Origin of the sequence: Streptomyces sp. JH14 (assembly GCF_029428675.1) — a bacterium.
GTDB lineage: Bacteria > Actinomycetota > Actinomycetes > Streptomycetales > Streptomycetaceae > Streptomyces.
In genome coordinates this window covers 1,260,572-1,372,920 of sequence record NZ_JAJNEL010000001.1, presented here as the reverse complement: position 1 = coordinate 1,372,920, position 112,349 = coordinate 1,260,572, and the positions used below count along the sequence as shown (strand labels likewise).

The window sequence follows — 112,349 nt, the reverse complement described above, 5'->3', positions numbered from 1 at the left end:
ACTACCTCTCGGCGATCGGCATGGACAAGATCTTCCAGCACGAGCACGCGATCACCGAGTACGCGGTGAAGCGTCTCCTGGAGGTCCCGGACCTCAGGATCATCGGTCCGTCCAGCGCGGAGGACCGCGGCGCCACGATCTCGTTCACGCTCGGCGACATCCACCCGCACGACGTGGGTCAGGTCCTCGACGAGCAGGGCATCGCGGTCAGGGTCGGACACCACTGCGCACGGCCGGTCTGCCTGCGGTACGGAATTCCTGCGACGACGCGAGCGTCGTTCTATCTGTACTCCACGCCTGCCGAGGTCGACGCCCTGGTGGACGGTCTGGAGCACGTACGGAACTTCTTCGGCTGAGGGTTGACTGGTGAAGCTTGATTCGATGTACCAGGAAGTGATCCTGGACCACTACAAGCACCCCCACGGGCGCGGCCTGCGGGACGGCGACGCCGAGGTGCACCACGTCAACCCGACGTGCGGCGACGAGATCACGCTCCGGGTGAAGTACGACGGCGAGACCATCGCCGATGTGTCGTACGAGGGTCAGGGCTGCTCCATCAGCCAGGCCTCCGCCTCCGTGCTGAACGAGCTGCTGGTCGGCAAGGAGCTGGGCGACGCGCAGAAGATCCAGGAGACCTTCCTGGAGCTGATGCAGTCGAAGGGCCAGCTGGAGCCGGACGACGCGATGGAGGAGGTGCTGGAGGACGCGGTCGCGTTCGCCGGTGTCTCGAAGTACCCGGCCCGGGTCAAGTGCGCGCTGCTGAGCTGGATGGCGTGGAAGGATGCGACGGCGCAGGCGCTGTCCGAAGGGAAGACGGCATGAGCGAGAACGAGACCCTGAGCAAGCCGGCCTCCGAGGAGGAGGTCCGCGAGGCCCTGTACGACGTCGTCGACCCCGAGCTGGGCATCGACGTCGTCAACCTGGGCCTGATCTACGGCATTCACATCGACGACGCCAACATCGCCACCCTCGACATGACGCTGACGTCCGCGGCCTGCCCGCTGACCGACGTCATCGAGGACCAGGCGAAGTCCGCGACCGACGGCCTCGTCAGCGAGCTGCGGATCAACTGGGTCTGGATGCCGCCGTGGGGTCCGGACAAGATCACGGACGACGGGCGCGAGCAGCTGCGCGCACTCGGCTTCAACGTCTGAGCCGACTGCACCCGTGTGACGGCCCCCGGCTTCGGCCGGGGGCCGTCCTGCGTTGTTCGTCTGCCGTACGCATGACGTGTGTCCGGCGTTGGCACAGGGACCGGAACCTACTCGTCGACATCACGCCGACGAGAGGCACGCTGTGCTGCAACCGCTTTCGCTCCGGAGCCGCCGGGCCGTCACCGCCGCGTCCGGCGTCCTTGCGCTGGCCGCTCTGGGGATCAACGCCCCTGCGCACGCCGCGAGTTACGGAACCCCGACGATCGCCCTGTCCGCCGCCTACCTCTCCGGCGCCGTCGGGGCGGCCGGTGACCCGGTGGTGACCGTCACCGTCGCGCAGAGCGGCGCCGATGTGTCCGCGCTCGGCGTGGCGGCCTCCGCGAGCACCAAGTCGTCCGTCGCCGGAACCGGCGATGTGACCGTGACGGGGACCGGCGCCACCCGGCAGCTCGCGGTCGCCGCGCACGCGCGCGGCTACACGGACCTCACGATCAAGGTCACGGGGCTCGGCGGCAAGACCGCCACCAAGACGCTGCACTACGCCGCGTCCGCCGCCGTGCAGAACTCTGCCGACACGCGCTACCTCACCGGGTCCTCGGACGCCTCGGCCGCCGTCGACGTCGGGGGCGGTTACGCGGTGGTGGCCGACGACGAGTCCAACACGCTGCGGCTGTACAGCCGTTCGGCATCCGGTGCGCCCGTGAAGAGCTGGGACGTCGGCTCGGCACTCGGGGCGGACAAGGAGATCGACATCGAGGGCGCGACCCGGGTCGGGAACACCGTCTACTGGACCGGTTCGCTCGGCAACAACAAGGACGGCGAGTACAAGTCCGCCCGCAACACCGTCTTCACCACGACGGTGACCGGATCGGGCGCCGCCACCCAGCTGACGGTCGGCGGCTCGTACAAGAAGCTCCGGGACGACCTCGTCGCCTGGGACAAGGCGAACGGCAACCGGTACGGCTTCGCCGCGGGTACGGCCGACGGCGAAGTGCCCAAGCAGATCGACGGGTTCAACATCGAGGGCCTGGAGTTCGCGCCCGGCTCGACCACCACCGCGTACCTCGGCTTCCGGGCGCCGCTCGTACCGCCGAAGGGCGGTGGCAAGGCGCTGATCGTGCCCGTCACGAACTTCGACAAGGTGGCCGGCAGCGGGGCGAAGGCGGTCATCGGCACACCGATCGAGCTGGACCTCGGCGGCCTCAGCATCCGCGACATCCGCAAGAACGCCGCCGACCAGTATCTGATCGTGGCCGGTTCCTGGGCGGCCGACGACAACTCCGACCCGTACGCCCTCTACTCCTGGGACGGTGTCGCCGGACACGCGCCCGTCAAGCGGCTCGATCTGCCGACCGCCGACCCGGGTGGCTGGGAGGCCGTCGTCGACGTGCCGGACCTGACGGTTCCGGGCGCACGGGCGCAGCTGATCACGGACGCCGGCTCGGCCGATCTGTACGGGGACGGCACGGAGGCGAAGGACCTCGACCACGCCGAGTGGAAGAAGTCCCGCTCGGTCTGGTTCACCGTCAGCGGCTGACGGACTCGGCGCGGTTTCGCGCTGCGTCATGCGAACGGCCGTGGGCGCCGGGCAGACTGGCGGGCATGGCCGTTTCCTTTTACTCCCTCGTCGTCGACGCCCACGATCTGCCGTCGCAGGCCCGGTTCTGGTGCCGGGTGCTCGACTGGAAGGTGCTCTTCGAGGCCGATGACGAAATCGTCATCGGCGCCCACAAGGACGCCGTGCCCGGCATCACCTTCGTTCCCGTGCCCGAGAGGAAGACGCTCAAGAACCGGCTGCACATCGATCTCGCCCCGGACGACCAGGCGGCCGAGGTCGGGCGGATCGTCGGGCTCGGCGCCACCCGGACGGACGTCGGTCAGCAGGCCGGTACGGGCTGGGTGGTGCTGGCGGACCCGGAGGGGAACGAGTTCTGCGTGCTGAGCCCGAAGAACTCGCTCATCGACTGAGAACCGCCTGTACCCGTACCCGTACCCGGGCCGGGCCCGTGTGCGCGGGCCCGACCCGCGCTCACGGGCCGAACTGCGGGGGCACGGCAGCGGCTTCGGCGAGCACCGGGCCCAGGTTCTCGTTGCGCATCCGGCGGTCCACGTACAGCAGCCCGATCACCAGCTGCGGGAACGTCGCCGAGACGAGCTGGCCGACCAGCTGCCCCAGCAGCGTCGCCACCAGGTAGCCGCTCATGGCGACAACGACCGCTATCGCGTTGGGGTCGGAGCCCAGGCTCTCCATGCCGATCATGCCGGGGAACATGCCGAGGACCGAGAACGGCAGCTGGATGATGTAGCTCGCCACCGCCGCCATGAGCATGGCCAGCAGCGAGATGCCGAAGATCCGCCACCAGTCACCGCGAACCAGGTGCGACGAGCGGCGCAGCGCGGCGATCGGGCGCTGCCCCTCGAAGACCGCGGCCGCGGGGGCCAGCGAGAATTTCACCCAGAGCCAGATCGCCAGCGGGGCGGTGGCCAGAGCGCCCAGGACGCCGACCGCGATCGCCACCCCGCTGCCGGATCCGCTGTCCAGGGTGATGAAGGCGATCATCATGGCGATGAAGGCGACCATGATGAGCACCACCGGGATCACCGCGACCAGGGCGGTCAGGAGCACCGTGCCGATCACGGCCGGGACCCGCGCCCAGGCCCGGCGCCAGATGATGCCGAAGGCGGTCGGCCGGCCCAGGACCGCGTCCTGCAGAACCGCCGGAACCGTCGCGTACATCATCGCCGTGGCGGTCATCAGCGCCAGGACGGCCACCAGCCAGACGGCGCCGAAGGCGATCACCAGCGGCACGATGTCCTCCGTGCGCGGGCTCTCCTCGGAGGAGAGCTCCACGACCCGGTGCAGAGGGTCGCTGACCGCGGAGTACGCGACCGCGACCGCGACCCCGACCACGCCCAGCGCCCCGCCGTACACGGCCGCGCCGATGCCGAACAGTTGCTTCCAGTAGCGGCCCATCGTGGAGAACGCCCCGCCGATCATGTCCCCGAGGCCGAGGGGGCGCAGAGGTATCACCCCGGGTTTGGGTGGCGGCGGCATCCAGCCACCCCATCCGGGCGGCCCGGGAGGCCCCCCGTACGGCGCTCCTCCGTACGGTGCGCCGCCCCCGGGCACACCGCCGCCCCACCCTGCATCCTGCGCCACTGCTGCTCCGTCGTGTGTCGGGTCCATGAACCGGTCGGGACACCGTAGCGCCCCGTACGGGGCAGCGGATCCCCTCCGCCCGCCGTGCTATGTGTACGGATGTACGCAACCATGCGTACACTCGTACACATGGGATACGGACTGCTGGCCGCGGCCATAGCAGCAGAGGTGGCCGGGACGACGGCAATGAAGTACAGCGAGGGCTTCACCCGGCTCTGGCCCTCGCTCATCACCGTCCTCGGCTATCTGCTCGCCTTCTCGCTCCTCGCGCAGACGCTGAAGACGCTGTCCATGGGTACCGCCTACGCCATCTGGGCCGGGATCGGCACGGCGGCGGTCGCCGCCATTGGGGTGCTCTTCATGGGCGAATCCGGAAGCCCTGCCAAGGTGCTGGGCATCGCGCTGATCATCGCCGGCGTGGTGGTGCTCAACGCGGGCGGAGCGCACTGATGGCCCGCCGTTACGACCCGGAGCGACGCGACCGCATCATCGATGCGGCGATCCGGGTCGTCGGCGCCAGGGGCATCGCGGGGCTCAGCCACCGCTCCGTCGCCGCCGAGGCCGATGTGCCGCTCGGCTCGACGACGTATCACTTCGCCTCCCTCGACGAGCTGCTGGTCGCCGCGCTGCGCCGCTCGAACGAGAACTTCTCCCGGGCCATACGGGAGAGCGAGGCCCTCCTCGCCCCGGACGCGGACCTCGCCGAGGCGCTGGCCCGTCTGCTGGGGGAGTGGTTCTCCGGCGGGCGCGGGCGCCTGGAGCTGGAGTACGAGCTCTATCTCGCGGCGCTGCGCCGGCCCGTGCTGCAGCCCGTCGCCGCCGAGTGGACGGACGTCACCGCCGAGCTGCTGGCCGGGCGCACCGACCCGGCCACCGCGCGGGCGCTGATCGCGCTGATGGACGGGATCTGTCTGCAGGTGCTGCTGACCGGGGGGAGTTACGACGTGGCGTACACACGGGAGATGCTGGCGCGGATCATCGGCTGACCGCCGCCAGCGCCGCCTGCACGCTCGCCTCGATGTCCGTGATCGGATACAGCGCCTCGCGCACGGTCCGGTCCCGGTCCACCACCAGAGTCAGCCGCTTCAGCCGGCTGACCCCCGCCGCCCGGAACGTCGGCAGTCGCAGCGCCGCGGTCAGCTCCAGCTCCGCGTCGGACAGCAGCGGGAAGCGCAACCCCTCCGCGTCGGCGAACGCCCGCTGTTCATCGGGCCGTTGGGTGGAGACACCGCGCACGCTCGCCCCCACTGCCGTGAACTCGGCCAGCTGGTCGCGGTACGTACAGGATTCGAGGGTGCAGCCACGCGCGCCCGGGATCTCCGCCCAGCCCGGCGGATAGGCGTCCCGGCGGGCGTACGCGCTCGGGAAGCAGTACAGGACGGTGTACGGGGTGTCGGCCACCGGGTCACGCAACACACCGTCGTAGTCGAGGAGTTGCAGCTCGGGCAGGCGCGTGCCCACCAGGGCCCGTACCCGCTCCGCCTCCCTTGACGCCTCCGCGGCCGTCGCCATCTTCTCTCCGTCTCCCAACACCCAGGTGTCGCCCCAGTCCTGGAGCGCGATCAGTGCGGGCAGCAGCGCGCGGCCGCGCGGGGTGAGCCGGTACTCGTACCGGACCGGGCGGTCCTGGTACGGCTCCCGGGACAGCACGTCCGCCTCGACCAGCAGCCGCAGCCGCTCGGTGAGCACCTTGCGGGACACGCCCAGCTCCTGCTGGAGCGCGTCGAAGCGGTGCACTCCGCGCGCGGTGTCCCGCACGATCAGCAGGGTCCACCAGTCGCCCACGACATCGAGGGCCTGGGCGATCGCGCAGTCGGCGTCGGCCAGGCGGGTGCGCTGCGCCATTGCTTCGTCTTTTCCGTTCTCTTCCGAGGCAGGTCATGTCTCCTTCGGGAGGGGGCATGGCCCGATGACTCATTCATTGACCCGCGGAAGTCATGCTGCCATAGTCAGTTCCCAAAAGGAACTCACTAGGGGAGGGTGCTGCGGATGAGGATGCTGCGGGATGTGCCGCGGACCGTGCGGCTGATGGCGTTGGGTGCCTTTCTCAACCAAGTGGTCAGCTTCACCTTCGTCTACCTCTTCGTCTATCTGACCGCAGTACGCGGACTGACCGTCCCGCAGGCCGGAGTCATCGCCGGCATCGGCGGCATCGGTCTCGTCGCCGGAAACTTCACCGGCGGCTGGTTCGGTGATCACTACGGCCACCGCCGGATGCTCCTGACCGGCGCGCTGGTCAGCGGTTCGGCGCTCGTCACCCTGCCGGTCCTGCCGATCGCGGCGATGTACGGGGTGCTGCCGATCGCGCAGTACGCGGCGGGCGTCGTACGCGCTGCCAACGCCGCGCTCGTCGCCGTCACCGTCCCCGAGGGCAGCCGGCGCCAGAGCTTCGCCCTGATGCGTGCCGGGAGCAACGCGGGCTTCACCATCGGCCCGCCGCTCGGCGCACTGGTCGCCGCCCGTTTCTCGTACGACTGGCTGTTCGTCGTCGACGGCCTCGGGACGCTGCTCTTCGCCGCATACGCATCGAAGGTGCTCCCGGCGCGCGGCGCCGCACACACCGGGCCGCCGCGTGACCCCGACGCGCCCGGTCTTCGGCGGGAGCTGCGGGCCAGGCCCGCCGTCCTGGTCCTGCTCGCCGCGATCCTCTGTGTCGACCTCGTCTACCGGCAGCAGTACACGACCCTGCCCGTCTTCCTCGCCGATCATGGCCGCAGCACCCAGTTCTACGGCTGGCTGCTCGCCATCAACGGCGGCGTCATCCTCTGTCTCGAGCTCCCCGTGACGCATGCGCTGCGCCGGCGGGCGCCGCTGAGCATCGTCGGTTCCGGTCTGCTGCTGGTGGGACTGGGATTCGCCGCGCTGGTCCCGGGGGCCGGGGCCATGTTCGCCGTCACCATGATGGCGTCGGTGACCGCGGGCGAGATCCTCTACAAGACCACCGCCACGGCCTACGTCGCCGACCAGGCGCCCGCCCATGCGCAGGGCCGCTTCCAGAGCCTGTACGGGGGTGCCTCCATCAGCGGGCAGGTGCTGGCGCCACCGTTGGGCGGCGCGCTCTATGCCGCGGCGCCCGGGCTGCTCTGGCCGGTGTGCGCGGTCCTGGCGGGCGGTGCGGGGGCGGCCGTGCTGGCGGCGCGGCGGCTGCGGGGGCCGGTGCGCGCGGTGGTCCCCGCGCCGGCTCCGGCGCCCGAACGGCAGGCACAGTCCGGCTGACCGGGCGGGCGGGGCCGCGCCGCGACCATCCGGCGGGACCGGTTGGCTCCGGCGGTGCCCGGCCGGTTAGGTTCTGTGTCATGACCGACACGACTTCCCGCACCACCGGCGCCGTCGCCGCCGGCCTCGCCACCATCGCCGGCGACGGTTCCGTTCTCGACACCTGGTTCCCCGCCCCCGAGCTCAGCGCCGAGCCCGGCCCGGCCGGAACCGAGCGGCTCACCCCCGACCGCGCCGTGAACCTCCTCGGCGAGGGCGCGGCCAAGGCCATCGGTGTGGACGCCCGTCGCGGAGTCGAGGTCGTCGCCGTCCGTACGGTCATCGCCTCGCTCGACGACAAGCCCCTCGACGCGCACGACGCGTACCTGCGTCTGCACCTCCTCTCCCACCGCCTCGTGCAGCCGCACGGCCAGAACCTGGACGGCCTCTTCGGCCTCCTCGCCAACGTCGCCTGGACGTCTCTCGGTCCGGTCGCCGTCGACGATCTCGAGAAGGTGCGGCTGAACGCCCGCGCCGACGGCCTGCACCTCCAGGTCGGCTCCGTCGACAAGTTCCCCCGGATGACGGACTACGTCGCGCCGAAGGGCGTCCGTATCGCCGACGCCGACCGGGTCAGGCTCGGTGCGCACCTCGCCGCCGGTACGACCGTCATGCACGAGGGCTTCGTCAACTTCAACGCCGGCACGCTCGGCACATCGATGGTCGAGGGCCGTATCTCCGCGGGCGTCGTCGTCGGCGACGGCTCCGACATCGGTGGCGGCGCCTCCACGATGGGCACCCTTTCCGGCGGCGGCAAGGAGCGCATCGTCATCGGTGAGCGCTGCCTGATCGGTGCCGAGGCGGGCGTCGGGATCGCGCTCGGCGACGAGTGCGTCGTCGAGGCCGGCCTGTACGTCACCGCCGGCACGCGGGTCACGCTGCCGGACGGCCAGATCGTCAAGGCGCGGGAACTCTCCGGTGCCTCGAACATCCTCTTCCGCCGCAACTCGGTCACCGGCGCCGTCGAGGCCCGTCCGAACAACGCGGTGTGGGACGGCCTCAACGAAATCCTGCACAGCCACAACTAACGTGTAGCGGCGAGGAGTTCCTCGTACGCCCTCCGCAGCCCGTCGGTCGCCTCGCGCCCGGCGGGCTGCAGTGGTTCGCGAACCGGTCCGGCGCCGAGCAGCGCCTTGGCCGTCACGGTGCCGGGCAGGCCCGACGCCATCATCAACTCGGCCAGCGGCAGGGTCAGCCGATTGAGCCGGGCGGCGCCGGCGGTGTCCCCGGCGTCGAACGCGTCCAGGACCGCCCGCAGTTGCCGGGGCGCCACATTCGCGACCGTGCTGACATAGCCTGCCGCGCCCACCGCGTACAGCGGCAGGTTCAGCTCCTCGCAGCCCGAGTAGTACGCGAGCGAGGTCGCGCCGATCACCTTCGTCGAGCCGAGCAGGTCGTACGCGCAGTCCTTCACCGCCACGATGTGCGGGTGCCCGGCGAGCCGGAGCAGGGTGGCGGGCTCGATCCGGGTGCCGGTGCGGCCGGGGATGTCGTACAGCATCAGCGGAACACCGGTCGCGTCGGCGACGCGCCGGAAGTGTGCCTCGACGGCGGCCTGCGGCGGCCTGCTGTAGTACGGGGTCACGACCAACAGGCCGTCCGCACCCGCCCGTTCGGCCTGCCGGGCCAGCTCCACGGTGTGCCGGGTGTCCGCACTGCCGACCCCGGCGACCAGTGGCACCCCGTCGCCGACCGCCTCCCGGACCGCGCGCAGCAGCGCGGTCTTCTCGGCGTCGGTGGTCGTCGGGGACTCGCCGGTGGTGCCGCTGAGCACCAGACCGTCGCAGCCGTCGGCGACGAGACCGGCGGCATGCTTCCCGGCGGCGTCCAGGTCCAGCTCGCCGCCGGCGGTGAACGGCGTGATCATGGCGCAGAGAGCGCGGCCGAAGGGGGCGGTGGGGGCTGTGAGGACTTCATGGGCTGTCATGTCCGAAGTGTCCGCCCGCCGACCGTGAAGGTCCACTTAGATTTTCTTGAGGTGAAGGTCAACGAATGCTCAATGATCGATGGGGGAGGCAAGCCCTCTGGCATGATCGAACAACCATGCGGCGGGCCGACACGGGGGCGGGTGCACGATCATGCGGGGACCGGTGGGTGCGGGAGCGGGTACCGGAGCGCGGCGGGGGGCGGCGGGCGCCTGCCTGGCCGGGGCGCTGACCCTGATGCTGTCGGGATGCGCCGGATTTCTCGTACCGGCGGGCGAGGGGGAGCCGGAGCCGACACCGAGCGGGTCGTACTCACTGGGCGTGCACGCGGACGAGCTGGATCTGTCCGGCCTTCCCACGCCGTCCGGCCGGCCCCCCGCGGGACGCACCCCCAGTGCCAGGCCCACTCCGGGCGCGGTCGCCACCGGCGCCTGCCCGTCCTCCGGCGTCGTCGTGGACATGGGCGAGGTGCAGGCGGCGCTCGGCCACCGGGCCGTGTCGCTCACCCTCACCAACTGCGGCACGAAGCCGTTCCGGGTGAACGGCTACCCGTCCGTACGCGCTCTGGACGACCAGGGCGAACCGCTGCCGGTCCCGGTGAACCCGGCCTCGTCGTACATGGGGACCGACCGGGGGCCGAAGGAGGTCATGCTGAAGCCGGGGAAGACGCTCACCGCGCTGCTCGCCTGGGTGTCCACCCCGACCGGCGGCGACCTCATCGAGGGCGACGCACTGGAGATCGCGCCGGCCCCGGGGCTGGAGGCGCGCACGTTCCCCCTGGAGGGGAGCGACGTGCGGCTGCTCGACGAGCTGAACATGACCGCCTGGCGCCCCGATCCGCCCCGGTAGCGCCCCGGTAGCGCCTCGGGCGAAGGCTGCCGGGTGAGTGCGCGGGCATACGTCGACGCGCTCACCGTCCCTGCGGCGGAGCAAGGTCGAGGACGTCGCAGGGGGAACGGGTGCGGCCGTGTCCGGGGGTGACCGGCGGCGGCGTGCACCACTGCACGCCCGCGCTCCGTCCGCGGGCGGGTGTGTGAGCGGGACGAGCGGCGGATGCGCATCAACCCCACGGATGTGCATGGGAGTTGCCGAGGTCTGCCGCGCGGCGGGACGTCGTCCGTCGCGCGAACCAGGTGGCACCGGGCGAAATGCGTCTACGCTTGAGCGGCCGGACTGACCGCCGTACGCCCGAGGAGAATCCTGATGTCCGCAGAGCGCCCCACCCTGCCGCCGGTACGGCTGCACACCGAGGCGGAGCTGGCACGGGACGCGCTCGCCGCGCCGCTGCTCGCCCGTGCCGTCCGGCTCGCCCGCTGGGCCGGACCGGGGACCCGGGTCGGCGCCGGCGGCGAGCTCGTCGATGCGCAGCTGCCCGAGGCGGCCGAACACCTCGGGCTGACCGGGGACGAGGACGGCGCGGCCGAGGCCAGCGAGGCATGGCGGCTCGCGGTCGACACCGGGCTCCTCGACGTGCACGACCCGGACGCGGACGAGGCCGGGGACGACGCCGAAGGGACCGTCACCGCGGGCGAGAACCTGCGGCTGCTGACCGGCGGCTCCCCGCAGGACGTCCTCGCGATCTGGCTCGACGGCCTGGAAGCCGTGCACGCCGACGCCACCGCACCCGTCTTCGACGACTTCGCCGATCTCATCGGCGAGGACGGCGCGATCGACCTCGACGCCCTCGACTGGGACCCGGAGGCGGAAGCCGATTTCCTCGACGGCGTGCTCGGCAACCTCTATCTGCTCACGGTCGGCGACGGCGGTGAGGCACCCGTACCGCTGCCGGCGCTCGCCGCATCGGTGATCGTGCCCGACGACATGGGCGAGCCCACCGACGACATCCTGGAGCAGGTGTCGGAAGCGATGATGCGTCTCGACGACCAGTTCCGGCTTCTCGAACCGATCGGGCTCGTCTCCTACCGTCCGGTGGACGAGGCGCTGCTCGTCGAGGAGGCGGAGCAGGGCGCGGAGGGCGTGGGGGACAGGCCGCCCGCCGACGACGAGGACGTCAGCCGGTACGGCATGGTGAGGCTGACCCCCCTCGGCCTGTATGGCATCCGGGCCCGGATGCTGGAAGCCGGTGTCGACGCCCCCGCCGTCGGTGACCTCGTGGACAAGGGCGCGGACGCGCTTCTCGGCGGCATCGCGTACTACCCCGAGGCGGCGGCCCGCAGCGAGGTCGAGCAGTGGCTCGCCCGGCGCGGGGGCGACGGGGCCGCGGCCGAACTGCTGGACGCGGCACGCGGCGCGGACCAGCAGGCCCCGCTGCGCCGGCTGCACTGCCAGCAGGCGCTCGCCCTGGTCGGCGCCGAGGCGGAACCCGCGGTCCGCACGGTGCTCGACGACGCACAGCTGGGCGGCCTCGCCCGGGTCTGGCTCGCGGAGCGCGGCGCGGCGGACGTGCCCCCGCCGCCGGAGTCGATGATCTTCTGGCTGGCCATCGACACGATCGCCGCCCAACTGGAGGCGGACGGCGACCTCGACGAACTCCAGGGGCTGGTCGAGGGACTCGCCGGCCAGCACAGCGGGTTCTTCGACGAGGCGTGGCGCGTGGCCCACCCGGCGACGGCGGACGTCCTGGAAGCGATGGGGCGGCTGCACAGCGACAAGAGCAAGGCGAAGGAAGCGCGGAAGGCGGCGTTCAAGGCGCGGTCGCGCTCGGGCGGCTGAGCGGGGCTGCCGGGCAGTCCTGCGGGCCCTGCGGGCAGCCGGGCGGCAGCGGCGGTAGCAACTCTGTGAAGGTTCACAGGAAGGATGCCGCTCGAAGTCGCCCGGAGTTCAACTGGTGTTGGTGCAGGGACGGGAGCGTGAGGCCGCAAACACCCGTCCGAGAAGCTCCAGGAGTTTCGTGATGCCCTTCACGCGCAGGGAATTCACCAAGCAGTCCGCCCTCACCGGCGCCGGCATTGCCCTGACCGGTACCGTCGCCGCGCTGGCCACCGCCCCTGGTGCCCTCGCCGCGCAGGAGTCCGGCCACGGCCACGACGACCACCACGGTGACCACGGGCACGGTCACAGCGACGAGCCCGGCTACGGGCCGCTCGTCTCCGACCCGAAGGGCATACTCGCGCTGCCCGCCGGATTCTCGTACCGCATCATCACGCACAGCGGTGTCACCACACTGGAGTCCGGCGAGTCCACCCCCTCCAACCACGACGGCACGGCCGCTTTCGAGGGCCCGCGCGGCGTCACTCTGCTCGTGAACAACCACGAGCTGAGCGGTACCCGGGCCGGCTGGGAGCACCCCGTCCCGCTCACCGAGGGCCTCGTCTACGACCCGATCGCCGCCGGTGGCTGCACCGTCGTCGAGACCCGCCGCGACGGCCGCACCGCCGAGTGGGTCGGCATCGCCGGCACGTCCACCAACTGCGCCGGCGGCGCCACCCCGTGGAACACCTGGCTCACCTGTGAGGAGACCGAGGACAAGGCCGGCAAGAACGGTCTGCTCAAGGACCACGGCTACGTCTTTGAGGTCGACCCGTACGACAAGCGCGCCAACCGCGACCCGCGCCCGATCAAGGCGTTCGGGCGGTACGCCCACGAGGCCGTCGTCATCGACCCCAAGCTCGGCCACGCCTACCTGACCGAGGACGCGGCCGGCCCCAACGGACTGCTCTACCGCTGGGTTCCGCCGCACGGCTTCAAGCACGGCCGCGGCAAGCTCCGCACGCTCGCCGACGACGCCGGTGTCCTGCAGGCCACCAAGTGCTTCGACAGCAGTGGCAAGTTCGTCGACGACCTGTCCCGCGCCACGAAGATCGGCACGGTGTACGGCGTGGACTGGGTCGACGTCGTCGACCGTGACGCCAAGACCGTCTCCGTGCGCAAGCAGTTCGGCGACCAGGACGTCACCCGCGCCCGCAAGCTCGAAGGCATGTGGTGGGGCGACGGCGGCGTCTACATCGTCTCCTCGTTCGCCCGCGAGGAGAGCCCCGTCCAGCACGACGGCCAGGTCTGGTTCTACGACCCGAAGCGCCGCACGCTGACGCTGAAGGTGCTTCTCGGCGTCAACGCCGACCCGTCGAAGGACGGTGCCTTCGACGGCCCGGACAACATCACCGTCTCGCCGTACGGCGGTCTGGTCATCGCCGAGGACGGCGAGGGCGTCCAGCACCTCTTCGGGGCCACGGAGAGCGGCCGCACGTACCCGATCGCGCGCAACGAGCTGAACGCGGGCACGGCCGAGGAGCCGGAGTACAGCGAGTTCACCGGAGTCACCTTCTCGCCCGACGGGAAGACGCTGTTCGCCAACATCCAGACGCCCGGCATCATGCTCGCCATCACCGGCCCGTGGAAGCGCCAGCCGAACCGGCACTGACGCACCGTCCGGACGCGCGGAAAACCCGTCGCGCGTCCGGAGTCCGGTCTTCTAGGGTCCTGTCTGTGCCCAGGTGCGCAGGCAGGACCTACTTCCACTCTTCATGGGGATGTCGCGGGTTCGAGTCCCGCCATCGGCTTTCGAGCCGGTGTAGCTCAGTGGGTAGAGCACCTTCGTCGGTTCCGCCGACTGTGATCTCTGGGCACGTACAGCTTCAAGAAATTGCACGCACCTCCCGGTGCGCAGGTTACGGCTACTTCTTCGAAACAAGTTCTGCCGTCGCCGACCTTGATCTCGGGAGGCACAGCATCGGGTGCCCGGTGCGCAGGTGACGGATACTTCTCGGATCTGACGGTTGCGGGTTCGAGTCCCGCCCGGCCACGGCCGGTAGCTCAATGGGCAGAGCATCAGGCAAGCCCGTCGCCGACTCCTGATCTCGGGCACTCATGCGCTGTGTCTTCCCCCAACGAATTCGGGGGAATTCAGCATGGCACGCTTCAACACCCGCATCGTCAAGGCAAAAGCGACATCGCCCGTGAAGTCGACCGGGCGCACCACACTCACCGGTCAGGGTGGCCGAGGATATCTCCGGGACAACCGTTCGGAACTTTTCCTGCTTGCTGTCGCCAATTTCGTCTCGCAGCAGACCTTTTACGAGAATGCCGAGCAGCGCGACAGCCGATTCGCCACGCTGGTGCGCATCCTTGCGGTGGGCGACCCCGACTGGACCGCCGGGCTGCTGGGATGGCTGCGCCGCGACGGCGGGATGCGTACCGCGGCGATCGTCGGCGCCGCCGAGTACGTGAAGGCCCGGCTCGACGCGGGTGCCGAGGACGGACCGTCCAACCGGCAGGTCGTCGACTCCGTCCTGCTGCGCGCCGACGAGCCGGGTGAGCTGCTGGGGTACTGGACCTCGCAGTACGGCCGCAGCGTGTCCAAGCCCGTCAAGCGCGGGATAGCGGACGCCGTGCGCCGCCTCTACAACGGCAACTCGCTGCTGAAGTACGACACCGTGTCCAAGGGCTACCGCTTCGGCGACATCCTGAACCTGGTGCACGCCGCGCCCGACCCGGAGAAGACCTGGCAGGGAGAGCTGTTCCGCTACGCCCTCGACCGCCGGCATCACCCGGACGCGGCGGTGCCGCCGGCCTCGAACCGCACCCTCACCGCCCACCGGGCGCTGATGGAGCTGCCGGTCGAGGAGCGGCGGGCCGTGGTCACCGCACCCGGCGGGGCGGACCGGCTGGCCGCGGCCGGCATGACCTGGGAGGCCCTCGCGGGCTGGCTTCAGGGTCCGATGGACGCCGCGGCATGGGAGGCGGTCATACCCTCGATGGGGGCGATGGCACTCGTCCGCAATCTGCGGAACTTCGATGCGGCGGGTGTCTCGGACGAGGTCGCCGCGCAGGTGGCGGCGAAGATCTCCGATCCGGCCGTGGTCGCCGCATCGCGGCAGTTCCCGTTCCGCTACCTCGCCGCGTACCGGCACGCTCCGTCGCTGCGCTGGGCGTATCCGCTGGAGCAGGCGCTCGGCCACTCCCTCGCGCATGTTCCGGAGCTGCGCGGGCGCACGCTGATCCTGGTCGACCGCTCGGGGTCGATGTGGTCGCCGCTCTCGGACCGGTCGCAGCTGAACCGGGCCGACGCCGCCGCGATCTTCGGTGCGGCGCTGGCTCTGCGGGCCGCCGATGCAGATCTGGTGGAATTCGGTACGAACAGCGCGCCGGTGACCTTTCGCAGGGGCGAGTCCGTGCTGAAGATCCTGGACCGGTTCGGCAGTCTCGGCGGCACCAACACCGCGGAGGCGGTCCGTCGGCACTACCGCGGCCACGACCGGGTGCTGATCGTCACGGACGAGCAGGCGTCCTTCACGTACTACGGGGATGCCACCGAGGCGGTCCCCGCGCGTGTGCCCGTGTACACCTGGAATCTGGCCGGATACCGGGTCGGGCACGCCTCGTCCGGATGCGAGAACCGCCACACCTTCGGGGGTCTTTCGGACGCCGCATTCCGCATGGTGCCCCTGCTGGAGGCGGGTCGGGACGCCGACTGGCCCTGGAACCGCTGATTACGAATCCGGCATCAGTGGGCTCCCAGGAGTGGTCGGGCATGGCGTCGGGCGTCCCGGAGGCGCATACTCAACGTAATGAAACAGTCAGCCGGATCCCGGCGTCACCTGCCTTCCAGTCCCTTCAACCGCCCGGCCCAGGCGGCCCCACCGGTCGAATGCTTCGATGTGGGCGACAGGGTGTCGCATGACCAGTTCGGACTCGGTCGAGTCCTCGCTGTCGAGGGCGACAACGACGCAGTGCTCATCGACTTCTCGGGGCGACAGGGGAGGATCCTGAGCCCGTACTCCAAGCTGACCAAGCTCTGAGAGGGCCTGCGAGGGCCTGCGTACGCCCGTCCCGCTCTCCCCTTCCGGGGCACCCGCGCATCGAGCGGGTGCCCCGGAAGCCGTTCCCGGAGCGGTGCGGCGCCCGGGCTACAGCGCCTGGGCGGCGGGCTTGACCATGCCGCGGACGGTGCGCGACTTCACGAAGTCACCCATCGCCGTCATCTCCCACTCGCCGGAGAACTGCTTGATCAGCTTCGCCATCATCACGCCGGTCTGCGGCTCGGCGCCGGTCAGGTCGAAGCGGACCAGTTCCTCACCGGTGGCCGCGTCGATCAGCCGGCAGTAGGCCTTGGCGACCTCGGTGAACTTCTGGCCGGTGAACGAGTTCACCGTGAAGACCAGCCCCGTCGCCTCCGGGGGGATCCGGCCCAGGTCCACGACGATCACCTCGTCGTCCCCCGCGCCCTCGCCCGTGAGGTTGTCGCCGGAGTGCTTGATCGCGCCGTTGAGGATCGAGAGCTTGCCGAAGTAGCAGCTGTCCAGGTGATTGCGGTTGGGTCCGTAGGCGATCACCGAGGCGTCGAGGTCGATGTCCTTGCCGCGGAACGCGGGCTCCCAGCCGAGACCCATCTTGACCTGGGAGAGCAGCGGGCGGCCGCCCTTGACCAGGGACACCGTCTGGTTCTTCTGGAGGCTGACCCGGCCCTTGTCGAGATTGATCTTTCCCGAGCCGGCGGGCGCCGGAGCGGCGGCGGGCGGGGCCGGCGGGGCTGCCGGGACCGGGGGAGCGGCGATCCGCGGGTCCACGGGTGCGGCGGCGGGCATCGGGGGTGCGACGGGGGCGGGCGGCGCGGCGGGCTCCTCCTCGACCGAGACACCGAAGTCCGTGGCGATGCCCGCCAGCCCGTTGGCGTAGCCCTGGCCGACCGCGCGGGCCTTCCAGGCGCCGTTGCGGAGATAGACCTCGATGACCACCAGCGCCGTCTCGGCGCCCAGCCGCGGCGGGGTGAAGGTGGCGAGCACGCTGCCGTCGTCCGCGTTGCGCACCGTGGCGGTGGGTTCGATGCCCTGGAAGGTCTGCCCCGCGGCGTCCGGGCTGGCCGTGACGACGATCTTCTCGATGCCGGGCGGCACCGCCGTGGTGTCCACCACGATCGCGTCCGGAGCCGTGCCGCCGCCGGAGCGGTAGGTCACTCCGGGACCCGCGGGCTGGTTGTAGAAGATGAAGTCGTCGTCGGAGCGTACCTTGCCGTCGGCGGTGAGCAGCAGGCCCGAGACGTCGAGCCGCACCGGGGCGGCGACGTCCACCGCCACGCGGGCGGCGGAGAGAGGGATGTTCGAGCCGGGGGTCATTGCGGTCATGTCCCGGGTAACGAACGACCCGGCTTTGCCGTTCCCTTACCTTCGCGGACTTGCTCCGTACGGATCAGCGTCCGCCGCGTGCCCGGTTGCGGGGGTGGTCGCGGGCGGTGCGTTCGTTGCCGTGCTTGTACGCGCCCGTCCAGCGCGCCATGACGAGCTGGGCGTCGCCGGACGCCGCTTCGGCCAGGAACTTCTCCGCCCGGCCGCCGCGCAGAGTGCCCGCAGGGCGGCCGTGGTGGGTGATCGTGACGCTCGCGTCGCCGTGCTGCTCGTACTGGAATCCGGAAGGTCTCGGCATGGCCGTATGGTGCCCGCCCGCACCGGATGCCGTCGCGCGAGTTTCCGGACCGGCGAGTTTCCGGACTAGTAGGGCCAGATCGGCGGGTTGGTGACGAAGTGGCCACCGATGTTCGCGTGGTCCGGGTTGTCCGGGTCGAGTTCGCCCTGTTCGGCGACGAGCTTCTCCGCGTACTGCTCGGAGTCGTCCTGAGGTTCGTATCCGAGCGATCGGGCCGTCGTCAGGTCCCACCACAGACGGGTGTTGTCGGAGGAGCCGTAGACCACGGTGTGGCCGACCTCCTCGGCGGTGAGCGCCGCGTGGAAGAGCCGGGCGCCGTCGCCGGGGCTCATCCAGACGGACAGCATCCGTACGGACGCCGGCTCCATGAAGCAGGAGCCGATGCGTACGGACACGGTTTCGATGCCGTGCTTGTCCCAGTAGAGCTGGGCGAGGTCCTCGCCGAACGCCTTGGAGAGGCCGTAGTACGTGTCGGGGCGGCGCGGTGTGCCGATCGGGATCATCGGGTCGCCCGGGAGCGGGCGCGGGGTGTAGCCGATGGCGTGGTTGGAGGAGGCGAACACGATGCGCCGGACACCCTCCTCGCGCGCGGCCTCGTAGAGGTTGTAGGTCCCCTCGATGTTGGCCCGCAGAATTTTGTCGAAGGAGGCTTCCAGCGAGATGCCCGCGAGGTGGATGATCGCGTCGACGCCGCGCACCGCCTCGCGCAGTGCCTCCTTGTCGCCCAGGTCGGCCGTGATCGCGTCCGGCTCGCCCTCGATGGGGGTGAGGTCGAAGAGGCGGAGTTCGTAGCCGTACGCGGGCAGCAGGCCGCGCATCAGGGTGCCGAGGCCGCCGGCGGCGCCGGTGAGCAGGACGGTGCGGGGAGCGGGCATTCGCTGATCTCCTCGGTACATGCGCGACACATCAAGTTCATGGACGACATTCACATCCATGGACAACTTAGGAAGCAAGCGCGTGGCGCGTCAAGTGGTGCGTCCGTCGCGCGTGCGGCGGGAGGGGGGTGCGTCGATTGTGCTCCCGATCCGCCCGGACTCCGGCCCAACTCCGTCGCCGTGCCGGGGGATTCCCGCCTTGACCTGTGCCGCGCGGCTGCCTTAACTTGGAGTCGTTCATAAATATGGACACCGATCAGAATTGTGCACGCCTGAACCTGCTCAGGGAGCGCCCGTGACCTCAGCCCCCCTTGCCGCCCGACTCACCCATGTCGCCGGGCCGCTCTTCTTCCCCGTCACCGCGTACGGACCGGACGGCGCCGTCGACCTCGGCGCCTTCCGCGCGCACGTGCGCAGCGGCATCGACGCCGGTGCGGCGGCCGTCTTCGCCTGCTGCGGCACGGGCGAGTTCCACGCGCTGACGCCGGAGGAGTTCCGGCTCGTCGTCGCCGCCGCGGTCGAGGAGACCGCCGGGGAGGTTCCCGTCGTCGCGGGCGCCGGATACGGCACGGCTCTTGCGGTCCAGTACGCGAAGCTCGCCGAGGAGGCGGGCGCGGACGGGCTCCTCGCCATGCCCCCGTACCTGGTCTTCGCGGACCAGGAGGGGCTGCTTGCCCACTACACGGCGCTGGCCGCCGCGACCTCCCTCGAGACGATCGTCTACCAGCGCGACAACGCCGTCTTCACCCCGGAGACCGTCGTCGCCCTGGCCGGGACACCGGGCATCATCGGTCTCAAGGACGGCTACGGCGACCTCGATCTGATGCAGCGCATCGTCAGCGCCGTCCGTACCGAACGGCCCGGCGAGGACTTCCTGTACTTCAACGGGCTGCCCACCGCCGAGCTCACCGGCCTGGCCTACCGCGGCATCGGCGTCACGCTCTACTCCTCCGCCGTGTTCGCCTTCGCTCCCGACATCGCCCTCGCCTTCCACCGGGCGCTGGAGTCGGGCGACGACGAGTTCGCCAACGCGCTGCTCGACCACTTCTACCGGCCGCTCGTCGAACTGCGGGCCAAGGGCCGCGGCTACGCCGTCTCTCTGGTCAAGGCAGCCGTCCGGCTGGAGGGCCAGCCGGTCGGCGAGGTCCGCACCCCGCTCAGCGAGCCGGCCGCCGCGCACATCGAGGAGCTGACCGCGATCATCGAGCGCGGCCGCGCCCTGCTGGAGAAGTACGGGCAGACGAAGAGCACCTCCGACGAGCCCGCGGCGCAGGAGCGCGGGTGAAGACCTCGGCCTTCCTCTACCCCTGGGACATCGTCGGGGATCCGGACGCGGCCGCCCGCGTCGCGGACCTCGGTGTCCAGCAGGTGACGCTCGCCGCCGCCTACCATTCGACCCGGGCGCTGACCCCGCGTCATCCCGGCCGCCGCATCGTCACCGCCGAGCACGCCGCGGTGCTGTACCCGCCGGACGCCGGACGGTGGGCGGGGCATGAGCTGCGCCCGTACGAGCAGTCCTGGGTGGCCTCGGACGATCCGTACGCCGAGGCCGTGCAGGCGCTCGCCGACGCCGGTCTCGAGGTGCACAGCTGGGTGGTCCTCGCGCACAACTCCCGGCTGGGCGCGGAGCATCCGGACACCTCGGTGGTCAACGCGTACGGCGACCGGTACCCCTGGGCGCCCTGCATCGCTCAGCCCGCGGTCCGCGCCTACCTTGTGGAGCTGGCGCGCGAGGCGGCGGTGCGCGGCGGCACGCGCGGCACCGAGCTGGAGTCCTGCGGCTGGTACGGCTTCGCGCATCTGCACGCCCACGACAAGATCGCGGGCGTCGGTCTCGGGGACGCGGCGCAGTACCTGATGTCGCTCTGCTTCTGCCCCGACTGCCGGGCCGGATACGGTGCGCACGGCGTGGACGCCGATGATCTGGTCCTCGCCGTGCGCGCGGCTCTGGCGCCGGTCTGGGCCGGGGCCGGTTCCTCGGAGGCCGGCTGGACGGGTGTCGAGAAGCTTCTCGGCGCCGATCTCGCCGCCGCCACCCTGGAGTTCCGCGGGAAGATGGCCCGCACGCTCCAGGAGTCCGCCGTCGCCGCTGTGCGGGCGGCGGCCGCGGAGGGCTTCCAGGTGCTGCTGCACGCCGACCCCGCCCCGTACCGCACGGGTGCGAACGTGGGCGTCGACCCGCAGCACATCCTGTCCGTGGCCGACGGTGTGGTGCTGCCCTGCACCGGTGGTGACGCGGCGCGCGAGGCGGTCCTCGGGCCGTTCGCCGGCCGGTCCGACCGGGTGCTCGCCGCCAACTTCACCGTGGTCACCGGCATGGGCGGCAGCCCCGCCACGCTGGAGCACGACGCCGCGCACGCGGCCTCGCTGGGCGCGGACCAACTGCGCCTGTACCACGCCGGGCTGGCTTCCGGCCCGGACCTGCGGACGGTCGCCGGAGCGCTGTCACGTCTCGGTCGATGACGGAACCGGACCGGTGGGGGCGGCAGGCGCCCGCCCCCACCGGTCCGTGACCAGCCAGGCCGCGGTCAGCAGCCCCACCGCGCCGGTCAGCGGCAGCAGCACCCGGATGTCCAGTACCGCGATCAGCCCCGCGCCGAGCGCCAGGGCCACCGCGTTCGGCACCATCATCAGCGAGTTGGCGGCCGCCGCCGTACGGCCCAGCACGGCGTCCGGCGTCTCCCGCTGCACTGCCGTCATCGCGGCGATCAGCACACACGGCAGCCCGGCCCCGATGGCGGCGCTCGCGACGAGTGCCACCGCGTCGTACGGCAGCGCCCGCACCCCGACCGCCACCGCGAACAGTCCGGTCCCGGCCGCCGTGAACACCCGCTCCGGCAGCCGCCGCAGCAACGGACCGGCCAGCAGCCCGATCGTGAGCGACCCGGCGCCCTGCGCCGTGTACAGCACGCCCGCGTACGTGGGGGAGTGCCCGAGCCGACCGTCCACCACGGCGTAGAGCGCCGCGCCGTTGAGGCCGGCGCACAACATCGTCACCGAGCCCGTGAGCACGAGCGGCCGCAGCACCGGCGATGCCCACACCTGCCCGATCCCCGCAGCCGGTCCGTCCCGCAGGCCGGTGCGGGGCGGCCGGGCCGGTTCGCGCACCCGCAGGAGCGCGCAGACCCCGGCGGCCAGCGCGAACGACGCCGCGTCGAGCAGCGCGACCGCGCCGCCCCCGAACCGGGCGTACAGCCCTGCGCCGGCCAGCGGGGCGAGAAGTTTCGTGCCCTCGGCCGCCGTCATCCGGAGCCCGTTGAAGTCGCCGAGCAGCCGGGTGTCGACGGTGTGCGCGACGAGTGCCGACTCGGCCGCGTCCATCACGACCCCGCTCGCCCCGTAGAGGACCAGAACGGCGAAGAGGATCCAGATCCGGCCCGCCGAATCGACCGCGAGCAGCGTGGTGAGCAGCCCCGCCATCGTGAGGTTCGCCCCGATCAGCAGAGGTTTGCGGCGCATACGGTCGGCGAGGGCGCCGAGCGCGGGACCGGTCAGCGAGGGCAGCCACATGGCGAACACGGCGAGCGCCGCCAGACTGTCCGACCCGGTCAGGGACTTGACCCAGATCCCGGACGTGAGCCACATCGCCGACGTCCCGAACCCCGTGACGACGACGGCCACCAGATACAGCCCTGCGTCGCGGTCCCTCAGTACCTTGCCCGCCGCCGACCCTGTCATCGCGCTCCCCGAACCTCGTCCGCCCGCATGTCCGCGGATGCGACTCATGCTGGCGAGTAAGGAGGCACCCGGGCATCGGGCAGATGCCCTGTCCGGCCGGCCCGGGGCGACCGCTCCGGGCTCAGCGCACGACGTGGATCCGGGTCCCGGTGGTGGCGAAGTCCCAGAGCCGCTTGCCGTCCTCGGTCCGCAGGCGTATGGCGCCGAGCCGCTGTCCGGGGGCCGGTTTCGGGGAGGAGTTGTCCACCGCCGCCGAGAAGGCGATCGTGGTGGTCCCGGACAACGCGAAGTAGACGACGTGCTCGACGGGAACGCCGTCGCTTCCGGTGGTTCCGGGGAGGCGGCCGGTGACCGCGTGGCCACCCGGAGCGGGGTCCACCGTGCCGGGCCACACCGGGAACGTGCCGAGCGCCTTGCCCGCCTCGTCGACCAGCCAGGCGCGGTCCTGGCCCAGTGAGTAGACCACCCGCTTCCCGTTGCCCGAGTCCGCGGGGACCGCGGGAGGCCGGGGTGCGGCGGGAGTCTCGTCCGCGGTGGCCGACGGGCTGGGGCCGGCCGCCGGCCTGCCGGTGGCGGCGGTCTGCGGGGCGGCTCCGCCGGCCTGGAGGGCGAGCGCGGTGACGGCGGCGAGCGCGGCTGCGGTGAGGCCCGTCACTGCTGCCCAGGAAGGTATCTGGCGGGCCATCAGGCAACGGTCTCCTCGGTGGCTGTCGCGTCCCGGCGGGGGTCCCGGGGGCGATCAGCCTATCCGTTCGTATGCCCGGCATCTTCTCCGGCCTGTCGTGCCGGGAGACGTCTCGGGGCGGTCGCCCGCCGAAGGGCGTGATTCTCCGGAACTTCTTTTGCCGGAAGCGTTGACGAAACATTTGCACCACCTCTAGCTTCAACGCGTCGTACTTCGTACGTCATATATGAGACGCGATACGCGAGATGCGAGAGCCCTTCACCCATGACCTTTGCGCCCACCCCGATTCCGTCCCGCACCCAGTACGTGCTGGAGGCGATCAAGCACGCGATCCTCACGGCGCAGCTGAGACCGGGGCAGGCGCTCGTCGAGACCGAACTCGCCGCACAGTTCGGGGTCTCCAAGACCCCGGTGCGCGAGGCGCTCAAGACCCTCGCCGGTACCGGCCTCGTCGTCATGAGCCAGTACAAGGGCGTCACCGTGCGACTGGTCGACGCGGCGATGGCCCGCGAGGTGTACGACGTGCGACTGCTCCTCGAGCCGGAGGCGCTGCGTCGCTCCATCACCCGCAGGGCCTCGCTCGACGCGGCCCAGGAAGCCCTGGAGCGGGCCGACTCGGCCGGTGACAAGGCCGACCGGTCGCTCGCCAACCGGGACTTCCACCGGGCGCTGTACCTGCCCTGCGGCAACCCGCTGCTGGCCCGGATGCTCGACGAGGTCCGCGACCAGGCCGCACTCGTGTCGACCGTCGCCTGGGCGACCATCCCGTCCTGGGAGCGGGAGGCGGCCGAGCACCGGGAGATCCTGCGGCTCGCGCTCGCCGACGACGCGGACGCCGCGGCCGGAGCCCTGCACGACCACATCGCGTCGTTCGTCCGCCGCGCCTTCCCCGAGGAAGCACAGACCGAGGAAGGCGGGGCATGAACCACCAGCACACCGACGAAAGGCCTGTCCGCATGGACCTCACCCCGCTGAAGGCGGCCCTCGCAGATGTCGTCGCGATCCCGGTGACCCCGTTCGCCGAGGACGGGACCATCGACACGGCGGCTCACCGCGGACTGCTGCGGCGGCTCCTCGACGGCGGCGTACGCATCCTCACCCCGAACGGCAACACCGGGGAGTTCTACGCGCTCACCCCCGAGGAGCGGCGCACCGTCACCGAGCTGACCATCGACGAGGTGGGCGGACGCGCCACGATCCTGGTCGGGGTCGGGCACGACGTACCGACCGCGGTGGCCGCAGCCGAGCACGCCCGTGACGCAGGTGCCGAGATGGTGATGGTCCACCAGCCCGTGCACCCGTACGTCTCGCAGGACGGCTGGGTCGACTACCACCGGGCCATCGCCGAGGCCGTCCCCGGGCTCGGTGTCGTCCCGTACATCCGCAACCCGCAGCTCGGCGGGGAGCGCCTCGCCGAGCTCGCCGAAATCTGCCCCAACGTCATCGGCGTGAAGTACGCGGTGCCGGACGCCGCGCGGTTCGCCGCGTTCGCCCGGGACGCGGGCCTCGACCGGTTCGTCTGGATCGCCGGCCTCGCCGAGCTGTACGCCCCCGCCTACTTCTCCGCCGGGGCGACCGGCTTCACCTCCGGACTCGTCAACGTCGCCCCCGGTGTCTCGCTCGCCATGCTGGAGGCGCTGCGGGCCGGCGACCACTCCTCGGCGATGAAGGTCTGGGAGCAGATCCGCCGTTTCGAGGAGCTGCGTGCCGACCAGCAGTCCGCCAACAACGTGACGGTCGTCAAGGAGGCCCTGGCCGCGCTCGGTCTCTGCCGCCGCGAGGTCCGCCCGCCCAGCCGGGTGCTGCCCGAGGGGCAGCGCGCCGAGGTCGCCGCCGAGGTCGCCGGGTGGTCGATATGACGCGCGAGGACGGAAGGATCGGCTCCGAGGAGCTGCGCAGTCACCAGTGGTACGGGACGGACGGGCTCCGGTCGTTCAGCCACCGGGCCCGCACCCGGCAGCTCGGCTACCTCCCCGAGGAGCACCTCGGCAAGCCGGTCATCGCGATCCTCAACACCTGGTCCGACATCAACCCCTGTCATGTCCATCTGCGTGACCGCGCGCAGGCGGTCAAGCGGGGCGTCTGGCAGGCGGGCGGCTTCCCGCTCGAATTCCCGGTCTCCACCCTCTCGGAGACGTTCCAGAAGCCGACCCCGATGCTCTACCGCAACATGCTGGCGATGGAGACGGAGGAGCTGCTGCGCTCCTACCCGGTCGACGGCGCCGTGCTGATGGGCGGCTGCGACAAGTCGACGCCCGCGCTTTTGATGGGCGCCGCATCGGTCGACCTGCCGACCGTCTTCGTGCCGGCCGGGCCGATGCTGCCGGGACACTGGCGCAACGAGGTCCTCGGCTCCGGCACGGACATGTGGAAGTACTGGGACGACAAGCGGGCCGGGCTCATCGGCGACTGCGAGATGGGCGAGCTGGAGAACGGGCTCGCGCGCTCGCCCGGCCACTGCATGACGATGGGGACGGCGTCCACCCTGACGGCCGCGGCCGAGGCGCTCGGTGTCACGGTGCCGGGAGCCTCGTCTATCCCGGCCGTGGACTCCGGGCACGACCGGATGGCGGCGCAGTCCGGACTGCGGATCGTCGAGCTGGTGTGGCAGCAGCGGAAGCTGTCGTCGATCCTCACGGCGGAGGCGTACGAGGACGCGGTCGCCACCGTTCTCGCGCTCGGCGGCTCCACCAACGCGGTCATCCACCTGATCGCCATGGCGGGCCGTTCCGGGGTGAAGCTCGGCCTCGACGACTTCGACCGGATCGCCCGCACCGTCCCCGTGCTCGCCAACCTCCGCCCCGGCGGGAAGTATCTGATGGAGGACTTCCACTTCGCCGGCGGGCTGCCCGGGTTCCTGGCCGGGCTCACCGATGTACTGCACCTGGACCGGCCCACCGTCTCGCACGACACCCTGCGCGAGCAGCTCGACGGTGCACTCGTGCACAACCGCGACGTCATCCGGGGACGCGACAACCCCCTTGCCGAGGAGGGCGGCGTGGCGGTCCTGCGCGGCAACCTCTGCCCGGACGGCGCGGTGATCAAGCACATCGCCGCCGAGCCGGAACTGCTGCGGCACACCGGACCCGCGGTCGTCTTCGAGAACTACCAGGAGATGCAGCGCACCATCAACGACCCGGCCCTGGCCCTCACGCCGGACCATGTGCTGGTGCTGCGCAACGCCGGCCCCAAGGGCGGTCCCGGGATGCCCGAGTACGGCATGCTGCCGATCCCCGACTATCTGCTGAAGCAGGGCGTACGGGACATGGTGCGGCTCTCCGACGCCCGGATGAGCGGCACCAGTTACGGGGCGTGCGTCCTGCACATCGCGCCCGAGTCGTACGTCGGCGGACCGCTCGCCCTCGTCCGCACCGGTGACCTGATCACCCTGGACGTCGAAGCGCGGCTGCTCCATCTCGACGTGCCGGACGAGGAGTTGGCGCGGCGGCGGGCCGCCTGGACGCCGCCGCCCGCCCGGTACCAGCGCGGTTACGGCGCGCTCTACCAGGACCAGATCACCCAGGCCGACCAGGGCTGCGACTTCGCCTTCCTGGCACGGCAGGGCGAAGTGCCCGAACCGTACGCGGGCTGACCGCCCACCGGATTTCCTGCGCCCCGGCTGTTCGGCACGCCGAACGGCACGCGGTAAGCGCTTGCACCACCCACGCGTCACCGCTGTCTGCACACGCACCACCGAAACTCGCACTTCCCAAGGAACGGAGACGTGTCATGGCCCAAGCCGCCACTGTGGCCACACCGCCCAAGGTGCCCCGGCGCCGCTCCGCGAACCCCCGCCGACTGCCCTATCTGCTGGTCGCCCCCGCGGGGCTGCTGATGCTGGGCTTCATCGCCTACCCGATGGTCAGCGTCTTCTACTACAGCCTGCAGAACTACAACGTCACCAAGCCGTGGCGGAACGGCTTCGCCGGCTTCGACAACTTCACCCGAATCTTCACCGAGGACGACCAGTTCTGGGCGACGCTCGGCTTCAGCGCCCAGTGGGTCGTCACCCAGGTCGCGCTCCAGCTCACGCTCGGCCTAGCGCTCGCTCTGATCGTCAACCAGACCTTCATCGGCCGGGGCATCTCCCGCGCCATGGTCTTCTCGCCGTGGGCCGTCTCCGGGGTGCTGACCAGCACCATCTGGATCCTGCTGTACAACTCGTCGACGGGCTTCAGCCGTTACCTGGCGGACGCCGGGATCGGCGACTACGGCACCTCCGTGCTCTCCGACACCGGCACCGTCTTCTGGGCTGCAACCGTCGCCGAACTCTGGCGCGGGGTCCCCTTCTTCGCCATCCTCATCCTCGCCGACCTGCAGTCCGTCTCCAAGGAGCTGTACGAGGCGGCAGCGGTCGACGGCGCCGGACGACTGCGGCAGTTCTTCCACATCACCCTGCCCCACCTGCGCGACGCGATCATCCTCTCCACGCTGCTGCGCGGCGTCTGGGAGTTCAACAACGTCGACCTGCTCTACACCCTCACCGGCGGCGGACCGGCCGGCGAGACCACCACCCTGCCGCTCTATGTCGCCAACACCGGCATCGAGGGCCACGACTTCGGCTATGCCTCCGCGCTCACCACCGTCGCTTTCGTGATCCTCCTCTTCTGCTCGATCGTCTATCTGCGCCTGAGCAAGTTCGGAGGCGACCACAAGTGACTGCCGCACTCGCCGAGAAGCACACCGGCACCGTCCCGGGGACGGTACGCCCCACCCCGCCGCCCACCGAACACCGCCGCCGCGGACGTGAGCGCGCCTTCGACGACGTACCGCGATGGCAGATCTATGTGCCGCTCGGCATCTATCTGCTCTTCACCCTCGTCCCGTTCTACTGGATGTTCCTCTTCGCCGTTCGGCCCACCGGATCCACCTCACTTGTGCCGTGGCCGATGACGGCGGAGCACTTCTCCAAGGTCTGGAACGAGCGGAGTTTCGCCGTCTTCTTCCAGAACAGCATGATCGTCGGCGTCTGCACCCTGGTCGCCACGACGCTCGTCGCGCTGTGCGGCGGCTACGCCCTCGCCCGGTTCGACTTCCGGATCAAGAACGGCTTCATGCTCGCGTTGCTCTGCTCGCAGTTCATCCCCGGCGCGCTGATGCTCGTACCGCTCTTCGAGATCTTCAAGAACCTGCAGATGATCAACTCTCTCGGGAGCGTCGTCATCGCCGAGACGGTCTTCCAGCTGCCGCTCTCCATCATCCTGATCAGCGGCTTCATCAAGAACGTGCCGGTCAGTCTGGAAGAGGCCGCCTGGGTGGACGGCTGTTCGCGCTTCCGGGCCTTCTGCGCGGTGGTGCTGCCGCTGCTGCGTCCCGGACTGATCGCCGTCGGCTCCTTCGCCTTCGTGCACAGCTGGAACCACTTCCTGTTCGCCCTGATGTTCCTCAGCGAGCAGGACAAGCAGACGATCCCGGTCGGCCTGAACACCCTCATCGGCGCGGACAGCGTCGATCTGGGCGCGCTCGCCGCGGGCGGGGTGATCGCCGCGATTCCCGTGGTGATCGTCTTCGCCTTCATCCAGAAATGGCTGATCACCGGCTTCAGCGCCGGTGCCGTGAAGGGCTGACAGCCGCTCAGTGAGGCGCTGTCCCCACCCCCCGCACGCCGCCCGGTCGAGGAGGACTCCACGATGACCGCACACCCACTCACATCCGAGGGACGCATACGGAGGGCCGGATGAACACGGTCCAGACGCCCCTCCCGGTCGTCCTCGCCGGCGCACGCGGCCACGGACGCTGGCATCTCGCCAACATCCGCCGCCTTCAGGACCAGGGTCTCGTCCGTCTGGTCGGCATCTGCGAGCTGACTCCGCTGACCGAGACCGAACTCGCCCCCTTCGCCGGTGAACTTCCGGCACAGTCCAGCGACTTCGGTGACCTCCTCGACTCCACCGGAGCCCGCGTCGCCATCATCTGTACCCCGATCCAGACGCACACCGCATTGGCTTTGACCGCTGCGGCCCGCTCCGTCCACCTCCTGCTGGAGAAGCCGCCCGCCGCGACATACGCCGACTTCGAGCGGATGGTCACCGGCGTGCGGGCGGCCGGCGTCTCCTGCCAGGTCGGCTTCCAGTCCTTCGGTTCGCACGCCGTGCCGGCGATCCGGGAACTCATCGGCTCCGGTGCCATCGGCGCCGTGCAAGGCGTCGGCGCCGCGGGCGCCTGGGTCCGGGACGACGCCTACTACCACCGGGCGCCCTGGGCCGGGCGGCGCAGGATCGGCACGGCCGACGTCGTCGACGGCGTCCTCACCAACCCCCTCGCCCACGCCGTCGCCACCGCACTCGAACTCGCCGGCAGCGGGACGGCCGAGGATGTGGCGTCCATCGAGACCGAGCTGTTCCGCGCCCATGACATCGAGGCCGACGACACCTCCTGCGTACGCATCACCACCACGCGCGGGTTGCCCGTCACCGTCGCCGTCACTCTCTGCGCCGAAGAGGCAGGCGAGCCCTACGTCGTCGTCCACGGCGACCGCGGCCGGATCACGTTCTGGTACAAGCAGGACCGGGTCCTGGTCCAGCGCGCCGGGCACGGTCCCGAGGAGGCCGTGCACGGGCGGACCGACCTCCTGGAGAACCTCGTCGAACACCTCGCCGGCCGCGCCGCCCTTCTCGTACCGCCGCAGCGCACCGGCGCGTTCATGCGGGTCGTCGAAGCCGTACGGACCGCCCCGGAGCCCGTCGCCCTGCCCTCCGACGCCTGGCACACCGAACCCGCAACAGCCTCTACCGGGACCCGCCGGGTGGTTCACGGCATCGACGCCCTGGTGGCGGCGGGCGCCGACACCCTCACGCTCTTCTCCGAACTCGGCGCCTCCTGGGCGCTCCCCACCGAGGTGAGGTCATCGTGACCCCGACATCCGCACTGCTGAGCTGCGCCGGACGCCCCGTCGGCCGCTACACCTATATGCCCGCGGACGAGGGGCGCCCCTACTTCCACCCCGTCACCACCTTCGCGGGTGTCCCGGTCACCGAGGAACGCCCGGCCGACCATCTCCACCACCTGGGCACCTCGGTCGCCGTCCCGGACGTCGCCGGGCACAACTTCTGGGGCGGCCGAACCTTCGTACGCGGCCAGGGCCCCACCGCACTCGACAACCACGGCGTTCAGCGCCACCTCGGCTGGAAGCTCTGCGACCCGGACGGTTTCGTCGAGGAGCTGAGCTGGGTGGCGGACGACACCGAGCTGCTGCGCGAGCACCGCACCGTCGCCGTCGCCGAACTCTCCGACACCGCCTGGGCGCTGGACTTCTCCTTCTCGCTCACCAACCGTGGCACCGACGACCTCTCCATAGGCAGCCCCGCCACCAACGGCCGCCCCGGCGCCGGATACGGCGGCTTCTTCTGGCGCGCTCCGAAGGAACCGGCCGCGCCCGCCGTGTTCAGCGGCTTCGGCGACGGCGAGGATGCGGTCCACGGGCGGGTCGCCGACTGGGTGGCCATGACGGGCGACGGCTGGACCCTCGTCTTCGCCGGCGCGACCGAGGAGACCCGGCGCGACCCGTGGTTCGTCCGGAGCGCCTCGTACCCGGGCGTCGGTTCTTCGCTCGCCGCCGCCGAGCGGCTGCCGGTGCCGGCCGGTGCGACCGTCGTACGCCGCGTGGTCACCGTCATCGCCGACGGCCGGCTCGACCGGGCCACGGCGGCCGCATACGTCCGCCGGGCGGTGACCGCGTGAGTCGTCCCTGGACCGCCGACCTCGGTGACGGCACCTACCGCAACCCGGTCCTGAACGCGGACTGGTCCGACCCCGACGTCGTCCGGGTCGGCGACGACTACTACCTCACCGCGTCCAGCTTCGGCCGGGTCCCCGGACTGCCGCTGCTGCACTCCCGCGACCTGGTCAACTGGACACTCGTCGGCCACGCCCTGGACCGCCTCGAACCCGCCGCCGACTTCGCCGTGCCCCGCCACGACTGCGGGGTGTGGGCGCCGTCCTTCCGGTACCACGCCGGCCGGTTCTGGATCTTCTGGGGCGATCCCGACCACGGTATCCAGCAGATCAACGCCGAATCGGTGCGCGGCCCGTGGAGCGCCCCGCATCTCGTCAAGGCGGGGAAGGGACTGATCGACCCCTGCCCGCTCTGGGACGAGGAGACCGGTGAGGCCTACCTCGTGCACGCCTGGGCGAAGTCCCGCTCCGGCATCAAGAACCGGATCACCGGCCACCGGATGAGCCCCGACGGACGTGAACTCCTCGACGAGGGCAAGACCCTGATCGACGCCGATCTGATCCCCGGCTGGTTCACCCTCGAAGGCCCCAAGCTCTACCGGCACGACGGCGAGTTCTGGATCTTCGCCCCGGCCGGCGGCGTCACCACCGGCTGGCAGGGGGCGTTCCGGTCGCGCGAGTTCTTCGGACCGTACGAGGAGCGCGTCGTCCTCGCCCAGGGCCGCACCGATGTCAACGGACCGCACCAGGGCGGCTGGGTCCGGACCACGGCGAACGAGGACTGGTTCCTGCACTTCCAGGACCGCGGGGCGTACGGGCGGGTGGTGCATCTCCAGCCCATGCGCTGGGGCGCGGACGGCTGGCCGGTCCTCGGCGACCACGGCGAACCCGTGTGCGTGCACCCCAAGCCGGTCGCCCCCGAGCAGCCTGTCGAAGCCCCGGCGACCAGCGACGACTTCCCCGGCGGCCGGTACGGCAGACAGTGGCAGTGGATGGCGAACCAGCGACCCGGCTGGACCGTCGAGCACTCGGGGGACGGGCTGCGGCTCAGCTGCGTACGGACCGCGTACGCGCACGACCTGCGGGCCCTGCCCAACGTCCTGGTCCAGCGGTTGCCGGCCGAGACGTTCACCGTCGAGGTCGAGGTTGCCCTCGGCAGCGACGAGACCGGGGCCAAGACGGGGCTGGCCGTGCTCGGCGACGCCTTCGGCTGGATCGGCCTCGAACGCGCAGAGGACGGCGGCGTCCGCCTCGTGCACCGGTACGCCGAGACGGTTGCCGAGCACGAACGGGATGCCGAGCACAGCCGCCCGGCTCCAGACGGGCGGGCCCGGCTCCGGATCGAGGTCACCGCGGGCGCCCGCTGCCGCTTCTTCGCCGACACCGGCGACGGGACCGGGTTCCGGGCTTCGGGGCAGCCGTTCGCCGCGACTCCCTGGCGTTGGGTCGGCGCACTGCTCGGCCTTTTCGCCACCGCACCGGCCGGGACGGGACCGGCCGGGACGGCCGCCTTCACCGGTTTTCGCATCACCGACCGAACCGCACCAGAAACGACAGACCTCAGAGAGAAGAGCCGACCATGAACATCTCGAAGACACAGCGGGGACGTGCCGCGGCAGCGATGTCCCTCGCGACGGTGCTCGCCCTCACCGCCACCGCCTGCGGTGACGACGGCAGCGGGGCGACGGGTGCCGAGGGGAGCGGCAAGGGCAAGATCGTCTTCTGGGACAACAACGGAGGTGTCCGTACCGACATCTGGAAGCAGATCATCGCCGACTTCGAGAAGAAGTACCCGAAGATCGAGGTCCAGTACGTCGGGGTGGCCGCCCCCGAGGCCCAGTCCAAGTACGACAACGCCATCCAGGGCGGCGGCCTGCCGGACGTCGGCGGTGTCGGCGCGGCGATGCTCGCCGGGATCGCCGCGCAGGACGCGCTGGAGCCGCTGGAGGGACGGATCGCCAAGTCCTCCCTCGAAGGCAAGCTGAACAAGGGCATGGTCGCGTCGGTGAAGAACGCCGGCGGCTCCGACGAGCACATGTACAACGTGCCGATCTCCGCCAACAACGGCGTCCTGTACTACCGCACCGACCTCTTCAAGAAGGCGAACCTGGCCGAACCGACCACCTGGGACACGTTCTACCAGGCGGCCGACAAGCTCACCGCCGCCAAGAAGAACGAGTTCGGCTACACCATCCGCGGCGGCGCCGGCTCCATCGCACAGGCGATGGACGCGATGTACGGACAGTCCGGCATCACGTCCTTCTGGGACGCGAGCGGTGACAAGACCACGCTCAACGACCCGAAGAACGTCGCTGCGCTGGAGAAGTACACGGGCCTCTTCAAGAAGGTCACCCCGTCCGCCGACCTCAACAACGACTTCATCAAGATGGTCGCCCAGTGGGACTCCGGCACCATCGGCATGCTGAACCACAACCTGGGCTCCTACCAGGACCACGTGAAGGCCCTCGGTGCCGACAAGTTCCGCGGCATTCCGCAGCCCATCGGCCCCGGCGGCAAGCGGGTACAGGTCTCCAACCCGGTCGACGGCCTCGGCCTGTTCAAGTCCTCCAAGAACAAGGAGGCCGCCTGGAAGTTCATCGAGTTCGCCGCCTCCCACGAGGCGAACTCGAAGTTCAACGAGTCGGCGGGCCTGATCCCGGCCAACACGGAGGCCGCCACGGACGCCTGGATCTCCAAGACCGAGCCGACCAAGCTCGCGGCCCAGACCCTCAACGACGGTTCCACCACCATCGTCCAGCTCCCGTACTACCTGCCGGACTGGAACACCGTCAGCAAGGCCGACAACGAGCCCGAGTTCCAGAAGGTGCTTCTCGGCAAGACCACCGCGAAGGCCTTCCTGGACAAGATGGCCGACGAGCTGAACAAGGCCCAGGCGGAGTGGAAGGACCAGAAGAAGAGCTGATCCGACCGACCGCTCTCCCACGGCCGGCGCCCCCGGTGACCGGGGACCGGCGGCGGTACGGGTCGCGCCCCGCCGCCGGTCCTCTCCTCCCGCACGACGGGAACATCCCGACCGCTCGCACGCTGCTGGGCGAGGGCGTCCCTGCACCATGCGAGGTGATCCGCCCCGGCGCACCGGTCCCGGCGGACCGGATCACCCGGATCCGGGCCCGGCGCACACAGCGCTCCGTACGTCACCGCACCGCTTCGTCACTTCACCACTCACCGTCGAAGGATCCGCCATGTCTGCACGCATGTCTCATGCACGCGCCATCGCCCTGGTGATGGGCTGCGCCTCGCTCGCACTTGCCGTGACCGTCCCCGCCCAGGCCGCCTCCCAGAAGGGACACCAGGCGCCCGGTCACCGGGGGATCGAGCGCGCCGTACTCCCGGCCGGTGACGGCTGGGCCGCCGCCGACGGCTCCACCACCGGCGGTTCCGCGGCGACCCCCGACCACGTCTACACCGTGGCCAACCGGGCCGAACTGATCGCGGCCTTCAAGGACGCGGGCGACGCCCCGAAGATCGTCAGGATCGACGGAACCATCCACGGCAACGCGGACGCCGCCGGCAGTCCGATCGGCTGCGAGGACTACCAGACCGACGGCTACACCCTGGACAAGTACCTCGCCGCGTACGACCCGCAGACCTGGGGCAAGACGCTGCCGTCCGGACCGCTGGAGGATGCCCGCGCCGCGTCCGCCGCCCTGCAGAAGGAATCGGTCGAGGTGGAGGTCCCCTCCAACACGACCCTGATCGGTGTCGGCGACGACGCCACCGTCATCGGCGCGAGCCTCCAGGTGATGGACGTCTCGAACGTCATCGTCCGCAACATCACCTTCGAGGACACCTACGACTGCTTCCCGCAGTGGGACCCCACCGACGGTGAGACCGGTGCCTGGAACTCCGAGTACGACAACCTCGTCGTCACCGGTTCCGACCATGTCTGGGTCGACCACAACACCTTCAGCGACGGCGACCGTCCCGACGCGGACCAGCCGTTCTACTACGGCGACGTCTTCCAGCAGCACGACGGACTCTTCGACATCGTCCGCGGCGCCGACCTGGTCACCGTCTCCTGGAACGTGCTGAAGAACCACGACAAGACCATGCTGATCGGCAACAGCGACAGCGCCGCCACCGCGGCGATCGACCGCGGAAAGCTCCGCGTCACCCTGCACCACAACCTCTTCCAGGACCTCAAGGAACGCGCGCCGCGCGTCCGGTTCGGCGCTGTCGACTCGTACAACAACCACTTCGTCGCCACGGCGGACGCCCCGTACGGCTACAGCTACGGCGTGGGCATGGAGTCCCGGATCGTCGCCGAGCACAACGCCTTCACCCTCGCGTCGCAGGTCGACCCGGCGACCATCCTGAAGAAGTGGAAGGAGGCCCCGATCACCGCCGGAGACAACTACGTCAACGGCCGCAGGACCGACCTCATCGCCGTTCACAACGCGGGTGTTCCCGCCGAGCAGCTCGTCTCCGGCGCCGGCTGGACCCCGACCCTGCGCACCAGGATCGACAACCCGCGCGCCGTGCCGGGCATCGTCGACCACGGCGCGGGAGCCGGAAAGGGCTGCTGACCGGCGGCCCGCCGGCGCAGCACGCGGATCCCCTCGGTCCCCCACCGCACCGGTCGAGGGGCTCCCCGTGGTGCTGTCAGCCGCCCACCGCGAAGCCGTCGCTCACGGAGACGCCCCGTCCGGTGGTTCGGGCTGCGACCGCGGTGAAGTAGTCGCCGCTCGCGTCCCGTTCGCCCTCCGCGTGGTTGTACTGGCCGGCGAACATGTGCGTGCCGGCCGGCACCGTCCGTCCGGGCTTCAGCGTCCACCGGTAGACGAGGAATCCGTCCTCCTCCCGCGTCGAGGCGGCGAAGTTCTCCACCGGCAGCGAGCGCCACGAACCGGTGGTGCGGACGCCGCCGGTCAGGGCGACGCGCAGCTCGACCGTGAGCGAGGAGAGCGGCTGCGTCGTCCTGAGCGTCACATTGCTCTGCGCCCAGTACGGGTTGCTGTGCGGGTCGATGACGCCGTCCACCCGCAGCGGCCCGTCCTCGGCGCGCAGTTCCGGTACGTGCCCCGGAGCCGTCGGGGCTGCCGGAGCCGTCGGAGCCGCGGACGGGGCCGAGGCGGACGGGACCGGGGGAGCCGCCGTCCGGCCGCCCCGAGTCTCGCCGCCGCCCGCCGAGGTGGCGACGAACGCCCCGGCGGCCAGCACACTGCAGACCGCCGCAGCCGCCCCGGTGACCCGCAGCCAGGGCAGCGCGCCCCGCGGCGCGCGTGGAGCGGCGGTGCGGCGGCCGTCCGCCATCCCGCGTTCGACGCGCGCCAGCATCCGCTCCCGGTCGGGGCGGTGAGCCTCGGCAGCCTTGCGCAGCCGCTCACGCACCTCGTGGTCCCTCACTGGCTTCCTCCCGCGTGCTGCACCGCCACCGCCACCTGCACCTGCGCGGCGGGCGTATCGGGGCCGAGCAGGCGCTGCAGCTCCGTCACGGCACGCGAGGTCTGGCTCTTCACCGTGCCCACCGATATCCCGAGAACCAGCGAGGTGTCCCGCTCCGACAGGTCGAAGGCGTGCCGCAGCACCACGCACGCCCGCTTGCGGAACGGAAGCTTGCGCAGCGCCCATTGGACGTCGACCACCGCCGACACATCCGGATCGTCCACCGCGTACCCGTCGCCGCCCCCGCGCGGCGCCCAGAAAAGGGCGATCCTGCGGCGCTCGCGCACGGCGCTGCGGATCCTGGTCCGGGCGAGGTTGGTGACGACACCCCGCGCGTACGCGACGGGATGGTCGGCGCCGCGGACCCGGTCCCAGCGGTGCCAGAGCGCCAGCAGCGCATCGGCCGCGAGATCGTCCGCGCCCTCCGCCTCACCGGTCAGGAGATGGGCGAAGCGGGCGAGTTCGGCGTAATGGGCCTCGAAGAACTCATGGAACTCGGCGGCAGCGGCATCGTCGTCGACTGGGCCCACGGGTACCTCTCTGTGCACTCGATTCCCTGTACGCGCGTAGTCCCGCTGTGTACGTTCCCCGGTACCGTCCGCGGGGTGCGGGCGGGGAGCGTACCAGCGCACCCCGGAAGCGCTTCGACACGGGTGTGCGATCCCAGTAAGGCGTAACACGGCGAAAACCTGAAGACCCTGTGCTCGAAGGAACAATCCAGCTACCCGCCGAGAGATCTTCACCTACCGAGGGAGTGCCATGCCGGACAGCACCGTGGACAAGACCGACAGCCCCGACGCACCACCAGCCCCCACTACGGCCGTTCCCGCGCACAATGCCGTGGACCGCTTCTTCTCGATCACTGCCCGCGGCTCCAGTTTCGGGCGCGAGATACGCGGCGGCTTCGCCACGTTCTTCACGATGGCCTACATCCTGGTCCTCAACCCGATCATCCTCGGCTCGGCCGAGGACAAGTTCGGCGCCCACCTCTCTGGCCCCCAACTCGTCACCGCCACCGCCCTGGTGGCCGCCGTGATGACCGCGATCATGGGGCTCGGCGGCAATCTGCCGCTCGCCGTCGCCGCCGGTCTCGGCCTCAACGCCGTCGTCGCGTTCCAGATCGCACCGCTGATGAGCTGGCCCGACGCCATGGGCCTGATCGTCATCGAGGGGCTGCTGATCTGCGTCCTGGTCGTCACCGGGCTGCGCGAGGCCGTCATGCAGGCCATCCCGCCCGCCCTCAAGCAGGCGATCAGTGTCGGCATCGGGCTCTTCATCGCGTTCATCGGCTTCATCGACGCGGGCTTCGCCACCCGCATCCCCGGGGACACCGGGTCCGTACCCGTCCAGCTCGGTGCCACCGGGCAGCTCTCGGGCTGGCCGGTCCTGGTCTTCTGCCTCGGTGTGCTGCTGACCGTCGCGCTGCTGGCCCGGAAGGTGAAGGGCGCCATCCTCATCAGCATCGTCGTGATGACGGCCGTCGCGATCGTCATCAACGAGATCGCCGACATCGTCCCGGCCGCCTGGGGGCTGACCGTCCCGTCCGTCCCCGACGACATCGTGGCCACACCGGACTTCGGGCTCGTCGGCTCCTTCAGCCTCTTCGGCGCGTTCCAGCAGACCGGCGTCCTCACCATCGTCCTGCTGGTCTTCACCCTGATCCTCAGCGACTTCTTCGACACCATGGGCACCGTCGTCGGCATCTCGAACGAGGCCGGGCTCCTCGACGAGGACGGCAAGGTCCCGAACCTCGGCCGGGTCCTGCTCATCGACGGCGCCGCGGCCGTGGCGGGCGGCGCGGCCTCCGCCTCGTCCAACACGTCCTACATCGAGTCCGCGGCGGGCGTCGGCGAGGGCGCCCGCACCGGCTTCGCCTCCCTGGTCACCGGCGCGCTGTTCGCCGTCGCCCTGTTCCTCACCCCGCTCGCCACGGTCGTCCCCGCCCAGGCGGCCGCTCCCGCCCTGATCGCCGTCGGCTTTCTGCTGATGGCCCAGGTCCGGCACATCGACTGGGAGAAGTACGAGATCGCCATCCCGGCCTTCCTCACGATCGCCGTCATGCCGTTCACGTACTCGATCACCAACGGCATCGGGGCGGGCTTCCTCGCGTACGTCGTCATCAAGACCGTCCTCGGCAGAGCGCGCGAGGTGCACTGGCTGCTCTGGGGCACCTCGGCGCTGTTCGCCGTGTACTTCGCGATCGACCCGATCGAGCAGCTGCTCGGTGTGAAGTAACCGCCCCGCGCAGCTCGTCGTCACAGCCGCGTCGTCCGGTCCGGCACGGGGCCCCGGCCACCGTGCCGGACCGGACGCCTCTTCTCACGCCTTGAGCGCCGCCCTCATCATCTTCTGCGCGACCGGCGCAGCCAGCCCGTTGCCGCTGACCTCGGAGCGTGCCGAGCCCGAGTCCTCGACGACGACGGCGACCGCGACCTCCTTGCCGGTGGACCCGTCCTTGGCGTACGAGGTGAACCAGGCGTACGGGGTGTTGCTGTTGCCCACGCCGTTCTGCGCGGTGCCCGTCTTGCCGCCGACCTCGGCCCCGTCGATCCGGGCATTGGTGCCGGTGCCCTGCTCCACGACGGTGACCATCGCGCTGCGCAGCTGCTCGGCGGTCGAGGCCGAGACGACCCGCCGGGTGTCGCCGTCCGTGAAGTCCTGCAGGGTGTTGCCCTTCGCGTCCGTCACCCCGGACACCATGTGCGGCGCCGCCAGCTCACCGCCGTTGGCGAGGGCCGCGGAGACCATCGCCATCTGCAGCGGGGTCGCCGTGACCTCGAACTGGCCGATGCCCGTCAGCGCCGTCGACGACTTGTCCATGCCGGTCGGGTAGACGCTCGTCGAGGCGCGCACCGGCACATCCAGCTTCTCCGTGTTGAAGCCGAACTTCTCCGCCATCGCCCGCACCTTGTCCTCGCCGAGATCGGCGGCGACCTTCGCGAAGACGTTGTTGCAGGAGTACTGGAGCGCGGTGCGCAGGGTGGCGTTCTCGCAGGGTGCGGAGGCGCTCTCGTTCTTCAGGACCCTGGACGTGCCGGGCAGTGTGTAAGGGTCGGGGCTCTCCGTGCGCTCGTCGACCGAGCTGTAGAGGCCGTTCTCCAGCGCCGCCGACGCCACCACCAGTTTGAACGTCGAACCGGGCGCCAGCGGCTGCCGCAGCGCGCGGTTGACCAGGGGCTTGTCCGGGTCGGCGAGCAGCTTCTGCCATGTCTCGCCGTCCGACGTCCCGCTGATCCCGGTGGGGTCGTACGAAGGGGTGGAGACCATGCCCAGGATCTGCCCGGTCCGCGGGTCGATCGCGACCGCCGCGCCCTTGTCGTCGCCGAGCGCCTCGTACGCCGCCTTCTGTACGTCCGGGTCGATCGTCGTCAGCACGTTGCCGGGCGCCGTCTGCTTGCCGGTCACCACGTCGAGCGGGTTCTTCAGCCGGTCGTCGGTGCCGTCGAGCACATGGCTGTAGATCCCCTCCAGCTGGGTCGCGCCGTACGCCTGCGAGCTGTACCCGGTGACGGCGGCGTAGAGCTCGCCCTCGGTGTACGTGCGTCTGTACGCGAGATCGCCGCCCCGGGTCCTCTTCGATCCGGTGACCGGTGACCCGGCCACGATGATGTTGCCGAGCGGCTGCGCGTACTGCGCGATCGTGTTCCGCCGGTTGTGTGTCTCGTCCGCGAGGGCTCGGGCCTGGTACGCCTGCACCCAGGTCGCCCGCCCCAGCAGGGCGAGGACCAGGAGCAGACAGAAGACCGAAGCGCGCCTGATTGTTCTGTTCATCCCGCTGGAGGGACGCGCGGAGAGGTCCGGTGCGTTCCCGTCCGTGCCGGTTCTCACCGTTTTCTCAGACGGCCCGGGCCGGCCCCGGTTCTCAGCCGGCCGGGGCCGTCAGCGTGAAGAGCAGTTCGTCGGTCAGTTCACCGCGGGCGTGCGCGAAGCCCCGGTCCTCGCCCGTGACGGTGAAGCCGCACTTCTCCAGCACCCGGCGCGATCCGGTGTTGTCAGCCGCCGCCCGCGCGTGCAGCGGACGTTCCGGTACGACGTCGAGCAGCGCCCGCAGCGCGGCGGTCGCGAGCCCGCGGCCCCAGTGGGCCCGGTCGATCCAGTACGTGACCTGGCGGTCGCCCGCGGGCCCGTACACCCCGGCGCTGCCGACCACCGCACCGTCGGCCAGCACCGTACGCAGCACGATCGAGCTGTCGGCCAGCAGCCGCGCCCAGTGGGCGTCGAACGCGTCCCGGTCCGCGGGGTTCTCGCTCGTGAACGCGGCCGTGCGGACCGCCTCCGGGTCGCACATGTACGCGTAGAAGAGCGGCAGATCGCCGGCGCGCACCTCGCGCAGCGTCACCTCGGCCGTGCCCATGGGTCAGAGCCTCCGGGTGGCGAGCGTCAGCCGGTCCCGCGCGTCGAACAGCGCGTCCTTGACCATCTGCTCGTGCGCGGGGGTGAGCCGGGCGACCGGGACCGAGCAGCTGATCGCGTCGCGGGCCGGCGTCCGGTACGGGATCGCGATGCCGAAGCAGCGCAGCCCCAGGGTGTTCTCCTCGCGGTCCACGGCGTACCCCTGCTCGCGGATGACGTGCAGCTCCTCGATGAGCTTCTCGCGGTCGGTGAGGGTGTGCTCGGTCAGCGCGGGCAGCGTCTCTGGCAGCATCTTGCGGACCTGCTCGTCGCTGTGGGTGGCCAGCAGCGCCTTGCCGAGCGAGGTGGAGTGGGCGGGCAGCCGGCGGCCCACGCGGGTGAAGGGGCGCAGATAGTGCTGGGACTGGCGGGTGGCGAGGTAGACCACGTTCGTGCCGTCGAGGCGGGCCAGGTGGATGGTCTCCGTGGTGTCGTCGGAGAGCCGGTCGAGTGTCGGGCGGGCGGCCGCGACGACCTCGTCGCCGTCGATGTACGACGTGCCGACCAGCAGGGCGCGTACGCCGATGCCGTACCGCGTCCCCGTCGCGTCGGTCTCCACCCAGCCCAGCTCGACCAGGGTGCGCAGCAGCATGTAGAGGCTCGACTTGGGGTAGCCGACGGCTTCCTGCACGGCCGCCAGCGAATGCATGCCGGGCCGTCCGGCGAAGTACTCGAGCAGCTCCACCGTCCGTACCGCGGACTTGACCTGTGCCCCACCTGACTCGGCAACCGACATCGCCCTATGCCCCTTCCAGCCCACTTGCGAATCCCTGCGACTTCTTGCCAACACGGAACGCCCGGAAATAGAGTCCCTACATATTCACGATCAGGAACTCTGTTCAGAATACCGAACAACTTCCTGATCTGTGGCAGTGGAGCGGAAGGAAACACGGTGGCAGCAGCACCAGTCTGGAGCGTCGACCCCCGCACCGGGAACCCGCGTGAGCAGGTTGCGGTGGAGGCTACAGCGGAGGAGGTCGACCGCGCCGTCCGGGCAGCACATGCTGTACGGAACTCGCTCGCCGACCGGACCGTACGGGCCGCTTTCCTGCGTACCGCGGCCGATCTGCTCACCGAGGCCGGGGAGCACGTCATCGAGGCCGCCGACGCGGAGACCGCGCTCGGCCCGGCCCGCCTCACCGGTGAACTCGCCCGCACCGCGGCCCAGCTGCGGGCCTTCGCGGAGGTCGTCGACGAGGGCGCCTTCCTCGACATCCACATCGACCACGCGGACGACACCCGGACCCCGCCGTGGCCCGACCTGCGCCGCTACAAGATCCCGCTCGGCGTCGTCGCTGTCTACGCGGCCAGCAACTTCCCGCTCGCCTTCTCGGTGCCCGGCGGCGACACCGCCAGCGCCCTGGCGGCCGGCTGCCCGGTCGTCGTCAAGGCGCACCCCGACCACCCCGCCACCTCCGAGCTGTGCGCCTCCGTGCTGCGCCGGGCCGCCGCCCAGGTCGGCCTGCCCGAGGACGTACTGATCCTGGTCCACGGCTTCGAGGCGGGCATCGAGCTGGTCAAGCACCCGCTCGTGGCCGCCGCCGGATTCACCGGCTCGATCCGTGGCGGGAGGGCGCTGTTCGACGCGGCGGCCGCCCGGCCCGCCCCGATCCCCTTCCACGGCGAGCTCGGCTCCCTCAACCCCGTCGTGGTCACCGAGGCGGCCGCCGCCGAGCGCGGCGAGCAGATCGGTGCCGGGCTGGCGGGCTCGATGACCATGGGCGTGGGCCAGTTCTGCACGAAGCCCGGCTTCGTCCTGGCCCCGACGGGCGAGACCGGCGACCGGCTGCTGAAGTCGCTGACCGCGGCGGTCAGCGACAGCGAGGCCGCGGTCATGCTCGACCACCGGATGCGGGACGCCTTCGTCGCGGGGGTACGGGCCCGGGCCGAACTCCCGGAGGTGGACGCGCCCGTCACCCCCGGCGCCGGCGGCGACCACACCGTGTCCGCGGGCTTCCTGACGGTACCGGCGCACCTGCTGGCCACCGAGGGCCCGCACGACGCGCTCCTGGAGGAGTGCTTCGGCCCGGTCACCGTCGTCGCCCGGTACGCCTCCGAGGACGAGATCACCGCCGTGCTCTCCCGGCTCCCCGGCAACCTCACCGCCACCCTCCAGATCGCCACCGAGGGTGCCGACACCGACGCCCCCGGCCTCCTCGAGGCCCTCACCCCGCTGGCCGGCCGGCTCCTCGTCAACGGCTGGCCGACCGGCGTCGCGGTCGCGCCCGCCCAGCACCACGGCGGCCCCTACCCGGCCACCACCTCCACCTCCACCTCGGTCGGCGCCACCGCGATCGAGCGCTGGCTGCGCCCGGTCAGCTACCAGACGACGCCGGAGGCCCTGCTCCCGCCGGAGCTGCGTGAGGACAACCCGCTGGGCCTGCCGCGCCGCGTCGACGGGCGTCGGGCATGACGGCGGCCGTTCCGGAACTCCCCTTCGAGCTGCGGCCGTTCGGCCCCGAGGGGCAGTGGACGTACGAGGACGGCGTACTGACCGGACGGGCGGGCGCCCGGCAGGACCGGTTCGTACCGCCCGGTGGCCACTCCCTCGACCCGGCGAGCGACGCTCCGCGCCTGCTCGGCGCCGCGCCGGACGGCGACTTCCAGCTGATCGCCCGGGTGAAGGTCGGCTTCGCCGCGGCCTTCGACGCCGGGGTGCTCTATCTGCACGTCGGGGAACGGGAGTGGGCGAAGCTCTGCCTGGAGCTCTCCCCGGCCGACCCCACCATCTGCACCGTGGTCACCCGCGGCCGCTCCGACGACGTCAACTCCTTCGTCGTGGACGGCGACAGCTTCTGGCTGCGGCTCAGCCGCACCGGCAGCGCGTATGCCTTCCACGCCTCGGCCGACGGCGAGAAGTGGACCTTCGTCCGCGTCTTCGCCCTCGGCGACGCTGACGGGGCGAAGGCGTCGATCGGCTTCCTCGTCCAGTCGCCGACCGGAGAGGGCTGCGAGGCGTCGTTCGACCGGATCGCGTTCCGGCCGGCCGGGCTCGACGACCTGCGCGACGGCAGCTGAGCCGCCTCGCACACGCGCGCCCGGCCGCCGAGCCCGGGCGCGGCAAGGCGGCGGGACCCGGGCATCGGCCCGTCCGGCACTCCGGTACCGACCGGAGTGCCGGACGGGCCGCATGCGTTTCCCCGCGTCGCAGCAGCGGACGGCCCCACGCGGCCCACCCGGCCGGCGCAACCGCGGGCAGGCCTGTCGCGTCCCTCCCCGCATGATCAGAACTGCGACGCCCGCCGATCTCGACGCCGTGGTCGAGCTGCACACCGAGGCCCGCGCCACCTACTACCGGGGCCACCTCCCGGAGCAGGAGTACGCGGGGTCCGCCGAAGTCGGCCGCAGCCGCGCCGGCTGGTCCCGTGCGATCGGCCACCCGGACGCCACCGTGCTCTGTGCCGAACGGGACGGAACCCTGGCCGGCGTCGCGGCCTACGCCGTACGCGACGGCGCCATGCACCTCACCCAGCTCCATGTGTCGCCGTCCCGCTGGCGTTCGGGAGTCGGCACCGAACTCCACACCGCCTGCGTCGACGCCTGGCGGCAGGCCGGAGTGGACAGCGCGTGGCTGGAGGTCTTCGTGCACAACACCCGCGCCCAGGCCTTCTACACCGACCGGGGCTGGACCCCGGATCCCGGCCACCCGCGCACCGGCACCCACCTCGTGCTGCGCCTCGTGCTGAGCTGACGGCCGAGGCGCTGCCGCCGCCGTACCGGAGCCCTGCCGAGGCGCCTTGGGACCGCAGTTGGGCCCTGGGGCCCAAGACGTCCCCCCGGTCCCGCCCCTAGCCTGAGTGGTCATCAACCCGTTGGTGGGCAGGTCTGGTTGGGGGAACAAGGCATGTCGGCGATCGGTGGCATACCCGTGTACGGAGGCGGCGCCCCGGCGCCGGGCGAGGGGCGGCGGGAGCTGCCGCGGGCGCTTCGCTCGGCACGGATTCTGCTCCATGTCCTGCTCGGAGCAACGCTGCTGGGCGGTCTCGGCCTGTTCGGCTCCGCCCTCGCCGTGGACGCGATGAGCGGCGTCGTCATCGGCCTCGCGCTGTACGCGGCAGTGCCCGGAGTCGTCGGCTGGCTGCTGTCGCGACGCGTCTGGACCGGTGGCCGAGGTGTATGGGGCGGCCTGATCGCCGTGCAGGTGTGGCTGATCCTCGGCGGCCTGGGCAACATCGCGGACGGATCGGTGCACGGCTTCACCCAGCTGTTCGTGCCCACATTGATCCTGGTGTTCCTCACCCGGAAGGAGAGCCGGGCGTGGTTCCGGCTCGCGACGCAGGAGCGGGCGGACAAGCCCGACTTCTCCTTCGCCCACATGATCACCTGGCGTCGTGACCGGGGGCAGACGGCCCTGGAGTACCTGGGCCTCGTCCTGATCGTCGTGGCGCTCATCGGGGCGCTCGTGCTGAGCGGCGTCGGCGGACAGATCACCGATCGCCTGCAGGCCGCGATCTGCTCCCTCACCGGCAGCTCGTGCCCGGCGGCGGGTACCGGCAGCGACACCGTCGGGGCCGGTGACGACAAGGGCGGTTCGGCCGGCGGCGGTTCCGCCGCGGGTGGCAGCGCGGTCGCGGGCGGCGCCGGCTCGGGCGGCGCTGTGGGCGGTGGTTCGAACACCGGTGGTTCGAACACCGGTGGTTCGGACTCGGGCGGCGCCGTGACCGGTGGCTCGGGCACCGGTGGCTCGGGCACCGGTGGTCCGGACTCGGGCGGCGCCGGCGGAGGCGGCGCGGCTTCCGGTGGGACCAACAGCAGCGGCGGCTCCGACGGCGGCGGCACGAACGGAACAGGCGGCGCGAACGGACCCGGCGGTACGAACGGAACGGGCGGTACCGCTTCCGGTGGGGGTACCGCAACCGGCGGTACCGCGGACGGTGGCGGCACGGGCGGACCCGATGGACCGGGCACCGACACCTATCCCGAGACCAGCACCGAGCCCGAGGCCACGTACGACACCCCCGTCTCGGACGCGGACTCCGACGACTCCGGAGACTCCGGGAACGGCGGGGACGAGAAGGAGGACTGCGGCGGCTGGGGCTTCTTCGGCTGCGCATGGGACCGCACCACCCAGGTCGCCAAGGGCCTGGCCGTCGACGGTGTCTGGGGTGATGTCACCGGCATCATCGACCTGTTCAAGCCCGAGACCTGGTCCGGCCTGGCCGATTACGGCAAGCAGCTGGGCAGCACGTGGATGCAGGACTCCAAGGACGCCGGGAGCAAGTGGGGCAAGGGCGACTACCTCGGTGCGCTCGGCGACTGGGGCAAGGCGTCGTTCAACACCGTGGTGAAGGTCGGCGACGACATGTTCGTCGGCGACGAGGTACGGGACCGCTGGAACAACGGGGAGAAGACGCGGGCCGTCACCGACGTCGTCTGGAACGTCGGATCGCTCTTCATCCCCGGCTACGACGTCGCGAAGGTCGTCGGCAAGGCCAGCAAGCTCGGCAAGCTCGGCAAGGTCGCCGCGAAGGTGGCCGAAGCCGCGGAGAACGCGGGCAACGCCGCACGCCGGGCCCGTAAGGCCGCCGAAGTCGGGGACATCGACGGTGTCCGCAAGGCTGCCAAGGAGGCCGACGAGGCGGCGGACGAAGCCGAGGACGCGGCACGCAAGACCGGTTGCAGCATCGCTCTCGGCCCCCGGGTGCGCTACGGCGGCACCGGTGGGATATCCGGGTCCGGAACCGGGGTGCTCGCCGCAGGACCCCCGAGCCATGTGATCCTCGCCGACGACGGCTGCGACAAGGACGCCGAGGCCAAGGCGAAGGAGGCCCGGGAACAGGAGCGGGCGGCTCACCTGGAGCAGAAGCGGGCCGAGGAGCCCGACCGCGCGGCCAAGGCGGAGCTGGCCAAGAAGCAGTGGCCCGAGCCCCGGCGCAACGACACCTCCGACCCGCGCAACTACAACCCGCCGGACTGGGCCGCGGACCTCAAGAAGCCGGACTACGGATCCGCCGACAACGGCGCCGGCTACTGGGCCAGCCGCGACCGCAATCCCCCGCCCAACTGGAAGAACGAGTCGTGGCTCCGCTACCAGGAGCAGGTCACCGGCACCGTGCGCGGCCGGGAGTACGTCGTGCCGCACCCCAAGGAGGGCAAGCCGGCGGTGGAGTACGACGGCTGGGACTCCAGCAGGCAGACGTTCCTGGAGGCGAAGAACGGCTACAAGGGGTACCTCTCGCAGACCGAGAAGGGCAGCCTCACCGCGTCCGGCAAGAACGAGTTCGTCACGGAGGCCCGGGCTCAGGTCGAGGCGGCCGGCGGCAAGGCCATCGAATGGCACTTCTCCGATCCGGACGTGGCCGAGGCCGCCGCCAAGGCGTTCCGGGAGGAGGGTCTGCCGATCACGGTCGTCCCCACCAAGCAGCTCCCGAGCAACAGCACCAGGAAGCCCGGGGCGTTCGACTGATGCCCCGCGCGACAGGCACTAGCCTGGCTCGGGCGGTGACTCTGGCCGGACCGGTGGACGACAGAAGACGGAGACAGGACATGCGGCGTGTGGTGCGGGGCTTCTGGGGTCCCCGGGAAGAGTCGGTCGAGGCGGTGGCCGGACGCTGGAAACTGATGCTGGACCGGCTCGCCGGGCTTCTGCCGGCCCCCGGGGCGGGCGGGACGTGGAGCCAGGTCCGCGAGTCCGGGCCCGCCACCGGCCTCGGCACGGACGAGGCGTCCCTGCTCGCCGCTCTGAAGGTGCAGCAGCAGGAGGCCAGGTACGGCTCGGACGGCGCCGGACTGTATCTCGTCACCAAGGACGGGCAGGGCTGGGAGATCGAGGCCAGGGGCCTGGCGGGCGGCGCCTCGGAGTTCCTGTTCAACTCGATGGTGATCGGTATCAAGTCGCCGGAGGGCGTGGATGTCCCCGACGCCGAGCTCCTCAGGGCGGTCGCCGAGGTGTGGGGGCCGGACTTCGGGGATGTGACCGACGACGACGTGCTCGACGCACTGGGGGACAACGGGTTCGGTGTCGGAGCGCCCGCCGTCGGCTGGGTCGGCTATCTCTCCCCGGGACGCGCGGCCCTGCTGCCGGACGGCCTCACCTCCGCCCTCAAGGAGCTCGCCGGCGGAGGCGTCCTCCTCGACATCGCGCCGCGAGGCGACGCCGGGGCCGTGGTCCGGGCCTGCGTACAGCTACGGGACGCCGGTGCGCTGGAGCCGCTGCCGCGCCCGATGGACCGGCCCGCGCTGTGACGGCCCGCAGCGGCGAGACGTTCGAGCTCGGCCGCGCCGTCCGCGACGTCGAGGCGCTGCTCGCCGGGCCCGTACCGGCGGCCGGTCCGACGGAGAGCGAGGGCGACCCGGTCACGGGGGAGTGGACCGTGACCTCCGGCGAGGGCTTCCGGTTCCTGCCGCTCTGGGAGAGCGGCAGCCTCGTCGGCGTGTACGCGCCCGAGTGGAATGACGCGGAGGAAGCCGCCCGCGGGCATCTGGACGACATCGTGGCGGAGTTGGACCGCCGGTGGGGTGCGCACCGGAAGGTGGGCATGCGGGTGCCGATCTTCCGGAGCATCGCGGACGAGCCCATGCCGCCGCTCTTCCAGGCGCTGTGCGACAACGACTGCCGCGGCGATCTGTCGGCGTGGGGGCCGGTGGCCGCCGGTCCCGACGCCGCGGACGTGTGGGTCGCGACCTCCGTCAACCAGTGCGACGGCGACGCCCCGATGATCATCGTGGCCCTCGTCAGCGACCGCCCGATCGTCGAGCTGGAGGATTAGCGGCCGACGAACCTCCGGCCCGGTCGGGGAATGACAGGGTCCGGGCGCGCGTTGATCAGGGGAGCGGAGGGTGCCTCCGCGCTGCCCTCGCGCAACCGTGCCGGGACAGCCGCACGATCCGTCTGCAACAGCCTGGAGAGAAGAAGAGTCATGCGCGTCGAGATCTGGAGCGACATCGCCTGCCCCTGGTGCTACATCGGCAAGGCCCGCTTCGAGAAGGGCCTGGCGGGGTTCGCCCATCGCGACGAGGTCGAGGTCGTGCACCGTTCCTTCGAGCTCGACCCGGGGCGCGCCAAGGGCGACACCGCGCAGGTGATCGACATGCTGGCGCAGAAGTACGGGCGTACGCGTGAGGAAGCCCGGTCCATGGAGGCCAACGTCGCGGCCAACGCACAGGCCGAAGGGCTCGGCTACCGGACCGAGGGGCGCGACCACGGCAGCACCTTCGACATCCACCGGCTGCTCCACCTCGCCAAGGCCCGCGGCCGCCAGGACGAGCTGCTGACGCTCGCCTACCGGGCGAATTTCGCCGAGGAGCGGTCCGTCTTCGACGACGACGTACTGGTCGAGCTCGCCGTCGAGGCCGGTCTCGACGGGGACGAGGCGCGCGCCGTGCTCGCCGATCCGCAGGCCTACGCGGCCGAGGTGCGGGCCGACGAGCAGGAGGCGTCCGCGCTGGGTGCCAACGCCGTGCCGTTCTTCGTGCTCGACCGGCGGTACGGGATCTCCGGCGGCCAGCCCGCTGAGGTCTTCGCGCAGGCGCTGGAGCAGGCGTGGAAGGACCGCCCGCTGACCGCCATCGGCTCGGACGGGGCGGCCTGCGACGCCGACGGGGCCTGCGAGGTTCCGCAGGCCGGCAGCCAGGGCTGACCCTGCGCCGCCCCGGCCGGCCGCTCCACCGCATCGATAAGCATTGCTTGGGGGTGCCCCTCAATTCTTCGTGATTGACGATGAGTTGAGGGGCGTTCAGGCTGGACGCATGGAGATCTCCTCGCTCACCCAGGCCGTAGCCGCCGAGTTTGCGCCCAAGTCCACGTATCTCAACACCTCCAGCTGCGGGCTGCTGCCCCGCCGAACCGTCGAGGCGGTGAAGACGCTCGCCGACGAGAACGCCGCGGGCACCGGTGCGGGCGCGGGCAGCTTCGACGCCGTGGACGCCGCACGGACCCGGTTCGCCGGGCTCGTCGGTGTCGGTCCCGACCGGGTCGCCACCGGCAGCTCGGTCGCCGTCCATGTCGGTCTGATCGCGGCATCGCTGAAGCCCGGTGCCGAAGTGCTGGTGCCCGAGGGGGAGTTCAGCTCGGTCGTCGGACCCCTCTCGGTCCGTGGGGATCTGCGGATGCGGTACGCCCCGCTGGACGGCATGGCCGAGGCGGTGCGGCCCACGACCGCGCTGGTCGCCCTCTCCTCCGTACAGTCCGCCGACGGCCGGATCGCCGACCTCGACGCGGTTCGTGCGGCGGCCGCCGCGCACGGCGCCCGGGTTCTCCTCGACGCCACCCAGTCCGCAGGCTGGCTGCCGCTGGACGCCGGAGCGTACGACTACACGGTCACGGGCGGCTTCAAGTTCCTGCTCTGCCCGCGCGGTACGTCGTTCCTCACCGTCACCGAGGAGGCGCAGCAGACCCTGTCGCCGCTGTACGCGAGCTGGGTGGCCGGCGAGGACCGCTGGAACAGCACGTACGGACCCGTCGGCCGGCTCGCCGCCACCGCGCGCCGCTTCGACGAGGCGCCCGCCTTCCTCGCGTACCACGGTGCCGAGCGCTCCCTCGCGCTGATGGCCGAGATCGGCATCGACACCGTGCACGCCCACAACACCGCGCTCGCCGCCCGGTTCCGTAGCGCGCTGGCCGGGATCGGCCACGAGCCGGTGCCCGGCCGGTCCGCGGTAGTCGCCGTGCCGGGACTGGGAAGCCATGAGTCGGCGCTGGCCCGGGCCGGTATCGCGGTGTCGGTCCGGGCCGGGAATCTGCGGGCGGCCTTCCATCTCTACAACACGCAGGCCGATGTGGACCACGCGCTGGAGGTGCTCGCGGGCTGACCGGTCAGCGGCCTTCCGGGCAGCTCTCGGCCTCGCGGGAGAGGTTCTCCTCGACCCTGGCCAGCAGCCGGGCCAGCTCGGTGCGCTCCGTCGCGTCCAGGCCGGCGAGCGTGCGCTCCTCCAGATTCGTCCAGGCCCGCTTCACATCCGAGTGCAGGGCGCAGCTGTCCGAGCTGGCCTCGACCAGGACGGCCCGCCGGTCGTCCGGGTCGGGGCGGCGGCGGACGTGACCGGCCTGTTCGAGCCGCTGGAGCATCTTGGTGACGGTCGACGGATCGAGGTCGACCGCCTTGATCAGCTCCGACTGGCGTGCCGCGCCCGCGTCCCACAGATACATCATCAGGAACTCCTGGCCGGGGTAGAGCCCGGCGCACCTGAGTGCCTTGCCGGCGGCGATCCGGTGCAGCCGGGCGACCCGTGAGACGGCATGGCTGACCGGGCCGCCGCGGGCGGCGCTGGGCAGCTCGGTACAGACGGGGTCGACGGATTCGGCCTTCATGGGGACTCCCTCGGGGCGGTGCTCCGGCCGGTCGGGGACCGGGTCCGGCGCTTTCTGCGAACTTTACCTTGGTCGGCCAAGTAATGGGTTACAGTGGCGCACGACGTAAATAATTGGCCGACCACATAATTTTCTTTGGGGGCTCCCATGACCACCGCATTCGACCCCATCGACCTGTCCGGCACCCGGCTCGCCAACCGGATCGCGATGGCCCCGATGACCCGCTCCCGGGCCGGTGAGGGCGGAACCGCCACCGATCTCACCGTCGAGTACTACGCCCAGCGCGCCTCGGCCGGGCTCATCATCACCGAGGGCGTCCAGCCGTCCGCGGTGGGTCAGGGCTACCCCTTCACCCCGGGACTGCACAGCGCGGAGCAGGTCGCGTCCTGGCGCAAGGTCACCGACGCGGTGCACGCCGCGGGCGGCCGGATCTTCGCCCAGATCATGCACGCGGGCCGGATCGGCCACCCGGTCCTGCTGCCGGACGGGCTGACCCCGGTCAGCGCCTCCCCGGTCAAGGCCGCCGGCCAGGTCTTCACCCACGAGGGGCCGAAGGACTTCGTCGAGCCGCATGAGCTGACCGACGCCGAGATCCGGCAGACCGTGGCCGACTTCGCCACCGCGGCCCGCAACGCCGTCGACGCGGGCTTCGACGGTGTCGAGCTGCACGGCGCCAACGGCTACCTCATCCACCAGTTCCTCGCACCCAACACCAACCGGCGCACCGACGGGTGGGGCGGCTCCGAGGAGGCACGCATCCGGTTCGCCGTGGAAGTGGTCAAGGCGGTCGCCGCCGAGATCGGCGCGGAGCGGACCGGGCTGCGCCTCTCGCCCGGAAACCCGTACAACGACATCGACGAGCCCGCGCCGGACGCCGTCTACACCGCGCTGGTACAGGAGATCGAGCCGCTCGGACTGGCCTACCTGCACGTCATGGAGGCAGTGGAGATCCGCGAGCTGACCCTCGCGCTGCGCAAGCAGTTCTCCGGTGCCTTCGTCATCAACGCGCTGACGGACGGACCGACCGGACCGGACGACCACTCGGTGATCGACGACGGGATCGCCGACATCATCTCGTACGGTGCCCTGTTCATCGCCAACCCCGACCTGCCCGCCCGGCTGAAGGCCGGCGGCCCGTTCAACACCCCCGACCCGTCCACCTTCTTCGGCGGTGACGCGAAGGGGTACGTCGACTACCCGGCACTGGACGCCGTGTAGCCGCGGCGGTCACGCCGAATCGCGGCGCACCAGTTCGGTGGGGAGGATCACCGCGGCCGGGTCCTCTCCGCCGATCTGGGCCAGCAGCACCCGTACCATCTCGGCACTGATCCGGTCCCACGGCTGCCGGATCGTGGTCAGCTCCGGTCGGGACGCCAGCGCTGCGGGCGAGTCGTCGAAGCCGCCGACCGCGACGTCCTCCGGCACCCGCCGTCCAGCCTTCTCCAGCGCGGCGAGCACGCCCTGCGCCATCAGGTCGGAGGCGACGAATACCGCGTCGAGGCCGGGGGCCCGCTCCAGCAGCAGTGTGGCCGCCGCCTCGCCGCTCGCCCTGCTGTAATCGCCCGGGACGATCAGCGCCTCGTCCGCCGGCAGCCCGCAGTCGGCGAGCATCTCGCGGTACCCCGCCAGCCGCTCGACGCCGCCCGGGGTGTCGAGGGGGCCGCTGACCGTTCCGATCCGGCGACGCCCCGATTCGTACAGGTAACGCACCATGTCGCGGGCACCGTCCCGGTCGTCGGCCGCCACATAACTGACCTTCGAGCCCTGCCCGAGCGGTTTGCCGCAGGCGACGAGCGGGACCCCGGCCTCGTGCAGCTGGGCGGCGACCGGGTCGCCGGAGTGGCTGGAGACCAGCAGGACCCCGTCCACATGACCGGCGATGTACCGCATGTTCCGGCGCCGTTCGGCCTCCGTCCCCGCGATCATCAGCAGCAGCGGGATGTCGTGCGCGGCGAGTGCGGTGGTGCAGCCCCGCAGCAGCACATTGAAGTTGGGGTCCTCGAAGAACCGCTCCTGCGGCTCGGTGAGCAGGAACGCCACCGAGTCCGAGCGCCCGGTGATCAGCGATCTGGCGTGCCGGTTCACCGTGTAACCGGTCTTGCGGATTGCGGAGTTGACGGCGTCGAGCGCCGTCGCGCTGACATTGTGGCCGCCGTTGAGCACCCGGGAGACGGTGCCGCGGGAGACCCCGGCCTCCCGTGCCACGTCGTGAATGGTCGGCGGCCTGCGGCGTCCCGTGCCGGACGGTCCGGGCTGTCCGGGCTGTTCTGTGCGGCTCATGGTGCATGATCTTTCATCAATGGAAGCCCTGGTGGGGCCCCGGTCAGGACTTTACGGCGCCGGAGAGCAGGTCGAGGCTCCAGAAGCGCTGGATGACCAGGAACAGCGCGATCAGCGGGACGATCGCCAGCAGCGCCCCCGTGATCACCAGGGTATAGAGGGCGGGGGTGTTGGAGCCCTGCTGGAGCAGGGTGTACAGGCCCAGGGTGACCGGGAACTTCTCGTCGTCGCCGAGCATGATGTACGGCAGCAGAAAGTTGTTCCAGATCGCGACGAACTGGAACAGGAAGACGGTCACCAGGCCCGGCACCATCATCGGCAGCGCGAGGGTGCGGAAGATCCGCCACTCACTGCCGCCGTCCATCCGCCCGGCCTCGATCACATCGCCCGGTACGGCGGCCGTCGCGTAGATCCGCGCGAGATACACCCCGTACGGGGAGAGGATCACCGGCAGCAGGACCGAGAGGTACGAGTCCGTCAGGTCGGCCTTCGCCAGCAGCAGATACTGCGGCACGGCGAGGATCACCGGCGGCATCAGCACCCCGGCCAGCAGGATGTTGAAGATGCCCTCCTGCCCGCGGAACCGGTACATGGCCAGGGCGTACCCCGATAGCGCGGAGACGGCCGTGGACAGCAGGGCGCCGGCGCCGGCATAGAACGCCGAGTTGGCCATCCACTTCCAGTACACACCGTCGCGGTACGCCGACAGGTCGGCGACGTTGCGGGTGAAACCGGTGCCCGGCAGGAAGGTGAAGGTGGAGAACAGCTCGCGGCCGGACTTGGTCGAGGCGACCAGTACCCAGACGACCGGCAGCAGGCAGTAGAGCGCGCCGAGCAGCAGCGCGGCTGTCGGCACGAGCGCGAACCGGCGCGGACTTGCGGGGGTGGATGCGAGGTGCGGCGTACTCATCGGGAATCTCCCTTCTGGGTACGGGAGTTGGCCGCCCTGAGGAAGCCGAAGGACAGGGCGAGGGTGGCGACGGCGATGATGACCGCCTGAGCGGCCGCCGCATAGATGTCGTTGTTGACGAAAGCGTCCTGGTAGACCTTCATCAGCGGACTCCAGGTGGTGGACAGCGAGTTGGTGAGCGGCTTCAGCGTCGTCGGCTCACTGAACACCTGGAGCGTCGCGATGATCGAGAAGAAGAACGTCAGGACCAGGGACGGCGCCACCATCGGGATCTTGATCCGGAGCGCGACCTGCAGCTGCGAGCAGCCGTCCAGCCGGGCCGCCTCGAACACCTCGGCCGGGATCGCCCGCAGCGAGGTGTAGATCACGATCATGTTGAAGCCGGTGCCGCCCCAGACCGCGATGTTGGCCAGGGCGAGATACAACGGGCCGCCGTCGAGCAGATCGGGCCGCGGCAGACCGGCCTTGTCGAGGAGGTAGGAGAAGGGGCTGACGTCCGGGAGATAGAGGAAGCCCCACATCAGTGCGGCGACGACGCCCGGGATCGCGTACGGCAGGAAGATCGCGAGCCGGGAGAAGGCCCGCAGCCGGAGCCGGTCGGTGTCGAGGAGCAGCGCGAACAGCAGGGCGAGGCCGAGCATCACAGGGACGACGATCACGCCGTAGCCGAGGATGCGCAGGGCGCCGTGCAGCAGCTCCGAGTCGGAGAGCGCGGATGTGTAATTGGCGAAGCCCGCCCAGATCTCCGCGCGGGCGCCCTTGCCCAGGCCGAGCCCCTTGACCTCGGTCCGGCGGAAGCTGAGGTAGAGCGCGTACCCGATGGGAAGGGCGAAGAAGAGCAGGAAGAGCACGGTGGCGGGGGCCAGGAAGGCGTACGGGGCGCTCTCGACCCCGTACGCACTCCTGCGGCGTGCGCGTGTCACTCGGAGACCCCGAAGCCCTGCTTCTTGAGGTCGGCGACGGTGGCGTCCTGCATCGCGGTCAGGGCGGGCCCGAAGTCCGACTTGCTCTTGGCGGCCTTGGCGAAGTTGTCCTTGAAGGCGGTGTACGCGACGTTCACGTTCGGGCCCCAGGCGGCGGGCGCGGTGCCCTGCGCGATCTCGGCGGCCTTCGTGTAGAAGTCGGGCTGGTTGGAGAAGTAGTCCGGGGCCTGGGCGAGCGCGCCGCCGGTCTGGGCGGCCGTGGCGGCGGGGTAGATGCCGCTCTCCTTGACCAGTGCGGCCAGCGCCTCCGAGTCCGTGTTCAGCCACTTCGCGAAGGTCGCGGCGGCGGCCTTGTTCTTGGAGTCGTTGGTGACGGCGGTGGAGGAGCCGCCCCAGCTGCCGGTGATGTTCTGGCCGGCCGTCCACTGGGGGAGCGGGGCCATGGCCCACTTGCCCTTGGTGTCGGGCGCCGCCGTGGTGAGGGTCCCGGGCGCCCAGACCGCACTGACCCAGGCGATCTGCTTGCCGGTGTTGAGCGCCTTGTTCCAGGCCGGGGTGTACATCGGCTGGTTGTCGACGGCGCCTTCCTTGACCAGACCGCCCCAGAAGTCCGCGACCTTCTGCGTGGCGGCGTCGTCGATGGCGACCTTCCACTTGTCGCCGCCGGTGGTCCACCACTTCGCCCCGGCCTGCTGGGCGAGGCCCGCGAAGAGACCGGAGTCGTTCGAGGAGAACGTGGTGAGGTCCTTGTCCGGAGCCTTCTTCTTCAGTGCGCGGGCCGTCTCGGCGAACTCGTTCCAGGTGGTGGGCACGGACAGGCCGTACTGCTTGAACAGGTCCTGGCGGTAGTAGAACATCAGCGGGCCGGAGTCCTGTGGCACGGCGTACAGAGCGTCCGATCCGAGAGTCGTCTGCTGCCAGATGCCGTCGGCGAATTTGCCCTTGGCGTCGCCCGCCTCCTTGGATATGTCGGCGAGCACATCGTTGGAGACCAGGGTGGGGATGGCCTGGTACTCCGCCTGTACCAGGTCGGGGGCCTTATGGGCCTTGGCCGCCGTGATGATCTTGGTGACCAGGTCGTCGCCCGATGCTTGCTTCTTCACCGTGACGGTGATGCCGGTCTTCTTGCCCTCGCCTGCGTTCCAGATGTCCGCGACCTTGTCCAGGCCGGGTGCCCAGGCCCAGTAGGTGAGCGAGACGGGACCGGATGCGGCCGGGCCGTCCCCGCCGTCGTCGTCCGACGAGCCGCAGCCCGAGAGCAGGCCGGTGGCGGCGAGTGCAGCGGCTGTGGACACCGCGACGATGCGGTACTTCATGGGTTTCTCCCCTGACGAGAAGCGAGGGTGCAGCGCCGAACTGCGCTGTGAGCGTTCACAGTAGAGAAACCAATCCGACACTTGTCAATGGTTGATGCTGTGCGGTTATGTGGGCTCTGCGCCACCGACCATGTGTGTGCACGTTCCCAGAAGTTGGTACCGAAGAGCCCAGGAGATACCCATGCCGCACCCCGCGCCCGAGCCCGCCCCGCACGGTCTGCGCAGGCTCGCCTTCGGCGGCGACTACAACCCCGAGCAGTGGCCGGAAGAGGTCTGGCGCGAGGACGTGGCCCTGATGCGGGAGGCCGGCGTGACCATGGTCAGCGTCGGGATCTTCTCCTGGACACTCCTCGAACCCGAGCCCGGCGGTTACGACTTCGGCTGGCTCGACCGGGTCCTCGACCTGCTGCACGGGGCCGGCATCCGGGTCGACCTCGGCACGCCCACCGTCGCCCCGCCCGCCTGGTTCTACCGCGCCCACCCCGAGGCCCTCCCGGTCAGCCGGGAGGGGGTCCGGTACGCCTTCGGGTCACGCGGCGCGATCTGCCACAGCAACCCCGCGTACCGGTCGGCTGCGGCGAACATCACCGAACAGCTCGCCCGCCGGTACGCACACCACCCGGCGCTCGCGATGTGGCACGTCCACAACGAGTACGGCGTTCCGGTCAGCGCCTGCTACTGCGACAACTGCGCCGCCCACTTCCGCCGCTGGCTGGCCACCCGCCACGGCAGCGTCGACGCCGTCAACGAGGCCTGGGGCACCGCCTTCTGGGGGCAGCGCTACCGCAGCCTCGACGAGATCGACCCGCCCCGCGCCACCCCGACCGTCGCCAACCCGGCCCAGCGTCTGGACTACGCCCGCTTCGCCGATGTCACGATGCGCGAGAACTTCTGCAGCGAACGGGACATCCTGCACCGCTTCGCTCCCGGTATCCCGGTCACCACCAACTTCATGACCGCCCTCAGCCAGTGCGACTCCGTCGACTACTGGGCCTGGGGCCGCGAGACCGACCTCGTCACCAACGACCACTATCTGATCACCGACGGCCGCCGCACCCATGTCAACCTCGCGATGGCCGCCGACCTCACCCGCTCCGTCGCGGGCGGCGCACCCTGGCTGCTTCTGGAACACTCCACCAGCGGCGTCAGCTGGCAGCCCCGCAACCCCGCCAAGCGCCCGGGTGAGATGGCCCGCAACAGCCTCGCGCATGTCGCGCGCGGCTCCGACGGGGCCATGTTCTTTCAGTGGAGGCAGTCACGCAGCGGTGCGGAGAAGTTCCACTCGGCGATGGTGCCGCACGCCGGTACGGACTCCCGGGTGTGGCGCGAGGTTGCCGCGCTCGGTGCCGGCCTCGGCCTGCTGAGCGGCGTCCGCTCCACCCGGACCGTCGCCGACGCGGCCATGCTCTGGGACTGGCAGTCCTGGTGGGCGCAGAAGCTGGAGTGGCGGCCGAGCGAGGACCACGACGCCCGCGAGCGTGCCGACACCTTCTACGCCTCGATGTACGACCGTCATCTCACCGTCGACTTCGCCCACCCGGACGCCGATCTTTCCGGGTATCCGCTGGTCGTCGTCCCGGCCCTCTATCTCGCCACCGAGGAGACCGGCCGGAACCTCCGGCGCTACGTCGAGAACGGCGGCACGCTCGTCGTCTCGTACTTCTCCGGCATCGTCGACACCCATGACTCCGTGCACCCCGGGCCGTACCCGGGCGCCCTGCGGGACGTACTCGGGCTGACGATCGAGGAGTTCTCACCGCTCGGAGAGGGCGGGACGGTCCGCCTGATCACGCCCGAGGGCGCCCCCGAGGGCCCGGAGCTGACCGGCGACCTGTGGTCGGACGTGGTGATCCCGCGCGGCGCCGAGACCGTCTGGTCCTACGCCGACGGCATGCCCGCCGGCCGCCCCGCCGTCACCCGGCACCGTCTGGGCAGGGGCACCGCCTGGTACATCTCCACCCGGCTGTCCGGATCCCATCTCGACGCCGTCCTCGAACGGGCCTGTGAAGACGCCCGGATCGCGCCGCGCACCGGCCTCCCGCACGACGTCGAGGTCGTACGCCGCACCGGCGACAGCGGCACGTACCTCTTCGCGATCAATCACACCGGGGACGACGCGAAGCTGCCGCTCGACGGCCCCGGCACCGAACTTCTCACCGGCGAGCACGCTGTGGGCCACCTCGCCGTTCCGGCGGGCGCGGTCAGGGTCGTACGCCTCGACGGCTGAGCTGCCCACCCTCGTCCCGAACCGTCGCGGTCCCGGCGCCGTGTACGGGGAGCCCGCCTGGACCGCCGTCGGCGCCGGCGGACGGGACCCGGCAGATCCGGCCTCCGGCAACGCGTGGGAGAACCAGGCGCTGTTCGACCACAACGCGACGCTGCTCCCGGCGGCGAGCTGGTTCTCCCACCGGTGGGAACCGGGGAGTCCGCGCAGCCTAGACGGCATCGAGCGGCGCGCTGCGCCACTTCCACGAGGTGACGCGCTCGCGCCCGGGCAGCTCGGCCCGGCCGGTGGACCAGAGCAGGACGGTCCACCGGTCGGCGTCGTCCGGGGCGTCCGGGAACAGCCGGGCCAGCGCGCGGTCGCACAGGTCCGCGGGCGGCGCCCAGGGGATGTCCAGGCCCTGGACCACATCGTGGGCGTGGACCAGGGTCTCCACGATTCCCATGGCCGCGAAGCCCTCCGGGTCGGACACCCCGTACGAGTGGTAGGAGCGGACGTCCGCCGCGGTCGTCCGTACCATCGCCGTCAGCAGGGCGCCGCTCGCTTCCAGGGTCTGGAGCAGGCCGATCGGCCCTGCGTCGGGGTTCGCGAAGATCGAATTCGCCGGGCCGCCCTTGCGGTCGGCTCCCCAGCGGTACGGCACCTCGCGGTCCAGCGACGGCTTCTTCGGGCCCAACTGGGCCGCGTACGCGAAGAGATCGTCGTTCAGGTGCTCCACCGTCTCCCAGGAGTCCCACTCCAGCGTCCCGGCGGGCGCCCGCCAATGGTCCTCAGGAACCCGGCGGAGCGCGGCGAGCGCGAGGTGGACGGCGGTGGTCACATCATCGGCGGTGACGGGCAGCCGCGTCGCGGTCAGCGCCGCCCGTTCGACGGCGCTGCACTCCACGCAGAACTCATTGCCCTCGGGGTCGGCGAGCGTCGCCCAGCCCCGGCCGTTGGGCTTGCGATGGTCGCCGACGAGCGTGGCACCGAGGGCGAGCAGCCGCTCGACCTCCTCGTCCCGGGTGCGGTCCTGCGGCTGGATGTCCAGATGGACCCTGTTCTTGACGCTCTTCGGCTCGGGTACCGCAATGAACAGCAGCGCGGCACCGGGGGTCGCGACGAGCGCCTGGGGATCACCGGGCGCATCGTCGTCGTGCAACCGGGAACCGAGCACCTCGGCCCAGAAACTGCCGAGCTTGTAGGCATCGGCACAGTCGATGGTGATGTGGCGTACGAGTGAAGTCATGCGGTCACTCTCGCTGTTGACGGGCGGCCGGTCCAGCCGGTTTCCGGAGGCGGGGACCGCGGCGGCGCAGCCTCCGCTCAGAGCCCCGGCGGTCCGCTGCCGGCCCCGGACGGATGCGGAGGGGCACCGTCCGGGTGGTCGTCTGAGAAGGGGAGAACGAGAGGGGACGGGCGAGGTGCAGGAAGCACGGTGCGATGCCGTGGGCCGGGGCGTGGTCCTCCGGCGGGCGGGCGGCCCGGCGGCGGTTCCGCGGGCTCGGGTTCCGGATCCGTGGGGGCCCTGCGGGGGCGGCGCGGGAAGACGACGGCGAGTATCCCGGCCGCGGTCAGCGTGATCAGACCGGCGACGGCCGAGATCCGGATCCCTAAGGAGACATTGGGCAGAAGGAACCCCACGGCATCGAGACCGAAGGCCGCCGCGGTGACCATGGCCAGTGAGGCGGCGACGCGGTTGAGGCGGGTGTCCAGGGCCTCGGCGCGCTGCGACGACGCGGCCAGCAGCGAACTGCCGACATAGCCGAGCAGTTTGTCGGCTCGTTCGTGGGTGCCGTCCAGTCCGATGGACTCGCGGGCGGCCAGATAGGTGGACCGGTGGTTCTGAGTGGACTCTATGCGGTAGCTGTCGAGATGGTGGTAGTCGGACCAGACGCCGTCGAGGAACCGGCGGAACGCATGGACGTCGACGCTCCTGGCCTGGGCGGCGGCCAGGTCCGCGAGTATCCGGCGGCCGCCCACCAGGGCACCGACGAGCAGTGACTGCTGGGCCACCGCGATATCCGTGGGTTCCGTCATGGTCAGCAGATCGAGCAGCTCGGTCCCGGGATCGGCGTCCCAGGCGTAGGTGTACGGCAGGAGCACACGGCAGGCCGGTCCCGAGCTGAGCACAGGAACGCGTGGATCGGGCTGCCAGGGCGGCTCCTGGGTGACGAAATGGCAGTTGTACCGCGCCGACCGGCGGTCCACCGGTGCCTGCTCGCCGCTGAGGGCGAGATCCGGCCGCAGGACGAGGTCCTTGATCAGACCGCTGCGTACCGCGGCGGTGAGCACCGCCGTGAGCAGGGAGGAGTCCGCCTCGCGCAGCTGCCGGTTGATCCGCGCATCGAAGGCGTCGAGGTCGTGGAGGGACAGTTGCCGGAGGTCCACGTCATGGCGCAGGGCGTAGGCCACCAGGATGCTGCCCGCGCTCAGGATCCGCGCATGACAGCCGACGATCTCGGTTCCGGGCAGGGTGATCTTCGTGGCGATCAGCCCGGTGAGGTCCAACTCGACCGTGAAGTCCGGGTTGTACGCGAGCGTTCCGAGCTCTCCGGTGAACGGCCGCAGTTCACCGTGACCCGGCACGGTGACGGACTCCAGAGCGAGGACGGGCAGGCTGTGGTGGAGCGGGTACGCCCGGCTCTGGAGATGGAGCACGTCGGTCATCCGGCTGCCCCGACCTCTTCGGGAACGTTCCACGACACGGCGACGTACTCGGGAATCAGGTCGCACTCGGGCACGATCACCCGGTCGAGATACCGGCGTTGCAGGTCCTCGGGTCCACGGTCCTCGATCTCCGTGCCGAGCAGCGAGGTCAGCTCGTCATGGGTGAGGTAGGCGGCCTCCTCGGGGACCGAACGGCTCCGGAACCAGTCCCGCTGATCGGCGAGCACCCGGCTGCCCGCGGCCGCCGCCGGCCAGTAGCTGACGGCGGTGACCGCACACGAGTCGAAGCCCGCGCCGAGGCTGACCACGGCGCGCGCGGCCTCCGGCGACAGATAGAAGACCAGCCCTTCGGCCACGTAGGCCACCGGTCGGCCGTCGGCCAGTTCGCGTACCAGCGACGAGAGTTCGTCCCGTCCGGCCCGGCTGCCGAGATCCACCGGCAGATGCCGGACATCGCGCTCCGGCAGGACTCCGGACGCCACCAGCTTCGCCACGCGCCGCTGCTTGGCCTCGATCATGTCCGGCAGGTCCACCTCCAGCGCCACCTTGAAGGGGAGCAGCCACGGGTACGAGGAGAAGCCGGCACCGCACACCACGAGCACCGTGTCGGGATCCTTGCGCAGCGCGGCTGCGAGGGTGTCCATGATGTACCGTCCGCGCAGCGACACGACCAGGTCGTCGTGCGGATACACGACATCGGCGAACTCGTCCCACAGCGCGCGCACCGCCGGCCGGTCGTTGTCCGGGATCCACGCCGCTGCCAGCGGGTCTTCGGCGAGATCGGGCTGTCGGGCCCGGGACTCGTTGACGAGAAATGCGGTCAGCTCAACTCCACGGTGCATTGCTGCGTACTCCAGAGATCATGGGTGTGTTGTCCCGTGAGCCACGGTCGCGCCGGACGGCTCGTCAACTGCGCCCCGGGGGAGTGTCTTTGACACGTCGCGGCGGACCGCACGGGAACGGTGCGGGCGAGGGGCGACGAGGGGGCGGGCAGGCCGTATGCGGCAGGCCCGGCAGGATGGAGCCGGCGGGTGAGGGTGATGCCGAGACCGTCCGGCACATGGTCTCCCCCGAGATCGCCAGCGGATGTGATCAGGTCTCACATAGTAGGTGCCCGGGCCGGACACCCGCCAGGGAGCGTGGCACGGGGCGGCGTGCGCCGTGAGGTTCCGGCCATCGTGCCGGGTGGACAGAAAAATGCGGGGAGCCGCCCTGAGGCAGCTCCCCGCACCGAAGAGACCGACTACGCCCGGCCCGTCGCCGGACCGGCCTGAACTACACGCTCGGCCAGGCCTCCGACACGGCCTTGCGGGCGGCCTCGAAGTCGACCTCCCGGCCCTCGTCGGCCAGCGCCGCCCCCAGCGCGGCGATCGAGGACTGCACCGCGCCCCGGGTCGCGTCCACACCGTAGTGATTGACCCGGATCATCTCCTTGGACAGCGCCCCGCCGCCCGCGATCAGCGGCAGCGACGGGTCGGCGGCGAGCGCCTTGGCGACCAGCCCGGAGGCGTCGGCTCCGGCCGGGGCGCGCAGCGTCGTGGCGACGGGCGCCGCGTCCTTCGCCTCGTGCACATACGGCGCCAGACCGCCGCCGAGCGCCACGGCGCCTGCCCGCGTCGCCGCTGCGGCCGCGGCGTGCCGCGCCATCAGCGGCTGGAGGCCCTCCGCCTCGATCCGCTCCAGGCACGCCTCCAGCGCCAGCATCTCCAGCTGTGCGGGGGCGTGCAGGAGCGCCTGGCGGCCGCCGTCGATCCAGCGCTCCTTCCAGTCCAGCAGCGAGAGGTACGAGTGGCGCGGGGCCTCGGGGTTGGCGGCGATCCGCTCCCAGGCGCGCTCGCTCACCGACACCGCCGACACCCCGGCCGGGCCGCCCATCGCCTTCTGCGCACCGATCACGCACAGGTCGACGCCCCACACGTCCGGCAGCAGCGGCTCGGCGCCCACCGAGGCGACCGCGTCCAGCATGAAGAGCGCTCCGTGCGCCCGGACGACCTCGCCGATCTCGGCGACCGGGTTGGTGTTGCCGGTCGCCGCCTCCGCGTGGACCAGCGAGACGAAGTCGATCTCCGGGTGCGCGGCGAGCGCCTGCGCGACCTGGTCGGCGGTGACGGCCGTGTGGAACGGCACCGCGAGATCGATGACGTTGGCACCGCAGTCCCGCAGCCAGTTGCCGAAGGTCTGACCGTACGGCCCCGTGACCACGTTCAAGGCGGTCGAACCGGGCCGGGCGCCGCCCCGGATGCAGCCTTCCAGGGGAAGCAGCGCCTCGCCCTGCATGATGACGACGTCCTGCTCGGTGGCGAGCAGGCCGGCCACCCGGCGCTCGATGGCGGCGAAGTGCGCGGCGGTGAGCGGGGCGAGGTCGAGGAGGGGGTGCGTCACGGTGGTGCTCTCTTCGGATCGGGTCGGCCTGCGGTTCGGCGTACGGACAGTGCTTCCGTCGAGAGTACCCACGGCCTCGGACACCGCCCCTCGTACAGTGCTGCCATGAGCGATCACAAGGCGCAGCCGGTGCTGCACGTGAAGGGGCGGGTGCTCGTCGGTCCCGACGACGTCAGGGACGAGCTGTGGGCGGTCGGCGGACGGATCTCGTACGAGCGGCCGCCCGGCGCGGACGCGGCGGAGACCGTCACCGGCTGGGTGCTGCCGGGCCTCGTCGACGCCCACTGCCATGTGGGGCTCGACCACCACGGCCCGGTCGACGCCGCCACCAGCGAGAAGCAGGCGCTGACCGACCGGGAGGCCGGCACACTGCTCATCCGGGATGCCGGATCGCCCTCCGACACCCGGTGGATCGACGACCGGGAGGACCTTCCCAAGATCGTCCGGGCCGGCCGCCACATCGCCAGGACCCGCATGTACATCCGGAACTACGCCCATGAGATCGAGCCCGGCGACCTGGTCGCGTACGTCGCACAGGAGGCGCGGCGCGGCGACGGCTGGGTGAAGCTGGTGGGTGACTGGATCGATCGCGACGCCGGCGACCTGGCCGCCTGCTGGCCGCGCGGCGAGGTCGAGGCCGCCATCGCCGAGGCGCACCGGCTCGGCGCCCGGGTCACCGCGCACTGCTTCGCCGCGGCCGCCCTCGTCGATCTCGTCGAGGCCGGGATCGACTGCATCGAGCATGCGACGGGCCTGACCGAGGACACCATTCCGCTCTTCGCCGAGCGCGGGGTCGCGATCGTCCCGACGCTGGTCAACATCGCCACGTTCCCGGACCTCGCGGCGGGCGGCGAGGCGAAGTTCCCGCGCTGGTCGGCGCATATGCGGCAGCTCTACGAGCGTCGCTACGACACCGTGCGCGCGGCGTACGACGCCGGGGTGCCGGTCTTCGTGGGGACCGACGCGGGGGGCTCGCTGGCCCATGGGCTGGTGGCGGAGGAGGTCGCCGAACTGGTCAAGGCCGGAATCCCGGCGCGCGAGGCGCTGTCCGCGACGGCCTGGGGCGCGCGCGCCTGGCTGGGGCGGCCGGGGCTCGAGGAGGGCGCCCCGGCGGACCTGGTGGTGTACGACGAGGACCCGCGGGCGGACGTACGGGTGCTGGCGGCACCGCGCCGGGTGGTGCTGAACGGGCGCGTGATCGGCTGACGCCGCCCCGTCCCGGCACACGGCCAGGTTGACAGCCCGTGACGGAACACCGTTCCCGCTCGTTGCAGCACATTTGCGCACACTCCGGCGCTAACGGCCGAAACCCCGCACGCGCTCAACGGATCGGGTGACGCAGGAGAACAACACAGGAACAGGCGTGCCGAGTTATTCGAATACAGGCGCGAAAACCCCCCTTTGGAGTGAACTCGCCTCAGCTGTCCGCCAGTTCACCCTCTGTGCGTAAAGATTCACGGAGTCGAGGTCACCGGTGCCCGCGATGTCCCCCATTGGGCGGCGCCGGTGGCTCCATGTCTCTTGTGGGGGTTCCACCATCTTGAACAGCAACACCTTCCGCCTCGCCGCCTTGGCGGTTGCCGCCGCGCCCGTCGCCCTGCTGGTCGCCGTCCCGGCGCACGCCACCGGGGCCACCACGACCACCGGCGGCGGGAAGGCGAGCGCGGCCGTGCTCCGTGCCGCGCTCGATGTCTCACTTCTGAACAAGACGGTCGATGTGCCGCTCCGGGCCTCGCTCAACGAGGTGCACGCACCGGCGAGCGCCGAGGAGACCGCGCTCAGCGTGCGGCTCGACGGCGTGAACCACGGGCGGCCGTTCAGCGTGCTGCGTGCCGATGTGGCCACGGCGGACGCCACCGTGGACAAGCAGCGGGCGGAGGGCCGCAGCAACCTGGTCAAGGCCCGCGTCCATGTGCCCGGACTGCCGCTCCTCTCGCTCGTACAGGTCGAGAAGGTCACGTCCAAGGCGGTCTGCGAGGTGGGCCGCAGGCCCGTGGCCGAATCGAACGTGCTGGGCCGGGTCTCGGTCCTCGGCAAGCGGGTCACGCTCACGGCGGGCGGCCCCACGCGGATCCGTGTGCCGCATGTGGGTGAGGTGACGCTCGACCTGTCGAAGACGCAGACCACCTCGCGTGCCGCCGCGGCCGTCGCGCTCCGGCTGAGGGTGTCCGTCAACCCGCTCGATCTGAACGTCGCCGACGTCAAGGGCGAGGTCACGCTCGCCGAAGCGGCCTGCGAGACCCCGAAGGGAGGCAGGCCGACAAAGCCGGGGGGAGGCAGTGACGGCGGCTCGGGCGACGGCGGAGCCACGGGCGGCAGCGCCGACGGCGGAACCACGGGCGGCTCGGGTGACGGCGGAACCAGCGGCGGCGACGGCGGAACCACCACCACCGGGGGCAGCGGCGACGGCGGCACGGACGTGAAGCCCCAGACCGGGACCGGCCACGCCCCGGCGGCAGTCGACACGAGCCTCGCGGAGACCGGAAGCAGTTCCACGACCCCGTACATCGCGGGCGGTGCGGCCCTGCTGCTGGCCCTCGGCGCGGGCGCGACGGTCGTGGCCCGCAGGCGCGGCGCCCAGGACTGACCCGACCCGGCCCGAGGGGGCGGCCGGAGGCCGTAGGGGCAAGCGGGGGCAGGGGGCGGGGAGCGGCGTTCCCGCAGGGGCACGCCGCTCCCCGCCCCTGCGGGGGATCAGCAGGCCGGCGTGCCCGTGCCGTTCACCGGTCGGCGAGCAGCAGCGCCTGATCGAGCGCCTGCAGGAAACGGTTGGTCGTCGCCCGGCCGCGCACGGCCAGCCGCAGCCACCCGGGGCCGAGCCCCGGGAACGTGTCCCCGCGCCGCGCCGCGAACCCCAGCGTCCGCAGACGCTCCCGCACCTGCGCCCCCCGCTCCAACCGGACCAGCACGAACGGCCCCTCGGCCGGTTCCGCCACCCGCACCTCGGTGAACTCCGTGAGCCCGGCGATCAAATGGGCCCGGTCCACCGCGATCCGGTCCGCCGCCGCGGCCGCCTCCACCAGCGCCCGCGGCTCCATGCACGCCTCGGCCGCCGCCAGTGCCGGGGACGACACCGGCCACAGCGGCTGCGCCTTCTGCAGCGTGCCGATGGTCTCCGGGGCGGCCAGGACGTAACCGATCCGCAGACCTGCCAGCCCCCACGTCTTGGTGAGGCTGCGCAGTACGACGAGGCCGGGGATGTCGGTACGTCCGCACAGCGCCTCGCGCTCGCCCGGCACCGCGTCCATGAACGCCTCGTCGACGACCAGCGTCCGCCCGGGGCGCGCCAGTTTCTCCAGTGCGGCCGCCGGATGCAGGACCGACGTCGGGTTGGTCGGATTGCCGACCACCACCAGATCGGCCTCCTCGGGCACGGCGGCCGGATCCAGCCGGAAACCGTCCTCGGGGCGCAGCAGCACCCGCCCCACCTCGTGCCCGGCCGCGCGCAGCGCCGCCTCGGGCTCGGTGAACTGCGGATGCACCACGACCGGCCGCCGGGCCGGCAGCGCCCGTGCGAGCAGCACGAACGCCTCGGCCGCACCCGCCGTCAGCAGCACCCGCTCCACCGGCAGTCCGTGGCGCTCCGCGACCGCGGCCCGTGCCCGGTCCCCGTCCGGATAGGCGGCGAGGGTGCAGAGAGAGGCGGCTATGCGTTCCTTCAACCAGCCCGGGGGCGTATCCGTGCGCACGTTGACGGCGAGATCGGTCAGATTGCGGCCGCGCACCTCCGCGTCACCGTGATGACGCAGATCGTGCCCGCCCGCGCTGTTCACATCGGGACTCTCAGTAGGAGTGTGCATGACTTCCAGGGGGGTGTGGGGGGTGAGTCGGGGGTGGAGCGACAGCAGGACGACTATGTGCCCGGCACCGGGTTCCACGCAACGGTCGGATCCGGATGCGCGTGCGGCGCCCGCCGGGCCACCGCACACGTCACCTTTCCCACCCGCCCGCGGGGGCTCGACTTCCGCTTCGGCACGAGCAGTTCCTCCGCGCCCACGAGAGCTGCCGCCTCCGCGACCGACGGGGTGCCGGTCGCCGACAGCGAGGCGTCCGACGGATTCGGTACGGCGACCGCGGCCAGTTCGTCCGCGCGGTACGCACGCACGGGTACGCTCAGCCGCGCCGCAGCCCCGACGATGCCGGGTTCGTCCGCCTTGGCGTCGACGGTCGCCAGCTCCACGACGCAGCGCGCCGGTAAGCCGGCCTCGCGCAGCACGCACGAGACGAGCTCCAGCACCTCGTCGACCGTCACGCCGCTGCCCGCCCCGACCCCGACGACCAACTGCGCCGCGGGCGGCCGGGTCGCCCTGCGCGAGCGGACCGACGGCGTCACCCCGCGGCCCACTCCACGAACCGCCGGGCGATGCCCGGTGCCGAAGCCCAGTGCGTATGCAGATAGCTGGCATGGACGCCCTGCTGCACAAAGCCCTCCACACGCCGCTCCGGCAGATGCATGCCCCACGCGGGAGCGGCACCGGCACCCGGCTCCAGCACCGTCCGGTGGAACTCGTGCCCGCGCAGCCGGGTGCCGACCGCGGCCAGCGGACTGTCGGTGATCGCGACGGCCTCCCGGTAGCCGAGCGTCAGCCGCTCCGACATCCGGCCCTCGGCGTCGAGCACCCCGCACATGGGCCGTCCGTCGAGCGAACGCGACAGATAGAGCAGCCCCGCACACTCCGCGGCGACGGGCGCCCCGGTGGCCGCCAGATCGGCAACGGCCTTGCGGAGCGGTTCGTTGGCGGACAGCTCCGGGGCGTACACCTCCGGGAACCCGCCACCGATGACGAGCCCACGGGTGCCCTCGGGCAGCGCCTCGTCCCGCAGGGGATCGAACGTCACGACATCGGCCCCGGCGGCGGCGAGGAGCTCGGTGTGCTCGGCGTAGGAAAAGGTGAACGCACGCCCGCCGGCAACGGCGACGACGGGAGCGCCGCCTCGTGGCGACGCAGTTCCGCCCGGCGTGCTTCCCGGGCCGCCCGGGCGGAAGCCCGGCCCGTCCGGCGCTCGAGGACCGGGGCCCGCGGCGGAGCCACGGTTCTCGGAGGGCGCGGGCAGGGGAGCAGGCCCGCCGCGGGCGCCCCCCACCCGCAACGCCGCCACCGGATCCCACGCCCCCGACGCCCCAGGCGTACCCGGCGCCGACCGAGCCAGCCTCATCAACGCTTCCAGATCACACCCGCCCCCCACCTGCGCCCCCATCGCCGCGACGGCTGCCATCGCATCGCCGCGCCGTTCGGCCACCGGTACCAGCCCCAGATGCCGCGAGGGTGTGGCCACCTGCTCGGCCCGCCGCAGTACCCCCATCACCGGTACGCCGGACTCGTCGAGCGCATCCCGGAGCAGCATCTCGTGCCGGTCCGAGCCGACCTTGTTGAGGATCACCCCGCTGATCCGTACTTCCGGATCCCACGAGGCGAAGCCGTGTACCAGGGCGGCCACGGACCGGGACTGCGACGACGCGTCCACGACGAGCACCACCGGCGCCCGCAGCAGCTTCGCCACATGCGCGGTCGACGCCAGTTCGCCCTCCCCGGACGCCCCGTCGTACAGCCCCATCACCCCTTCGACGATCGCCAGGTCGCAGCCCCGGGCCCCGTGCGCGAACAGCGGAGCGATCAACTCCGGCCCGCACATGTACGCGTCGAGGTTGCGCCCCGCCCGCCCGGTGGCCAGTGAGTGGTAGCCGGGGTCGATGTAGTCGGGGCCGACCTTGTGCGGCGACACGGCGAGACCGCGCTGCGCGAACGCGGCCATGAGCCCCGTCGCCACGGTGGTCTTGCCGCTTCCGGAGGCCGGCGCGGCAATCACCAGTCGCGGAATCATCACCACTCGATGCCCCTCTGGCCCTTCTGGCCGGCGTCCATCGGGTGCTTCACCTTTGTCATGTCGGTCACCAGATCAGCGGCCTCTACGAGCTTCTCCGGGGCATGGCGACCGGTGATCACCACATGCTGGGTGCCGGGGCGGTTGCGCATCACGTCGACGACCTCGTCGGTGTCGATCCAGCCCCAGTGCATCGGATACGCGAACTCGTCGAGGACATAGAGCTTGTACGTCTCGGCGGCCAGGTCGCGTTTGACCTGCTCCCAGCCCTCCCGGGCCTTCTCCTCGTTGTCGAGCTGGTTGTCCCGCTGCACCCACGACCAGCCCTCGCCCATCTTGTGCCAGGCGACCGTGCCGCCCTCACCGCTCGCGCCGAGCACCTTCAGCGCGTTCTCCTCGCCGACCTTCCACTTCGCCGACTTGACGAACTGGAACACCCCGATCGGCCAGCCCTGGTTCCAGGCACGCAGCGCGAGTCCGAAGGCGGCCGTCGACTTGCCCTTGCCGATGCCGGTGTGGACGAAGAGCAGCGGGCGGTTGCGGCGCTGACGGGTGGTGAGTCCGTCGTCCGGCACGTTGGTCGGCTGTCCCTGCGGCATCAAGCGGCCCTTCTGCTGGGTGTGTTGGTTCCCCGGACGTCCCTGATCAGTCCGGCGATCGAGTCGGCGCGCAACTCGTCGAGAGTGACGGCGGTGCCGCCGAGATCGCGGGCGAGCGCGGTGGCCAGCCCGAGCCGCACATGCCCCGACTCGCAGTCCACCACCACGGATGCGGTGCCCTGCGCCTCGTGCAGCCGCGCGGCCCGTGCCGCCAGCGCCACCGGCTCAGGGCCGCCGGTCGCCCGCCCGTCCGTCACCACGACCAGCAGCGCCCGCCGCGACGGGTCGCGCAGCCGCTCCACCCGCAGGACGTCATGGGCCTTCAGCAGCCCGGCCGCGAGCGGGGTGCGCCCACCGGTCGGCAGGGTTTCCAGCCGTGCCGCGGCCGCGTCCACGGACGACGTCGGCGGCAGCGCCACCTCGGCGGTCCTGCCGCGGAAGGTGATCAGACCGACCTTGTCCCGCCGCTGGTAGGCGTCCAGCAGCAGCGACAGCACCGCGCCCTTCACCGCGGCCATCCGCTGCCGGGCGGCCATCGAACCGGAGCCGTCCACCACGAAGAGCACCAGGTTGCCCTCACGCCCCTCCCTGGTGACCTGCCGCAGATCGTCGCGCCGCACCACGAGGCCGCGCCCGGTGCGTCCGCGCGCATGCTGGTGCGGGGCGGCGGCCTGCACGGTCGCGGCCAGATGCAGCTTGGTCAGGGCCCCCTCGGGGCGCCGCGCGCCGGTGGTGCGACCGTGTTCGGTACGTGCCCGGGACCGTCGCCCCGCCGCGCCCTCGCCGATCCCCGGCACGCTGAGCATCTTCGTACGGTACGGCTCGGCAGCACGTACCGGCTGCTGCTCCCCGTCCCCGGCCGGACGGCCCTGCGAGGGGAGTCCGGGCGCGTCGCGGTCCCCCGCCCCGGACTGCGGCGGCGTGTCGGGGGCGTCCCCCTGCGGTGGCCGCCCGCCCCCGCCGGGCCCGTCCGGATCCGGGTCGTCCCCTTCCCCCTCACCGCTGTTCTGCTGCAGCGTGTCGTCGAGCTTGTCCTCGTCGAGACCGGGGGCGTCGAACGGGTTGCGGCGACGCCGATGGGGGAGCGCGAGGAGGGCGGCCTGCCGGACATCCTCGGCGAGTACGTCGGTACGTCCGGCCCACGCAGCCAGTGCGGTCGCCGTGCGGGCCATCACGATGTCGGCCCGCATCCCGTCGACCTCGAAGGCCGCACAGGTGGCGGCGATCTGTCGCAACGCACGGTCCCCGAGCGCCACCTGGGGAAGCAGCGCCCGCGCGGCGACGATCCGCTCCCGCAGCGCCCCCTCCTCCTCGGCCCAGCGGCCGGCGAACCCGGCGGGATCGTCGTCGTACGCGAGCCGCCGCCGCACCACCTCGACCCGCTGATCCGTCTCGCGCGACGCCGCGACCTCGACGGTCAGACCGAACCGGTCGAGCAACTGCGGCCGCAGCTCGCCCTCTTCGGGGTTCATCGTCCCGACGAGAAGGAAGCGCGCGGCATGCCGTACGGAGACGCCTTCGCGCTCCACGTACGAGGCACCCATGGCGGCCGCGTCGAGCAGCAGGTCCACCAGGTGGTCGTGGAGCAGGTTGACCTCGTCGACGTAGAGAATCCCGCGATGCGCGTCGGCGAGGAGCCCCGGCTCGAAGGCCTTCACCCCGTCGGCGAGCGCCCGCTCGATGTCGAGCGCACCGACGAGCCGGTCCTCGGAGGCCCCCACCGGCAGTTCGACGGTCCGCGCCGCCCGCGACACGCCGCTCCCGGCCTCGTGGGGCCCATCGGGACACGCCGGATCGGGCGCCCCCGGATCACACGAGAACCGGCACCCGGCGACCACGGGAACCTCCGGCATGAGCGCGGCAAGGGCCCGCACGGCGGTGGACTTGGCGGTCCCTTTCTCGCCACGGACGAGCACGCCACCGACAGCGGGCGACACGGCGTTCAGCAGCAACCCGAGCCGCAGATCGTCCTGCCCGACGATGGCGGTGAAGGGGTACGCGGTACTCACAAAGTCTCCTCGACGACGACGTCATCCATCCAAGGACCGGCGCCCCGGTCACGGGGCAGGGCGGGCAGAAGAACAAGGCCTGCCCTACACGCCCTTCTCACGAGCACTCCCCGGTCACCCCGGCCCCACGGGCCACCGGGACCGCCGGCGCCCCGGGACCCACGAACGGCAACCCCCCGGGCACCCCCGCCTCGATCAGCCTCAGCAGCGCGCCCGTGTCCGCATGCTCCTCGATCAAGTCCCCCAGCCGGTCCAGCTGTTCCTCCCGCAGTGCCCCGAAACTCGTGTCCGGCGCCGGCACGAACCGCCGCCCCGCCGCCGCCGCGACCTCCACCAGGAACCGCCGCCGGAACCCATCGCTCTCCAGCGACCCGTGCCAGTGCGTCCCCCATACGGCGCCCACCCGGCACCCGTCCAGGAACGGCTCGCCGCCCCGCACATCGGCGACCCCGTGATGGATCTCGTACCCCTCCACCCGCTCCCCGAGGGCCGAACCGACCGGCCGGGCCAGGGTCTTCTCCCGGTCGAAGCGGATCCGCACCGGTAGCAGCCCGAGCCCGTCGACCTGCCCGGCCCGCGACTCCACCTCGTCCTCGATCCGCTCCCCGAGCACCTGGAAACCGCCACAGATGCCGAGTACCGGGAGCCCCTGCGCCGCCCGCCGCAGCAGCGCGTCGGCCAGCCCGCGTTCGCGCAGCCAGACCAGCGCCTTCACCGTGCCGCGGGTGCCGGGCACGATCACCAGATCCGCGTCGGCGAGCTCCTCGGCCCGGTCCACGAACCGCACCACCACCCCCGGTTCGGCGGCCAGCGCGTCCACATCGGTGAAGTTCGACATCAGCGGCACCGCGCACACGGCGACCCGCAGCACGTCCTCACCGTGCGGCGGCGCGACGACCGACTCGCGTACGGCCCCGCGCAGCGAGACCCGCAGCCCGTCCTCCTCGTCGATGCCCAGACCGTGGGCGAACGGCAGCACCCCGTACGTCGGCCGTCCGGTCAGCCCGTACAGCATGTCGAGCCCCGGCTCCAGCAGTGAAACGTCGCCGCGGAACTTGTTGACCAGATAGCCCGCGATCAGCGCCTGGTCCTCGGCGCTGAGCAGCGCCGTCGTGCCGAAGAACGAGGCGAAGACGCCGCCACGGTCGATGTCGCCGACCACGACCACGGGGAATCGCGCGGCCCGCGCGATCCCCATGTTCACGATGTCGGTGCGCCGCAGATTGATCTCGGCCGGGCTGCCCGCCCCCTCGCAGATCACGGCGTCATACGTGCCCCGAAGCTGCTCCAGACAGTCCACGACCGTGGAGAGCAGCGTCTCCTGCCGCCCCCCGTGATAGCCGCGCGCGCTCATCTCGCCCACCGGCCTGCCCATCAGGACGACCTGGCTGGAGCGGTCGCTGCCGGGCTTGAGCAGTACCGGGTTCATCAGAGCCGTCGGCTCCACGCGGGCGGCCTGCGCCTGCATCGCCTGCGCGCGTCCTATCTCCGCGCCCTCGCGGGTGACGAACGAGTTCAGTGACATGTTCTGCGCCTTGAACGGTGCGACCTTCACCCCCTGGCGCACCAGCCAGCGGCAGATGCCTGCCGTGACGACGCTCTTGCCCGCGTCCGACGTGGTTCCGGCGACCAGCAGTCCGCCGCTCATGTCCTTCTCCGTCCCGCGGCCGGAAGCCGCCCCGCGGGCGACCGCCGTCCCGCGATCAGCCGGCCCGCCGCGCACACGCCGAGGGCCAGCACCCCCACCCGGCGCGACAGCCGCACCGCACGTTCGATGTCCTCGGTCCCCACCGCACGGCCGGCCGCGCCGTTCAGCACCGGCCGGTGCTCGACCCGGCCGCCGTACGCGAGGGTTCCGCCCAGCCGTACGCCGAGCGCGCCCGCGAACGCCGCCTCCACCGGCCCGGCGTTGGGGCTCGGGTGCTTGCCCGCGTCGGCCCGCCAGGCCCGTACCGCCTGCCGTGGCCGCCTCCCGGCGACCACGGCGAGCGCGGCGGTGAGCCGGGCGCCGGGCCAGCCCACGACGTCGTCGAGCCGGGCCGAGGCCCAGCCGTAGCGCAGATGGCGCGGCGACTTGTGCCCGACCATGGCGTCCAGGGTGTTGACGGCCCGGAAGGCGACGAGTCCGGGCACGCCGCCCAGCGCGCCCCACACCAGCGCGCCGACCACCGCGTCCGAGGTGTTCTCGGCGACCGACTCCACCACGGCGCGGGCGATCTGCGGCCCGTCGAGGGAGTGCGGGTCGCGGCCGCACAGATGGGGGAGCCGCTCACGGGCCAGTGCGATGTCACCCGCCGCCAGCGCGCCGCCGATGGCGCGGGCCTCCCGCCCCAGCGATGTGCCGCCGACGACCGACCAGGTGGCTGCCGCGGTGAGGGCGACGGATGCGGCGGGACGACCCCGCACGGCACGGGCGGCCAGCGCGGCTCCGGCCGCGGCGCCTCCGGCGCAGACCAGGGTGTGCAGTGCGCCCCACCCGCGGTGGTCGCGCCACAGGCGGCGCTCGACGGCCGCGGCGGCCCGTCCGAACGCGGCGACCGGATGCCGTCGGCGGGGATCACCGAGGAGCTGATCGCCGATCAGACCGGCCGTGGCGCCGTACGCGAAGATGCGGTCGGCTCGCACGGCTCAGCCGGCCGTTGCGCCTCGAAGGACCTTCGTACAGCCGGCTCCCGGTGGGAGCGACACAGAAACGGACGACGACGCACGGCAGCCGGGCATGGCGATATGTCCTCACTCAGGGTCCGCGCCCTGGTTCGACGTGACCGGCGGCGAGAGTCTCCTGGCTCCCGGATCCGCAGTTCCCCCGGCCTTCCAGCCCGCCTGCGCGAGCCGTGACTTCCGGTGTGGGGGACTGCTCCCCGGTGACAGTGGCGGGACCGCGCCGGATTCGCACCGGCTTCCTCTGCTGTCGCCGTAAATGGCTCCGGCAGTCCACCACGCTCCGCGAATGCCCGTCAACCTGGCCTTGACCTGCGGCGGCGCAGTGTGCGCAGACGCACATCGGGCCGGACACACGCGAGGTGTGTCCGGCCCGATCGGACCCCTATGACGGAGTGCGGTCGGTTGCTCAGGCGACGATCAGATAGATCCCGTACGCGACCGCGGCCGCGCAGAGCCCGAAGCAGAGGTAGGCGCCGGTGCGGGCGAGTACCAGGGAGCCCGAGCCGGAGCCGCCCTGCGCCGCCGGTTCCGGCTGCTTGGAGAGGCCGACGATGCCCAGGGTGAAGAGGCCCACCAGCGCCACGGTGACGACGAGTGAGACGCCGAAGACGGAGCCGAGAGCTGCCCAGTCGATGTTCATGGTGATCTGTCCTTACACCGTGGCGGGCCGCGCCGGATCGGCGACGGTTCCAGCCGGGGCCGGGATGGTGGACTTGAGGTCCGTGGCTGCGTCCGCGTCCGCCGTGGCGGCCGCGGACGCGGTGGGCGGCGGGGTGACGGCCGCGATGGCGGTGGTGACGACCCCCGCCGGTTCGGCTGCCTGGCCGGCCGGGGCGACATCGCCGTGACCGACCGGCTTGCGGCGGGACAGCAGCCAGATGGCGGCGGAACCACCGACCAGAAGGACGGCGACGGCAACGACACCCCAGGTGCCCTGCTTGGTGAGGAACTCCGCGCCCGCACCGACCAGACCGGCGGCCGGCAGGGTCAGACCCCAGGCGACGAACATCCGGGTGGCGGTGGACCAGCGGACCACACCGCCCTTGCGGCCCAGGCCCGCGCCCATCACGGCGCCGGAGCAGGACTGGGTGGTGGAGAGGGAGAAACCGAGGTGCGAGGAGGCCAGGATGACCGTGGCCGCGCTGGTCTGGGCGGCGAAGCCCTGCGGCGGCTTCAGCTCGGTGAGGCCACTGCCCATGGTGCGGATGATGCGCCAGCCGCCCAGGTAGGTGCCGAGCGCGATGGCCATACCGGCGGAGACGATGACCCAGACCGGCGGGTTGGAGCCGGGGGAGAGCACGCCACCGGTGACCAGGGCCAGGGTGATGATGCCCATGGTCTTCTGTGCGTCGTTGGTGCCGTGGGCGAGCGATACCAGTCCGGCCGAGGCGATTTGACCGGCGCGGTAGCCCTTGGCGGTGGCCTTCTCCTGGGCGTCGTTGCGGACCTTTCCGCCGATCCGGTACGTCAGCCTGGTCGCGAGCAGCGCCGCGAGACCGGCCACGATCGGGGCGGCTACCGCGGGGAGCAGCACCTTGGTGACGACCGTCCCGCCGTCGACCGACGACCAGCCGGCGGACATCACCGCGGCGCCGATCAGACCGCCGAAGAGAGCGTGGGAGGAACTGGACGGCAGGCCGACCAGCCAGGTCAGCAGATTCCAGAGAATGGCGCCGACGAGGGCCGCGAAGATGACTTCTGTTCGCAGCCCGTTCTCGTTGATGATCCCGCCGGAGATCGTTTTGGCGACCTCCACGGACAGGAACGCGCCGACGAGGTTGAGAGCGGCGGACATGGCCACCGCTGTCTTGGGTTTGAGGGCACCGGTCGAGATGGTGGTCGCCATCGCGTTGGCGGTGTCATGGAAACCGTTCGTGAAATCGAACACTAGAGCTGTCACGATCACAATCGCGAGGAGCAGCGTGATGTGTTCCATTTACCCAGGCAATCGTTCGACGTCATTGGCTCGTGGACCGTAGGCAACCTGAGTGAACGGAAGATGAACTGAGCGGGGCACTGGGGTGTCTCCAAACGGATTGAGGTCGTTCGCTTCGTCCGCCGCGTGACGGCCGGGGCGGGGCGCAGGGCCTGCGGTGGCCGGATTTCGTCGCCCTGGCCGGCCCTGTACACCGGTGAACCCGAGGGAGGATCCAGCGAAAATCCGGCCAAAAGAGATGTCGGTCACCCTGCTGTCTCCCGCCGCGTCCACGCCACTGCCAGGATCTGGCTCATGAGCGATCGCACCCATGACGCGCAGGACGTCCACGATGCGCAGGACGCCGTCGAACGGGCCTGGCGCGACGTCGTGGCCACGGCCCGCAGGACCGCGGCGGACGGACTGGTCGTCGGAACCTCGGGCAATGTGTCGGCGCGCGTCGGCGACCTCGTCCTGGTCACACCGAGCGGCGTGCCCTACGACCGGCTCCGCCCCGGCGACACCGTCGGCGTCGACCTGCAGGGCAGGCAGGTCCTCGGCGAACTGGCCCCGACCAGCGAACTCCCGCTCCACCTGGCGGTCTACCGCAACAGCGACGCGGCCGCCGTCGTGCACACCCACGCGGTCCACGCCACGGCCGTCTCCACCCTCGTCCCCGAGGTGCCGCTGGTGCACTACGCCGCCGCCATGCTGGGCGGCCCCGTCCGTACCGCGGCCTATGCGCGGTACGGGACGCAGGAGCTGGCCGACCGCATGCTGGAAGCCCTGCGTGACCGCACGGGCTGTCTCCTGCGCAACCACGGGACCGTCACCTACGGTTCCACCCTCGACGAGGCCTACGACCGCACCGCCCAGCTCGAGTGGATGTGCCGGCTCTGGCTCACCGCGAGCTCCGTCCCCGGCCACTCCCCGTCCCTGCTCACGCGGGCCCAGCTGGACGAGGTCCGGGACGCCCTGGAGGGGTACGGACAGCCCGGCTGACCTCGCGTACGCCCGCTCCCTCCGGCACGGGGGAGGGGCCGGGGCGTGCGGCGGCACCGGACGGCCCCCGTCCACTGGCAGGGCGCGGCACACCCACCGACACTGAAGCGGTGCGCCCGGCTACAGCGACGGCAGCAGCCGTCACCACCGTCCTCGGCGTCGGCGCGGCAGTGGTCGCGGCCGGCCGGTACGCCAGCGACGCCGCCCTCGGGGTGCCGTCCGGGCGCCCCCTTCCCGCGGACCGCAAACTCACCGTGCACGCCACGGCGGCCGGACAGATCACGCTGACCCGCTCCTTCGCCGCGCTCCGGCCCGGTACGTACGGGCTGGTGGGCGACGGCGTCCACGCGGTCGTCGGCCCGGTGGTCGAACAGGCACCGCACGCCGCCGACGCCGTCGTGCGCCGGCTGGAACGCGTCAGCAGCGGCAGCCTGGAACCCGGCGTCCAGGTGCGCATCACCCCCGCGCTGTACAGCGGCGACCCCGGCACCGCCCTCGGCCTCGACCACCGGGACGTCGAGATCCCCGGCGAACTCGGGATCCTGCCGGCCTGGTTCCTGCCCGGACCCAGGGGCACCTGGGTCATCACCGTGCACGGTCTCGGCACCACCCGCGAACACCCCATGAACGTCCTGGAGTTCCTGCACGGGCTGCAGCTTCCGGTGCTTGACCTGGCCTACCGCGGCGACCCCGGAGCGCCGCGCCCCCCGGACGGCCTCGCCCACCTCGGCGAGTCCGAATGGCGCGACCTGGACGCGGCCATCCGTTTCGCCGTGCGGTACGGCGCCGAGAAGGTCGTCCTGCACGGCTGGTCGACCGGGGCCTCCATGGCCCTGCACACGGCCGTGAACTCCGCGCTCCGCGACCGGATCTGCGGACTCGTCCTGGACTCCCCGGTGCTCGACTGGGTTACCACCCTGCGCGCGCTGGCCACCGCCCGGGGCGTTCCGTCCGTACTGATCCCGCTCGCCGTCCGCGCCGCCCAGGGCCAGACCGGACTGCGCGGCGCCCCGCTCCTGGACACCTCCGTGCCGCAGGCCCTGCACGTCCCCACGCTGATCTTCCACGGCCCCGACGACACCCTGGCGCCCTGGCAGCCGTCCCGCGATCTCGCCGCGCGCCGCCCCGACCTGGTCACGCTGCAGTCCGTACCGCTGGCTCCGCATGCGGCGATGTGGAATGCCGGTCCGGACCGCTACGAAGAGGCCTTGCGACGCTTCCTCACGCCCCTGATGTGACCTGATGCGAGGGATCATCCGGTTGGTCCGGGCGCGCCCCGCCGCCCGTTCCCCCGCCAATTCGGGTTCCGTTTGGGCTTTCGGGCCGTCAGAGGCAAGACTGCTCCCGTGACGTCCCGTACCCCGCGCGACTCCAGGCTGCGACTTGTCCGCCCGCGATCCCTTGCCACGGCCCGCACGGCCGTGACCACCCGGCGCACCAGGCCGGCCCCCCGGCCGCCGGAGGGCACCCCGCCCCGTGCGGAACTGGCCCGCCAGGCCAGGGCCGTGCTGGCCGATGCCGTACGGATCGCCCGCTGGGCCGCCGACGGTGCGGGCCCTGGTACGGCCCCGCTCGCCGCCCACGCCCTCCAGCGGGCCGCGGCCGCACTCGAACTCTCCCCGGCCCAGGTGCGCTCCGGCTGGGACCGGGCCCGCCTGGCCGGCCTCGTGGAACTGCACGGCGAGACCGCGCGCCCGGGCTGGCGGCTGCGCGCCTGGGACGGCGACGACTCCGCCGTGCTCCGCGGCTGGGTGGCACTCTTCGACGCCTGGTCGCTCGTCCACCCGGCACCGGAGGACATAGAGGCCACCGCGGTCGCCGAAGCCGTCGAGGCCGTGCCCCAGGTGCTCTCCCTCCTCCAGCTCTCGGCAGGCCCGGTCACCGTGCCCGCCCTTCTCGACCTCCTCGGCCAGCGCGTCGCGGAACTCCATGAGGAACGCTGTGAGGTGCCGTACGGGCCGCAGGCGCCGCACCAGCCGGCCGAACCCGCCCCCACCGCGCACCCCGCCGCACTGATCGCGCTGCTCCTCGACTGGGCCCTGGAAGGACTGGCCGCCGTCGGCGCACTGACGCTCGGCGCCGGCCACGCCACCCTCACCCCGCTCGGCAACTGGGCGGTCTGGGTCAAGCTGGAACAGATCTGCGTCGCCGCCCAGAGCCCGGCCGGGAACATCGAACAGTCAGCGGCCGACATGCTGCTCGGCTGCGCCCGGCTCACCCCCGGGCCGGCCCGCGCCGAATACCGCGCCTGGCTCGCCGCCCGCCCCGTCGGCAGCGCCGTCGCCGAACTGCTCGCCGTCGCCCGCGGCGAGGACGCGCTGCTGCGCGGACTCGCCTTCGAGGCGCTCCGGGTCGTCGGCGCCCCCGCCGAGCCCGAGGTGCGCTCCGTCGTCACCGACCCCTCGCTGCGCCCGTACGCGCTGCTCTGGCTGGCCGAGTACGACGGAGCCGACCCCGAGGACGCCCAGGAGGTCCTCAGCCGCGAGGAATCCACCTGGCTCTGGGTCGACACGGCCGCCGCCGTCGCCGATCACGGGGAGACCGCGCTGCTGGTCCGCCACCTCGACTCGGCGGTCCAGGGCACCGTCCCGGCCCTGCTCGAAGAGGTACGGGCCGTCGGGCACCCGCGCACCGTCCAGGTGCTGGTCGCGCTGGCTGCCGCCCACCCCGACCCGGCCCTCGCCAAAGCCGTCCGCCGCGCCGCCTTCCAGGTCCACACCGGCGGAGCCTGACCGGCCCGCAACCCCCGGGCGTGTCCGTGCACACGTCCGTGCCCGTCCTCGGCCCCGCTGCGGACCCGGCGCCGAGGACCGGTGCTCAGTCCGCGGACCCCGGGGCGTACGTCCCGAAGCTCCACACATTGCCCTCCGCGTCCCGCGCCATGTAGTCGCGCGAGCCGTAGTCCTGGTCCGTGGGCGGCATCAGGATCTCCACCCCGTGCTCCACCGCCCGGGCATGGTGGGCGTCGACCTCGTCGACCACGACGTACACACCGCACGGCCCCGCGCCCGCCATCGCCTTGGCGAAAACCCCCTCACGGCCTTTGGAGCCGAGCATCACCCTGCCGTTGCCGCAGGACAGCTCCGCGTGCAGCACCACGCCGTTCTCCCCCTCGTAGACCGCTTCCTCAGTGAACCCGAGCCCCTTCGTGAGCGTCCTGATCGCGGCCTTCGCGTCGTTGTACAGAATCGTCGGATAGACCGTCGGAACCCCGGCCGGTGCGCCCGCCATGGCGCTCACCCCTTTTCGCACTCCGCCTGACCTGGCTCTGTGATGTGCGTCTCAGTCTTGCGCCGGCCACTGACAACGGGCCGGAGCGGCTCAGCGGAAGGTGTTGCAGTCGGCCATGTCGCCGCTGCGGAAGCCGGTGGTGAACCACTGCTGGCGCTGCGCGGCCGAGCCGTGCGTCCAGGACTCCGGGGTGACCTCGCCCTGGAACCTCTCCTGGATCCGGTCGTCGCCCACCGCCGCGGCCGCGTCGAGCCCGTCCCGGATGTCCGCCTGCGTCAGCGACGTGATCAGCGGCCGCCCGGTCGCTTCGTCGGGCGTGGTCGTCGCGTGGTGCGCCCAGACCCCGGCGTAGCAGTCGGCCTGCAGTTCCACCTTCACCGCGTTGCTGTTCGAGCCCGTACGGCTGTCCTGCGCCCGGCTCAGCGTCCCCATCTGGTCCTGCACATGGTGGCCGTACTCGTGCGCGACGACGTACGCCTCGGCGAACGGGCCGCCGCTCGCTCCGAACTTCGTCCGCAGTTCGTCGAAGAACCCCAGGTCCAGATAGACCTGCCGGTCGCCCGGGCAGTAGAACGGCCCCACCGCCGAGGTCGCCGCGCCGCAGGCGGTGCCCACCCGGTCGGTGAACAGAACCGTCCGCGCGTTCCCGTACTTCGCCTCCCGCCGGGCGAATTCCTGGCGCCAGAAGTCCTGCACGCTGTTGACCACGGCGACGGTCCGACAGTCGTCCCTGGTATTGGCGTCCTGGCCGGTCCGGCAGCTCTGTTCGACCTGCGCCGCCGACGACGCGGTCGCCGTCGTGCCCGAGTCGCCCGACGATAGACCCAGCTGGTCCGGGCCGACGCCGAAGAACAGCCCCAGGATCAGCGCGATGATGCCGACGATGCCGCCGCCCACCGTGGCCCTGCCGCCCGGGATGCGGCTGCCGCGCACGTCCTGGACCTCGGACGTGTCCAGATCGGCGTCGTCGTCGAACTGCATGGGGGCACCACCCTCTGATCCGGCTGCGGCTGCCTCACCGCCCTGCGCCGAGTATCGGATAGATCATCACGACATGCCCCTTTTCGGTGACAGGGTGCAGCGGACCGGCCGCGCAGGGCGAGTGCCCGGGGCGTCTGGAGGGGCAGCGGCAGCAGCACGCGGGAAAGCAGTTGCACACCGCCAGTAGACTGAGTCCCATGGCAATTCTCCTTGTGCACTAGACGGCGTCGAGATAACTCCGCCCGTCGTCCCGCCCGCCGTCCATACCGCCCTGGAGTTTTACCCGTGATCACCGCTTCCGGCATCGAGCTGCGCGCCGGCGCCCGCATCCTCATCGAGTCCGCCTCCTTCCGTATCGCCAAGGGCGACCGCATCGGCCTCGTCGGCCGTAACGGAGCGGGCAAGACCACCCTCACCAAGTGCCTCGCCGGCGAAGGCGTACCCGCCGGCGGCACCATCACCCGCTCCGGCGAGGTCGGCTACCTCCCGCAGGACCCGCGCACCGGCGACCTCGACGTCCTCGCCCGCGACCGCATCCTCTCCGCCCGCGGTCTCGACGAGATCCTGCGCAGGATGCGGGAGAACGAGGAGCGGATGGCGAACGGCAAGGGCGCCACCCGCGAAAAGGCGATGAAGAAGTACGAGCGCCTGGAGACGGAGTTCCTCACCAAGGGCGGATACGCCGCCGAGGCGGAGGCCGCCACCATCGCCGCCGCACTCAGCCTTCCCGACCGGGTGCTCGGACAGCCGCTCCACACGCTCTCCGGCGGTCAGCGCCGCCGGGTCGAGCTGGCCCGCATCCTGTTCTCGGACGCCGACACCCTGCTGCTCGACGAACCGACGAACCACCTCGACGCCGACTCGATCGTCTGGCTGCGCGACTACCTGAAGAGCTACCGCGGCGGCTTCGTCGTGATCTCCCACGATGTCGACCTCGTCGAGACGGTCGTCAACAAGGTCTTCTACCTCGACGCCAACCGCTCGCAGATCGACATCTACAACATGGGCTGGAAGCTCTACCAGCAGCAGCGCGAAGCCGACGAGAAGCGCCGCAAGCGCGAGCGCCAGAACGCCGAGAAGAAGGCCGCCGCCCTCAACTCGCAGGCCGACAAGATGCGCGCCAAGGCCACCAAGACGGTGGCCGCGCAGAACATGGCCAAGCGCGCCGAGCGGCTGCTGTCGGGCCTGGAGGCCGTGCGGGTCTCCGACAAGGTCGCCAAGCTGCGCTTCCCCGAGCCCTCGCCCTGCGGCAAGACGCCCCTGATGGCGGAGGGGCTCTCCAAGTCGTACGGCTCGCTCGAGATCTTCACCGACGTCGATCTCGCCATCGACAAGGGCTCCCGCGTCGTCATCCTCGGCCTCAACGGTGCCGGCAAGACGACTCTGCTGCGACTCCTCGGCGGCGCCGAGACGCCCGACACCGGCGAGGTCATCGAGGGCCACGGACTCAAGCTCGGCTACTACGCCCAGGAGCACGAGACCCTCGACCCGGACCGCTCCGTCCTGGAGAACATGCGCTCCGCCGCCCCGGATCTCGACCTCGTCGAGGTCCGCAAGACGCTGGGCTCGTTCCTCTTCTCCGGCGACGACGTCGACAAGCCGGCCGGGGTGCTCTCCGGTGGTGAGAAGACCCGTCTCGCGCTGGCGACCCTGGTGGTCTCCTCCGCCAATGTGCTGCTCCTCGACGAGCCGACGAACAACCTCGACCCGGCGAGCCGGGAGGAGATCCTCGGCGCGCTGCGCACGTACAAGGGTGCGGTGGTGCTCGTCACGCACGACGAGGGCGCGGTCGAGGCGCTCCAGCCCGAGCGGATCATCCTGCTGCCGGACGGCGTCGAGGACCTGTGGGGCGCGGACTACCAGGACCTGGTCGCACTGGCCTGATCCCGGGCCCCGGCCGTTCCTGTCGGGGTCTTCGCGGTCCCTGATCCACTCGGACTGGATCATTCGGCCCAGTCGTGATCCATCATCTGTGTGAGGACCTCTCGTACCGCGGCGCGGCGCCCGGCAGATAGCTGCCGGGCGCACCCATGTGGGGCCGCGCTCTGTGCACGGCCCTGACCTGGTCGTTCGTCCCCGGGGCGCAGCAACTCGCCTCCATAGCACTGCGGAATGCGTGATTCCGCTTGTGAGGGCGCATTCCCGGGGCGCAAAACCGGTCGTACGGACCTTGCCGAATGGGTGGCCAGGAAGCCCCCGAGGGGTGATCATGAGAGTCCAGAGCGCACTTCCCATGAGGAGGCACGGGTGGCCGAGACTCTGAAGAAGGGCAGCCGGGTGACCGGCGCCGCGCGCGACAAGCTCGCGGCAGACCTGAAGAAGAAGTACGACTCCGGTGCGAGCATCCGGGCGTTGGCCGAAGAGACCGGCCGCTCCTATGGATTCGTCCACCGGATGCTGAGCGAGTCCGGAGTCACTCTGCGAGGACGCGGCGGAGCGACGCGCGGCAAGAAGGCCGCCGCGGCCTGACGGCCGTCGGCGGATCGGGACACGTCGCAGGACGGACGTGCCCGGGGGCTTACCGGTTTCGGCGGTGGCCACCCGGTCGATCGTGCGGTCGACCGGGTGGTTACTGTTCAGTCACTTAGCTCGACATGCTGACTGCACCCGATCCCGGAGGCGCCCCATGACCTCGCTCGACTCTGTGCTCGACCAGGACGGCGTACGACTCACCGTCGATGACGCGGTTGCCACGGTGACTCTCACCAATCCGGCCAAGCGCAACGCTCAGTCCCCCGCTCTGTGGCGGGCGTTGACAGCGGTCGGACGGGCACTGCCCGGCAGCGTGCGAGTCGTCGTGCTGCGCGGCGAGGGCAAGTCCTTCTCCGCCGGCCTCGACCGGCAGGCGTTCACCCCCGAGGGGTTCGACGGCGAGCCGTCCTTCCTCGACCTGGCGCGTGGCTCGGAGTCCGAGCTCGATGCGACCATCGCCGAGTACCAGGAGGCGTTCACCTGGTGGCGCCGCAACGACATCGTGTCGATCGCGGCCGTCCAGGGGCATGCCATCGGTGCCGGCTTCCAGCTCGCCCTCGCCTGCGATCTGCGGATCGTCGCCGAGGACGTGCAGTTCGCCATGCGCGAGACCAGCCTGGGTCTGGTCCCCGACCTCACCGGCACGCACCCCCTGGTGAACCTGGTGGGGTACGCCCGCGCGCTCGAGATCTGCGCCACCGGCCGCTTCGTGTACGCGGAGGAGGCCGAGCGCACCGGTCTCGCCAACCTCGTCGTCCCCGCCGACCAGCTCGACGCGGCGGCCCGCGACCTCTGCGCCGGGCTGCTGGCGGCCCCGCGCGATGCCGTCGTCGAGACCAAGGCACTGCTGAGCGGCGCGGTCTCGCGTACGTACGAGGACCAGCGTGCCGCCGAACGCGCCGCACAGAGCCGTCGCCTGCGCGACCTGGCGGGCGTCACCGACTGAGACGACGGCATCCGGCCGGTGCACCCGCGTCCGAGGGGCGCGGCACAGGCCGCGCGCCCGCCGCCGACGGCGGACGTGGGCGCACCGGCCCGGTCTGCCGTCACCGGCGGGGACGGAGCCCGTCCACACCTTTCACCCGTCCTCCACCACCGCGGTGACCAGCACCGTGACCGGCGGATGCCCGTCCACGGCGTCCGCCACCGCCGTACGCACCGCCCGTGCCACGTCGAGCGCCCGGTGGTCCGCGGTCGTCGCCAGCTCGACCCGCACATGGTCCGGCGCCGTGTGCACCGCGCTGCCCAGCACCCTGGTCAGCGCCGCGACGCCGGGAACCCCGGCGGCCGTGGTCCCCGCCGTGCCGTCCGGCTCCACTGCGCGCACCGCTGCCGGTTCCGGCACCGGCCGCTCCGGGGCCGCGTCCAGCAGCTCCGTCACCCGCAGATCCACCTCGTCGACCACCAGGCCCAGCCGCTCCGCGGCCGCCGTCAGCAGCGCCGAGCGCAACGCGGCCGCGGCGGCGGGCAGTGGCTGCTCGGCTGTCGCCGACATGGTCGCCTCGATCCGGAGCGGCCCGGGCGGCAGCGCACTCGGTGGGGCCGGCAGTTCGGGGCGCGGGGCGGCGTCCGGGTCCGCCACCGCGATCCGTACGTCACCGAGCACAGGGCCGGGGCCCGGCGCCCCCGTCACGCGGCGCAGCACCGCCACCGCCGCCCGCTCCGAGATCCACGCCCCGTCCGCCGGACCGCCCAGAGGGAGCAGCCGGCCCAGGCCGAGTCTCTGCCGTACCGCAGCTGTCCATCCGTCGGCCCTGTGCGGGCTGTCAGCCGTCGTCATGGGTCCAGCCTGCCGCATTCGCGGCGCGGGATCGGGCAAGCGCACCTAATGTGGGCAGCGAAGTCCGACCCTGTCCTGAAGGGAAGAGTGGCGATGACCGAAACCCCACAGCGGACCCGGCCCGAGAACCCCGACCACGCGGCGGGGGACGACGGCAGAAGGAACCCGCTGACCAAGCGCGGTGGCGGAGACCCCGCCACCCGTGGCCGTACCACCATCGCCGACGGCGTGGTCGAGAAGATCGCCGGCATGGCGGCGCGGGACGTGGTCGGTGTCCATGCCATGGGCAGCGGCCTCTCCCGGACCTTCGGCGCAGTACGCGACCGGGTCCCCGGCGGCGGCAAGTCCGTGACCCGCGGCGTCAAGGCGGAGGTCGGCGAGCTGCAGACCGCGCTCGACCTGGAGATCGTCGTCGACTACGGAGTGTCGATCTCCGAGGTCGCCCGTGATGTGCGTGAGAACGTCATCGCAGCGGTCGAACGGATGACTGGACTCGAGGTCGTCGAGGTCAATATCGCGGTCAGCGATGTGAAGCTGCCCGACGAGGAGGACGAGGAAGAGTCCGAGACGCGTCTGCAGTAGGCCTCCCACCCGCAGCAGTTGAGGAGCGCATGATGAGCATGGCTGTGGTCGGCCTGGTGGCCGGCATGGCGCTCGGATTCGCCGGATACTTCGGTGGATTCGGGGCCTTTCTGCTGGTCGCGGCATTGGGAGCGGTCGGCTTCGTCGTCGGCCGCTTCCTGGACGGCGACCTGGAACCCGGCGACTTCTTCCGAAGTCGCGAACGCGGCGACCGACGGCGGTGACGGCGGTGTCGGGGGTGCTGGACAGGATTCCCGCCGCGGAGCGCGGAGCGACCCGGATCGCCGACCGGGTGGTCGCGAAGATCGCCGCGCAGGCGGCGAAGGAGGCGATCGACGAACCGCCGAAGGAAGGCGCCGCACCGCACGCCACCGTCACCGTGCACCGTGACACCGCCCGGGTACGGGTCAGTCTCGAACTCGCATACCCCACCGACATCGGCCACCAGTGCGGTGCCGTGCGTCGACGGGTCACCGAACGGGTAAGAGCGTTGGCGGGCATGGACGTGCCCGAGGTGGTCGTACAGGTCGAGCGTCTGTACCCCGCTGGAGCGAGCGTCGCGGCACAGGGGAGGATCCGATGACCGAGCCCCAGGACCCGGGGAGCAGCGCGCGGGACCTGCCCACCGACGGCCCCGCGGAGCACGGCGGAACGGTGGCCCTGGACCAGTCGGCCTCCGCCGCGTCGTACGATCCGTCGCCGACGAAGGAGCACAGCGGCGACAGCGCCGGCCGCTTCTGGTCCGCCCGCCGCGTTCCTGCCGGCCTGGTCGCGCTGGTGGTCCTCGGCGGCACGGGACTGCTGCTGTACGACGTGGCGGCGGTACGGGCCGGCCGTCCGGCGATGCAGTGGCGCCGTTCGCTCGCCGACGATCTGGCGCAGCGGCACCTGAGCAACGCATGGGTGCTCGGCGGTGCGGGCGTCGCCATGGTGATCGGCCTGTGGCTGATCGTCCTCGCTGTCACGCCCGGCCTGCGCGACCTGCTGCCGATGCGCCGTGACCGCCCCGGTGTACGGGCCGCGCTCGACCGGACCGCTGCCGCCCTGGTTCTGCGTGACCGGGCCGTCGAGGTGTCCGGTGTGCAGTCGGTACGGGTCCGGATGGGGCGCAGCAAGGTCGTGGTGCGCGCCGTGTCGCACTTTCGTGAACTCGACGATGTACGGGCCGACTTGGACACCGTGCTGGCGGCAGGCATCGACGAACTGGGTCTGGCGCGACCGCCGGGCCTGTCCGTGCACGTCCGCCGTCCGGCGAAGAAGGGGTGACCGCGGTGCTCACGACCGTCAACCGGATCCTGCTCGGCCTGGCCGGGCTGGTGCTGATCTGCGGCGGCGGCGCGGTGCTCGCTGCCGGGCTCGGTCTCTCCGTACCCTCCTGGTGGCCCTGGTACGGCAAGACCGATGTGCCGCTTTCCGAAGCGGACCGCGAACGCTGGCGCGCCGACGGCTGGTGGTGGCCCGCCGTGATCGTGGTTCTCGCCGTGCTGGTCATCCTCGCCCTGTGGTGGCTGCTCGCCCAACTGCGCCGCGCCCGCCTCGCCGAGGTGCTGGTCGACAGCGGCGACGGCGCGGGGGCGCTGCTGCGCGGCCGGGCCCTGGAGGGCGTTCTCGCCGGTGAGGCGGGGACGCTGGACGGGGTGGCCCGTGCGCACGTGATGCTGGTCGGCCGGCGCAGTTCGCCACAGGCCCGGATCAGTCTCCTGATGGAACCGCACGCGGCTCCGGGGGAGGCACTCGGCCGTCTCACGGACGAGGCGCTGGCCCACGCCCGGGACTCGGCGGGTCTGGCGGAACTGCCGGCCGAGGTGCGGCTGCGGGCCGTCAGACATCGCGCGGAACGCGTGAGCTGACGGCCGCGGCAGCGGCACCGGGGAAGGCGGCCGTCCGGTGGACGCCCACCGGTGCCCCCTCAGAACCCGTGCCGCACACCCCCGTCCACCGGAACCATGATCCCCGTCAGATACGACGCCGCGGGCGACAGCAGGAAGGCCGCCGTGCGGCCGAACTCCTCCGGAGTCCCGTACCGGCGCAGCGGAATGCGCGCCTCGGCCGCCGCCCGCGACGCCTCCGCATCGCCGGACAGGGCGTCCAGCTCCCGCACCCGGTCCGTGTCGATCCGGGCGGGCAGCACCCCCACCACGCGGATGCCCCGTGGGCCGAGCTCGTCGGCCAGGGACTTGGCGAATCCGGCCAGGCCCGGCCGCAGACCGTTCGAAATGGTCAGCCCGGCGATCGGCTCATGGACCGAGCCGGAGAGCACGAAGCCGATGACCCCGCCCTCGCCGAGCGCCGCGGCCGCAGTGCGGGCCAGTCGTACCGCACCGAGGAACACCGAATCGAACGCCGACTGCCACTGCTCGTCCGTGTTGTCGGCGGCAAAGCCGGGGGCGGGCCCGCCGACGCTGATCAGGATGCCGTCGAGCCGCCCGAACCGCTCGTGCGCGGCGTCCACCAGCCGCTGCGCCGCGGCGGGTTCCGCATTGTCGGCGGTGAGACCGACCACGTCCGGACCCAGTTCGGCGGCGGCCGCCTCGACCCTCTTCTCGTCACGGCCGGTGATGATCACCTTCGCGCCGTCCGCCACCAGCTCCCGAGCCGTGGCGTTCCCCAGTCCCCGGGTCGCGCCGGTGACGATGTACACACGTTCCTTCAGTCCAAGATCCATGGCCCCTATCCTGCCGCCTCGGTCTCCAGCATGTCTTCCCCGGTCAGGGCTACGGCGGTGCCCACCAGTCCGATATGGCTGAACGCCTGAGGGAAGTTGCCGAGCTGCCGCTGCGCCACCGTGTCGTACTCCTCCGCGAGCAGCCCCACGTCGTTGCGGAGTGCGAGGAGCCGCTCGAAGAGCTCCCTGGCCTCTTCTGCGCGACCGGTCAGGAGCAGCGCGTCCGCCAGCCAGAACGAGCACGCCAGGAACGCCCCTTCGCCGCCCGGCAGCCCGTCGATCGAGACGCCCTCCGTGCTGTAGCGGCGGACCAGCCCGTCACTGCCCAGCTCGGCCCGGACCGCGTCGACCGTGCCGATCAGACGCGGATCGTCCGGCGGCAGGAATCCGGTCCGCGCGATCAGCAGTGTCGCGGCGTCCAGGTCCCGGGAGCCGTACGACTGCGTGAAGGTGTTCCGTACCGGGTCGTAGCCCTTCTCGCACACCTCCCGGTGCACGGCGTCGCGCATCACCCGCCACCGGCCGGCGTCCCCGGCCAGCGACGGGTTCGCCTCCAGGGTGGACACCGCCCGGTCGGCGGCCACCCACGCCATCACCTTCGAGTGCACGAAATGGCGGCGCTGGCCGCGGATCTCCCACAGTCCCTCGTCCGGCTCGCGCCAGGTGGACTCCAGGAACCCGAGCAGGCTGAGCTGCAGGCTCCAGGCGTGCGGCTGGTCGGCCATGCCCGCCTCGCGCGCGAGCCGGAGTGAGTCGATGACCTCGCCGTACACATCGAGCTGGCGCTGCCGGACCGCCGCGTTGCCGATCCGGACCGGGCTGGAGTTCTCGAATCCGCGCAGCCACGGCAGCTCCACTTCGGGCAGCCGCCGTTCGCCCGACAGGCCGTACATGATCTGCAGGTCGGCCGGGTCCCCGGCGACGGCGCGCAGCAGCCAGTCCCGCCAGGCGGCTGCCTCCTCCAGATAGCCGGCCGAGAGCAACGCGTTGAGCGCCAGGGTGGAGTCCCGCAGCCAGCAGTAGCGGTAGTCCCAGTTCCGTACGCCGCCGATCTCCTCCGGCAACGAGGTGGTGGTGGCCGCCACGATGCCACCGGTCGGGGCGAAGGTGAGCGCCTTGAGTGTGATCAGCGAGCGGATCACGGCCTCGCGGTACGGGCCCCGGTACTTGCAGCGGGCCGACCACTCGGCCCAGTCGGAAAGGGTGTTCTTCAGCGCCTCGTGCGGATCGACGAGGTCGGGGCGCGGTGAGTGCGAGGGGTGCCAGGTCAGTACGAACGCCACCTGCTCGCCCGCGGAGACGGTGAACGACGAGCAGGTGGAGAACTCCTGCCCCCATGTCTTGACCGGCGGCTCGCTGCGCAGCCAGACCGAGTCGGGTCCGGCGACCGCCACCCGGTGCCCCTGCGAGCGGCGCACCCACGGCACGATGGAGCCGAAGTCGAAGCGCAGCCGGAGCACCGACGCCATGTCGACGGTTCCGCTGACCCCCTCGACGATCCGCATGACGTCGGGTTCCTGGTCGCGCTGCGGCATGAAGTCGATGACCTTGACCGTGCCGGTGCGGGTCTCCCAGTACGTCTCCAGGACGAGGGAGTCACCCACATAGCCTCGCCGGGTGCAGGTGTCCGCACCTTTCGGGGCGATGCGCCAGTGGCCGTTGTCGTCGTCGCCGAGCAGAGCGGCGAAGCAGGCACCCGAGTCGAAGCGGGGCAGACAGAGCCAGTCCACAGAACCGTTCCTGCCGACCAGGGCGGCTGTCTGCAGATCGCCGATGAGGGCGTAGTCCTCGATACGTGGGGTCACGTTCTGCCGTGTTCCCGAACCGGGGCCCTGCTAAGCAGCCGGTGTCCCACGGGCGGACGCAGTCACCGGCCGGACCGGCGCGGCACCTCGCGTCAGGCCGTTGCGGGTTCGGGCTTCTCCGGCGTCGCCTCCGGCTCCCCGGCGGCCTCGGCCTTTGCCTTGGCCGCCGCCTCCACCCGGTCACGCTTCTCGCGCCGGGCGAGCACCACGTATCCGACCGGCACACCCGCGGCGAACAGCCACCACTGGACCGCGTACGCCATGTGCGGACCGATGGAGCTGTCGTCGGGGGCCTCGATCAGCTCCGGAACGTCGCCGGACGGCTCGGGTGCGGTCTGCTCGATGTAGCCGCCGAGAACCGGCCGTGAGAGCGCCCTGGCCTGCTGGGCGCTGTTGATCAGCATCACCTGGCGGTCCGGGAGGTCCGACAGGTCCTTGATGCCGCTGGTGCCCGTCGTCTCGTCGGCCTTGAGCCGTCCGGTGACGGTCACTTCGCCCTTGGGGACGGCCGGGATGTCCGGGAAGGCGCGCTGGTCGGCGGCGGTGGGGATCCAGCCGCGGTTGATCATGACCGTACCGCCGCCCGTGAGGTCGAGCGGGATCAGTACGTGGAAGCCGATGCTGCCGTCGGTGGAGGTCCGGCGGCGCACGACGACCTCGTGCTCCGTGTCGTACGTCCCCGTGGCCGTCACCGCACGCCAGTAGTCGGAGCGCGGGACGGTGTGCCCCGGGGAGGTGAGCGTGGCGACCGGTACCGGCTTCGCCTCGAGGTTGTGCGAGATCAGGGAGTTCTGCGCCACCCGGTGCTCATGCCGGTGGAGCTGCCAGAAGCCCAGCTCGACCATCGTGGGAATGAGGACGAGGGTGATCAGGGCGAGGATCAGCCACTGCCGGGTCAACAGGAAGCGGTACACCCCATGACGGTACAACTGCGTCATGGGGTGCATGGCGGAGGGGGTGGAAGAAGGCGCGCGGCGGCCTGCGATCAGACTTTGTCGATGATCCCCACCTTCCCCTCGGCCCGGGCGCAGTGACCGCCGCAGAACCAGTGCCCGTCGACCTCGACGCCCTGCCCGATGACCTGGACCCGGCAGTGCTCGCAGATGGGCGCCATGCGGTGGATGGCGCAGGAGAAACAGTCGAAGACGTGCACCGCGCCCTGCGCGTGCACCTCGAACGACATGCCGTAGTCGTTTCCGCAAACCTCACAACGTGCCATGCGCCACAGGGTGGGATGCCGGGATGCCGGGCGGCGAGCGGCGGACGGGCGAGTCGCCCCCGGTTCACTCCGATGACGGCGTCGGCAGGGGAGCGGCCACGGGTGCCCCGGTCGTCACCGACACCTGCGCCACGTCCCGCAGCAGGTGGGTGAATGCGCTCTCGTCCACGATCGGTGTGCCGAACGCCTTCGCCTTCACCGTCTTCGACGTCGCCGCGTCCGGGTCGTTGGTGACCAGCAGACTGGTCAGCCGCGAGACGCTCGTCGCCACGTGCAGTCCGGCCTCGACCGCCCGGTCCTCCAGCAGTTCACGGTCGATGGAGGTGTCCCCGGAGAACGCCACCCGCATGCCCTGCATGAGAGGTTTGTCCTTGTCGTACCGTCCGGGATTCGGATACGGGCAGGCCGGCCGCTTGCGCGAAGGGCGCCAGCTGCCCTGGCTGCCGTACGAGGGCTGGTAGCCGACCCGCGGGGTGACCGGGGAGTCCGACCACTCCGTGAGCGGACGGCACTCCAGCAGCGGCAGCCGCACCCCGTCGCGCGCCGCCGCATGCAGGCTCGGCCGGAACGCCTCGGCCAGCACCCGGGCATCGTCCAGCGCGTGGTGCGCATGCTGCTGCACGACTCCGAAGTGCGCGGCCAGCGAAGCCAGCTTGTGGTTGGGCAGCGGCAGCCGCAGCTCCTTGGCGAGGGCGATGGTGCAGAGCCGGTGCTCGACCGGGGCGACGGCTGACGCGCGCGCGTACTCCCGGGCCAGCATCGACCAGTCGAAGGCGGCGTTGTGCGCGACGAGGACGCGGCCCGCGAGCCGCTCGGACAGCTCTGCGGCGACCTCCGGGAAGAGCGGGGCACCCTCCAGGACGTCGCTCGTCAGACCGTGGATCCAGACGGGTCCGGGGTCCCGCTCCGGGTTGACGAGGGTGTACCAGTGGTCCTCGACATTGCCCTGCGCGTCCAGCCGGTAGACGGCGGCGGAGATTATCCGGTCGTCCCGGGCGAGTCCGGTGGTCTCCACGTCGACGACCGCGTACCCCTGCGGGTAGGCGGTCGGCCACGGTGCTGCGGTCTGGCGGTCGTCGAGCATGGTCACAGAGAATACGGGCCGGGACTGACACCCCCGTATCCGGGAGCCGTCCGTCCGGCCCGGTGTTCCGGACCGGGCGGGTCGGTCCGCGCCCGGTGACGGGACCCGATGAGACCATCCCCGGGTGATGTATCCCCAGGCCCATCAGGAGCCCCACGGCAGTGGCATCGGCGCACGGCTGAACTGGCTGCGCGCCGCGGTCCTCGGTGCGAACGACGGTGTCGTCTCCACCGCGGGTCTCGTCGTCGGCGTCGCCGGGGCCACCGGCGACCGCGGCGCCCTGCTGACGGCGGGCCTCGCAGGGCTGCTGGCCGGCTCCATGTCGATGGCCGCGGGCGAATACGTATCGGTGTCCACCCAGCGCGACTCGGAACAGGCCGCGCTGGCGACGGAGAAGCAGGAACTGCAGGAAGCGCCGGAAGCGGAACTCGTCGAACTGACCGGCCTGCTGGAGGGCAAGGGCCTGAGCCGGGACGTCGCCCGCGAGGCCGCCCTGCAGCTCACCGAACGCGATGCGCTGCGCGCCCATGCGGTCGTGGAGCTGGGCATCAACCCGGACGACCTGACGAACCCGTGGCATGCGGCGGGTGCGAGCTTCCTGGCGTTCACGGTGGGGGCCCTGCTGCCGCTCCTGGCGATCGTGCTGCCGCCGGCGCCGCTGCGGCTGACCGTCACGGTCCTGGCGGTGCTGGCGGCGCTGGCGCTCACGGGGTGGTGGAGCGCGCGGCTGGGCGACGCGGCGGTGGGGCGTGCCGTGCTGCGGAACATGTGCGGGGGAGCGGTGGCCATGGGGGTCACCTATGCGGCGGGGGCGCTGCTGGGGGCGGCAGGCGTCTGATCCGGTACGGGTGTTGGCAGAAGTGACCAAAAGCTGCTGACGTCGCGTCTCGCATACTTGTTGGTAACAACGTCTAGTCCCCGGCCGCCCACCGGCTCTACGGTGCTCGCATGGAGCCGAACCTGCCCGATGTCGTGCTGTGGTCCATACCGGCCTTCGTCCTGCTCACTGTTGTCGAAATGGTCAGCCACCGCATTCACCCGGATGAGGACGCCGCCGGGTACGAGACCAAGGACGCCGTCACCAGCGTCTCCATGGGTCTCGGCAGTCTCGCGTTCGATCTGCTGTGGAAAGTCCCCATCGTGGCGATCTACTCCGCGGTCTACGAGCTGACCCCGCTCCGCGTCCCCGTCCTGTGGTGGACGATCCTGCTGATGCTGCTCGCGCAGGACTTCCTCTACTACTGGTCCCATCGCGGCCACCACGTCATCCGGATCCTCTGGGCCTGCCATGTGGTCCACCACTCCAGCCGGAAGTTCAACCTCTCCACCGCCCTGCGCCAGCCCTGGACCTCGCTGACCGCCTGGCCGTTCTACGTTCCGCTCGTCGCCTGCGGTGTCCATCCGGCGGCGCTGGCGTTCTGCTCGTCGGCCAACCTCGTCTACCAGTTCTGGGTGCACACCGAGCGGATCGACAAGCTGCCCCGGCCCTTCGAGTACGTACTGAACACGCCCTCCCACCACCGGGTGCACCACGCGTCCCAAGGCGGCTATCTCGACCGGAATTTCGGCGGCATCCTCATCCTCTGGGACCGGTTCTTCGGCTCCTTCGCCGCCGAGACCGAGCGCCCCGTCTACGGGCTCACGAAGAACATCGCGACCTACAACCCGCTGCGCGTCGCGACCCATGAGTACGCCGCCATCGCCCGCGACGTACGCGCCGCGGGCAGCTGGGGCGAGCGGGCCGGGCGGATCTTCCGCGGCCCCGGCTGGGAGCCGGCGCCGACGGCCGCCTCGACGGCCACCGCCCCGCCTGCCGCCACCGCCGTCCCCGCCCAGGAAAGCACCGGATGAGCACCGACACCGGCACGGATCCGAGGGCACGTTTCGTACGCCCCCTGCTCATCGCGTTCCTCGTCGCCTGCGCCGTCGACCTCTTCGGTGTCCTCACCTACACCGGGGCCGCCCATCTCGTCGCCAAGCCGCTGCTGATGCCGTTGCTGGCCGGGTACGCCGCCGCCCGCCGGGGCCCCCGGCTGCTCGTCGCGGCGCTCCTCTTCGGCTGGGGCGGCGACGCCCTTCTGCTGGCCGGCTCCGATACCGCCTTCCTCATCGGCATGGGGTCGTTCGCCGCAGGCCATGTCTGCTATCTGTGGCTCTTCGGACGCGCCCGCACCTCCCTGGTGCTCGCAGCGGCGTACGCCGTCTTCCTGGCCGGCTTCCTCGCGCTGCTCTGGGGCGGGCTGCCCGCGGACCTCCGGATCCCGATGGCCGGGTACAGCCTGCTGCTCACGGCCATGGCCTACCGGTCCAGCACCTGCGGCCGGTACGCCGCGCTCGGCGGGGCGCTCTTCCTGCTGTCCGACGCGCTCATCGCCACCGGCATCGCCGACTGGCCGCAGCTGCCCGCCCCCGACTTCTGGGTCATGCTCACCTACCTCGTGGCGCAGTTCCTGCTGACCGTCGGGGCGCTCGCGCCGGGTGCGAAGTGGGTTGTCGTCCCCTCCGGGGCGTACCGTGAGCGGGGTATCAGAATCTGAGACGAACGAGGACCTCCACGCATGCGCGCCACCGTCATCCACGCCCCCCACGACATCCGTGTCCAGGAGGTGCCGGACCCTGTGATCCAGCAGCCCACCGATGTGGTGCTGCGCGTCCTGCGGGCCTGTATCTGCGGCAGCGACCTGTGGGCGTACCGCGGCGAGGCCGCCCGGGAGCCCGGCCAGCGCATCGGCCACGAGTTCATCGGGATCGTCGAGGAGGCAGGACCGGAGGTCCGGGGCTTCGCGGCCGGTGACCTCGTCGTCGCCCCCTTCGTCTGGTCCGACGGCACCTGCGAGTACTGCGCCGAGGGCCTGACGACGTCCTGCCCGCAGGGCGGCTTCTGGGGCTCGGTCGGCTCCGACGGCGGGCAGGGCGAGGCCGTGCGTGTCCCGTTCGCCGACGGCACGCTGGTCAAGCTCCCGGCCGCCGCCGCGTCCGACGACCGCCTGCTCACGGCGCTCCTGGCGCTGTCCGACGTGCTCGGCACGGGGCACCACGCCGCCATCGGCGCGGGCGTGAAGCCCGGCAGCACGGTCGCGGTCGTCGGTGACGGGGCGGTCGGCCTCTGCGGCGTCATGGCCGCGAAGCGGCTCGGCGCCGAGCGGATCATCGCGCTCGGCCGCCACCAGGTGCGCACGGACATCGCCCGCACCTTCGGCGCCACCGACGTCGTCGCCGAGCGCGGCGAAGCAGCCGTCGCGGCCGTACGGGAACTGACCGGCGGCGCGGGCGCCCACGCCGTGATCGAGGCCGTCGGCACCGAGCAGTCGATGCGCACGGCGGTCGGGATCACCCGCGACGGCGGCTCGATCGGCTACGTCGGCGTGCCGCACGGCAGCGGCACCGGCCTCGACCTCGGCGTCATGTTCGACCGGAACATAGCCCTGCGCGGCGGCGTCGCCCCCGTGCGCACGTACATTCCGGAACTGCTCCCCGACGTCCTGGCCGGCACGATCGACCCGTCGCCCGTCTTCGACCTCACCATCGGCCTCGACGAGGTTCCCGCCGGCTACAAGGCCATGGACCAGCGCTCGGCGCTGAAGGTCCTCATCAAGCCGTAGTGGTACGCCACTTCGGCTCATCCGCGCCCAGCCGGCCCGGCGGACGTGACCAGTCCGCCGGGCCGCCCGCGAAGGCGACCGGCGGCAGGGCGTACCGCAGCCGGCCGAGCGCGCTGTCCGCGGTGGCGAGGTACTTCTCGGCGTCGTACGGCTGCGACGCGCCGGAAGCGGCAGGAGCCTGCGCGAGCCCGTCGCACAGCCAGTGCGCCGTCTGCCCGAGCGCCAGCCGCAGCAGCCGCGAACCGCCGTCGTGGTGCTGCCCGGTCAGCGCCCGCAGCACGCCCGCGGCCAGCAGGTAGCCGGTGCCGTGGTCGAGGGCCTGCGCAGGCAGCGCGCCCGGAGCTCCGGCGTCCCCCTCCGCGGCCGCGATCCCGGTGGCGACCTGCACCAGACTGTCGAAGCCGCGCCGCTCCTGCCACGGCCCGTACCGCCCCCACGCGGAGACCTGGGCCAGCACCAGACCGGGACGGCGTACGGCGAGCTCCTCCGGAGTCAGTCCGTATGCCTCCAGCGAGCCCGGCCGGTACCCGGTGACCAGCACATCGGCGGCGGCGAGCAGTTCGTCGAACGTCGCCCGGTCCGCCCGGTCGCCCAGATCCAGGGAGACCGACCGCTTGCCGAACCCCGTGTCGTTGTGGGCGTCCTGGCTCTCCGGCAGCCGCGGCGCATCGATCCGCAGGACGTCCGCACCCAGCAGCGCCAGCGTGCGGGTGGCGACCGGGCCGGCGAGGACCCGGGTCAGATCGAGGACCCTGAGCCCGGCGGCGGGCAGCAGCGGCGAGGCGGGCAGCGGGGCGGGACGGCGCGGCGCCACGGCGGCCGGGCCCTCGGTCCGGTCGAGCGTCAGCAGCGGGCGCGCCGCGATCGCGGCGCCCTGCTCGTGCGCCGCCCACTGCCGCGGGGTGCGCAGGGCGACGGCCAGGCCGCCCGCGGCGTACACCGTCTCCTCGACCTCCACCGCGCGCCGTTCGGCGAGTACGGCGGCCGCCGTGTCCGCCCCGGCGTCGGCGGCGAGGCCGAGCGCGGCGAGCAACCGGGCCCGGTGGTGCGGGTAGTTGGCATGCGTACGGACCCAGCCGTCGGCCGTCCGCCAGAACCGGGACAGCGGGGCGAACGTCGTCGGCGCGCGTCCGTCGATGCGCAGATGACGCTCGCTGAGGAACGCGGTGGCCACCGCACCGTCGTCGACCCGGACCCGCTGCACCGCGCCCCCTGTGCGGCACGCCGCCAGTTCGGCGGCGGCCAGGGAACAGACGGCGACGGTGGAACGGGCCAGCTCCATGACCGGCAGCCGTGCGGGCAGCAGTCCGGCCGGTCCGCCGCCGTCGACACGGTCCAGAAGCGCGGGATCGCCGCCGAGGGCGGCCCAGGCCTGCCCCGTACCCGAGTCCGGCGCTTCGGCCACAGCTGTCATGTGTGTCATGACCGCACTATGGCACTGCGTGCCACGACGGTACGGCACAGGGGCCGGGGAACTCGGTCCCCGGCCCCTGCCTCCGAACGATCACCCGCGGACGATCACCGCGGGACCTTTACCAGCGGACCGCGTCCAGTGCGTCCACGACACCGGCGCCGTAGAAGCCGTTGCGGTTCGTGGAACCCTCGCAGACGGCGTCGATCGTGCCGTCACCGTTGATGTCGTACGGCGCGCCGCACGCGGTGGCGTCCGCCTCGACCGTCAGCAGCGCCTTCACGGCGGCCGCCGAGGCGTGCAGGTGCGACGACTTGATGAGGGCCACCACACCGGCGACATGCGGGGAGGCCATTGACGTACCGGCCTTGTAGCCGTAGCCGCCGCCCGGCAGCGTCGACAGGATCAGACCGCTCGTGGCCGGCGGTGCGGGCGTCTGGTAGACGGTCGAGTCGCCGCCCGGGGCGGCCACATCGATGACCCCCTGACCGTAGTTGGAGTAGGAGGCCTTGAGGCCCTTGGCGCCGGTCGCGGAGACCGTCACCACGCCCGGCAGCATCGTCGGGATGTCGAAGCAGGTGCGCGGGTCGACCGTCCGGTGGACCGGCGTGGTGTCGTTCGGGCTGGTCGAGTCCTCCAGCTCGTCGGCGGCCAGGTCCTCGCCGCTGTTGCCGGCCGCGGCCACGTTGACCGTGCCCCTGCGCTCCGCGTACTGGGTGGCGCGGGTGACCGCCTCGACCAGGGCGCCCTGGTCGGGGTCGTTCTTGCAGTTGTACAGCCAGGGGTCGGTGTAATAGCTGTTGTTCGTGACATCGACGCCGTGCTCGGCGGCCCAGACGAAGCCGCAGACGACGGCCTCGGTGTAGAAGAACCCGCTCGGGGTCGCCACCTTGATGCCCGCCACCTTCACGCCCGGCGCGACGCCGGTGACGCCGATGCCGTTCTTCGCGGCGGCGATGGTGCCCGCGACATGCGTGCCGTGGTCGCTCTCGCCGGCCTTCGGGCGCCACGAGCCGTCCGTCGTGTCCGGCGCGCCGGTCACGCAGTTCGCCGACGCCTGACGGTCGAAGTTCGGCGCCAGGTCCGGGTGCGTGTCGTCGACACCCGTGTCGATGACCGCGACCGTGACCTTGCTGCTGCCCAGCGACACCTGGTGCGCCTTGTCCGCCTTGATGGCGGGCAGGTCCCACTGGAGGGGCTCCAACGGGTCCTGACCGGCCGTCGCGTTCGCGGACGCGGTCCGTGCCTGCTCGGCGGAGAGCGGCTGCTCGACCCCGATGTCCTTGGTGGCCTGCGGAACGATGGGGTTGGTCCGGGTCGCACCCGCCGACTCCACACCCTTGACGCGACGGATCGACGCGGCGAAGGCCGGGTTCTGCGAGTGGACGACGATGACACCGATCTGCTCGTAGGCGATCACCACCGTGCCACCGGCCCGGGCTATCTCCTTCTTCACCTGCTTGACCGTGCCGTGACCGCCGCGGGTGTTGACGACGTACGAGAGCGTCGGGCCGTCCGCCGAGACCGCCGCCGCGGGCAGTCCGTCCGACGGTGCGGCGGATGCGGTACTGGTCGGCAGGAAGCCGAGCGAGGCCGTGAGGGCCAATCCGACGGGCAGCGTCAGCGCGCGCGTCCGTCTGGATCCCAGATGAGCCATGGGGTCTCCACATCATCCGTGTCAGTCGGCCGGACACAGGGTGTGTTCGGCCGCGTACATGAAGAGCGAAGCTATCGCCGATCATCCCGGCTCATCAACGAATTGACGGAACTGCGTTCGAAGTCGAGATCGGCGGGGCGGGTCAAGAAGTGGCGTTCCGCGGTGAACCGATGCGCCGCGCCCCCCGTGCCGTTGTCAGGGGAGGCGCATCACAGGCCCCCCGATACCGAGGTTTTCCGTGAAATCCGTCGTCCCCACAACCGTACCCGCGTCGCGAGGAGATTCCGTGGCTACCGATGCCGATGCACCGCCCCCCGAGGCCATCCCCGACACCGGCCCTGCCCGGCCCGCGACGGAGGAGTTCGTCGCGGTCCAGGAGAGCGCGGAGTTCGCCGAACTGCGGCATGCGCACCGCTCGTTCGCCTTCCCCCTGACCGTCGCCTTCATCCTCTGGTACCTGCTCTACGTGCTGCTGTCGAACTACGCGGCAGGCTTCATGGGGACCAAGGTGTTCGGCAACATCAACGTGGCGCTCGTCTTCGGACTCGCCCAGTTCCTCACCACGTTCCTCATCGCCTGGCTGTACTCGCGCCACGCCGCCGCCAAGCTCGACCCGAAGGCCGCCGCGATCAAGTCCCGTATGGAGGCCGACGCATGAGCGCCGCCCACACCGCATACCCCACGGTCCAGCTCGCCGCCGAAGGCGCGAGCGAGCACCGGCCGTTGATCATCACGCTCTTCGCGTGCTTCGTCGTCGCGACCCTCTTCATCACCGTGTGGGCGGGCCGGCAGACCAAGGACGCCGCCGACTTCTACGCGGGCGGCCGCCAGTTCACCGGCTTCCAGAACGGTCTCGCGGTCTCCGGCGACTACATGTCCGCGGCGTCGTTCCTCGGCATCGCGGGCGCCATCGCGCTCTTCGGCTACGACGGCTTCCTCTACTCCATCGGCTTCCTGGTCGCCTGGCTCGTCGCCCTGCTGCTGGTCGCCGAACCCCTGCGCAACTCCGGCCGCTACACGATGGGAGACGTCCTCGCGTACCGCATGCGCCAGCGTCCCGTCCGTACGGCCGCGGGCGCCTCCACCATCGTCGTCTCGATCTTCTACCTGCTCGCGCAGATGGCGGGCGCCGGTGTCCTCGTCTCGCTGCTGCTGGGCATCACCAGCGACGGCGGCAAGATCGCCATCGTGGGGCTGGTCGGCCTGCTGATGATCGTGTACGTCACCATCGGCGGCATGAAGGGCACCACCTGGGTGCAGATGGTCAAGGCCGTGCTGCTCATCGCGGGCACCGTGCTCATCACCTTCCTGATCCTGCTGAAGTTCCACTTCAACATCTCCGACCTGCTCGGCACCGCGGCCGAGAACAGCGGGAAGGGCAAGGCGTTCCTCGAGCCCGGCCTCAAGTACGGTGCCACCGGCACCTCGAAGCTGGACTTCATCTCACTCGGCATCGCGCTGGTCCTCGGCACCGCCGGACTCCCGCACATCCTGATCCGCTTCTACACCGTGCCGACCGCCAAGGCCGCCCGTAAGTCGGTGAACTGGGCGATCGGCATTATCGGCGCCTTCTACCTGATGACGATCGTGCTCGGCTTCGGCGCCGCCGCGATCCTCAAGCCGGCCGACATCATCGCCTCGAACAAGGCGGGGAACACGGCGGCACCGCTGGCCGCCCTGGAGATCGGAGGCGGCTCCGGCTCCACCGGCGGCGCCATTCTGCTCGCCGTCATCTCCGCGGTCGCCTTCGCCACCATCCTCGCCGTCGTCGCCGGCCTGACCCTGGCGTCCTCGTCGTCGTTCGCGCACGACATCTACGCCAACGTCATCCGCAAGGGCAAGGCCACGGAGAAGGAGGAGGTACGCGCGGCCAAGTGGGCGACCGTCGCCATCGGCATCGTCTCCATCGCGCTCGGTGCCCTCGCCCGCGACCTGAACGTGGCCGGACTGGTCGCCCTCGCCTTCGCGGTGGCCGCGTCGGCCAACCTGCCGACGATCCTGTACAGCCTGTTCTGGAAGCGGTTCACCACCCAGGGCGCCCTCTGGTCGATCTACGGGGGCCTGGCCTCGTCCGTCCTGCTGGTGCTGTTCTCCCCGGTCGTCTCCTCCAAGCCCTCGTCGATGTTCCCGGACGTCGACTTCGCCTGGTTCCCGCTGGAGAATCCGGGCCTGATCTCCATCCCGCTGGGGTTCCTGCTCGGCTGGCTCGGCTCCCTGCTCTCCAAGGAGGAGCCGGACAAGGGCAAGTACGCCGAACTGGAGGTCAAGTCCCTCACCGGCGTCGGAGCCCACTGACGGACGAGGAGACGTCGGAGAGTCCACGTCACGCACCATGCGGTTTCCGCGGCCGCGTCGTAGAGTCCTACGACGCGGCCGCGCCGCTCCTCGTGCCGAACGGGCCACCTGCGTGTCACACGTCTCGCGTAGTCTCGGACGAGTCAGATCCGTAACCGGTCATGTCACCGGGGGAGGGGGCCCACCGTGCTCATCGACACCTACGATCGCGTCGCCACCGACCTGCGCGTTTCGCTGACCGACCGCTGCAACCTGCGGTGCACCTACTGCATGCCCGAAGAAGGCCTGCAGTGGCTGGCCAAGCCGGACCTGCTCAGCGACGACGAGATCGTCCGGCTCGTCCGTATCGCCGTCACCCGGCTCGGGGTCACGGAAGTGCGCTTCACCGGCGGTGAACCGCTGCTGCGCCCCGGCCTCGTCTCCATCGTCGAGCAGTGCGCGGCCCTGACCCCCCGCCCGAAGATGTCGCTCACCACCAACGGCATCGGGCTGAAGCGTACGGCGGCCGCTCTCCAGGCCGTCGGCCTCGACCGGGTCAACGTCTCGCTGGACACCCTGCGCCCCGACGTCTTCAAGACCCTCACCCGCCGCGACCGTCACCACGACGTGCTGGCAGGCCTCGAAGCCGCCCGCGACGCGGGTCTCACCCCGGTCAAGGTCAACACCGTCCTGATGCCGGGGCTCAACGACGACGAGGCCCCCGACCTGCTCGCCTGGGCCGTGGAGAACGGCTACGAGCTGCGCTTCATCGAGCAGATGCCGCTCGACGCCCAGCACGGCTGGAAGCGCGACGGCATGATCACGGCAGGGGACATACTCGCCTCCCTGCGCACCCGTTTCGCGCTCACCGCCGAAGGAGAGGGCGAGCGCGGCTCCGCCCCCGCCGAGCGGTGGCTCGTCGACGGCGGACCGCACCGGGTCGGTGTCATCGCCTCCGTCACCCGCCCGTTCTGCCGGGCCTGCGACCGCACCCGGCTCACTGCCGACGGTCAGGTGCGGACCTGCCTGTTCGCGCGGGAGGAGACCGATCTGCGCGGTGCACTGCGCTCCGAGGCCCCGGACGAGGAGATCGCCCGGCTCTGGCGGCTCGCGATGTGGGGGAAGAAGGCCGGATCCGGTCTGGACGACCCGTCCTTCCTGCAGCCTGACCGCCCGATGTCGGCGATCGGCGGCTGAGAGGACGGCCGTCAGTCCCCGGCGGCCGAGGACTCCCACTCCGCCAGCGTCACGACGTCCTTCAGGAAACCGCGCACTCCGAGGAACGAGGAGAGGTGTTCGCGGTGCTCGTCGCAGGCCAGCCAGGTCTTGCGGCGCTCCGGGGTATGCAGCTTCGGGTTGTTCCAGGCCAGCACCCATACGGCGGCCGCACGGCAGCCCTTGGCGGAACAGATCGGTGCCGCGGAAGCAGCGCTCTCGGCGGCATCTCCGGGGGAGCCCGGGAAGTTCGGGAAGTTCACGGACCCAACCCTAGGTCAGCCGTACGGCCGTCCTGGTGACGCATCCCCGCCGGAGAAAAAGCGACGCCGAGCAGCCACGGGGGGAGCTGCCCGGCGTCGGTCCGTCGCTCCGACGGGGGATGCGGAGCGCGTAAGAAGTATGTCACGGGGACCGGGGTGCGGTGCACCTGAACTTCATGATTGATCTGAGCTTTTCTTGAGCATTCGGCGTGCCGCGCGCTCAGCTGTGCTCCTGCGGATCCGGGGTGCTGCGGGCCCGGTCGGAGTCCGCCGGACGGGCCACCGGGGCGGCCTCGAGCGCCGGCCGGACGGGCGCCGGAACGAACGTCGACGGCAGTGAAGGGGGGCTCTCCCGGCCCGCGTTGGCGATGACGACGGCCACGTACGGAAGCAGGGCGCCCAGCACGAGCGCCACGACGGCCACAGGCCTCTCGACGTTCCACAGCACCGCCGCCAGGACCACCGAAACGGTCCGCACGGACATCGAGATCACATAGCGTCGCTGCCGGCCGCGCACGTCCTCGGCGAGACCCTGCCGGGCTCCCGTGATCCGGAAGACCTCCGCGCCACTCCGCTTCCGCATCACGTTCCCGCCGCCCTTCCCCTGGCTGCTCACCGAGCCGTTCCCACGGTACGCCCGGCATCCGACGGGATCGAGACCGGGGCATGCCGAATGCGCGCACACCGGCCCAGGTGCGGCACGTATGGACCTGTCCGACATGCGACGTACTGCCGATGCGTCGAGACTTGCGCACATGCGCGACACGGCGCCGCACGAGGAGGCGACATGAGTTGGCTGTGGGCAATCATCGTGGGTCTGGTCCTGGGCCTGATCGCGAAGGCGATCCTGCCCGGCAAACAGCAGATCCCACTGTGGCTGACGACCATTTTCGGCATCATCGGCAGCGTCCTCGGCAATGCTGTCGCGACATGGATCGGCGTCAATGACACCCGGGGCATCGACTGGACGCGCCATCTGCTCCAGCTGATCGGCGCCGTGGTCGTCGTCGGCCTCGGCGACATGGCCTGGGCATCGTTGCGCGGTACGAAGAAGCAGAGGGCCTGAGCACAGGAGCGGCGGCGAGGCACACGGAACGACGGCGGCCGGGCACGCGCGATGCGTGCCCGGCCGCCGTGTGCTGTGCCCCGCTGTCAGCCGGCCGTGACCTCGATCGCCGCGAGGTTCTTCTTGCCCCGGCGCAGCACCAGCCAGCGTCCGTGCAGCAGCTCCTCGCGGGCCGGTGCGGCCTCACCGTCCACGACCTTGACGTTGTTCACGTAGGCGCCGCCCTCCTTGACCGTGCGGCGGGCCCCCGACTTGCTCGGCGCCAGCCCGGCCTCCACCAGGAGGTCCACCAGCGGGCCGAGCTCCGGGACCTTGGCGTGCGGCACCTCGGAGAGCGCGGCGCTCAGTGTCGCCTCGTCCAGGTCACCCAGCTCGCCCTGGCCGAACAGCGCCTTCGACGCCGCGATCACCGCCGCGCACTGCTCGGCGCCGTGCACCAGTGTCGTCAGCTCCTCCGCCAGCGCACGCTGCGCCGTCCGGGCCTGCGGACGCTCCTCGGTGAGCTTCTCCAGCTCCTCCAGCTCGGCGCGGCTCCTGAAGCTGAGGATGCGCATGTACGGCGAGATGTCCCGGTCGTCCACGTTCAGCCAGAACTGGTAGAACGCGTACGGCGTCGTCATCTCCGGGTCGAGCCAGACGGCCCCGCTCTCGGACTTGCCGAACTTGGTGCCGTCCGCCTTCACCATGAGCGGCGTGGCCAGTGCGTGCACCTCGGCCGCCGACTCCAGACGGTGGATCAGGTCGATGCCCGCGGTGAGGTTGCCCCACTGGTCGCTGCCGCCCTGCTGGAGGGTGCAGCCGTACCGCCGGTACAGCTCCAGGAAGTCCATGCCCTGCAGCAGCTGGTAGCTGAACTCCGTGTAGCTGATGCCCTCCTGGGACTCCAGCCGGCGGGCGACCGAGTCCTTGGTGAGCATCTTGTTGACCCGGAAGTGCTTGCCGATGTCCCGCAGGAACTCGATCGCGGACATGCCCGCGGTCCAGTCCAGGTTGTTCACCATGACCGCGGCGTTTGCACCCTCGAACGAGAGGAACGGCTCGATCTGGGAGCGCAGCCGCGTCACCCAGTTCGCGACCGTCTCCGGGTCGTTCAGCGTCCGCTCGGCCGTCGGCCGCGGGTCACCGATCTGGCCGGTGGCCCCACCCACCAGGGCGAGCGGCCGGTGCCCGGCCTGCTGCAGCCGGCGCACGGTGAGCACCTGCACCAGATGGCCGACGTGCAGGCTTGCCGCGGTCGGGTCGAAGCCGCAATAGAACGTGACGGGACCGTCCGCGAGAGCCTTGCGCAATGCGTCCTCGTCAGTGGACTGGGCGAACAGCCCGCGCCACTTCAGCTCGTCGACGATCTCCGTCACTGTCCTGGGTCTCCTTCGCATACGTGCATGGATGTGCACGGTCAGTCTAGGGTCACACCCCGAGGCTGACCGAACTCATATTGAAGTCCGGGATCCGCAGCGCCGGCATCGCGGCCCGGGTGAACCAGTCGCCCCACTCGCGCGGCAGCGTCTTCTCGGTGCGGCCCGCCTCGGTGGCCCGCGACAGAAGATCGACCGGCGACTCGTTGAACCGGAAGTTGTTCACCTCGCCGACCACCTCGCCGTCCTCCACCAGATACACCCCGTCCCGGGTCAGCCCGGTCAGCAGCAGCGTCGCCGGGTCGACCTCCCGGATGTACCAGAGGCAGGTCAGCAGCAGGGCCCGGCCGGTCGTCGCCGCCACCATCTCGTCCAGCGACCGCTCACCGCCGCCGTCGAGCACCAGGTTGTCGATCGCCGGGGCGACCGGCATTTTGGTCAGTCCGGCCGTGTGCCGGGTGGTGGTCAGCCGGTCCAGCCGGCCGTCCCGGATCCAGTCGGTCGATGCCAGCGGCAGCCCGTTGTCGAAGACGGAGGCGCCGTCCCCCGACGAGTGGGCGATCACGAACGGCGCGGACTCCAGTCCCGGCGCGGTCGGATCGCTGCGCAGGGTCAGCGGCAGCCCGGACAGCGTCTCGCCGAGCCGCGTGCCACCACCCGGCTTGGAGAAGACCGTCCGGCCCTCGGCGGCGTCCCGGGCCGTCGACGACCACATCTGGTAGATCAGCAGATCGGCCACCGCGGTGGGCGGCAGCAGCGTCTCGTACCGTCCGGCGGGCAGCTCGATACGGCGCTCCGCCCAGCCCAGCCGCTGCGCCAGCTCCGCGTCCAGCTCGGCCGGGTCGACATCCTTGAAGTCCCGGGTGGAGCGGCCCGCCCAGGCGGAACGCGACCGGTCGGGGGACTTGGCGTTCAGCTCCAGCGTCCCGTTCGGCTGGTCGTGGCGCAGCCGCAGGCCCGTCGACGTACCCAGATACGTCGAGGTCAGCTGGTGGTGCGCGAAGCCGTACAGCTCACGGCCGCCGGCCCGGGCGCGGGCGAACGCGTCACCGAGCGCCGGGGCGAACTCCGCGAACACATCCGAACCCGTCTCGGCCGGCGCGTCCGTGAAGTCGGGCGACGGGGACACCCCGGTGACCAGCGGCTGCGCGTCCTCGGCGGGCCCGGCCCCGCGCGCGGCGGCCTCGGCGGCGCGCACCAGCGGTTCCAGGTCGTCGGCGGTGACGGCGGAACGGGACACCACACCGGACGCGGCGCCCTCGGCGCCGTCGACCGTGGCGATGACGGTCAGGGTCCGCCCCCGGGTCACCCCGTTCGTGGTGAGCGCGTTGCCCGCCCAGCGGAGGTTGGCGGAGGACTCTTCGTCGGCGATGACCACACAGCCGTCGGCGGTGGACAGCTCGAGCGCGCGCTCGACGATCTCGTACGGCTTGCTGACGCGGCTCATCGGCCCGCCTCCTGCGTCGTGTTGAGGATGTTCACGCCTCGGAAGAGGGCGGAGGGACAGCCGTGCGAGACGGCCGCGACCTGGCCCGGCTGGGCCTTGCCGCAGTTGAAGGCGCCGCCCAGGACGTACGTCTGCGGGCCGCCGACCTTCTCCATCGAGCCCCAGAAGTCCGTCGTCGTCGCCTGGTACGCGACGTCGCGCAGCTGACCGGCCAGCCTGCCGTTCTCGATGCGGAAGAACCGCTGTCCGGTGAACTGGAAGTTGTAGCGCTGCATGTCGATCGACCAGGACCGGTCGCCGACCACATAGATGCCGCGCTCCACCCCGCCGATCAGGTCCTCGGTGGACAGCCCGCCCGGATCCGGCTGCAGCGACACGTTCGCCATCCGCTGGACGGGAACATGGCCCGGCGAGTCCGCGTACGCGCACCCGTTGGACCGCCCGAGACCCGTCAGCTTCGCGATCCGCCGGTCCAGCTGGTAGCCGACCAGCGTTCCGTCCTTGATCAGGTCCCAGGACTGGCCCTCGACACCCTCGTCGTCGTACCCGACGGTCGCGAGCCCGTGCTCGGCGGTGCGGTCGCCCGTCACATTCATCACGGGGGAGCCGTACGCCAGCTTGCCCAGCTGGTCGAAGGTGGCGAACGAGGTCCCGGCGTACGCCGCCTCGTACCCCAGCGCCCGGTCGAGTTCGGTAGCATGCCCGATCGACTCGTGGATCGTCAGCCAGAGATTCGACGGGTCGACGACCAGGTCGTACCTCCCCGCCTCGACGCTCGGCGCCCGCATCTTCTCGGCGAGCAGCCCGGGGATCCGCTCCAGCTCGGAGTCCCAGTCCCAGCCGGTGCCCGTGAGGTACTCCCAGCCCCGCCCGACCGGCGGCGCGATGGTCCGCATCGAGTCGAACTCACCGGTCGTCCCGTCCACGGCGACCGCGGTGAACTGCGGATGCAGCCGTACCCGCTGCTGTGTGGTGACGGTTCCGGCCGTATCCGCGTAGAACTTGTTCTCGTGGACGGTCATGAGCGAGGCGTCCACATGCGCGACGCCCTCGGCGCCCAGCAGCCTGCTGCTCCACTCGGCCAGCAGCCCCGCCTTCTCCTCGTCCGGTACGGAGAACGGGTCGACGTCGTACGCCGACACCCAGGTCCGCTCACCGTGCACCGGCTCGTCCGCCAGCTCCACACGCTCGTCCGAGCCCGCCGCCGCGATCACCTTCGCCGACAGCTTCGCCATGGCGACCGCCTGGGACGCGACCTTCGCCGCGGCGTCCATGGTCAGATCGACCCCCGACGCGAACCCCCACGCCCCGCCGTGCACCACCCGGACCGCGTACCCGAGATCGGTGGTGTCCGACGTCCCGGCGGGCCGGGCGTCCCGCAGCCGCCAGGACGCACTGCGCACCCGCTCGAAGCGGAAGTCCGCATGCGTGGCGCCCAGCGCGCGGGCCCGGGCGAGCGCCGCGTCGGCGAGGGCCCGTAGCGGCAGGGCCAGGAATGACTGATCTACCTCATGGGGCACGTCGGCTTTCCCCTTCTCGACCTGTGCGATGTGTCTCCGCAGTGAATCATGCGCCGCGAGCCCGTCAGGGGCCCTTGGTTTTCCCGTGATTTTCCATGGCGGGCCCGACGGTGCGGGGTGTCGCACTGTAGGAACCCCACAGTGCGTCGTGGAAGCCACTGTCAGGGGCCGATTCCCCCTGGAGCACCTGGTAGCGATAGGTTTTCGAGGTACCAGACCGCTATCGAAAGGGTGATCCGTTGAGCCGCTCGGTTCTCGTCACCGGAGGAAACCGGGGCATCGGCCTCGCCATCGCCCGCGCTTTCGCCGACAACGGCGACAAGGTCGCGATCACGTACCGCTCGGGCGAGCCGCCCCAGGCCCTCACCGAGGCGGGCGTCCTGGCCGTCCGGTGCGACATCACCGACGGCGAACAGGTGGAGCAGGCCTACAAGGAGATCGAGGAGAAGCACGGTCCCGTCGAAGTACTGGTCGCCAACGCCGGTATCACCAAGGACCAGTTGCTGATGCGGATGTCCGAGGAGGACTTCACGTCCGTACTCGACACCAACCTCACCGGCACCTTCCGGGTCGTCAAGCGCGCCAACCGCGGCATGCTGCGCGCCAAGAAGGGCCGCGTCGTCCTCATCTCCTCCGTCGTCGGCCTCCTCGGCTCGGCAGGGCAGGCCAACTACGCCGCCTCCAAGGCCGGTCTGGTCGGATTCGCCCGGTCGCTGGCGCGCGAGCTCGGCTCGCGGAACATCACTTTCAACGTCGTCGCGCCCGGTTTTGTCGACACCGACATGACCCAGGTGCTCACCGAGGAGCAGCGCAAGGGCATCGTCGCCCAGGTGCCGCTCGCGCGCTACGCGCGGCCCGAGGAGATCGCCGCCGCGGTGCGCTTCCTCGCCTCCGACGACGCGTCGTACATCACTGGAGCCGTCATCCCCGTTGACGGCGGATTGGGCATGGGTCACTGATCAGCATGAGCGGAATCCTCGACGGCAAGCGCATTCTCATCACCGGTGTGCTGATGGAGTCGTCCATCGCCTTCCACACCGCCAAGGTGGCACAGGAGCAGGGCGCCGAAGTCATCCTGACCGCCTTCCCCCGGCCCACGCTGACGGAGCGCATCGCCAAGAAGCTGCCCAAGCCCGCCAAGGTCATCGAGCTGGACGTGACCAACACCGAGCACCTGGACCGGCTCGCGGGCCTGGTCCGTGACGAGCTCGGTTCGCTGGACGGCGTCGTCCACTCCATCGGCTTCGCGCCGCAGGACGCGCTCGGCGGCAACTTCCTCAACACGCCGTTCGAGTCCGTCGCCACCGCGATGCACGTCTCGGCGTTCTCGCTGAAGTCGCTCGCCATGGCCTGCAAGCCGCTGATGAGCGAGGGCGGCTCGATCGTCGGCCTCACCTTCGACGCGCAGTTCGCCTGGCCGCAGTACGACTGGATGGGCCCGGCCAAGGCCGCGCTGGAGGCCACCTCCCGCTACCTCGCCCGCGACCTGGGCAAGGACCACATCCGCTGCAACCTGATCTCGGCCGGACCGATCGGCTCGATGGCCGCCAAGTCCATCCCCGGCTTCACGGAGCTCGCGGACGTCTGGAACACCCGTTCCCCGCTCGCCTGGAACATGGCCGACCCGGAGCCCGCCGGCCGTGGTGTCGTCGCCCTGCTCTCCGACTTCTTCCCGAAGACCACGGGCGAGATCATCCACGTCGACGGTGGCGTGCACATGATGGGCGCCTGACCTCGTACGACCCCGCACGACACGGCCGCGTACCACCTCCGAGGAGATGGTGCGCGGCCGCGGTGCGTCTCCGCCCCGGGTTCACCCGCTCAAGTCGAAAAGAAGGTCGTTCCACCGCAGAATGTGGTGGAACCGGACTTTTGGTCGGGCTGCGGGGAGGAGATCGCTGTGCGCCCCACACGTCGCCGAACCTGGGCCCTGCTGGCGGCCTCGGTCGCCGTCGCCGCACTTGTCGCCCCCCTGGGCCTGTCCGGCATGGGGCGCTTCGGGGCGTCCGCGCCCGCCGCGCCCGTCCCGGACCCGTACGGGGCCGACTGCCGTACGTCGGTCCAGGGATCCCGGGTGATCGCCTACTGCCACAATCCGTACCCCTCCATCGACCGCGTACAGCTGCACACCGAATGCGACCGCTGGTGGGACATAGACGCGGACGGCATACCCGTCGAGGTCGCTCCCGGGCAGACGGTGCGGCTCGACGACCGCTGCTGGAAGGAAGTCGCCTCCGTCTGGGTCACCCACGAACGGGTGTAGAACCGCTCGTCCGGATCAGGCCCGGTCGACCAGACAGCTCAGCGCATGACTCGCGGCCTCGGCGGCCGCAGTCTCCGGATCACCGGCCCGGATGGCCTCGACCAGCCGTGCATGGTCCATGTGGTTCTCGGGCCGCAGCTCGTGCCCGACATCGCCCCGGAGATAGTCGCGCAGCAGATCCCCCAGGTCGGCGTAGAGACCGGTCAGCACGTCGTTGTGCGAGGCGGCGACCACGGCCAGATGCAGCGTCGCGTCCGCGGCCACGAACGCCTCCACGTCCCCCGCGGCCCAGGTCTCCTCGCGGCGCACCATGAGCGCGTCCAGCTGCTTCAGATCGCGCTCGGTGCGCCGCGTGGCCGCCAGCCGGGCCGCCGACGACTCCAGCGTCGAGCGCAGCTCGGCGACATGCCGGGGATCGGCGGACGCGAACCGGCGGTGCATCACCCCGGCCAGCTCGCTGGTGGCGACGACATACGTACCCGACCCCTGGCGGATGTCCAGCAGCCCGTTGTGCGCGAGCGCGCGCACGGCCTCGCGGACGGTGTTGCGGGCCACCCCCAGCTGCTCCACCAGCTCGGGTTCGGTCGGAATCCGCGAACCGACGGGCCACTCGCCCGAGGTGATCTGATTCCTCAGCTGGGCGATCACCTGGTCGGCGAGTGCCGAACGCCGCGGAGACGTCAGCGCCATGATGCTCCTTGCTCGGATCCTCGGGGCTTGCGGATTCTCCGGTACTCGTGTTGACCGGCGGTTTCCGAAGGCTCTCCCGCGAGTGGACAACCAATCATCCCATGATTCTATGATGGACTACATGCCCGAAGACGAGACCCAGCACCGGACCCGGACCTCGACCCGGACCAGCCCCACCGCCACGGCGTACGCCTCCTCCGACAGAGGTGCCACGGCAGCCCCGCAGACCACCACGGGTCCCAGCGCCTGGATGCTCCGTCTGGTCACCGTCGGTCTCGTCCTCACCGCGCTCAACCTCC

General features: G+C 71.3%; 107 protein-coding genes, 2 pseudogenes and 1 riboswitch (2 of these 110 running past the window's edge). Of the genes and pseudogenes, 63 read left to right on the top strand and 46 right to left on the bottom strand.

The window, feature by feature from the left end; all coding sequences use genetic code 11:
• From LRD69_RS06210 to LRD69_RS06190, 5 genes are all read left to right on the top strand, one after another.
• Window positions 1–356: the final stretch of a cysteine desulfurase gene (locus tag LRD69_RS06210; RefSeq protein ID WP_277325542.1), read on the top strand. It extends 901 nt beyond the left edge of the window; the window shows 356 of its 1,257 coding nt (coding positions 902–1,257); its start codon lies off the left edge, out of view; its stop codon occupies window positions 354–356.
• A 10-nt stretch (window positions 357–366) separates the two neighbouring features.
• A complete protein-coding gene (gene sufU, locus LRD69_RS06205) occupies window positions 367–822 on the top strand; it encodes a Fe-S cluster assembly sulfur transfer protein SufU (protein ID WP_277325541.1) in 456 nt (151 codons plus the stop codon).
• On the top strand, window positions 819–1,154 hold the full coding sequence (locus LRD69_RS06200) for a metal-sulfur cluster assembly factor (protein ID WP_277325540.1): 336 nt from the start codon (window positions 819–821) through the stop codon (window positions 1,152–1,154). Before sufU ends, LRD69_RS06200 begins: the two co-directional genes overlap by 4 nt.
• Window positions 1,155–1,296: 142 nt before the next feature.
• The gene (locus LRD69_RS06195; RefSeq protein WP_277325539.1) at window positions 1,297–2,691 is read left to right on the top strand and encodes a DUF3616 domain-containing protein; all 1,395 of its coding nucleotides are present in this window, start codon (window positions 1,297–1,299) and stop codon (window positions 2,689–2,691) included.
• 65 nt (window positions 2,692–2,756) lie between these two features.
• Window positions 2,757–3,122: a VOC family protein gene (locus tag LRD69_RS06190; RefSeq protein WP_277325538.1), complete on the top strand. Its 366-nt coding sequence runs from the start codon at window positions 2,757–2,759 to the stop codon at window positions 3,120–3,122.
• Window positions 3,123–3,183: 61 nt separating this feature from the next.
• On the opposite strand, the gene LRD69_RS06185 is transcribed toward LRD69_RS06190, so the two are convergent.
• A complete protein-coding gene (locus tag LRD69_RS06185) occupies window positions 3,184–4,209 on the bottom strand; it encodes a hypothetical protein (RefSeq protein WP_277325537.1) in 1,026 nt (341 codons plus the stop codon).
• 234 nt (window positions 4,210–4,443) lie between these two features.
• Between LRD69_RS06185 and LRD69_RS06180 the strand changes: the two genes are divergently transcribed.
• Both LRD69_RS06180 and LRD69_RS06175 read left to right on the top strand, forming a co-directional pair.
• Entirely contained in the window at window positions 4,444–4,764 is a 321-nt protein-coding gene (locus LRD69_RS06180) for a multidrug efflux SMR transporter (RefSeq protein ID WP_277329643.1), read from the top strand.
• Window positions 4,764–5,300, top strand: coding sequence for a TetR family transcriptional regulator (locus LRD69_RS06175; protein ID WP_277325536.1), 537 nt, complete (start codon window positions 4,764–4,766; stop codon window positions 5,298–5,300). The genes LRD69_RS06180 and LRD69_RS06175 overlap by 1 nt, the downstream gene beginning before the upstream one ends.
• Here LRD69_RS06175 and LRD69_RS06170 read toward each other — a convergent pair.
• Entirely contained in the window at window positions 5,290–6,159 is an 870-nt protein-coding gene (locus tag LRD69_RS06170; protein WP_277325535.1) for a winged helix-turn-helix transcriptional regulator, read from the bottom strand. The two genes, LRD69_RS06175 and LRD69_RS06170, sit on opposite strands and share 11 nt — an antisense overlap.
• Before the next feature lie 144 nt (window positions 6,160–6,303).
• Here LRD69_RS06170 and LRD69_RS06165 point away from each other — a divergent pair, with 144 nt between their 5' ends.
• Window positions 6,304–7,530, top strand: coding sequence for an MFS transporter (locus LRD69_RS06165; RefSeq protein WP_277325533.1), 1,227 nt, complete (start codon window positions 6,304–6,306; stop codon window positions 7,528–7,530).
• Between the two features lie 80 nt (window positions 7,531–7,610).
• Window positions 7,611–8,597 carry a 2,3,4,5-tetrahydropyridine-2,6-dicarboxylate N-succinyltransferase gene (gene dapD / locus LRD69_RS06160; RefSeq protein WP_277325532.1) on the top strand — a complete coding sequence of 329 codons (987 nt, stop codon included), beginning with the start codon at window positions 7,611–7,613 and terminating at the stop codon, window positions 8,595–8,597.
• Here the strand turns inward: dapD and dapA are convergent.
• Window positions 8,594–9,496, bottom strand: coding sequence for a 4-hydroxy-tetrahydrodipicolinate synthase (dapA, locus tag LRD69_RS06155; RefSeq protein ID WP_277325531.1), 903 nt, complete (start codon window positions 9,494–9,496; stop codon window positions 8,594–8,596). The two genes, dapD and dapA, sit on opposite strands and share 4 nt — an antisense overlap.
• Window positions 9,497–9,731: 235 nt before the next feature.
• Between dapA and LRD69_RS06150 the strand changes: the two genes are divergently transcribed.
• The 5 genes from LRD69_RS06150 to LRD69_RS31030 all read left to right on the top strand — a co-directional run bounded on the left by LRD69_RS06150 (window position 9,732) and on the right by LRD69_RS31030 (window position 16,192).
• Window positions 9,732–10,343 (top strand): DUF4232 domain-containing protein, encoded by a 612-nt coding sequence (locus LRD69_RS06150; protein WP_277329642.1) that lies wholly within the window; start codon window positions 9,732–9,734, stop codon window positions 10,341–10,343.
• A 354-nt stretch (window positions 10,344–10,697) separates the two neighbouring features.
• Complete coding sequence (locus tag LRD69_RS06145) at window positions 10,698–12,167, top strand: hypothetical protein (protein ID WP_277325530.1); 1,470 nt, start codon at window positions 10,698–10,700, stop codon at window positions 12,165–12,167.
• A gap of 181 nt (window positions 12,168–12,348) precedes the next feature.
• A complete protein-coding gene (locus tag LRD69_RS06140) occupies window positions 12,349–13,815 on the top strand; it encodes an alkaline phosphatase PhoX (protein ID WP_277325529.1) in 1,467 nt (488 codons plus the stop codon).
• 487 nt (window positions 13,816–14,302) lie between these two features.
• A complete protein-coding gene (locus tag LRD69_RS06135) occupies window positions 14,303–15,883 on the top strand; it encodes a TROVE domain-containing protein (protein ID WP_277325528.1) in 1,581 nt (526 codons plus the stop codon).
• 78 nt (window positions 15,884–15,961) lie between these two features.
• On the top strand, window positions 15,962–16,192 hold the full coding sequence (locus LRD69_RS31030) for a hypothetical protein (protein WP_014156926.1): 231 nt from the start codon (window positions 15,962–15,964) through the stop codon (window positions 16,190–16,192).
• Between the two features lie 108 nt (window positions 16,193–16,300).
• Here LRD69_RS31030 and LRD69_RS06125 read toward each other — a convergent pair whose 3' ends face one another.
• From LRD69_RS06125 to LRD69_RS06115, 3 genes are all read right to left on the bottom strand, one after another.
• Entirely contained in the window at window positions 16,301–17,515 is a 1,215-nt protein-coding gene (locus LRD69_RS06125; RefSeq protein ID WP_277325527.1) for a TerD family protein, read from the bottom strand.
• A gap of 64 nt (window positions 17,516–17,579) precedes the next feature.
• Window positions 17,580–17,813, bottom strand: a complete 234-nt coding sequence (locus LRD69_RS06120; protein WP_277325526.1) for a hypothetical protein — start codon at window positions 17,811–17,813, stop codon at window positions 17,580–17,582.
• Window positions 17,814–17,878: 65 nt separating this feature from the next.
• Window positions 17,879–18,688, bottom strand: a complete 810-nt coding sequence (locus LRD69_RS06115; protein WP_277325525.1) for an NAD(P)-dependent oxidoreductase — start codon at window positions 18,686–18,688, stop codon at window positions 17,879–17,881.
• Between the two features lie 295 nt (window positions 18,689–18,983).
• Between LRD69_RS06115 and LRD69_RS06110 the strand changes: the two genes are divergently transcribed.
• Window positions 18,984–19,973: a 5-dehydro-4-deoxyglucarate dehydratase gene (locus LRD69_RS06110; protein ID WP_277325524.1), complete on the top strand. Its 990-nt coding sequence runs from the start codon at window positions 18,984–18,986 to the stop codon at window positions 19,971–19,973.
• Window positions 19,970–21,151: a hypothetical protein gene (locus tag LRD69_RS06105; protein ID WP_277325523.1), complete on the top strand. Its 1,182-nt coding sequence runs from the start codon at window positions 19,970–19,972 to the stop codon at window positions 21,149–21,151. Before LRD69_RS06110 ends, LRD69_RS06105 begins: the two co-directional genes overlap by 4 nt.
• Here the strand turns inward: LRD69_RS06105 and LRD69_RS06100 are convergent.
• Window positions 21,134–22,366: an MFS transporter gene (locus tag LRD69_RS06100; RefSeq protein ID WP_277325522.1), complete on the bottom strand. Its 1,233-nt coding sequence runs from the start codon at window positions 22,364–22,366 to the stop codon at window positions 21,134–21,136. The two genes, LRD69_RS06105 and LRD69_RS06100, sit on opposite strands and share 18 nt — an antisense overlap.
• Window positions 22,367–22,487: 121 nt before the next feature.
• On the bottom strand, window positions 22,488–23,051 hold the full coding sequence (locus tag LRD69_RS06095; RefSeq protein WP_277325521.1) for a hypothetical protein: 564 nt from the start codon (window positions 23,049–23,051) through the stop codon (window positions 22,488–22,490).
• Between the two features lie 264 nt (window positions 23,052–23,315).
• Between LRD69_RS06095 and LRD69_RS06090 the strand changes: the two genes are divergently transcribed.
• The 10 genes from LRD69_RS06090 to LRD69_RS06045 all read left to right on the top strand — a co-directional run bounded on the left by LRD69_RS06090 (window position 23,316) and on the right by LRD69_RS06045 (window position 35,272).
• Window positions 23,316–23,975 carry a GntR family transcriptional regulator gene (locus LRD69_RS06090; RefSeq protein WP_277325520.1) on the top strand — a complete coding sequence of 220 codons (660 nt, stop codon included), beginning with the start codon at window positions 23,316–23,318 and terminating at the stop codon, window positions 23,973–23,975.
• Window positions 23,976–24,007: 32 nt separating this feature from the next.
• Window positions 24,008–24,910 (top strand): dihydrodipicolinate synthase family protein, encoded by a 903-nt coding sequence (locus tag LRD69_RS06085; RefSeq protein WP_277329641.1) that lies wholly within the window; start codon window positions 24,008–24,010, stop codon window positions 24,908–24,910.
• Window positions 24,907–26,643, top strand: a complete 1,737-nt coding sequence (gene araD / locus LRD69_RS06080; RefSeq protein ID WP_277325519.1) for an L-arabinonate dehydratase — start codon at window positions 24,907–24,909, stop codon at window positions 26,641–26,643. The genes LRD69_RS06085 and araD overlap by 4 nt, the downstream gene beginning before the upstream one ends.
• A 137-nt stretch (window positions 26,644–26,780) precedes the next feature.
• Window positions 26,781–27,710 carry a sugar ABC transporter permease gene (locus LRD69_RS06075; protein ID WP_277325518.1) on the top strand — a complete coding sequence of 310 codons (930 nt, stop codon included), beginning with the start codon at window positions 26,781–26,783 and terminating at the stop codon, window positions 27,708–27,710.
• Window positions 27,707–28,618 (top strand): carbohydrate ABC transporter permease, encoded by a 912-nt coding sequence (locus tag LRD69_RS06070; protein WP_277325517.1) that lies wholly within the window; start codon window positions 27,707–27,709, stop codon window positions 28,616–28,618. The genes LRD69_RS06075 and LRD69_RS06070 overlap by 4 nt, the downstream gene beginning before the upstream one ends.
• Before the next feature lie 110 nt (window positions 28,619–28,728).
• Window positions 28,729–29,904 carry a Gfo/Idh/MocA family oxidoreductase gene (locus tag LRD69_RS06065; protein WP_277325516.1) on the top strand — a complete coding sequence of 392 codons (1,176 nt, stop codon included), beginning with the start codon at window positions 28,729–28,731 and terminating at the stop codon, window positions 29,902–29,904.
• Entirely contained in the window at window positions 29,901–30,731 is an 831-nt protein-coding gene (locus tag LRD69_RS06060) for a PmoA family protein (RefSeq protein WP_277325515.1), read from the top strand. The genes LRD69_RS06065 and LRD69_RS06060 overlap by 4 nt, the downstream gene beginning before the upstream one ends.
• On the top strand, window positions 30,728–32,308 hold the full coding sequence (locus tag LRD69_RS06055; RefSeq protein ID WP_277325514.1) for a glycoside hydrolase 43 family protein: 1,581 nt from the start codon (window positions 30,728–30,730) through the stop codon (window positions 32,306–32,308). Before LRD69_RS06060 ends, LRD69_RS06055 begins: the two co-directional genes overlap by 4 nt.
• On the top strand, window positions 32,305–33,648 hold the full coding sequence (locus LRD69_RS06050; protein ID WP_277325513.1) for a sugar ABC transporter substrate-binding protein: 1,344 nt from the start codon (window positions 32,305–32,307) through the stop codon (window positions 33,646–33,648). The genes LRD69_RS06055 and LRD69_RS06050 overlap by 4 nt, the downstream gene beginning before the upstream one ends.
• Before the next feature lie 280 nt (window positions 33,649–33,928).
• Window positions 33,929–35,272 (top strand): pectate lyase, encoded by a 1,344-nt coding sequence (locus LRD69_RS06045; protein WP_277325512.1) that lies wholly within the window; start codon window positions 33,929–33,931, stop codon window positions 35,270–35,272.
• 76 nt (window positions 35,273–35,348) lie between these two features.
• On the opposite strand, the gene LRD69_RS06040 is transcribed toward LRD69_RS06045, so the two are convergent.
• Window positions 35,349–36,092 (bottom strand): hypothetical protein, encoded by a 744-nt coding sequence (locus tag LRD69_RS06040; RefSeq protein ID WP_277325511.1) that lies wholly within the window; start codon window positions 36,090–36,092, stop codon window positions 35,349–35,351.
• Window positions 36,089–36,661: a SigE family RNA polymerase sigma factor gene (locus tag LRD69_RS06035; protein WP_277325510.1), complete on the bottom strand. Its 573-nt coding sequence runs from the start codon at window positions 36,659–36,661 to the stop codon at window positions 36,089–36,091. The genes LRD69_RS06040 and LRD69_RS06035 overlap by 4 nt, the downstream gene beginning before the upstream one ends.
• 229 nt (window positions 36,662–36,890) lie before the next feature.
• Between LRD69_RS06035 and LRD69_RS06030 the strand changes: the two genes are divergently transcribed.
• Window positions 36,891–38,366, top strand: coding sequence for an NCS2 family permease (locus tag LRD69_RS06030; protein WP_277325509.1), 1,476 nt, complete (start codon window positions 36,891–36,893; stop codon window positions 38,364–38,366).
• 84 nt (window positions 38,367–38,450) lie between these two features.
• Here LRD69_RS06030 and LRD69_RS06025 read toward each other — a convergent pair whose 3' ends face one another.
• The 3 genes from LRD69_RS06025 to LRD69_RS06015 form a co-directional block, all read right to left on the bottom strand.
• Entirely contained in the window at window positions 38,451–39,902 is a 1,452-nt protein-coding gene (locus LRD69_RS06025; RefSeq protein WP_277325508.1) for a penicillin-binding protein 2, read from the bottom strand.
• Between the two features lie 91 nt (window positions 39,903–39,993).
• The gene (locus LRD69_RS06020; RefSeq protein WP_277325507.1) at window positions 39,994–40,485 is read right to left on the bottom strand and encodes a GNAT family N-acetyltransferase; all 492 of its coding nucleotides are present in this window, start codon (window positions 40,483–40,485) and stop codon (window positions 39,994–39,996) included.
• A gap of 3 nt (window positions 40,486–40,488) precedes the next feature.
• Window positions 40,489–41,259 (bottom strand): IclR family transcriptional regulator, encoded by a 771-nt coding sequence (locus tag LRD69_RS06015; protein ID WP_030919961.1) that lies wholly within the window; start codon window positions 41,257–41,259, stop codon window positions 40,489–40,491.
• A gap of 156 nt (window positions 41,260–41,415) precedes the next feature.
• Here LRD69_RS06015 and LRD69_RS06010 point away from each other — a divergent pair, with 156 nt between their 5' ends.
• The 8 genes from LRD69_RS06010 (at window position 41,416) to LRD69_RS05975 (ending at window position 50,273) form a co-directional block, all read left to right on the top strand.
• The gene (locus LRD69_RS06010) at window positions 41,416–42,936 is read left to right on the top strand and encodes an aldehyde dehydrogenase (NADP(+)) (RefSeq protein WP_277325506.1); all 1,521 of its coding nucleotides are present in this window, start codon (window positions 41,416–41,418) and stop codon (window positions 42,934–42,936) included.
• Window positions 42,933–43,541, top strand: coding sequence for a DUF1349 domain-containing protein (locus LRD69_RS06005; protein ID WP_277325505.1), 609 nt, complete (start codon window positions 42,933–42,935; stop codon window positions 43,539–43,541). Before LRD69_RS06010 ends, LRD69_RS06005 begins: the two co-directional genes overlap by 4 nt.
• A gap of 202 nt (window positions 43,542–43,743) precedes the next feature.
• Window positions 43,744–44,214 carry a GNAT family N-acetyltransferase gene (locus LRD69_RS06000; protein WP_277325504.1) on the top strand — a complete coding sequence of 157 codons (471 nt, stop codon included), beginning with the start codon at window positions 43,744–43,746 and terminating at the stop codon, window positions 44,212–44,214.
• Between the two features lie 153 nt (window positions 44,215–44,367).
• Window positions 44,368–46,929 (top strand): Tox-REase-5 domain-containing protein, encoded by a 2,562-nt coding sequence (locus LRD69_RS05995; protein ID WP_277325503.1) that lies wholly within the window; start codon window positions 44,368–44,370, stop codon window positions 46,927–46,929.
• A gap of 80 nt (window positions 46,930–47,009) precedes the next feature.
• The gene (locus tag LRD69_RS05990; RefSeq protein WP_277325502.1) at window positions 47,010–47,708 is read left to right on the top strand and encodes an Imm52 family immunity protein; all 699 of its coding nucleotides are present in this window, start codon (window positions 47,010–47,012) and stop codon (window positions 47,706–47,708) included.
• Window positions 47,705–48,232: a hypothetical protein gene (locus LRD69_RS05985; protein ID WP_277325501.1), complete on the top strand. Its 528-nt coding sequence runs from the start codon at window positions 47,705–47,707 to the stop codon at window positions 48,230–48,232. Before LRD69_RS05990 ends, LRD69_RS05985 begins: the two co-directional genes overlap by 4 nt.
• A 150-nt stretch (window positions 48,233–48,382) precedes the next feature.
• Window positions 48,383–49,102, top strand: coding sequence for a DsbA family oxidoreductase (locus LRD69_RS05980; RefSeq protein ID WP_277325500.1), 720 nt, complete (start codon window positions 48,383–48,385; stop codon window positions 49,100–49,102).
• 109 nt (window positions 49,103–49,211) lie between these two features.
• Entirely contained in the window at window positions 49,212–50,273 is a 1,062-nt protein-coding gene (locus LRD69_RS05975; protein WP_277325499.1) for an aminotransferase class V-fold PLP-dependent enzyme, read from the top strand.
• Between the two features lie 4 nt (window positions 50,274–50,277).
• On the opposite strand, the gene LRD69_RS05970 is transcribed toward LRD69_RS05975, so the two are convergent.
• Window positions 50,278–50,772 carry a MarR family winged helix-turn-helix transcriptional regulator gene (locus LRD69_RS05970; RefSeq protein WP_277325498.1) on the bottom strand — a complete coding sequence of 165 codons (495 nt, stop codon included), beginning with the start codon at window positions 50,770–50,772 and terminating at the stop codon, window positions 50,278–50,280.
• Between the two features lie 147 nt (window positions 50,773–50,919).
• On the opposite strand from LRD69_RS05970, the gene LRD69_RS05965 reads away from it, so the two are divergent.
• A complete protein-coding gene (locus tag LRD69_RS05965) occupies window positions 50,920–51,990 on the top strand; it encodes an alkene reductase (RefSeq protein ID WP_277325497.1) in 1,071 nt (356 codons plus the stop codon).
• 9 nt (window positions 51,991–51,999) lie between these two features.
• Here LRD69_RS05965 and LRD69_RS05960 read toward each other — a convergent pair whose 3' ends face one another.
• From LRD69_RS05960 to LRD69_RS05945, 4 genes are read right to left on the bottom strand one after another with little or no spacing between them, the layout of a single operon-like run.
• Window positions 52,000–53,052 carry a LacI family DNA-binding transcriptional regulator gene (locus LRD69_RS05960; protein ID WP_277325496.1) on the bottom strand — a complete coding sequence of 351 codons (1,053 nt, stop codon included), beginning with the start codon at window positions 53,050–53,052 and terminating at the stop codon, window positions 52,000–52,002.
• A gap of 43 nt (window positions 53,053–53,095) precedes the next feature.
• Window positions 53,096–53,962 (bottom strand): carbohydrate ABC transporter permease, encoded by an 867-nt coding sequence (locus tag LRD69_RS05955; protein ID WP_277325495.1) that lies wholly within the window; start codon window positions 53,960–53,962, stop codon window positions 53,096–53,098.
• Window positions 53,959–54,885, bottom strand: coding sequence for a sugar ABC transporter permease (locus LRD69_RS05950; protein ID WP_277325494.1), 927 nt, complete (start codon window positions 54,883–54,885; stop codon window positions 53,959–53,961). The genes LRD69_RS05955 and LRD69_RS05950 overlap by 4 nt, the downstream gene beginning before the upstream one ends.
• Window positions 54,882–56,201, bottom strand: coding sequence for an extracellular solute-binding protein (locus tag LRD69_RS05945; protein WP_277325493.1), 1,320 nt, complete (start codon window positions 56,199–56,201; stop codon window positions 54,882–54,884). The genes LRD69_RS05950 and LRD69_RS05945 overlap by 4 nt, the downstream gene beginning before the upstream one ends.
• Window positions 56,202–56,382: 181 nt before the next feature.
• On the opposite strand from LRD69_RS05945, the gene LRD69_RS05940 reads away from it, so the two are divergent.
• Together LRD69_RS05940 and LRD69_RS05935 are read left to right on the top strand one after the other, a co-directional pair.
• The gene (locus LRD69_RS05940) at window positions 56,383–58,428 is read left to right on the top strand and encodes a beta-galactosidase (protein ID WP_277325492.1); all 2,046 of its coding nucleotides are present in this window, start codon (window positions 56,383–56,385) and stop codon (window positions 58,426–58,428) included.
• Between the two features lie 13 nt (window positions 58,429–58,441).
• Window positions 58,442–58,612: pseudogene (locus tag LRD69_RS05935) on the top strand (glycosyl hydrolase 53 family protein); the annotation flags it as partial.
• A 24-nt stretch (window positions 58,613–58,636) separates the two neighbouring features.
• On the opposite strand, the gene LRD69_RS05930 reads toward LRD69_RS05935, so the two are convergent.
• From LRD69_RS05930 to LRD69_RS05915, 4 genes are all read right to left on the bottom strand, one after another.
• On the bottom strand, window positions 58,637–59,653 hold the full coding sequence (locus LRD69_RS05930) for a VOC family protein (RefSeq protein ID WP_277325491.1): 1,017 nt from the start codon (window positions 59,651–59,653) through the stop codon (window positions 58,637–58,639).
• Window positions 59,654–59,730: 77 nt separating this feature from the next.
• Complete coding sequence (locus LRD69_RS05925; RefSeq protein ID WP_277325490.1) at window positions 59,731–61,074, bottom strand: hypothetical protein; 1,344 nt, start codon at window positions 61,072–61,074, stop codon at window positions 59,731–59,733.
• Window positions 61,071–61,916, bottom strand: coding sequence for a class I SAM-dependent methyltransferase (locus LRD69_RS05920; RefSeq protein WP_277325489.1), 846 nt, complete (start codon window positions 61,914–61,916; stop codon window positions 61,071–61,073). Before LRD69_RS05920 ends, LRD69_RS05925 begins: the two co-directional genes overlap by 4 nt.
• Window positions 61,917–62,349: 433 nt before the next feature.
• Window positions 62,350–63,456, bottom strand: a complete 1,107-nt coding sequence (locus LRD69_RS05915; protein ID WP_277325488.1) for an aminotransferase class V-fold PLP-dependent enzyme — start codon at window positions 63,454–63,456, stop codon at window positions 62,350–62,352.
• A 105-nt stretch (window positions 63,457–63,561) separates the two neighbouring features.
• On the opposite strand from LRD69_RS05915, the gene LRD69_RS05910 reads away from it, so the two are divergent.
• Window positions 63,562–64,662, top strand: coding sequence for an amidohydrolase family protein (locus LRD69_RS05910; RefSeq protein ID WP_277325487.1), 1,101 nt, complete (start codon window positions 63,562–63,564; stop codon window positions 64,660–64,662).
• Between the two features lie 334 nt (window positions 64,663–64,996).
• Window positions 64,997–66,043, top strand: a complete 1,047-nt coding sequence (locus LRD69_RS05905; protein ID WP_277325486.1) for an SCO1860 family LAETG-anchored protein — start codon at window positions 64,997–64,999, stop codon at window positions 66,041–66,043.
• A 133-nt stretch (window positions 66,044–66,176) separates the two neighbouring features.
• On the opposite strand, the pseudogene cobC reads toward LRD69_RS05905, so the two are convergent.
• The 8 genes and pseudogenes from cobC to LRD69_RS05865 form a co-directional block, all read right to left on the bottom strand.
• Window positions 66,177–67,789 (bottom strand): annotated as a pseudogene (gene cobC / locus LRD69_RS05900) (Rv2231c family pyridoxal phosphate-dependent protein CobC).
• Window positions 67,786–69,285: a cobyrinate a,c-diamide synthase gene (locus tag LRD69_RS05895; RefSeq protein ID WP_277325485.1), complete on the bottom strand. Its 1,500-nt coding sequence runs from the start codon at window positions 69,283–69,285 to the stop codon at window positions 67,786–67,788. Before LRD69_RS05895 ends, cobC begins: the two are co-directional and overlap by 4 nt.
• Entirely contained in the window at window positions 69,279–69,878 is a 600-nt protein-coding gene (gene cobO / locus LRD69_RS05890) for a cob(I)yrinic acid a,c-diamide adenosyltransferase (protein WP_277325484.1), read from the bottom strand. Before cobO ends, LRD69_RS05895 begins: the two co-directional genes overlap by 7 nt.
• A complete protein-coding gene (locus LRD69_RS05885) occupies window positions 69,878–71,887 on the bottom strand; it encodes a putative cobaltochelatase (protein ID WP_277325483.1) in 2,010 nt (669 codons plus the stop codon). Before LRD69_RS05885 ends, cobO begins: the two co-directional genes overlap by 1 nt.
• Before the next feature lie 97 nt (window positions 71,888–71,984).
• A complete protein-coding gene (locus tag LRD69_RS05880; protein ID WP_277325482.1) occupies window positions 71,985–73,535 on the bottom strand; it encodes a cobyric acid synthase in 1,551 nt (516 codons plus the stop codon).
• A complete protein-coding gene (locus LRD69_RS05875) occupies window positions 73,532–74,512 on the bottom strand; it encodes a cobalamin biosynthesis protein (RefSeq protein ID WP_277325481.1) in 981 nt (326 codons plus the stop codon). The genes LRD69_RS05880 and LRD69_RS05875 overlap by 4 nt, the downstream gene beginning before the upstream one ends.
• Window positions 74,513–74,662: 150 nt before the next feature.
• Window positions 74,663–74,794, bottom strand: a riboswitch (cobalamin riboswitch).
• 163 nt (window positions 74,795–74,957) lie between these two features.
• Window positions 74,958–75,191 (bottom strand): hypothetical protein, encoded by a 234-nt coding sequence (locus LRD69_RS05870; protein WP_030920048.1) that lies wholly within the window; start codon window positions 75,189–75,191, stop codon window positions 74,958–74,960.
• Between the two features lie 12 nt (window positions 75,192–75,203).
• On the bottom strand, window positions 75,204–76,487 hold the full coding sequence (locus tag LRD69_RS05865) for an inorganic phosphate transporter (RefSeq protein WP_277325480.1): 1,284 nt from the start codon (window positions 76,485–76,487) through the stop codon (window positions 75,204–75,206).
• 294 nt (window positions 76,488–76,781) lie between these two features.
• Here LRD69_RS05865 and LRD69_RS05860 point away from each other — a divergent pair, with 294 nt between their 5' ends.
• The 3 genes from LRD69_RS05860 to LRD69_RS05850 all read left to right on the top strand — a co-directional run bounded on the left by LRD69_RS05860 (window position 76,782) and on the right by LRD69_RS05850 (window position 80,200).
• Entirely contained in the window at window positions 76,782–77,468 is a 687-nt protein-coding gene (locus LRD69_RS05860; RefSeq protein ID WP_277325479.1) for a class II aldolase/adducin family protein, read from the top strand.
• Between the two features lie 110 nt (window positions 77,469–77,578).
• Entirely contained in the window at window positions 77,579–78,706 is a 1,128-nt protein-coding gene (locus LRD69_RS05855; RefSeq protein WP_277325478.1) for a hypothetical protein, read from the top strand.
• Between the two features lie 183 nt (window positions 78,707–78,889).
• Window positions 78,890–80,200 (top strand): hypothetical protein, encoded by a 1,311-nt coding sequence (locus LRD69_RS05850; RefSeq protein WP_277329640.1) that lies wholly within the window; start codon window positions 78,890–78,892, stop codon window positions 80,198–80,200.
• 85 nt (window positions 80,201–80,285) lie between these two features.
• Here the strand turns inward: LRD69_RS05850 and LRD69_RS05845 are convergent, their stop codons facing one another.
• On the bottom strand, window positions 80,286–80,699 hold the full coding sequence (locus LRD69_RS05845) for a VOC family protein (protein ID WP_277325477.1): 414 nt from the start codon (window positions 80,697–80,699) through the stop codon (window positions 80,286–80,288).
• A 90-nt stretch (window positions 80,700–80,789) separates the two neighbouring features.
• Window positions 80,790–81,680, bottom strand: coding sequence for a neutral zinc metallopeptidase (locus tag LRD69_RS05840; RefSeq protein WP_277325476.1), 891 nt, complete (start codon window positions 81,678–81,680; stop codon window positions 80,790–80,792).
• A gap of 285 nt (window positions 81,681–81,965) precedes the next feature.
• Here LRD69_RS05840 and LRD69_RS05835 point away from each other — a divergent pair, with 285 nt between their 5' ends.
• The 3 genes from LRD69_RS05835 to LRD69_RS05825 all read left to right on the top strand — a co-directional run bounded on the left by LRD69_RS05835 (window position 81,966) and on the right by LRD69_RS05825 (window position 85,098).
• On the top strand, window positions 81,966–83,564 hold the full coding sequence (locus tag LRD69_RS05835) for an ABC-F family ATP-binding cassette domain-containing protein (RefSeq protein WP_277325475.1): 1,599 nt from the start codon (window positions 81,966–81,968) through the stop codon (window positions 83,562–83,564).
• 363 nt (window positions 83,565–83,927) lie between these two features.
• On the top strand, window positions 83,928–84,149 hold the full coding sequence (locus tag LRD69_RS05830; protein ID WP_007263382.1) for a helix-turn-helix domain-containing protein: 222 nt from the start codon (window positions 83,928–83,930) through the stop codon (window positions 84,147–84,149).
• Window positions 84,150–84,306: 157 nt separating this feature from the next.
• Window positions 84,307–85,098, top strand: coding sequence for an enoyl-CoA hydratase/isomerase family protein (locus LRD69_RS05825; RefSeq protein ID WP_277325474.1), 792 nt, complete (start codon window positions 84,307–84,309; stop codon window positions 85,096–85,098).
• A gap of 132 nt (window positions 85,099–85,230) precedes the next feature.
• Here the strand turns inward: LRD69_RS05825 and LRD69_RS05820 are convergent, their stop codons facing one another.
• On the bottom strand, window positions 85,231–85,932 hold the full coding sequence (locus LRD69_RS05820; RefSeq protein WP_277325473.1) for a hypothetical protein: 702 nt from the start codon (window positions 85,930–85,932) through the stop codon (window positions 85,231–85,233).
• A gap of 93 nt (window positions 85,933–86,025) precedes the next feature.
• Between LRD69_RS05820 and LRD69_RS05815 the strand changes: the two genes are divergently transcribed.
• Genes LRD69_RS05815 through amaP form a run of 5 tightly spaced genes read left to right on the top strand, consistent with a single transcriptional unit; the run spans window position 86,026 to window position 88,364 of the window.
• Window positions 86,026–86,514, top strand: coding sequence for an Asp23/Gls24 family envelope stress response protein (locus LRD69_RS05815; protein WP_277325472.1), 489 nt, complete (start codon window positions 86,026–86,028; stop codon window positions 86,512–86,514).
• Between the two features lie 32 nt (window positions 86,515–86,546).
• Entirely contained in the window at window positions 86,547–86,738 is a 192-nt protein-coding gene (locus tag LRD69_RS05810; protein ID WP_277329639.1) for a hypothetical protein, read from the top strand.
• Window positions 86,735–87,097: a hypothetical protein gene (locus LRD69_RS05805; RefSeq protein ID WP_277325471.1), complete on the top strand. Its 363-nt coding sequence runs from the start codon at window positions 86,735–86,737 to the stop codon at window positions 87,095–87,097. Before LRD69_RS05810 ends, LRD69_RS05805 begins: the two co-directional genes overlap by 4 nt.
• Complete coding sequence (locus LRD69_RS05800; RefSeq protein ID WP_277325470.1) at window positions 87,094–87,780, top strand: DUF6286 domain-containing protein; 687 nt, start codon at window positions 87,094–87,096, stop codon at window positions 87,778–87,780. The genes LRD69_RS05805 and LRD69_RS05800 overlap by 4 nt, the downstream gene beginning before the upstream one ends.
• A complete protein-coding gene (gene amaP, locus LRD69_RS05795; RefSeq protein ID WP_277325469.1) occupies window positions 87,777–88,364 on the top strand; it encodes an alkaline shock response membrane anchor protein AmaP in 588 nt (195 codons plus the stop codon). The genes LRD69_RS05800 and amaP overlap by 4 nt, the downstream gene beginning before the upstream one ends.
• A 59-nt stretch (window positions 88,365–88,423) precedes the next feature.
• Here the strand turns inward: amaP and LRD69_RS05790 are convergent, their stop codons facing one another.
• The 5 genes from LRD69_RS05790 to LRD69_RS05770 form a co-directional block, all read right to left on the bottom strand.
• Window positions 88,424–89,179: an SDR family oxidoreductase gene (locus LRD69_RS05790; RefSeq protein WP_277325468.1), complete on the bottom strand. Its 756-nt coding sequence runs from the start codon at window positions 89,177–89,179 to the stop codon at window positions 88,424–88,426.
• 5 nt (window positions 89,180–89,184) lie between these two features.
• The gene (locus tag LRD69_RS05785; protein ID WP_277325467.1) at window positions 89,185–90,984 is read right to left on the bottom strand and encodes a glycoside hydrolase family 15 protein; all 1,800 of its coding nucleotides are present in this window, start codon (window positions 90,982–90,984) and stop codon (window positions 89,185–89,187) included.
• 92 nt (window positions 90,985–91,076) lie between these two features.
• Window positions 91,077–91,898 (bottom strand): SURF1 family protein, encoded by an 822-nt coding sequence (locus LRD69_RS05780; RefSeq protein WP_277329638.1) that lies wholly within the window; start codon window positions 91,896–91,898, stop codon window positions 91,077–91,079.
• Window positions 91,899–91,969: 71 nt separating this feature from the next.
• Window positions 91,970–92,203, bottom strand: a complete 234-nt coding sequence (locus tag LRD69_RS05775) for a hypothetical protein (protein WP_078852816.1) — start codon at window positions 92,201–92,203, stop codon at window positions 91,970–91,972.
• A gap of 64 nt (window positions 92,204–92,267) precedes the next feature.
• Window positions 92,268–93,293 (bottom strand): DEDDh family exonuclease, encoded by a 1,026-nt coding sequence (locus LRD69_RS05770; RefSeq protein ID WP_277325466.1) that lies wholly within the window; start codon window positions 93,291–93,293, stop codon window positions 92,268–92,270.
• 121 nt (window positions 93,294–93,414) lie between these two features.
• On the opposite strand from LRD69_RS05770, the gene LRD69_RS05765 reads away from it, so the two are divergent.
• The 4 genes from LRD69_RS05765 to LRD69_RS05750 all read left to right on the top strand — a co-directional run bounded on the left by LRD69_RS05765 (window position 93,415) and on the right by LRD69_RS05750 (window position 96,889).
• A complete protein-coding gene (locus LRD69_RS05765) occupies window positions 93,415–94,125 on the top strand; it encodes a VIT family protein (RefSeq protein WP_277329637.1) in 711 nt (236 codons plus the stop codon).
• Window positions 94,126–94,235: 110 nt separating this feature from the next.
• Window positions 94,236–95,138, top strand: coding sequence for a sterol desaturase family protein (locus LRD69_RS05760; protein ID WP_277325465.1), 903 nt, complete (start codon window positions 94,236–94,238; stop codon window positions 95,136–95,138).
• Complete coding sequence (locus LRD69_RS05755) at window positions 95,135–95,824, top strand: lysoplasmalogenase (protein ID WP_277325464.1); 690 nt, start codon at window positions 95,135–95,137, stop codon at window positions 95,822–95,824. The genes LRD69_RS05760 and LRD69_RS05755 overlap by 4 nt, the downstream gene beginning before the upstream one ends.
• Window positions 95,825–95,845: 21 nt before the next feature.
• Window positions 95,846–96,889 (top strand): zinc-dependent alcohol dehydrogenase family protein, encoded by a 1,044-nt coding sequence (locus LRD69_RS05750; protein ID WP_277325463.1) that lies wholly within the window; start codon window positions 95,846–95,848, stop codon window positions 96,887–96,889.
• Here LRD69_RS05750 and LRD69_RS05745 read toward each other — a convergent pair.
• Window positions 96,879–98,303, bottom strand: coding sequence for a CoA transferase (locus LRD69_RS05745; protein WP_277329636.1), 1,425 nt, complete (start codon window positions 98,301–98,303; stop codon window positions 96,879–96,881). The genes LRD69_RS05750 and LRD69_RS05745 overlap by 11 nt on opposite strands.
• A 118-nt stretch (window positions 98,304–98,421) precedes the next feature.
• Entirely contained in the window at window positions 98,422–99,957 is a 1,536-nt protein-coding gene (locus LRD69_RS05740; RefSeq protein ID WP_277325462.1) for a S8 family serine peptidase, read from the bottom strand.
• A gap of 286 nt (window positions 99,958–100,243) precedes the next feature.
• Between LRD69_RS05740 and LRD69_RS05735 the strand changes: the two genes are divergently transcribed.
• The 3 genes from LRD69_RS05735 to moaA all read left to right on the top strand — a co-directional run bounded on the left by LRD69_RS05735 (window position 100,244) and on the right by moaA (window position 103,428).
• Window positions 100,244–100,615, top strand: coding sequence for a DUF485 domain-containing protein (locus tag LRD69_RS05735; RefSeq protein ID WP_277325461.1), 372 nt, complete (start codon window positions 100,244–100,246; stop codon window positions 100,613–100,615).
• On the top strand, window positions 100,612–102,252 hold the full coding sequence (locus tag LRD69_RS05730; RefSeq protein WP_277325460.1) for a cation acetate symporter: 1,641 nt from the start codon (window positions 100,612–100,614) through the stop codon (window positions 102,250–102,252). Before LRD69_RS05735 ends, LRD69_RS05730 begins: the two co-directional genes overlap by 4 nt.
• A 186-nt stretch (window positions 102,253–102,438) precedes the next feature.
• Entirely contained in the window at window positions 102,439–103,428 is a 990-nt protein-coding gene (moaA, locus tag LRD69_RS05725; RefSeq protein ID WP_277325459.1) for a GTP 3',8-cyclase MoaA, read from the top strand.
• Between the two features lie 11 nt (window positions 103,429–103,439).
• Here moaA and LRD69_RS05720 read toward each other — a convergent pair whose 3' ends face one another.
• A complete protein-coding gene (locus tag LRD69_RS05720; protein ID WP_277325458.1) occupies window positions 103,440–103,709 on the bottom strand; it encodes a hypothetical protein in 270 nt (89 codons plus the stop codon).
• A gap of 220 nt (window positions 103,710–103,929) precedes the next feature.
• On the bottom strand, window positions 103,930–104,292 hold the full coding sequence (locus tag LRD69_RS05715) for a DUF3099 domain-containing protein (protein WP_277329635.1): 363 nt from the start codon (window positions 104,290–104,292) through the stop codon (window positions 103,930–103,932).
• Between the two features lie 204 nt (window positions 104,293–104,496).
• Between LRD69_RS05715 and LRD69_RS05710 the strand changes: the two genes are divergently transcribed.
• The gene (locus LRD69_RS05710; RefSeq protein ID WP_277325457.1) at window positions 104,497–104,775 is read left to right on the top strand and encodes a GlsB/YeaQ/YmgE family stress response membrane protein; all 279 of its coding nucleotides are present in this window, start codon (window positions 104,497–104,499) and stop codon (window positions 104,773–104,775) included.
• Window positions 104,776–104,861: 86 nt separating this feature from the next.
• Here the strand turns inward: LRD69_RS05710 and tyrS are convergent, their stop codons facing one another.
• Genes tyrS through LRD69_RS05695 form a run of 3 tightly spaced genes read right to left on the bottom strand, consistent with a single transcriptional unit; the run spans window position 104,862 to window position 109,097 of the window.
• Window positions 104,862–106,130, bottom strand: a complete 1,269-nt coding sequence (gene tyrS, locus LRD69_RS05705) for a tyrosine--tRNA ligase (RefSeq protein WP_277325456.1) — start codon at window positions 106,128–106,130, stop codon at window positions 104,862–104,864.
• 52 nt (window positions 106,131–106,182) lie between these two features.
• On the bottom strand, window positions 106,183–107,577 hold the full coding sequence (locus LRD69_RS05700; protein ID WP_277325455.1) for a metallopeptidase TldD-related protein: 1,395 nt from the start codon (window positions 107,575–107,577) through the stop codon (window positions 106,183–106,185).
• Window positions 107,574–109,097, bottom strand: a complete 1,524-nt coding sequence (locus tag LRD69_RS05695) for a TldD/PmbA family protein (protein ID WP_277325454.1) — start codon at window positions 109,095–109,097, stop codon at window positions 107,574–107,576. Before LRD69_RS05695 ends, LRD69_RS05700 begins: the two co-directional genes overlap by 4 nt.
• A 239-nt stretch (window positions 109,098–109,336) precedes the next feature.
• On the opposite strand from LRD69_RS05695, the gene fabG reads away from it, so the two are divergent.
• The 3 genes from fabG (at window position 109,337) to LRD69_RS05680 (ending at window position 111,360) form a co-directional block, all read left to right on the top strand.
• Window positions 109,337–110,056 carry a 3-oxoacyl-[acyl-carrier-protein] reductase gene (gene fabG / locus LRD69_RS05690; RefSeq protein WP_030920161.1) on the top strand — a complete coding sequence of 240 codons (720 nt, stop codon included), beginning with the start codon at window positions 109,337–109,339 and terminating at the stop codon, window positions 110,054–110,056.
• 5 nt (window positions 110,057–110,061) lie between these two features.
• Window positions 110,062–110,829 (top strand): enoyl-ACP reductase FabI, encoded by a 768-nt coding sequence (gene fabI / locus LRD69_RS05685; protein ID WP_277325453.1) that lies wholly within the window; start codon window positions 110,062–110,064, stop codon window positions 110,827–110,829.
• A gap of 168 nt (window positions 110,830–110,997) precedes the next feature.
• Window positions 110,998–111,360, top strand: a complete 363-nt coding sequence (locus LRD69_RS05680; protein WP_277325452.1) for a hypothetical protein — start codon at window positions 110,998–111,000, stop codon at window positions 111,358–111,360.
• 15 nt (window positions 111,361–111,375) lie between these two features.
• On the opposite strand, the gene LRD69_RS05675 is transcribed toward LRD69_RS05680, so the two are convergent.
• Window positions 111,376–112,050 (bottom strand): FadR/GntR family transcriptional regulator, encoded by a 675-nt coding sequence (locus tag LRD69_RS05675; RefSeq protein ID WP_277325451.1) that lies wholly within the window; start codon window positions 112,048–112,050, stop codon window positions 111,376–111,378.
• A gap of 121 nt (window positions 112,051–112,171) precedes the next feature.
• Here LRD69_RS05675 and LRD69_RS05670 point away from each other — a divergent pair, with 121 nt between their 5' ends.
• Window positions 112,172–112,349, top strand: partial view of an MFS transporter gene (locus LRD69_RS05670; RefSeq protein WP_277325450.1) — the beginning only. 1,130 nt of this gene lie beyond the right edge of the window; the window shows 178 of its 1,308 coding nt (coding positions 1–178); it begins with the start codon at window positions 112,172–112,174; its stop codon lies off the right edge, out of view.

Excerpts from the sequence above, each read along its gene's own strand:
- LRD69_RS06090 (WP_277325520.1), top strand. The coding sequence starts at position 23,316 with ATGACCTTTGCGCCCACCCCGATTCCGTCCCGCACCCAGTACGTGCTG.
- LRD69_RS05970 (WP_277325498.1), bottom strand. The coding sequence starts at position 50,772 with ATGAAGGCCGAATCCGTCGACCCCGTCTGTACCGAGCTGCCCAGCGCC.
- LRD69_RS31030 (WP_014156926.1), top strand. The coding sequence starts at position 15,962 with ATGAAACAGTCAGCCGGATCCCGGCGTCACCTGCCTTCCAGTCCCTTC.
- LRD69_RS05810 (WP_277329639.1), top strand. The coding sequence starts at position 86,547 with ATGAGCATGGCTGTGGTCGGCCTGGTGGCCGGCATGGCGCTCGGATTC.
- LRD69_RS05980 (WP_277325500.1), top strand. The coding sequence starts at position 48,383 with ATGCGCGTCGAGATCTGGAGCGACATCGCCTGCCCCTGGTGCTACATC.
- LRD69_RS06100 (WP_277325522.1), bottom strand. The coding sequence starts at position 22,366 with ATGACAGGGTCGGCGGCGGGCAAGGTACTGAGGGACCGCGACGCAGGG.
- LRD69_RS06120 (WP_277325526.1), bottom strand. The coding sequence starts at position 17,813 with ATGCCGAGACCTTCCGGATTCCAGTACGAGCAGCACGGCGACGCGAGC.
- dapD (WP_277325532.1), top strand. The coding sequence starts at position 7,611 with ATGACCGACACGACTTCCCGCACCACCGGCGCCGTCGCCGCCGGCCTC.
- LRD69_RS05800 (WP_277325470.1), top strand. The coding sequence starts at position 87,094 with ATGACCGAGCCCCAGGACCCGGGGAGCAGCGCGCGGGACCTGCCCACC.
- LRD69_RS06015 (WP_030919961.1), bottom strand. The coding sequence starts at position 41,259 with ATGTCGGTTGCCGAGTCAGGTGGGGCACAGGTCAAGTCCGCGGTACGG.
- LRD69_RS06175 (WP_277325536.1), top strand. The coding sequence starts at position 4,764 with ATGGCCCGCCGTTACGACCCGGAGCGACGCGACCGCATCATCGATGCG.
- LRD69_RS06050 (WP_277325513.1), top strand. The coding sequence starts at position 32,305 with ATGAACATCTCGAAGACACAGCGGGGACGTGCCGCGGCAGCGATGTCC.
- LRD69_RS05730 (WP_277325460.1), top strand. The coding sequence starts at position 100,612 with ATGAGCGCCGCCCACACCGCATACCCCACGGTCCAGCTCGCCGCCGAA.
- LRD69_RS05840 (WP_277325476.1), bottom strand. The coding sequence starts at position 81,680 with ATGCAGTTCGACGACGACGCCGATCTGGACACGTCCGAGGTCCAGGAC.
- LRD69_RS06025 (WP_277325508.1), bottom strand. The coding sequence starts at position 39,902 with ATGAACAGAACAATCAGGCGCGCTTCGGTCTTCTGTCTGCTCCTGGTC.
- LRD69_RS05845 (WP_277325477.1), bottom strand. The coding sequence starts at position 80,699 with ATGGCGGGCGCACCGGCCGGGGTTCCGACGGTCTATCCGACGATTCTG.
- LRD69_RS05995 (WP_277325503.1), top strand. The coding sequence starts at position 44,368 with ATGTCGGCGATCGGTGGCATACCCGTGTACGGAGGCGGCGCCCCGGCG.
- LRD69_RS05820 (WP_277325473.1), bottom strand. The coding sequence starts at position 85,932 with ATGACGACGGCTGACAGCCCGCACAGGGCCGACGGATGGACAGCTGCG.
- LRD69_RS05965 (WP_277325497.1), top strand. The coding sequence starts at position 50,920 with ATGACCACCGCATTCGACCCCATCGACCTGTCCGGCACCCGGCTCGCC.
- LRD69_RS06030 (WP_277325509.1), top strand. The coding sequence starts at position 36,891 with ATGCCGGACAGCACCGTGGACAAGACCGACAGCCCCGACGCACCACCA.
- LRD69_RS06165 (WP_277325533.1), top strand. The coding sequence starts at position 6,304 with ATGAGGATGCTGCGGGATGTGCCGCGGACCGTGCGGCTGATGGCGTTG.
- LRD69_RS06005 (WP_277325505.1), top strand. The coding sequence starts at position 42,933 with ATGACGGCGGCCGTTCCGGAACTCCCCTTCGAGCTGCGGCCGTTCGGC.
- LRD69_RS05940 (WP_277325492.1), top strand. The coding sequence starts at position 56,383 with ATGCCGCACCCCGCGCCCGAGCCCGCCCCGCACGGTCTGCGCAGGCTC.
- LRD69_RS06000 (WP_277325504.1), top strand. The coding sequence starts at position 43,744 with ATGATCAGAACTGCGACGCCCGCCGATCTCGACGCCGTGGTCGAGCTG.
- LRD69_RS05675 (WP_277325451.1), bottom strand. The coding sequence starts at position 112,050 with ATGGCGCTGACGTCTCCGCGGCGTTCGGCACTCGCCGACCAGGTGATC.
- dapA (WP_277325531.1), bottom strand. The coding sequence starts at position 9,496 with ATGACAGCCCATGAAGTCCTCACAGCCCCCACCGCCCCCTTCGGCCGC.
- LRD69_RS05740 (WP_277325462.1), bottom strand. The coding sequence starts at position 99,957 with ATGGCTCATCTGGGATCCAGACGGACGCGCGCGCTGACGCTGCCCGTC.
- LRD69_RS05945 (WP_277325493.1), bottom strand. The coding sequence starts at position 56,201 with ATGAAGTACCGCATCGTCGCGGTGTCCACAGCCGCTGCACTCGCCGCC.
- LRD69_RS06045 (WP_277325512.1), top strand. The coding sequence starts at position 33,929 with ATGTCTGCACGCATGTCTCATGCACGCGCCATCGCCCTGGTGATGGGC.
- LRD69_RS05930 (WP_277325491.1), bottom strand. The coding sequence starts at position 59,653 with ATGACTTCACTCGTACGCCACATCACCATCGACTGTGCCGATGCCTAC.
- LRD69_RS06190 (WP_277325538.1), top strand. The coding sequence starts at position 2,757 with ATGGCCGTTTCCTTTTACTCCCTCGTCGTCGACGCCCACGATCTGCCG.
- LRD69_RS06125 (WP_277325527.1), bottom strand. The coding sequence starts at position 17,515 with ATGACCGCAATGACCCCCGGCTCGAACATCCCTCTCTCCGCCGCCCGC.
- LRD69_RS05700 (WP_277325455.1), bottom strand. The coding sequence starts at position 107,577 with ATGAGCCGCGTCAGCAAGCCGTACGAGATCGTCGAGCGCGCGCTCGAG.
- araD (WP_277325519.1), top strand. The coding sequence starts at position 24,907 with ATGACGCGCGAGGACGGAAGGATCGGCTCCGAGGAGCTGCGCAGTCAC.
- LRD69_RS06075 (WP_277325518.1), top strand. The coding sequence starts at position 26,781 with ATGGCCCAAGCCGCCACTGTGGCCACACCGCCCAAGGTGCCCCGGCGC.
- cobO (WP_277325484.1), bottom strand. The coding sequence starts at position 69,878 with ATGCCGCAGGGACAGCCGACCAACGTGCCGGACGACGGACTCACCACC.
- fabI (WP_277325453.1), top strand. The coding sequence starts at position 110,062 with ATGAGCGGAATCCTCGACGGCAAGCGCATTCTCATCACCGGTGTGCTG.
- LRD69_RS06140 (WP_277325529.1), top strand. The coding sequence starts at position 12,349 with ATGCCCTTCACGCGCAGGGAATTCACCAAGCAGTCCGCCCTCACCGGC.
- LRD69_RS05765 (WP_277329637.1), top strand. The coding sequence starts at position 93,415 with ATGTATCCCCAGGCCCATCAGGAGCCCCACGGCAGTGGCATCGGCGCA.
- LRD69_RS05865 (WP_277325480.1), bottom strand. The coding sequence starts at position 76,487 with ATGGAACACATCACGCTGCTCCTCGCGATTGTGATCGTGACAGCTCTA.
- LRD69_RS05825 (WP_277325474.1), top strand. The coding sequence starts at position 84,307 with ATGACCTCGCTCGACTCTGTGCTCGACCAGGACGGCGTACGACTCACC.
- LRD69_RS06020 (WP_277325507.1), bottom strand. The coding sequence starts at position 40,485 with ATGGGCACGGCCGAGGTGACGCTGCGCGAGGTGCGCGCCGGCGATCTG.
- LRD69_RS05790 (WP_277325468.1), bottom strand. The coding sequence starts at position 89,179 with ATGGATCTTGGACTGAAGGAACGTGTGTACATCGTCACCGGCGCGACC.
- LRD69_RS05975 (WP_277325499.1), top strand. The coding sequence starts at position 49,212 with ATGGAGATCTCCTCGCTCACCCAGGCCGTAGCCGCCGAGTTTGCGCCC.
- LRD69_RS05775 (WP_078852816.1), bottom strand. The coding sequence starts at position 92,203 with ATGGCACGTTGTGAGGTTTGCGGAAACGACTACGGCATGTCGTTCGAG.
- LRD69_RS05745 (WP_277329636.1), bottom strand. The coding sequence starts at position 98,303 with ATGACAGCTGTGGCCGAAGCGCCGGACTCGGGTACGGGGCAGGCCTGG.
- LRD69_RS06145 (WP_277325530.1), top strand. The coding sequence starts at position 10,698 with ATGTCCGCAGAGCGCCCCACCCTGCCGCCGGTACGGCTGCACACCGAG.
- LRD69_RS05880 (WP_277325482.1), bottom strand. The coding sequence starts at position 73,535 with ATGAGCGGCGGACTGCTGGTCGCCGGAACCACGTCGGACGCGGGCAAG.
- LRD69_RS05750 (WP_277325463.1), top strand. The coding sequence starts at position 95,846 with ATGCGCGCCACCGTCATCCACGCCCCCCACGACATCCGTGTCCAGGAG.
- LRD69_RS06200 (WP_277325540.1), top strand. The coding sequence starts at position 819 with ATGAGCGAGAACGAGACCCTGAGCAAGCCGGCCTCCGAGGAGGAGGTC.
- LRD69_RS06095 (WP_277325521.1), bottom strand. The coding sequence starts at position 23,051 with ATGGCCCGCCAGATACCTTCCTGGGCAGCAGTGACGGGCCTCACCGCA.
- LRD69_RS05960 (WP_277325496.1), bottom strand. The coding sequence starts at position 53,052 with ATGAGCCGCACAGAACAGCCCGGACAGCCCGGACCGTCCGGCACGGGA.
- LRD69_RS06150 (WP_277329642.1), top strand. The coding sequence starts at position 9,732 with ATGCTGTCGGGATGCGCCGGATTTCTCGTACCGGCGGGCGAGGGGGAG.
- LRD69_RS05910 (WP_277325487.1), top strand. The coding sequence starts at position 63,562 with ATGAGCGATCACAAGGCGCAGCCGGTGCTGCACGTGAAGGGGCGGGTG.
- LRD69_RS06115 (WP_277325525.1), bottom strand. The coding sequence starts at position 18,688 with ATGCCCGCTCCCCGCACCGTCCTGCTCACCGGCGCCGCCGGCGGCCTC.
- LRD69_RS05990 (WP_277325502.1), top strand. The coding sequence starts at position 47,010 with ATGCGGCGTGTGGTGCGGGGCTTCTGGGGTCCCCGGGAAGAGTCGGTC.
- LRD69_RS05760 (WP_277325465.1), top strand. The coding sequence starts at position 94,236 with ATGGAGCCGAACCTGCCCGATGTCGTGCTGTGGTCCATACCGGCCTTC.
- LRD69_RS06065 (WP_277325516.1), top strand. The coding sequence starts at position 28,729 with ATGAACACGGTCCAGACGCCCCTCCCGGTCGTCCTCGCCGGCGCACGC.
- LRD69_RS05870 (WP_030920048.1), bottom strand. The coding sequence starts at position 75,191 with ATGAACATCGACTGGGCAGCTCTCGGCTCCGTCTTCGGCGTCTCACTC.
- LRD69_RS05860 (WP_277325479.1), top strand. The coding sequence starts at position 76,782 with ATGAGCGATCGCACCCATGACGCGCAGGACGTCCACGATGCGCAGGAC.
- LRD69_RS06135 (WP_277325528.1), top strand. The coding sequence starts at position 14,303 with ATGGCACGCTTCAACACCCGCATCGTCAAGGCAAAAGCGACATCGCCC.
- LRD69_RS05920 (WP_277325489.1), bottom strand. The coding sequence starts at position 61,916 with ATGCACCGTGGAGTTGAGCTGACCGCATTTCTCGTCAACGAGTCCCGG.
- LRD69_RS06185 (WP_277325537.1), bottom strand. The coding sequence starts at position 4,209 with ATGCCGCCGCCACCCAAACCCGGGGTGATACCTCTGCGCCCCCTCGGC.
- LRD69_RS06085 (WP_277329641.1), top strand. The coding sequence starts at position 24,008 with ATGGACCTCACCCCGCTGAAGGCGGCCCTCGCAGATGTCGTCGCGATC.
- LRD69_RS06180 (WP_277329643.1), top strand. The coding sequence starts at position 4,444 with ATGGGATACGGACTGCTGGCCGCGGCCATAGCAGCAGAGGTGGCCGGG.
- LRD69_RS05815 (WP_277325472.1), top strand. The coding sequence starts at position 86,026 with ATGACCGAAACCCCACAGCGGACCCGGCCCGAGAACCCCGACCACGCG.
- LRD69_RS05715 (WP_277329635.1), bottom strand. The coding sequence starts at position 104,292 with ATGCGGAAGCGGAGTGGCGCGGAGGTCTTCCGGATCACGGGAGCCCGG.
- LRD69_RS05925 (WP_277325490.1), bottom strand. The coding sequence starts at position 61,074 with ATGACCGACGTGCTCCATCTCCAGAGCCGGGCGTACCCGCTCCACCAC.
- LRD69_RS05955 (WP_277325495.1), bottom strand. The coding sequence starts at position 53,962 with ATGAGTACGCCGCACCTCGCATCCACCCCCGCAAGTCCGCGCCGGTTC.
- LRD69_RS05755 (WP_277325464.1), top strand. The coding sequence starts at position 95,135 with ATGAGCACCGACACCGGCACGGATCCGAGGGCACGTTTCGTACGCCCC.
- LRD69_RS06170 (WP_277325535.1), bottom strand. The coding sequence starts at position 6,159 with ATGGCGCAGCGCACCCGCCTGGCCGACGCCGACTGCGCGATCGCCCAG.
- LRD69_RS05710 (WP_277325457.1), top strand. The coding sequence starts at position 104,497 with ATGAGTTGGCTGTGGGCAATCATCGTGGGTCTGGTCCTGGGCCTGATC.